The 113,813-nt window shown below is 59.9% G+C and carries 106 protein-coding genes and 1 riboswitch (1 of these 107 cut by a window edge); of the genes, 58 read left to right on the forward strand and 48 right to left on the reverse strand.

The annotated features are described in order from the left end of the window. Positions 1-45 precede the first annotated feature (45 nt). Complete coding sequence (locus tag ACO07N_RS18775) at positions 46-1,077, forward strand: polysaccharide deacetylase family protein (RefSeq protein WP_421982484.1); 1,032 nt, start codon at positions 46-48, stop codon at positions 1,075-1,077. Here ACO07N_RS18775 and ACO07N_RS18780 read toward each other — a convergent pair. After that, positions 1,037-1,252 (reverse strand): DUF2842 domain-containing protein, encoded by a 216-nt coding sequence (locus ACO07N_RS18780; protein WP_421982485.1) that lies wholly within the window; start codon positions 1,250-1,252, stop codon positions 1,037-1,039. The genes ACO07N_RS18775 and ACO07N_RS18780 overlap by 41 nt on opposite strands. A gap of 149 nt (positions 1,253-1,401) precedes the next feature. Between ACO07N_RS18780 and ACO07N_RS18785 the strand changes: the two genes are divergently transcribed. After that, entirely contained in the window at positions 1,402-2,502 is a 1,101-nt protein-coding gene (locus ACO07N_RS18785; protein WP_421982486.1) for a COX15/CtaA family protein, read from the forward strand. Positions 2,503-3,801: 1,299 nt separating this feature from the next. On the opposite strand, the gene ACO07N_RS18790 is transcribed toward ACO07N_RS18785, so the two are convergent. From ACO07N_RS18790 to ACO07N_RS18800, 3 genes are all read right to left on the reverse strand, one after another. Then, positions 3,802-5,082, reverse strand: a complete 1,281-nt coding sequence (locus tag ACO07N_RS18790) for an O-acetylhomoserine aminocarboxypropyltransferase (protein ID WP_421982487.1) — start codon at positions 5,080-5,082, stop codon at positions 3,802-3,804. Between the two features lie 147 nt (positions 5,083-5,229). Then, positions 5,230-5,760, reverse strand: a complete 531-nt coding sequence (locus ACO07N_RS18795) for a CoA-binding protein (protein ID WP_421982488.1) — start codon at positions 5,758-5,760, stop codon at positions 5,230-5,232. Between the two features lie 7 nt (positions 5,761-5,767). Further along, positions 5,768-6,589 (reverse strand): enoyl-CoA hydratase, encoded by an 822-nt coding sequence (locus ACO07N_RS18800; RefSeq protein ID WP_421982489.1) that lies wholly within the window; start codon positions 6,587-6,589, stop codon positions 5,768-5,770. A 159-nt stretch (positions 6,590-6,748) separates the two neighbouring features. On the opposite strand from ACO07N_RS18800, the gene ACO07N_RS18805 reads away from it, so the two are divergent. Together ACO07N_RS18805 and ACO07N_RS18810 are read left to right on the forward strand one after the other, a co-directional pair. Next, positions 6,749-7,585 (forward strand): DUF1194 domain-containing protein, encoded by an 837-nt coding sequence (locus tag ACO07N_RS18805; RefSeq protein WP_421982490.1) that lies wholly within the window; start codon positions 6,749-6,751, stop codon positions 7,583-7,585. Between the two features lie 32 nt (positions 7,586-7,617). Continuing rightward, the gene (locus ACO07N_RS18810; protein WP_421982491.1) at positions 7,618-8,901 is read left to right on the forward strand and encodes an APC family permease; all 1,284 of its coding nucleotides are present in this window, start codon (positions 7,618-7,620) and stop codon (positions 8,899-8,901) included. A 12-nt stretch (positions 8,902-8,913) separates the two neighbouring features. On the opposite strand, the gene ACO07N_RS18815 is transcribed toward ACO07N_RS18810, so the two are convergent. From ACO07N_RS18815 to ACO07N_RS18845, 7 genes are all read right to left on the reverse strand, one after another. After that, complete coding sequence (locus tag ACO07N_RS18815; RefSeq protein ID WP_421982492.1) at positions 8,914-10,947, reverse strand: ASKHA domain-containing protein; 2,034 nt, start codon at positions 10,945-10,947, stop codon at positions 8,914-8,916. 265 nt (positions 10,948-11,212) lie between these two features. Beyond that, on the reverse strand, positions 11,213-12,169 hold the full coding sequence (locus tag ACO07N_RS18820; protein ID WP_421982493.1) for a methyltetrahydrofolate cobalamin methyltransferase: 957 nt from the start codon (positions 12,167-12,169) through the stop codon (positions 11,213-11,215). After that, positions 12,170-13,060 carry a methylenetetrahydrofolate reductase gene (locus ACO07N_RS18825; RefSeq protein WP_421982494.1) on the reverse strand — a complete coding sequence of 297 codons (891 nt, stop codon included), beginning with the start codon at positions 13,058-13,060 and terminating at the stop codon, positions 12,170-12,172. It abuts the gene before it with no gap. Next, positions 13,053-13,355, reverse strand: coding sequence for a virulence factor (locus ACO07N_RS18830; protein ID WP_421982495.1), 303 nt, complete (start codon positions 13,353-13,355; stop codon positions 13,053-13,055). Before ACO07N_RS18830 ends, ACO07N_RS18825 begins: the two co-directional genes overlap by 8 nt. A 102-nt stretch (positions 13,356-13,457) precedes the next feature. Further along, a complete protein-coding gene (locus tag ACO07N_RS18835; protein WP_421982496.1) occupies positions 13,458-14,168 on the reverse strand; it encodes a DUF1638 domain-containing protein in 711 nt (236 codons plus the stop codon). Continuing rightward, entirely contained in the window at positions 14,131-14,835 is a 705-nt protein-coding gene (locus ACO07N_RS18840; RefSeq protein WP_421982497.1) for a corrinoid protein, read from the reverse strand. Before ACO07N_RS18840 ends, ACO07N_RS18835 begins: the two co-directional genes overlap by 38 nt. Before the next feature lie 186 nt (positions 14,836-15,021). Continuing rightward, positions 15,022-16,692 (reverse strand): formate--tetrahydrofolate ligase, encoded by a 1,671-nt coding sequence (locus ACO07N_RS18845; protein WP_421982498.1) that lies wholly within the window; start codon positions 16,690-16,692, stop codon positions 15,022-15,024. Positions 16,693-16,933: 241 nt separating this feature from the next. Between ACO07N_RS18845 and ACO07N_RS18850 the strand changes: the two genes are divergently transcribed. From ACO07N_RS18850 to tdh, 3 genes are all read left to right on the forward strand, one after another. After that, a complete protein-coding gene (locus tag ACO07N_RS18850; RefSeq protein ID WP_421982499.1) occupies positions 16,934-17,494 on the forward strand; it encodes a helix-turn-helix domain-containing protein in 561 nt (186 codons plus the stop codon). A 108-nt stretch (positions 17,495-17,602) separates the two neighbouring features. Beyond that, the gene (locus ACO07N_RS18855) at positions 17,603-18,790 is read left to right on the forward strand and encodes a glycine C-acetyltransferase (RefSeq protein WP_421982500.1); all 1,188 of its coding nucleotides are present in this window, start codon (positions 17,603-17,605) and stop codon (positions 18,788-18,790) included. Continuing rightward, positions 18,787-19,827, forward strand: a complete 1,041-nt coding sequence (gene tdh, locus ACO07N_RS18860) for an L-threonine 3-dehydrogenase (RefSeq protein WP_421982501.1) — start codon at positions 18,787-18,789, stop codon at positions 19,825-19,827. The genes ACO07N_RS18855 and tdh overlap by 4 nt, the downstream gene beginning before the upstream one ends. 640 nt (positions 19,828-20,467) lie before the next feature. Here the strand turns inward: tdh and ACO07N_RS18865 are convergent. Both ACO07N_RS18865 and ACO07N_RS18870 read right to left on the reverse strand, forming a co-directional pair. Beyond that, positions 20,468-20,671 carry a YgaP family membrane protein gene (locus ACO07N_RS18865; RefSeq protein WP_421982502.1) on the reverse strand — a complete coding sequence of 68 codons (204 nt, stop codon included), beginning with the start codon at positions 20,669-20,671 and terminating at the stop codon, positions 20,468-20,470. Positions 20,672-20,941: 270 nt separating this feature from the next. After that, the gene (locus tag ACO07N_RS18870; RefSeq protein WP_421982503.1) at positions 20,942-22,168 is read right to left on the reverse strand and encodes a winged helix-turn-helix domain-containing protein; all 1,227 of its coding nucleotides are present in this window, start codon (positions 22,166-22,168) and stop codon (positions 20,942-20,944) included. A gap of 142 nt (positions 22,169-22,310) precedes the next feature. Between ACO07N_RS18870 and ACO07N_RS18875 the strand changes: the two genes are divergently transcribed. Then, positions 22,311-23,081: a sulfite exporter TauE/SafE family protein gene (locus ACO07N_RS18875; RefSeq protein ID WP_421982504.1), complete on the forward strand. Its 771-nt coding sequence runs from the start codon at positions 22,311-22,313 to the stop codon at positions 23,079-23,081. 52 nt (positions 23,082-23,133) lie between these two features. Here ACO07N_RS18875 and ACO07N_RS18880 read toward each other — a convergent pair whose 3' ends face one another. Continuing rightward, positions 23,134-24,168, reverse strand: a complete 1,035-nt coding sequence (locus tag ACO07N_RS18880; RefSeq protein WP_421982505.1) for a GlxA family transcriptional regulator — start codon at positions 24,166-24,168, stop codon at positions 23,134-23,136. Between the two features lie 619 nt (positions 24,169-24,787). On the opposite strand from ACO07N_RS18880, the gene ACO07N_RS18885 reads away from it, so the two are divergent. Then, positions 24,788-25,600: a ferredoxin--NADP reductase gene (locus tag ACO07N_RS18885; protein ID WP_421984452.1), complete on the forward strand. Its 813-nt coding sequence runs from the start codon at positions 24,788-24,790 to the stop codon at positions 25,598-25,600. Between the two features lie 255 nt (positions 25,601-25,855). Here ACO07N_RS18885 and ACO07N_RS18890 read toward each other — a convergent pair whose 3' ends face one another. Then, complete coding sequence (locus tag ACO07N_RS18890) at positions 25,856-26,098, reverse strand: hypothetical protein (protein ID WP_421982506.1); 243 nt, start codon at positions 26,096-26,098, stop codon at positions 25,856-25,858. A 47-nt stretch (positions 26,099-26,145) separates the two neighbouring features. Between ACO07N_RS18890 and ACO07N_RS18895 the strand changes: the two genes are divergently transcribed. From ACO07N_RS18895 to ACO07N_RS18905, 3 genes are read left to right on the forward strand one after another with little or no spacing between them, the layout of a single operon-like run. Next, positions 26,146-27,096: an N-acetylneuraminate synthase family protein gene (locus tag ACO07N_RS18895; RefSeq protein ID WP_421982507.1), complete on the forward strand. Its 951-nt coding sequence runs from the start codon at positions 26,146-26,148 to the stop codon at positions 27,094-27,096. Positions 27,097-27,098: 2 nt separating this feature from the next. After that, the gene (locus tag ACO07N_RS18900; protein WP_421982508.1) at positions 27,099-27,602 is read left to right on the forward strand and encodes a KdsC family phosphatase; all 504 of its coding nucleotides are present in this window, start codon (positions 27,099-27,101) and stop codon (positions 27,600-27,602) included. 23 nt (positions 27,603-27,625) lie between these two features. Next, complete coding sequence (locus ACO07N_RS18905; protein WP_421984453.1) at positions 27,626-28,345, forward strand: class I SAM-dependent methyltransferase; 720 nt, start codon at positions 27,626-27,628, stop codon at positions 28,343-28,345. A 60-nt stretch (positions 28,346-28,405) separates the two neighbouring features. Here ACO07N_RS18905 and ACO07N_RS18910 read toward each other — a convergent pair whose 3' ends face one another. Next, positions 28,406-29,089 (reverse strand): TylF/MycF/NovP-related O-methyltransferase, encoded by a 684-nt coding sequence (locus ACO07N_RS18910; protein ID WP_421982509.1) that lies wholly within the window; start codon positions 29,087-29,089, stop codon positions 28,406-28,408. Positions 29,090-29,504: 415 nt separating this feature from the next. Here ACO07N_RS18910 and ACO07N_RS18915 point away from each other — a divergent pair, with 415 nt between their 5' ends. Both ACO07N_RS18915 and ACO07N_RS18920 read left to right on the forward strand, forming a co-directional pair. Next, complete coding sequence (locus tag ACO07N_RS18915; protein WP_421982510.1) at positions 29,505-31,241, forward strand: B12-binding domain-containing radical SAM protein; 1,737 nt, start codon at positions 29,505-29,507, stop codon at positions 31,239-31,241. Continuing rightward, the gene (locus ACO07N_RS18920; RefSeq protein ID WP_421982511.1) at positions 31,241-31,948 is read left to right on the forward strand and encodes a cytidylyltransferase domain-containing protein; all 708 of its coding nucleotides are present in this window, start codon (positions 31,241-31,243) and stop codon (positions 31,946-31,948) included. The genes ACO07N_RS18915 and ACO07N_RS18920 overlap by 1 nt, the downstream gene beginning before the upstream one ends. An 88-nt stretch (positions 31,949-32,036) precedes the next feature. On the opposite strand, the gene ACO07N_RS18925 is transcribed toward ACO07N_RS18920, so the two are convergent. Beyond that, on the reverse strand, positions 32,037-33,905 hold the full coding sequence (locus tag ACO07N_RS18925; RefSeq protein WP_421982512.1) for a tetratricopeptide repeat protein: 1,869 nt from the start codon (positions 33,903-33,905) through the stop codon (positions 32,037-32,039). 247 nt (positions 33,906-34,152) lie between these two features. Between ACO07N_RS18925 and ACO07N_RS18930 the strand changes: the two genes are divergently transcribed. After that, positions 34,153-34,932: an ATP-grasp domain-containing protein gene (locus ACO07N_RS18930; RefSeq protein WP_421982513.1), complete on the forward strand. Its 780-nt coding sequence runs from the start codon at positions 34,153-34,155 to the stop codon at positions 34,930-34,932. A 102-nt stretch (positions 34,933-35,034) separates the two neighbouring features. Here ACO07N_RS18930 and gph read toward each other — a convergent pair whose 3' ends face one another. Both gph and ACO07N_RS18940 read right to left on the reverse strand, forming a co-directional pair. Continuing rightward, positions 35,035-35,700, reverse strand: a complete 666-nt coding sequence (gene gph, locus ACO07N_RS18935) for a phosphoglycolate phosphatase (protein WP_421982514.1) — start codon at positions 35,698-35,700, stop codon at positions 35,035-35,037. A 533-nt stretch (positions 35,701-36,233) separates the two neighbouring features. Further along, positions 36,234-37,961 carry a methyl-accepting chemotaxis protein gene (locus tag ACO07N_RS18940; RefSeq protein ID WP_421982515.1) on the reverse strand — a complete coding sequence of 576 codons (1,728 nt, stop codon included), beginning with the start codon at positions 37,959-37,961 and terminating at the stop codon, positions 36,234-36,236. Between the two features lie 264 nt (positions 37,962-38,225). Between ACO07N_RS18940 and rpiA the strand changes: the two genes are divergently transcribed. The 3 genes from rpiA (at position 38,226) to gor (ending at position 41,089) form a co-directional block, all read left to right on the forward strand. Further along, complete coding sequence (gene rpiA / locus ACO07N_RS18945; protein WP_421982516.1) at positions 38,226-38,918, forward strand: ribose-5-phosphate isomerase RpiA; 693 nt, start codon at positions 38,226-38,228, stop codon at positions 38,916-38,918. 56 nt (positions 38,919-38,974) lie between these two features. Next, on the forward strand, positions 38,975-39,490 hold the full coding sequence (locus ACO07N_RS18950) for a DUF2059 domain-containing protein (protein WP_421982517.1): 516 nt from the start codon (positions 38,975-38,977) through the stop codon (positions 39,488-39,490). Between the two features lie 222 nt (positions 39,491-39,712). Continuing rightward, the gene (gene gor / locus ACO07N_RS18955) at positions 39,713-41,089 is read left to right on the forward strand and encodes a glutathione-disulfide reductase (RefSeq protein WP_421982518.1); all 1,377 of its coding nucleotides are present in this window, start codon (positions 39,713-39,715) and stop codon (positions 41,087-41,089) included. Between the two features lie 78 nt (positions 41,090-41,167). Here gor and ACO07N_RS18960 read toward each other — a convergent pair whose 3' ends face one another. The 3 genes from ACO07N_RS18960 to ACO07N_RS18970 all read right to left on the reverse strand — a co-directional run bounded on the left by ACO07N_RS18960 (position 41,168) and on the right by ACO07N_RS18970 (position 45,983). Continuing rightward, on the reverse strand, positions 41,168-42,712 hold the full coding sequence (locus ACO07N_RS18960; RefSeq protein WP_421982519.1) for a diguanylate cyclase domain-containing protein: 1,545 nt from the start codon (positions 42,710-42,712) through the stop codon (positions 41,168-41,170). Positions 42,713-43,169: 457 nt separating this feature from the next. Continuing rightward, positions 43,170-44,705: a diguanylate cyclase domain-containing protein gene (locus tag ACO07N_RS18965; RefSeq protein ID WP_421982520.1), complete on the reverse strand. Its 1,536-nt coding sequence runs from the start codon at positions 44,703-44,705 to the stop codon at positions 43,170-43,172. 84 nt (positions 44,706-44,789) lie between these two features. Continuing rightward, positions 44,790-45,983, reverse strand: coding sequence for an aminotransferase class V-fold PLP-dependent enzyme (locus ACO07N_RS18970; RefSeq protein ID WP_421982521.1), 1,194 nt, complete (start codon positions 45,981-45,983; stop codon positions 44,790-44,792). Between the two features lie 54 nt (positions 45,984-46,037). On the opposite strand from ACO07N_RS18970, the gene ACO07N_RS18975 reads away from it, so the two are divergent. Then, complete coding sequence (locus ACO07N_RS18975) at positions 46,038-46,643, forward strand: gamma-glutamylcyclotransferase family protein (RefSeq protein WP_421982522.1); 606 nt, start codon at positions 46,038-46,040, stop codon at positions 46,641-46,643. An 11-nt stretch (positions 46,644-46,654) separates the two neighbouring features. Here ACO07N_RS18975 and ACO07N_RS18980 read toward each other — a convergent pair whose 3' ends face one another. Continuing rightward, a complete protein-coding gene (locus tag ACO07N_RS18980) occupies positions 46,655-47,386 on the reverse strand; it encodes a VIT1/CCC1 transporter family protein (RefSeq protein WP_421982523.1) in 732 nt (243 codons plus the stop codon). A 275-nt stretch (positions 47,387-47,661) separates the two neighbouring features. Here ACO07N_RS18980 and ACO07N_RS18985 point away from each other — a divergent pair, with 275 nt between their 5' ends. The 5 genes from ACO07N_RS18985 to gltX all read left to right on the forward strand — a co-directional run bounded on the left by ACO07N_RS18985 (position 47,662) and on the right by gltX (position 54,257). Then, positions 47,662-49,044: a class II 3-deoxy-7-phosphoheptulonate synthase gene (locus tag ACO07N_RS18985; RefSeq protein ID WP_421982524.1), complete on the forward strand. Its 1,383-nt coding sequence runs from the start codon at positions 47,662-47,664 to the stop codon at positions 49,042-49,044. Between the two features lie 155 nt (positions 49,045-49,199). Next, the gene (locus ACO07N_RS18990; protein WP_421982525.1) at positions 49,200-49,751 is read left to right on the forward strand and encodes a response regulator; all 552 of its coding nucleotides are present in this window, start codon (positions 49,200-49,202) and stop codon (positions 49,749-49,751) included. Between the two features lie 146 nt (positions 49,752-49,897). Further along, a complete protein-coding gene (locus ACO07N_RS18995) occupies positions 49,898-51,565 on the forward strand; it encodes an NAD+ synthase (RefSeq protein WP_421982526.1) in 1,668 nt (555 codons plus the stop codon). 60 nt (positions 51,566-51,625) lie between these two features. Continuing rightward, positions 51,626-52,846, forward strand: coding sequence for an MFS transporter (locus ACO07N_RS19000; RefSeq protein ID WP_421982527.1), 1,221 nt, complete (start codon positions 51,626-51,628; stop codon positions 52,844-52,846). 49 nt (positions 52,847-52,895) lie between these two features. Then, complete coding sequence (gltX, locus tag ACO07N_RS19005) at positions 52,896-54,257, forward strand: glutamate--tRNA ligase (RefSeq protein ID WP_421982528.1); 1,362 nt, start codon at positions 52,896-52,898, stop codon at positions 54,255-54,257. Here gltX and ACO07N_RS19010 read toward each other — a convergent pair. Both ACO07N_RS19010 and ACO07N_RS19015 read right to left on the reverse strand, forming a co-directional pair. Further along, positions 54,220-55,536, reverse strand: coding sequence for a DUF2865 domain-containing protein (locus tag ACO07N_RS19010; protein WP_421984454.1), 1,317 nt, complete (start codon positions 55,534-55,536; stop codon positions 54,220-54,222). The genes gltX and ACO07N_RS19010 overlap by 38 nt on opposite strands. A 168-nt stretch (positions 55,537-55,704) precedes the next feature. Next, positions 55,705-56,205 carry a MarR family winged helix-turn-helix transcriptional regulator gene (locus tag ACO07N_RS19015; RefSeq protein ID WP_421982529.1) on the reverse strand — a complete coding sequence of 167 codons (501 nt, stop codon included), beginning with the start codon at positions 56,203-56,205 and terminating at the stop codon, positions 55,705-55,707. Positions 56,206-56,575: 370 nt separating this feature from the next. Between ACO07N_RS19015 and ACO07N_RS19020 the strand changes: the two genes are divergently transcribed. Both ACO07N_RS19020 and ACO07N_RS19025 read left to right on the forward strand, forming a co-directional pair. Further along, complete coding sequence (locus ACO07N_RS19020) at positions 56,576-57,808, forward strand: MBL fold metallo-hydrolase (protein ID WP_421982530.1); 1,233 nt, start codon at positions 56,576-56,578, stop codon at positions 57,806-57,808. A 149-nt stretch (positions 57,809-57,957) separates the two neighbouring features. Next, entirely contained in the window at positions 57,958-58,473 is a 516-nt protein-coding gene (locus ACO07N_RS19025) for a CreA family protein (RefSeq protein WP_421982531.1), read from the forward strand. On the opposite strand, the gene ACO07N_RS19030 is transcribed toward ACO07N_RS19025, so the two are convergent. The 4 genes from ACO07N_RS19030 to ACO07N_RS19045 form a co-directional block, all read right to left on the reverse strand. After that, positions 58,445-58,750 carry a hypothetical protein gene (locus tag ACO07N_RS19030; RefSeq protein WP_421982532.1) on the reverse strand — a complete coding sequence of 102 codons (306 nt, stop codon included), beginning with the start codon at positions 58,748-58,750 and terminating at the stop codon, positions 58,445-58,447. The two genes, ACO07N_RS19025 and ACO07N_RS19030, sit on opposite strands and share 29 nt — an antisense overlap. Before the next feature lie 15 nt (positions 58,751-58,765). Then, on the reverse strand, positions 58,766-59,107 hold the full coding sequence (locus tag ACO07N_RS19035; protein ID WP_421982533.1) for an ArsR/SmtB family transcription factor: 342 nt from the start codon (positions 59,105-59,107) through the stop codon (positions 58,766-58,768). Between the two features lie 73 nt (positions 59,108-59,180). Next, entirely contained in the window at positions 59,181-59,369 is a 189-nt protein-coding gene (locus tag ACO07N_RS19040) for a sugar transporter (RefSeq protein ID WP_421982534.1), read from the reverse strand. A 139-nt stretch (positions 59,370-59,508) separates the two neighbouring features. Beyond that, a complete protein-coding gene (locus ACO07N_RS19045) occupies positions 59,509-61,092 on the reverse strand; it encodes a L,D-transpeptidase family protein (RefSeq protein ID WP_421982535.1) in 1,584 nt (527 codons plus the stop codon). Positions 61,093-61,442: 350 nt separating this feature from the next. Here ACO07N_RS19045 and cysS point away from each other — a divergent pair, with 350 nt between their 5' ends. The 4 genes from cysS to rarD are packed head-to-tail and all read left to right on the forward strand — an operon-like array spanning position 61,443 to position 65,939. Next, complete coding sequence (gene cysS, locus ACO07N_RS19050; RefSeq protein ID WP_421982536.1) at positions 61,443-62,858, forward strand: cysteine--tRNA ligase; 1,416 nt, start codon at positions 61,443-61,445, stop codon at positions 62,856-62,858. Continuing rightward, positions 62,855-63,376 (forward strand): GFA family protein, encoded by a 522-nt coding sequence (locus ACO07N_RS19055; protein ID WP_421982537.1) that lies wholly within the window; start codon positions 62,855-62,857, stop codon positions 63,374-63,376. Before cysS ends, ACO07N_RS19055 begins: the two co-directional genes overlap by 4 nt. A 28-nt stretch (positions 63,377-63,404) precedes the next feature. Further along, entirely contained in the window at positions 63,405-65,000 is a 1,596-nt protein-coding gene (gene cimA, locus ACO07N_RS19060; protein WP_421982538.1) for a citramalate synthase, read from the forward strand. 27 nt (positions 65,001-65,027) lie between these two features. Next, positions 65,028-65,939: an EamA family transporter RarD gene (gene rarD, locus ACO07N_RS19065; RefSeq protein WP_421982539.1), complete on the forward strand. Its 912-nt coding sequence runs from the start codon at positions 65,028-65,030 to the stop codon at positions 65,937-65,939. A gap of 30 nt (positions 65,940-65,969) precedes the next feature. On the opposite strand, the gene ACO07N_RS19070 is transcribed toward rarD, so the two are convergent. Both ACO07N_RS19070 and ACO07N_RS19075 read right to left on the reverse strand, forming a co-directional pair. Continuing rightward, positions 65,970-67,211, reverse strand: a complete 1,242-nt coding sequence (locus ACO07N_RS19070) for a GGDEF domain-containing response regulator (RefSeq protein ID WP_421982540.1) — start codon at positions 67,209-67,211, stop codon at positions 65,970-65,972. Between the two features lie 149 nt (positions 67,212-67,360). After that, positions 67,361-67,996, reverse strand: coding sequence for a TIGR00730 family Rossman fold protein (locus ACO07N_RS19075; protein WP_421982541.1), 636 nt, complete (start codon positions 67,994-67,996; stop codon positions 67,361-67,363). A gap of 189 nt (positions 67,997-68,185) precedes the next feature. Here ACO07N_RS19075 and ACO07N_RS19080 point away from each other — a divergent pair, with 189 nt between their 5' ends. The 3 genes from ACO07N_RS19080 to ACO07N_RS19090 all read left to right on the forward strand — a co-directional run bounded on the left by ACO07N_RS19080 (position 68,186) and on the right by ACO07N_RS19090 (position 72,447). Next, positions 68,186-69,928 (forward strand): LysM peptidoglycan-binding domain-containing protein, encoded by a 1,743-nt coding sequence (locus ACO07N_RS19080; RefSeq protein WP_421982542.1) that lies wholly within the window; start codon positions 68,186-68,188, stop codon positions 69,926-69,928. Between the two features lie 136 nt (positions 69,929-70,064). After that, complete coding sequence (locus tag ACO07N_RS19085) at positions 70,065-70,457, forward strand: ArsR/SmtB family transcription factor (RefSeq protein ID WP_421982543.1); 393 nt, start codon at positions 70,065-70,067, stop codon at positions 70,455-70,457. 142 nt (positions 70,458-70,599) lie between these two features. Continuing rightward, on the forward strand, positions 70,600-72,447 hold the full coding sequence (locus ACO07N_RS19090) for an ABCB family ABC transporter ATP-binding protein/permease (RefSeq protein ID WP_421984455.1): 1,848 nt from the start codon (positions 70,600-70,602) through the stop codon (positions 72,445-72,447). A gap of 43 nt (positions 72,448-72,490) precedes the next feature. Here the strand turns inward: ACO07N_RS19090 and ACO07N_RS19095 are convergent, their stop codons facing one another. Both ACO07N_RS19095 and ACO07N_RS19100 read right to left on the reverse strand, forming a co-directional pair. Then, positions 72,491-72,925: a 6,7-dimethyl-8-ribityllumazine synthase gene (locus ACO07N_RS19095; protein WP_421982544.1), complete on the reverse strand. Its 435-nt coding sequence runs from the start codon at positions 72,923-72,925 to the stop codon at positions 72,491-72,493. A gap of 70 nt (positions 72,926-72,995) precedes the next feature. Continuing rightward, positions 72,996-73,139: riboswitch (FMN riboswitch) on the reverse strand. Between the two features lie 77 nt (positions 73,140-73,216). Continuing rightward, positions 73,217-73,408: a hypothetical protein gene (locus tag ACO07N_RS19100; protein WP_421982545.1), complete on the reverse strand. Its 192-nt coding sequence runs from the start codon at positions 73,406-73,408 to the stop codon at positions 73,217-73,219. 95 nt (positions 73,409-73,503) lie between these two features. On the opposite strand from ACO07N_RS19100, the gene ACO07N_RS19105 reads away from it, so the two are divergent. The 4 genes from ACO07N_RS19105 to ACO07N_RS19120 all read left to right on the forward strand — a co-directional run bounded on the left by ACO07N_RS19105 (position 73,504) and on the right by ACO07N_RS19120 (position 77,032). Further along, positions 73,504-74,421, forward strand: coding sequence for a LysR family transcriptional regulator (locus ACO07N_RS19105; protein WP_421982546.1), 918 nt, complete (start codon positions 73,504-73,506; stop codon positions 74,419-74,421). A 179-nt stretch (positions 74,422-74,600) separates the two neighbouring features. Next, positions 74,601-75,305, forward strand: a complete 705-nt coding sequence (locus tag ACO07N_RS19110) for a phosphatidylserine decarboxylase (RefSeq protein ID WP_421982547.1) — start codon at positions 74,601-74,603, stop codon at positions 75,303-75,305. A gap of 74 nt (positions 75,306-75,379) precedes the next feature. Further along, positions 75,380-76,186 carry a CDP-alcohol phosphatidyltransferase family protein gene (locus ACO07N_RS19115; protein ID WP_421984456.1) on the forward strand — a complete coding sequence of 269 codons (807 nt, stop codon included), beginning with the start codon at positions 75,380-75,382 and terminating at the stop codon, positions 76,184-76,186. 96 nt (positions 76,187-76,282) lie between these two features. After that, complete coding sequence (locus ACO07N_RS19120; RefSeq protein WP_421982548.1) at positions 76,283-77,032, forward strand: SDR family oxidoreductase; 750 nt, start codon at positions 76,283-76,285, stop codon at positions 77,030-77,032. A gap of 9 nt (positions 77,033-77,041) precedes the next feature. On the opposite strand, the gene ACO07N_RS19125 is transcribed toward ACO07N_RS19120, so the two are convergent. The 4 genes from ACO07N_RS19125 to ACO07N_RS19140 form a co-directional block, all read right to left on the reverse strand. Further along, the gene (locus ACO07N_RS19125) at positions 77,042-78,448 is read right to left on the reverse strand and encodes an amidase (protein WP_421982549.1); all 1,407 of its coding nucleotides are present in this window, start codon (positions 78,446-78,448) and stop codon (positions 77,042-77,044) included. After that, complete coding sequence (locus ACO07N_RS19130; protein WP_421982550.1) at positions 78,449-78,652, reverse strand: hypothetical protein; 204 nt, start codon at positions 78,650-78,652, stop codon at positions 78,449-78,451. Positions 78,653-78,713: 61 nt separating this feature from the next. Then, positions 78,714-79,865, reverse strand: coding sequence for a M24 family metallopeptidase (locus ACO07N_RS19135; RefSeq protein WP_421982551.1), 1,152 nt, complete (start codon positions 79,863-79,865; stop codon positions 78,714-78,716). A gap of 50 nt (positions 79,866-79,915) precedes the next feature. After that, complete coding sequence (locus ACO07N_RS19140; RefSeq protein ID WP_421982552.1) at positions 79,916-81,073, reverse strand: M24 family metallopeptidase; 1,158 nt, start codon at positions 81,071-81,073, stop codon at positions 79,916-79,918. 367 nt (positions 81,074-81,440) lie between these two features. Between ACO07N_RS19140 and ACO07N_RS19145 the strand changes: the two genes are divergently transcribed. The 8 genes from ACO07N_RS19145 to ACO07N_RS19180 all read left to right on the forward strand — a co-directional run bounded on the left by ACO07N_RS19145 (position 81,441) and on the right by ACO07N_RS19180 (position 88,004). After that, entirely contained in the window at positions 81,441-82,283 is an 843-nt protein-coding gene (locus tag ACO07N_RS19145; protein WP_421982553.1) for a transporter substrate-binding domain-containing protein, read from the forward strand. Between the two features lie 54 nt (positions 82,284-82,337). Continuing rightward, positions 82,338-83,003: an ectoine/hydroxyectoine ABC transporter permease subunit EhuC gene (gene ehuC, locus ACO07N_RS19150; RefSeq protein ID WP_421982554.1), complete on the forward strand. Its 666-nt coding sequence runs from the start codon at positions 82,338-82,340 to the stop codon at positions 83,001-83,003. Positions 83,004-83,007: 4 nt separating this feature from the next. Then, a complete protein-coding gene (gene ehuD / locus ACO07N_RS19155; protein ID WP_421982555.1) occupies positions 83,008-83,676 on the forward strand; it encodes an ectoine/hydroxyectoine ABC transporter permease subunit EhuD in 669 nt (222 codons plus the stop codon). Then, positions 83,676-84,488, forward strand: coding sequence for an ectoine/hydroxyectoine ABC transporter ATP-binding protein EhuA (gene ehuA / locus ACO07N_RS19160; RefSeq protein WP_421982556.1), 813 nt, complete (start codon positions 83,676-83,678; stop codon positions 84,486-84,488). Before ehuD ends, ehuA begins: the two co-directional genes overlap by 1 nt. 100 nt (positions 84,489-84,588) lie before the next feature. Next, positions 84,589-85,611 (forward strand): helix-turn-helix domain-containing protein, encoded by a 1,023-nt coding sequence (locus ACO07N_RS19165; RefSeq protein ID WP_421982557.1) that lies wholly within the window; start codon positions 84,589-84,591, stop codon positions 85,609-85,611. Between the two features lie 58 nt (positions 85,612-85,669). Beyond that, positions 85,670-86,590 carry an aspartate dehydrogenase gene (locus tag ACO07N_RS19170; RefSeq protein WP_421982558.1) on the forward strand — a complete coding sequence of 307 codons (921 nt, stop codon included), beginning with the start codon at positions 85,670-85,672 and terminating at the stop codon, positions 86,588-86,590. 116 nt (positions 86,591-86,706) lie between these two features. After that, positions 86,707-87,360, forward strand: a complete 654-nt coding sequence (locus tag ACO07N_RS19175; protein ID WP_421982559.1) for a GntR family transcriptional regulator — start codon at positions 86,707-86,709, stop codon at positions 87,358-87,360. A gap of 119 nt (positions 87,361-87,479) precedes the next feature. Continuing rightward, positions 87,480-88,004, forward strand: coding sequence for a GNAT family N-acetyltransferase (locus ACO07N_RS19180; RefSeq protein ID WP_421982560.1), 525 nt, complete (start codon positions 87,480-87,482; stop codon positions 88,002-88,004). A 17-nt stretch (positions 88,005-88,021) separates the two neighbouring features. Here the strand turns inward: ACO07N_RS19180 and ACO07N_RS19185 are convergent, their stop codons facing one another. From ACO07N_RS19185 to ACO07N_RS19205, 5 genes are all read right to left on the reverse strand, one after another. Next, the gene (locus ACO07N_RS19185) at positions 88,022-88,972 is read right to left on the reverse strand and encodes a helix-turn-helix domain-containing GNAT family N-acetyltransferase (RefSeq protein WP_421982561.1); all 951 of its coding nucleotides are present in this window, start codon (positions 88,970-88,972) and stop codon (positions 88,022-88,024) included. 124 nt (positions 88,973-89,096) lie between these two features. After that, on the reverse strand, positions 89,097-90,005 hold the full coding sequence (locus ACO07N_RS19190; RefSeq protein WP_421982562.1) for a fatty acid desaturase family protein: 909 nt from the start codon (positions 90,003-90,005) through the stop codon (positions 89,097-89,099). Positions 90,006-91,024: 1,019 nt separating this feature from the next. Further along, positions 91,025-94,999, reverse strand: coding sequence for an efflux RND transporter permease subunit (locus ACO07N_RS19195; protein ID WP_421982563.1), 3,975 nt, complete (start codon positions 94,997-94,999; stop codon positions 91,025-91,027). Beyond that, the gene (locus ACO07N_RS19200; protein WP_421982564.1) at positions 94,996-96,099 is read right to left on the reverse strand and encodes an efflux RND transporter periplasmic adaptor subunit; all 1,104 of its coding nucleotides are present in this window, start codon (positions 96,097-96,099) and stop codon (positions 94,996-94,998) included. The genes ACO07N_RS19195 and ACO07N_RS19200 overlap by 4 nt, the downstream gene beginning before the upstream one ends. Positions 96,100-96,123: 24 nt before the next feature. Then, positions 96,124-96,675: a PadR family transcriptional regulator gene (locus tag ACO07N_RS19205; protein ID WP_421982565.1), complete on the reverse strand. Its 552-nt coding sequence runs from the start codon at positions 96,673-96,675 to the stop codon at positions 96,124-96,126. A 320-nt stretch (positions 96,676-96,995) separates the two neighbouring features. Between ACO07N_RS19205 and ACO07N_RS19210 the strand changes: the two genes are divergently transcribed. Then, positions 96,996-97,382 carry a hypothetical protein gene (locus tag ACO07N_RS19210; RefSeq protein WP_421982566.1) on the forward strand — a complete coding sequence of 129 codons (387 nt, stop codon included), beginning with the start codon at positions 96,996-96,998 and terminating at the stop codon, positions 97,380-97,382. Positions 97,383-97,387: 5 nt separating this feature from the next. On the opposite strand, the gene ACO07N_RS19215 is transcribed toward ACO07N_RS19210, so the two are convergent. Further along, positions 97,388-97,516, reverse strand: coding sequence for a hypothetical protein (locus ACO07N_RS19215; protein ID WP_421982567.1), 129 nt, complete (start codon positions 97,514-97,516; stop codon positions 97,388-97,390). Between the two features lie 327 nt (positions 97,517-97,843). Here ACO07N_RS19215 and puuE point away from each other — a divergent pair, with 327 nt between their 5' ends. The 4 genes from puuE to ACO07N_RS19235 all read left to right on the forward strand — a co-directional run bounded on the left by puuE (position 97,844) and on the right by ACO07N_RS19235 (position 100,798). After that, positions 97,844-98,755 carry an allantoinase PuuE gene (puuE, locus tag ACO07N_RS19220; protein WP_421982568.1) on the forward strand — a complete coding sequence of 304 codons (912 nt, stop codon included), beginning with the start codon at positions 97,844-97,846 and terminating at the stop codon, positions 98,753-98,755. 549 nt (positions 98,756-99,304) lie between these two features. Next, the gene (locus ACO07N_RS19225; RefSeq protein WP_421982569.1) at positions 99,305-99,838 is read left to right on the forward strand and encodes a hypothetical protein; all 534 of its coding nucleotides are present in this window, start codon (positions 99,305-99,307) and stop codon (positions 99,836-99,838) included. A 1-nt stretch (position 99,839) separates the two neighbouring features. Then, positions 99,840-100,223, forward strand: coding sequence for a winged helix-turn-helix domain-containing protein (locus tag ACO07N_RS19230; protein WP_421982570.1), 384 nt, complete (start codon positions 99,840-99,842; stop codon positions 100,221-100,223). A 191-nt stretch (positions 100,224-100,414) separates the two neighbouring features. After that, on the forward strand, positions 100,415-100,798 hold the full coding sequence (locus ACO07N_RS19235) for a hypothetical protein (RefSeq protein WP_421982571.1): 384 nt from the start codon (positions 100,415-100,417) through the stop codon (positions 100,796-100,798). Here the strand turns inward: ACO07N_RS19235 and pcaF are convergent. Then, on the reverse strand, positions 100,765-101,970 hold the full coding sequence (pcaF, locus tag ACO07N_RS19240; protein ID WP_421982572.1) for a 3-oxoadipyl-CoA thiolase: 1,206 nt from the start codon (positions 101,968-101,970) through the stop codon (positions 100,765-100,767). The genes ACO07N_RS19235 and pcaF overlap by 34 nt on opposite strands. 96 nt (positions 101,971-102,066) lie before the next feature. Continuing rightward, on the reverse strand, positions 102,067-103,455 hold the full coding sequence (locus tag ACO07N_RS19245) for a mannose-1-phosphate guanylyltransferase/mannose-6-phosphate isomerase (RefSeq protein ID WP_421982573.1): 1,389 nt from the start codon (positions 103,453-103,455) through the stop codon (positions 102,067-102,069). A 178-nt stretch (positions 103,456-103,633) separates the two neighbouring features. On the opposite strand from ACO07N_RS19245, the gene ACO07N_RS19250 reads away from it, so the two are divergent. The 8 genes from ACO07N_RS19250 (at position 103,634) to ACO07N_RS19285 (ending at position 111,179) form a co-directional block, all read left to right on the forward strand. After that, positions 103,634-104,494, forward strand: a complete 861-nt coding sequence (locus ACO07N_RS19250; RefSeq protein WP_421982574.1) for an ATP-binding cassette domain-containing protein — start codon at positions 103,634-103,636, stop codon at positions 104,492-104,494. Next, positions 104,484-105,302 (forward strand): metal ABC transporter permease, encoded by an 819-nt coding sequence (locus tag ACO07N_RS19255; protein ID WP_421982575.1) that lies wholly within the window; start codon positions 104,484-104,486, stop codon positions 105,300-105,302. Before ACO07N_RS19250 ends, ACO07N_RS19255 begins: the two co-directional genes overlap by 11 nt. A 37-nt stretch (positions 105,303-105,339) precedes the next feature. Next, positions 105,340-105,750 carry a Fur family transcriptional regulator gene (locus tag ACO07N_RS19260; RefSeq protein ID WP_421982576.1) on the forward strand — a complete coding sequence of 137 codons (411 nt, stop codon included), beginning with the start codon at positions 105,340-105,342 and terminating at the stop codon, positions 105,748-105,750. Between the two features lie 158 nt (positions 105,751-105,908). Beyond that, on the forward strand, positions 105,909-106,490 hold the full coding sequence (locus tag ACO07N_RS19265; protein WP_421982577.1) for an NnrU family protein: 582 nt from the start codon (positions 105,909-105,911) through the stop codon (positions 106,488-106,490). A 194-nt stretch (positions 106,491-106,684) separates the two neighbouring features. After that, entirely contained in the window at positions 106,685-107,365 is a 681-nt protein-coding gene (locus ACO07N_RS19270; RefSeq protein ID WP_421982578.1) for a tetratricopeptide repeat protein, read from the forward strand. Further along, positions 107,362-108,714 (forward strand): PQQ-binding-like beta-propeller repeat protein, encoded by a 1,353-nt coding sequence (locus ACO07N_RS19275; protein WP_421982579.1) that lies wholly within the window; start codon positions 107,362-107,364, stop codon positions 108,712-108,714. The genes ACO07N_RS19270 and ACO07N_RS19275 overlap by 4 nt, the downstream gene beginning before the upstream one ends. A 156-nt stretch (positions 108,715-108,870) precedes the next feature. After that, complete coding sequence (der, locus tag ACO07N_RS19280; RefSeq protein ID WP_421982580.1) at positions 108,871-110,298, forward strand: ribosome biogenesis GTPase Der; 1,428 nt, start codon at positions 108,871-108,873, stop codon at positions 110,296-110,298. Positions 110,299-110,378: 80 nt separating this feature from the next. Further along, positions 110,379-111,179, forward strand: coding sequence for an inositol monophosphatase family protein (locus ACO07N_RS19285; RefSeq protein ID WP_421982581.1), 801 nt, complete (start codon positions 110,379-110,381; stop codon positions 111,177-111,179). Positions 111,180-111,465: 286 nt separating this feature from the next. On the opposite strand, the gene ACO07N_RS19290 is transcribed toward ACO07N_RS19285, so the two are convergent. From ACO07N_RS19290 to purF, 3 genes are all read right to left on the reverse strand, one after another. Further along, on the reverse strand, positions 111,466-111,837 hold the full coding sequence (locus ACO07N_RS19290) for a VOC family protein (RefSeq protein ID WP_421982582.1): 372 nt from the start codon (positions 111,835-111,837) through the stop codon (positions 111,466-111,468). A gap of 122 nt (positions 111,838-111,959) precedes the next feature. Beyond that, positions 111,960-112,685, reverse strand: coding sequence for an SDR family NAD(P)-dependent oxidoreductase (locus tag ACO07N_RS19295; protein WP_421982583.1), 726 nt, complete (start codon positions 112,683-112,685; stop codon positions 111,960-111,962). Between the two features lie 11 nt (positions 112,686-112,696). Next, on the reverse strand, positions 112,697-113,813 hold the 3' portion of the coding sequence (purF, locus tag ACO07N_RS19300) for an amidophosphoribosyltransferase (protein WP_421982584.1). The gene runs 350 nt beyond the window's last position; only the last 1,117 of its 1,467 coding nucleotides appear in the window; the start codon falls outside the window, past its right edge; its stop codon occupies positions 112,697-112,699.

The raw sequence follows: 113,813 nt of genomic DNA on the forward strand, positions 1-113,813 counted from the left end.
TCGCGCGCATTCCGGGTTCTGAAGGGATCCGGTCTTGGACGCGCGATGGCTCCGCTGACACAGGGATGTGGTGCCGTTTTCATGATGCATCATGTCCGACCAGCCCGTGACGATGCCTTTCAGCCCAATGCCCATCTTGAAATCACGCCGGAGTTTCTCCGCCTTGCGGTCGAACGCATTCGCGCGAACGGCTATGAAATCATATCGCTGGACGAGGCGGTCGATCTCCTGAAATCGGGCTACGGCCACCATCGCTATGCCGTGCTGACCTTCGACGACGGTTACCGCGACAATCTCGAAGTCGCCTATCCGGTGCTGAAGGACCTGCAGGCGCCGTTCACGGTTTTCGTCGCCACCGGCCTCGTCGAGCGCACCAGCGAACTCTGGTGGCTGGCACTGGAACGGATCATTGCGGCAAACGAGACGGTCGAATTTACGCGGGCAGGCGAGGAAAACGGCCTGCCATGCGGGACGGCGGCTGAAAAGAACAGCTGCTTCGAGCGCATCGTCGACTACCTGACGCTTGAAATCGGCGAGCTCGACCAGCGCAAGATCATTCGCGCGCTTGCCGGGAAGTATGACCTCGATCTTGCCGGTCTCGCGGACGAGCAGATGATGACCTGGGACGAAGTGCGCGAGCTGGCAAGTGACGAACTCGTCACCATCGGGGCGCACACGCATGATCACTTCGCGCTGGCGCGGCTGGACAGTTCATCGGCCCGCGCCGATGTCACCAAGGGCCTGAAGATCCTCGAGAGGGAGCTCGGCAGGCGGCCGAAGCACTTTGCCTACCCTTATGGAAAATCGCATGCGGTCAGCCTGCGCGATGCCGAAATTCTCCGCGACATCGGCTTTTCGTCTTCGGTGACGACACTGCCCGGTGTTCTGCAGTCGGTGAACGCGCGCGATCCGATGATGTTGCCGAGGGTCTCGTTGAACGGTCGCTTCCAGGAGCCGGCCATCGTCGATCAGTATCTGACGGGCGCACCTTTCGCGCTCTATCGCGCCGCCCGTTGGGCGGCCTCGGGTTTCGGGGTCAGGTCCGGTTTTTCCCGCTTCTTTCCATCCACCAGATGATGGCGCCTGCCGGTATCACCCACAACAGGCCGGCAATCGCGAAATAGATAAAGCGGACAAGGTTTGAGGCCTGCTGCAGGGTCATGTCCCCGATCACCATCGCCGTGAACGCGTAGATGATCACGAAGGTGACCAGAAGCACCATGCCTACAAATTTGCGAAACGAGGGAACCATCGTCGGGTGTGTCCGTTTTAGCGATTGACTGATGCGGATTTCGAGACTGATTGACGCAAAATGTCTCAGTCCGCTTGCCGTGTTGTCATTGCACCTATATCTCCGCACACCAAAGGTCAAATCGGCGATGGAATAACCGGGACGGGTTTATGAACGTGATTGCAAACGGCGAGGGCGCTGCCAGCGCCCAGATTGCGCCTGCAAAGCTGGAACGGATCAGACGCAGCCGGGCCATGATCCGCTGGTGGCTCTATGGTGTGTGCCTTCTGATCCTGGCAATGGTTGTGGTCGGCGGCGCGACCCGATTGACCGAATCCGGACTTTCCATCACCGAGTGGAAGCCGATACACGGCGTCATCCCGCCACTCAGCGAAGCGGAATGGGAAGAAGAGCTGGAGAAGTACCGCCAGATTCCCGAGTACCAGCTCATCAACAAGGGCATGAGCCTGGAAGAGTTCAAGTTCATCTTCTGGTGGGAGTGGGGCCACAGGATGCTTGGCCGCGTGATAGGCGTCGCCTTTTTTGTCCCCATGGTGGCGTTCTGGGTTGCCGGCCGTGTCGAACCCTGGCTCAAACCGCGCCTGCTGCTCGGGCTCGCCCTTGGCGGGCTGCAGGGCTTTGTCGGCTGGTGGATGGTCGCATCGGGTCTGGTCGATCGTGTCGATGTCAGCCAGTACCGGCTTGCAACCCACCTGACGCTTGCGCTGATCATTTTTGCCTATCTGTTCTGGATCGCGCGGCGGCTCACTCCGCTGGAAGACCCGTTGCCAGAGGAAAGGGACAGGCTGACCGGATTGAGCACGGTCGTGCTCGCGGTGGTGTTTGTGCAGATGTTCCTGGGCGGCCTCGTCGCGGGCCTGAACGCGGGCATGACCTTCAACACCTGGCCGTTGATGGACGGTCAGTTCATCCCCGATGGCCTGCTGCTGCTCCAGCCGGTGTGGCTGAACTTTTTCGAAAACGTGCTGACCGTGCAGTTCCAGCACAGGATGACGGCCTACCTGCTGATTGTGTTGGCGCTGATCCTGATGTGGTCGACGTTCCGGGTGAGTGGCCGCAGCTCCCTGAGGCGTTCCGGCGCGCATCTCGGCGGTTTCGTTCTGCTTCAGGCGGTCTTCGGTATCCTGACGCTGATCTGGCAGGTGCCGCTGTCGATGGCACTTGTCCACCAGGGCTTCGCGGTCTTCGTCCTCGCCGCGTCTGTGGATCACCTTGCCGCACTCAAGGGCGCTTATCCGGTCAGGGCGTAGCGGTCCAAACGCGCATCTTGCCGCACCAATCATCGTCATTGCAGGACTTGATCCTGCAATCCATGCCGTGACCTCTCCACCGCCTCAGGATTTTGAAAGGAAACGGCATGGATGCCATCGTCGAGCCATGGCATGACGGGGTGGGAATGGAGTGCTGAATTTGTGTCGTTGAGCAAGAAGACGAGTTCCTTCCGTCGCCAAGTCTGGATTCGAAACTGTTTCCCGGATTTGTCATCCCGGTTTGCTGCGCAAGCGGCAAGACCGGGACCCAGTACTCCCTGTGGCCGGAAGTTGAAGAAAAACAGAGAAACAGGTGGCTACTGGGTTCCGGCCTTCCGCTGCGCTTCAGCCGGAATGACAAGACTTTGGGCTTTTGATGGCCTCCACAACCATCGTCATTGCAGGGCTTGACCCTGCAATCCAAGCCGTGACCTCTCCGCCGCCTCAAGCTTCGGAAACGAAACGGCATGGATGCCATGGTCGAGCCATGGCATGACCGGGTTGGAAAGGACTGTCTAACTTATGGCTCTGAGAAAGAAGACGAGTTCTTCCGTCGCTAAGCCTGGATGTGAAATTTCTTTCCCCGCTGTGTCATCCCGGTTTGCCGCGTGCGCGGCAAGACCGGGACCCAGTACTCCCTGTGGCCGGAAGTAATTAGTAGAAGGAGAAACAGGTGGCTACTGGGTTCCGGCCTTCCGCTGCGCTTCAGCCGGAATGACAAGTTTCCTGACCTGGGATGGCTTTAACAACCATCGTCATTGCAGGGCTTGACCCTGCAATCCATGCCGTTACCTCTCCATCGCCTCAGGATTTTGAACGGAAACGGCATGGATGCCATGGTCGAGCCATGGCATGACCGGGTTGGAAAGGACTGTCTAACTTATGGCTCTGAGAAAGAAGACGAGTTCTTCCGTCGCTAAGCCTGGATGTGAAATTTCTTTCCCCGCTGTGTCATCCCGGTTTGCTGCGCAAGCGGCAAGACCGGGACCCAGTACTCCCTGTGGCCGGAAGTAATTAGTAGAAGGAGAAACAGGTGGCTACTGGGTTCCGGCCTTCCGCTGCGCTTCAGCCGGAATGACAAGTTTCCTGACCTGAGATGGCTTTAACAACCATCGTCATTGCAGGGCTTGACCCTGCAATCCATGCCGTGACCTCTCCTCCGCCTCAGGATTTAGAGAGGTAACGGCATGGATGCCATGATCGAGCCATGGCATGACCAGAGGGAATTTCGGGCAATGGTATTTCACCAAAAAAAATGCCCGCCGGAGAGGCGGGCATTTCGACTTTGCATCACTGATTTCAGTCGGACAGCGCCTGATCGAGATCGGCGATGATGTCGTCGACCTCCTCAAGGCCCACCGAAAGGCGCACGACGTCCGGTCCGGCGCCGGCCGCCGTCTTCTGGTCGTCGGTCAGCTGACGGTGCGTCGTGGAGGCCGGGTGAATGATCAGGCTGCGCGTATCGCCGATATTGGCGAGATGCGAGAACAGTTCACACTTGGAAACGAGTGCCACGCCCGCATCGTATCCGCCCTCGACGCCGAAGGTGAAGACCGCGCCCGCACCCTTGGGCATGTATTTCTGCTGAAGTGCATGGTGCCTGTCTTCCGGCAGGGCCGCGTAGGACACCCATTTGACTTTGCTGTGTCCGGACAGGTGCAGGGCGACCTTCTTGGCGTTGTCCGAATGGCGCTGCATGCGCAGCGGCAGCGTCTCGATGCCGGTCAGGATCATGAAGGAGTTGAACGGCGAAATCGCGGGTCCGAGATCGCGCAGGCCGAGGACACGGCAGGCGATCGCGAAGGCGAAATTGCCGAAAGTCTCGTGCAGAACGATGCCCTGATATTCGGGTCTCGGTTCCGACAGAAGCGGGTACCGGCCGCCGGCGGACCAATCGAAACTGCCGCCGTCGACGATGATGCCGCCCATGGAGTTGCCGTGCCCGCCCATGAACTTGGTCAGCGAGTGCAGCACGATGTCGGCCCCGTGCTCGATCGGGCGGCACAGGTAGGGCGTTGCCATGGTGTTGTCGACGACCAGCGGGATGCCCTTGGCCTTGGCGAGTGCGGAGATCGCCTCGATATCCATGACGATGCCGCCCGGGTTCGCCAGGCTTTCGATGAAGATCGCCTTGGTGTTCTCGTCAATCGCCGCTTCGAATGTGTTGAGATCGTCCGGATCCGCCCATTTGACGCTCCAGCCGAAGCTCTTGAAGGAATGGTTCAGCTGGTTGATGGAGCCGCCATAGAGCTTGTTGGCCGCAACAATGTTGTCGCCGGGCTGCATCAAAGTGTGGAAGCAGAGCAGTTGCGCGGAGTGGCCGGATGCGGTCGCAAGGGCGGCGGTGCCGCCTTCCAGGGCTGCGACGCGCTCTTCCAGAACGGCGGTCGTCGGATTGGTGATGCGGGTGTAGATGTTGCCGAAAGCCTGCAGGCCGAACAGGGAGGCCGCATGATCGACATCGTCGAAGACGAACGACGTCGTCTGGTAGATCGGCGTGGCGCGCGCGCCCGTGGACGGATCGGGCGCAGCGCCGGCATGAATGGCCAGCGTGGAAAACCCTGGAATATTTTCGCTCATGAATAACCTCCCTTTGGAATTTGGCGCAGTTTGACCGAACCTTGGGGGGAGGTCAAAGCAGGATTTTTCTATTTCACGTGCCTTGTTGGAATACCGATATCAAGGGCTTGAGTGTGCCGCAGCGTCGTTTCTGTGCATCCGGCGGCTTCAGCTTTCAGTCTTGCCCGTCAGGCCGCGGTGCTGGAATCCCGACTTGAGTGTCGGCCGCTTGGCGGAGATGGTTCGCGAATTGACGCCGGCCCAGCCGATCTCGCCGGAGAGCCGCCCGTATTCGATCTTCGGGCACCGGTCCATCACGACCTTGATCCCGGCTTCCTCGGCGCGCTTGGCCGCTTCGTCGTGCCGGACCGTGAGCTGCATCCAGATTACCTTGGGCAATCTGCCGCTTTGCAGAACATGATCGATGATCTGTCCTGCAGCGTCCGAATTGCGGAAGATGTCGACCATGTCCGGGACATCAGGAAGATCATCCAGCGAGGCGTAGACTGTCTGGTCGAGGATTTCCTTGCCGGCCTGGCCCGGGTTGATCGGCCAGACCTCATAGCCTTTTGAAAGCAGGTATTTCAGAACGAAATAGGACGGGCGGACGTTGTTGGCCGACGCGCCGATCATCGCAACGGTCTTGACCTCATCCAGGATGCCCTTGATGTAGGTGTCGGAATAACTGTCGTGGTTCATGTGCGGCTCAGCTGTCCGTCCAGTCGGGTTTGCGTTTTTGCAGGAACGCGGAAATGCCCTCTTCTGCATCATTCGCCAGCATGTTTTCCACCATGGTCTGCGCGGCGAAATCATAAGCTTCGGATAGCGGCATTTCCAGCTGACGGTAGAACGCTTCCTTGCCGATCTTGAGCGTTTTCAGGGACTTGGAAGCGATTGTTTCGGCGTATTTCTGGACGACCTGGTCCAGGTAGTCCCTTGGCACGATCCGGTTGATCAGTCCGAACTCCTTGGCCGTCGAGGCATCGATGCTCTCTCCGGTGAGCAGCATTTCCATCGCGTGTTTCGGCGCGACATTGCGCGACAGCGCCACCATCGGCGTGGAGCAGAAAAGGCCGATATTGACGCCCGGCGTGCAGAAGGTTGCCGTGTCGGTTGCGATCGCGAGATCGCAGGAGGCAACCAGCTGGCAGCCGGCAGCCGTTGCGACGCCAGTCACAACCGCGATGACGGGCTTGGGCAGACGGACGATCTGTTGCATGAGATCGGAACACTGGCCCATGATCCGCTGATAGGTGGCCTTGCCGCCATCCGCTTCGGCGCGGGCGGCGGTCAGTTCCTTAAGATCATGTCCTGCGCAGAAAACCTTGCCTTCTGCGCCCAGCAGTATGACCCGCACGGCCGGATTTCGAGCAGCTTCGTCAAGTTCCGCCGACAGTGCCGCCATCATCTGCGAGGAGAGCGAATTCATGCGATCCGGCCGCTGCATGACGATCCGGTAGACCCCTTCGTGCAGAAGCGTACCGAGCATCGGCTTTTCGGTTTGGTCGTTCGCGGCGGTTTCAGACATGGCCGTTTCCTGAATTGTTTGTTTTGCGGTTGTTATAGCGGAACGCGGCGCCTCCGCGATAGCCGAAAAGTGGCCCGGCGGTGATTGTTTCACGCAGCCGTTATCAAGGATCGGAAGCGCACCGCTGCGGAGTGCCGCGTTTTCAGGTAGGATGAAGACATGTGGAGAGCGGCACTCACACCCTTCCTGTTGTTCGCCGTCCTTTTGGGGGCGGATATCCAGTCGCAGGCGGTGGCTCAGGAACAAGGACAAGAACAGGTGGATGTGGCCCTCGTCCTTGCCATTGATGTGTCTCGGTCCATGTCCCAGGAAGAACTGGAACTCCAGCGCAGGGGCTATGCGGCGGCCATCGCCAGCCCCGAGGTGATCAGGGCCATCGACCTCGGCGCGCGCGGCCGGATCGCGCTCATGATGTTCGAGTGGGCAAACGACAACCATCTGCGCGTGATCGTTGACTGGTCGCTGATCGACAAAGCGGCTGACGCGCAGGCCTTTTCCGACCGTGTTCTGGCGGACAGATCCTTCAGCCAGCGCCGTACGTCCATATCCGGCGCGATCACGCATGCAGCCGAACTGCTGGAAGACGTGCCCTTCCGGGCCGACCGCCATGTCATCGATATTTCCGGCGACGGACCCAACAACCACGGCAGGGCGGTCACGATTGCGCGTGATGCAGCACTGGAGAAGGGGATCACGATCAACGGCCTGCCGCTGATGACGACGGGCGGGCCGGGATCGCAGTTCAACATTCCGGATCTCGATGTCTACTACCGCAAGTGCGTCACGGGTGGGCCGTCAAGCTTCGTCATTCCAGTGACGGACTGGGCCCAGTTTCCTGACGCGGTGCGCCGCAAGCTGATCCTGGAAATCGGAGGTTTCGAGCCGGAGCAGCCTCTCGTTCAGCCCGTGCAGTTCACCTTCGAAGAACCCTATGACTGCATGATCGGCGAAAAGATCTGGGATCAGCTGCGCGAGCAGTTCTTTCTGGATCCATAGAGTCCTGACCCTGGTTCAACAGAAGCATCTAAGTGGAACGCCGAATTGGCGTGGCACCGGATCGTCGCGACAATGCCTGCATGAGCACATCGGAAAAACCCGGGGCCGGAGGTCTCAGACGGACGCTGTCCTTGCCGTGGCTGGTCTTTTATGGCGTCGGCGTCACCATCGGGGCAGGGATCTTCGCCCTGATCGGAGAGGTGCTTGCGCTGGCGGGCGATCAGGCACCTCTGGCCTTTCTGCTCGCGGGGCTGATCGCGGGTGTAACAGGCGTTTCCTATGCCGCTCTGATCGGGCGCTTTCCGAAGGCGGGCGGCGAGGCCGTCTTCGTGAACCGGGGTGTTGGCGGCGCCTTCGCGCGCTTTGCCGGCTATGGCGTCGTCGCGACCGGGACAATCTCGAGCGCCGTCATCTCGATTTCCTTCGCCGGATACATCCGTGAATTCGTCAATCTGCCGGAGTTTTTTCTGGTGGGGCTGGTGATCTGCGGCCTGTCGGCGGTGGCCTGGTACGGCGTGCGCGAAAGCGTTGTCTTTGCAGCCGGGGTGACGCTGATCGAACTGGGAACGCTTCTTGTCGTGATCGCGTTCGGCGCGCCTCTGCTCACCGATCTGCCGGAGGTTGCGAGGACCCTGACGCCAGCGCTGAACATCGCTGTCCTGAGCGGTATTCTGTCAAGCAGCGTGCTCGCCTTCTTCGCCTTCATCGGTTTCGAGGACATGATCAACATGTGCGAAGAGACCGTCGCTCCCGAGCGAACCGTCCCGCGCGCGATCTTCTGGACGCTCGGCATCACGCTTTTTGTCTATGCGCTGCTTGCCGTCATTGCAGCGCTTGCGGAGGGGAGAGACGCAATCGTGGCCTCGCCCGCACCGATGGCACGCGTCTTCGAGGCCGTGTCGGGACTTTCCGGAAAGCCGGTGGCGGCGGCCGCATCGATTGCCATGGTCAATGGCATTCTGGTGCAGATCGTCATGGCGAGCCGCGTGCTCTACGGCATGGGAAACGAGGGCCTTGCACCCAGGTGGTTTTCAAGTGTTGATCCGGGCCGTCAGACCCCTGCAAGGGCAACTGTATTTGTTGCGGCAATGGTCCTGTTGCTCGCCCTGTTCTTTCCGCTCGTACAGCTTGCCTCGGCAACCAGTCTCGTCACGCTGGGCGTCTTCGCGCTGGTCAATCTTGCGCTTTTCAGACTGGGCACAAGAGAGGGGGCAGGGAACCTGCACCGACGGCGCTGGTGGGGCATGGCAGGTGTGCTCCTCTGCCTGAGCATTGCCGGTTTTCAGCTTCTGATCGGCGTGACCGGCGGCCATTGAGCGCGCTTGCGGCTATCCCCGCCGGCGTCTGCGCCGGCGCTCACTGCCACCGGCTTCGTCCGCGGCCGGCGTCTTGCGTTCGGGAAGGTCGATCGCGGCGCGCAGATGCGGGAAGGGATCGACCTTGTTGGGCAGGGCCATGGCGTTAACGAAGTGCTCCTGGAATTTCGGTTCCAGCGCCGTCTCGATCTTTTCGATGTCGCGCACGGTCTGTTCGATCTCGCGCCTGAATCCCCGGTTGAGCAAGGCCATGCGTGCCCCGGTTCCGGCGGCGTTTCCGACCCCCGTCACACCGTCGAGGGGGCAGTCGGGAATGAGGCCGAGCACCATGGCATATTGCGGGTCGATGTAGCTGCCGAAGGCACCCGCCAGCCGGATCCGGTCGAGCGCATAGGTGCCGAGCTTGTCCTGCAGAAGCTTGACGCCTGCGTAGAGCGCGCCCTTGGCGAGCTGGATGGCGCGGATATCTGTCTGCAGGATCGAGATCTCCACGTCCTCATCCGCTATGAGATAGGAAAAGGTGCGACCCTGGGCCTGGACGCGCTGCGTGCGGGCGGCGAGCGCTCCGTCGATGACACCGTCTTCGGTGATGAGACCGGCCAGATACATTTCGGCGACGGCTTCGATGATGCCGGACCCGCAGATGCCGGTCACGCCGACACTGTCGATCTTCTCCGCAAAACCCTCTTCGTCCGACCACTCGTCGACACCGATCACCTTGAACCGCGGTTCAAGGGTCTCCTTGTCGATGCGGATGCGCTCGATGGCACCAGGTGCCGCGCGCTGTCCGGACGAGATTTCCGCGCCTTCGAAGGCAGGCCCGGTCGGCGAAGAGGCCGCCAGCAGCCGGTTTTTGTTGCCCAGAACGATTTCCGCATTTGTGCCGACATCCACCAGCAGGGTGATCTCGTCATGGCTGTAGGGGCTTTCGGACAGGGTGGCTGCGGCCGCATCGGCACCGACGTGACCGGCGATGCAGGGCAGCATGTAGACACGGGCACCGGGATTGAGTTCCAGCGACAGATCGCGGGCCGTCAGCACCATGGCGTCGGAAGCGGCCAGCGCAAAAGGCGCGCCGCCGAGTTCGACCGGATCGATCCCGAGGAACAGGTGATGCATGACCGGATTGCCGACAAAGGTCGCGTCCAGAATGTCCGACCGTTCCGCGCCGACATCGCCGACAAGCTTGCCGACCAGCGCGTTGATCGCCTCACGCACGGCCTTTGTCAGCTCCGGCAGCTTCGACGGGTTCATCTGAACGTAGGACACACGCGACATCAGGTCTTCGCCGAAGCGGATCTGCGGGTTGGACGTGCCTGCGGACGAGACGGTTCTGCCGTTCTTCAGATTGCACAGATGCGCGGCGATCGTTGTCGAGCCGATGTCCACTGCCAGGCCGTAGACCGCTTTCTTCTCTCCCGGCCACAGGGACGTCACTGTCGGCTGGAGCGCCTCATCGGCGTAAATCGCTGCGGTGACGGTCCATTTGCCCTTGCGCAGGATCGTCTGCACGGACGGAAGCAGGATCGGATCGACCGCAAGATCAGTCAGCCCGGCTTCGCGTGCGAGAGCTTCGCGCAGGCGGTCAAGATCGCCGCGCGGTGTTTCCATGTCCGGTTCGTCGATGGTGACGGTGACGAGCGAGACCGCGCTGTCGGCGTCGATGTGCTTGGCTTCGGCGCGTTTTCGCACCACCTGGCGGTTGGTCTGGGCATCGGTCGGAACGTCCACGACAAGGTCGCCGAGGATCTTCGCCTGGCAGGAAAGCCGCCGGTCGCTGGCCAGGCTGCGCAGCGTCGCATAACGGGTTTCCGCTTCCGTTGCGCCCTCCAGATTGCCGACGGAACTGGTCAGGTTTTCCTTTGCGAAGGTCCCTTCGGAAACGGAGATCTGGCAGCGCCCGCAGATGCCGCGCCCGCCGCAGACGGATTCGACATAGACACCAAGGGAGCGCGCCGCGTCGAGCAACGGTGTGCCGACGGGAAATGTTCCACGCCGCCCACTCGGCTGGAAAACGACTTTGGCAAGTTTGGCGTGTTCGTTCATGCTTTCGCTTCGTTCCGGCAGCGTACAAATTCGAGGATTCGAAACCCTCACCTCTGTTTCCTCCCAACAAGGGGAGGGAAATTCTTCCGTGTTCACTCTCCCGGCCTGTGCCTCAGCTCAGTCTCAGACCTGGCGATCGGAACATTGTCACTCCACGCACAAAACCCCTCCCGCTTGTGGGGAGGGGATTGGGGTGAGGTCATCCGATCGTCGTTTTCCGGCGGCATCCGCTTGAGAGCAACAAGCGGATGCATCCTGTCTCTCCCTATCCCGCGGACCTCCGGGCCGCGCGGCCGCCGCGGCGGCGCCCGCCGGAGCCGGCCGCCGCTTCAACAGGCGCGGCCGATGTACCGGCTGCGGCTGGCTGGTGATCGCGGTAGGTCATGATCCATTCCTGGCAGTTCGGGTCCGTGCCGTTCAGCACGTTGGCAGCGCGTACGGCTTCCATTTCCTGCGGGCGGCACGGGTTCATGATGGCGGATGTCATGCCTGCGCCGATGACCATCGGAATGAAGCCGGCATTGATGCCGTGCCGGTGCGGAAGCCCGAACGAGACGTTGGAGAGGCCGCAAGTGGTGTTGACTTTCAGTTCGTCGCGCAGGCGGCGTACAAGCCTGAACACCTGCTGTCCGGCCGTGCCCATGGCCCCGATCGGCATGACCAGCGGGTCGACGACAATATCGTGTGACGGAATGCCGAAATCCGCGGCGCGTTCGACGATTTTCTTGGCAACGGCAAAGCGGACATCCGGATCTTCCGAAATGCCGGTCTCGTCATTCGAGATGGCAACAACCGGCACGTCGTATTTCTTGATCAGCGGCAGGATCGCTTCGAGTTTTTCTTCTTCGCCCGTGACCGAATTCACCAGCGGACGGCCCTTGGTCACTTCCAGACCGGCCCTGATTGCCTCGGTAACCGATGAATCGATTGATAAGGGAATGTCCGTAAGCTCTTGAACGATCTGGAGAGTTTTGACCAGAAGCGGCGGCTCGGTCTCGTTCGGGTTGACTGCCGTGACGCCGGCATTGACGTCAAGCATCGTTGCGCCCGCGGCCACCTGTGCCAGCGCATCCGACTTCACGGTTTCAAAATTGCCTTCGACCATTTCAGCCGCAAGCTTCTTGCGTCCGGTCGGGTTGATCCGTTCGCCGATGACACAGAACGGCTGATCGAAACCGATCACGATTTCCTTGGTGGCGGATGCGACGACTGTGCGTGTCATTTAGGCGCTCTCGTTGGCAGTCAGGGATGATGAGGGTTGAAAGGACCAGCTCCCGCGTCCATGCAGCCAGTCAGCGGTTTTCTGGATGCCGCCGAACGGATAGACGTGGATCTGTGCAAGCTGTGTGTCCGGCTGGCTTGTGACGCGCGCCTCGAGCGGCTCGACCATGGTATTCGGATCGTATCCGGCCAGCATCGAGACAACGGCGCCGCCCCGCTTCTTCAGGAACTTCAGCGAATTCTCGACACCTGCAAAGGCGGCGTATTTCAGGAGCGTTGTCATCTTGGCCGGGCCGGCGACACCGATATGCACCGGAAAGGTGTTGCCCCAGTCGCGCAGTTCGTCAAGCCAGAGGCTGACGCGATGGGGATCGAAGCCGAACTGGGTCACCAGGCGGAATTCGGCGTCGCTCTCGGCGGCCAGGGCGTGCTTGCGCATCAGGAAGGACTGGATCACGTCCGGCGCAATATCGGGCGCGCCTTCCGGGTGGCCGGCAACGGCGATCTTGCGGATGCCGAGCTTGTCGAACAGGCCGGTTTCAAGCAGCGCGACCGATGATGTCAGCGGCCCGGCGGTTTCGGCTTCGCCCGCGATCGCGAGAACTTCGGTTGCGCCGCCTTCCTGGGTCAGACGCGTGATCCGGCGCTCAAAGGCCTCGCGCGAGGGATACCGACGCGCGGCCATGTGCGGAACGGCGATCAGCCTGTTGTCGGTCAGGGTGCGCACCGCGTCGACGATCGTGTCTTCTGCGGCGTTGCCGAGATCGGTGACATAAACCTGCGTGCCGGCCGGAATGTTCGCCAGGAGTTCGGTCTTCTCGACCACCTGCTTCGGCGACATTTCGGTGGAGGCGGCAAAGCGCCCGGTGGCCAATAAGCGCTGTTCAGTCATGTTCCGTTCCTCCACTTGCGAGCAGGGTCTTCAGTCTGTCTTTGGGATAGGCGTCGAGCAGCTCGCTCAGGGCCGTTTCCGCTTCGGTTTCAAGATCGTCAGAGACTTCGACAGGGTCGGTACGCCGCCACTCGGCCATGTAGGCCTCGCTGTCTTTCGCACCGATCCGCATGGCACAGGCGTCGATCGCTTCCATGAAAACGGCAGGCAGCTCTCGGCGAGCGGACTTGCGGCCCTTTTTCACCAGGATCTGCGCCGGGATGTCCCGCCAAAAAACGATAATCTTCTGCGCCATTTGCTCATCTTCCTCCGAGAGCATGTTTGCCGGATGCAGTTCGATTCAGGTCGCCTGATAGCGGCATATGAGCGTGAAAATCCGACTTGTCCCGGCCGCGCGTCAACGCTCTGCCTCTGCACCCAGAAATCCGGCGAGAAGACCGTAGCCTGTTCTCCGGATCTCGAAGGTCAGGTCCAGTCTCTCGGCAGCATCGCGCGCCGCCTTCTCAAGGTCCGGATTGTCGGTCTGCGCCAGATAGACCAGCCGCTTGTAATGGGCGAAATACATGTCTCTCAGGTGAGGGTGCCAATCCAGGCCGAGCGGTTCGATGACCATCGACTGGAAGTGGCGCGCAAGGAAGTCCGTGAGATAGAAAGTGCCGAGTTCTTCTTCCGCGAGCTTGTCGAATTCCTCAAGGCCGGAAAAGAACGCGTAACAGTGTGCACCTTCGATCCGCCGCGCGCCGGTTTCCTCCAGCACCTTGTCGAGAAGGCCGCCGGTGCCGCAATCGCCATAGCCGATCAGGATTTCCGAATAGGCGTCCCGGTGCAGCAGGATCGTGCGCCGCACTTCGTCGGGGATCTTGTCGGGGGTGTTGTGAAGCTGCGCCGGCAGGCAGGTGAGATCGATGTGATCAAGCCCATTCAGATCGCGGACCGCGATGATTTCGCGCGCGAGTGCGCCGCAGGCAATGATAAGGACGCGTCCGATCTTGTCGTTCGCGTCCTCTTCGTTCTGGATCGGGAAAAGCGGCTCGCCCACATGCATGCCGGCAGCCCCTTCAAACACCGTCTCAGCCTTTTGCGGCGAGCTGGTTGTGGCGGCGGGCAATCAGGTCCTTCGCCATTTCGACCGCAACGGCCGCATCGCGGCAGTAACCGTCGGCTCCGACCGCTTCGCCGAATTCCTCGTTGAGCGGTGCGCCGCCGACAAGCACGATGTAATCGTCGCGGATGCCCTTGGCTTTCATTTCGTCGATCACGACCTTCATGTACGGCATGGTGGTCGTCAGGAGGGCCGACATGCCGAGGATTTCCGGCTGATGCTCTTCAAGCGCGGCTAGGTAGTTCTCGACCGGATTGTTGATGCCGATGTCGATCACTTCGAAGCCTGCGCCTTCCATCATCATGGAAACGAGGTTCTTGCCGATGTCGTGAATGTCGCCCTTGACGGTGCCGATGACCATCTTGCCGACCTTCGGCGCTCCGGTTTCCGCGAGCAGGGGACGCAGGATGCCCATCCCGGCCTTCATGGCGTTGGCGGACAGGAGAACTTCCGGCACGAACAAAATACCGTCACGGAAGTCGATGCCGACGATGCGCATGCCTTCGACGAGCGCTTTCGTCAGGATGTCGTAGGGCGCCCATCCGCGCTCCAGGAGGATGTTGACGGCTTCCACGATCTCTTCCTGAAGACCGTCGTAAAGGTCGTCATGCATCTGTTCGACGAGTTCGTCGTCGGAAAGAGACGCGAGATCGATATCTTCTTCATCGGACATGGGCAGCTCCAACAGGGCGCAAGTGATTATAACTTAGTACAAAACCTTATGCCTGAAGGCTGATTTGCCGATATCTTCAATGCGACACGGCAAGTCGCTTACGCGACAGTGCCGGTAAACCGGCGGTCACAAAGAAAAGGGCGGGTCGATTGACCCGCCCGAGTTAGCTGTTCTGGTCCGGACAGATCAGAACAGACCTTCGATCTGGCCGTTGTCGTCCAGACGGATGTGGTTTGCGGACGGAACGCGCGGCAGGCCGGGCATCGTCATGATCTCGCCGCAGATCGCGACGATGAAACCGGCACCGGCCGACAGGCGGACTTCGCGGACCGGCAGGCTGTGCCCGGTCGGTGCGCCGCGCAGCTGCGGGTCGGTGGAGAAGGAGTACTGGGTCTTGGCCATGCAGACGGGCAGATCGCCGAAGCCGTCCGCTTCCCAGCGCTTGAGCTGGTCGCGCACGGACTTGTCGGCAAGCACCTCGTCGGCCCGGTAGATCCGCTTGGCGATCGTCTCGATCTTCTCGAACAGCGACAGGCTGTCTTCGTAGAGCGGCGCGAACTGGGCTGCGCCGCTTTCGGCGAGTTCCGAAACGCGCTGCGCCAGTTCTTCCGTACCGGCAGAGCCATTGGCCCAGTGTGTTGCCAGGATCGCGTCGACGCCGAGGTCGGCGCAGTAGTCCTTGACCGCTTGGACTTCGGCTTCCGTGTCCGCGGTGAAATGGTTGATCGCCACAACGGCGGGCACGCCGAACTGCTTGACGTTCTCGATGTGCCGGCCGAGGTTGGCACAGCCCTTGACGACCGCGTCGACATTTTCGGCGCCGAGATCGTCCTTGGCGATGCCGCCGTTCATCTTCAGGGCCTTGATGGTCGCGACGATGACCACGGCATCGGGCGAAAGACCCGCCTTGCGGCACTTGATGTCGAAGAACTTCTCAGCACCGAGATCCGCGCCGAAGCCGGCTTCGGTGACGACATAGTCGGCAAGCTTCAGCGCCGTCTGGGTCGCGACGACGGAGTTGCAGCCGTGCGCGATGTTGGCGAACGGGCCGCCGTGAATGAAGGCCGGGTTGTTTTCCAGTGTCTGCACCAGGTTCGGCTGCAGGGCTTCCTTCAGCAGAACCGTCATTGCACCGTCCGCTTCCAGATCGCGGGCGTAGATAGGCGTGCGGTCGCGGCGATAGGCGACGATGATGTCGCCGAGGCGTTTCTGCAGATCCTCCAGGTCGGTGGCAAGGCAGAGGATCGCCATGATTTCGGAGGCAACCGTGATGTCGAAGCCGCCTTCGCGCGGGAAGCCGTTGGCGACACCGCCCAGCGAGCAGACGATGGAGCGCAAGGCCCGGTCGTTCATGTCGAGCACGCGGCGCCAGGTCACGCGGCGCTGGTCGATGCCGAGTTCGTTGCCCCAGTAGATGTGGTTCTCGATCAGGGCCGACAGCAGGTTGTGCGCAGACGTGATCGCGTGGAAGTCGCCGGTAAAGTGCAGGTTGATGTCTTCCATCGGCACGACCTGGGCGTAGCCGCCGCCTGCGGCGCCGCCCTTCATGCCGAAACACGGGCCGAGCGACGGTTCGCGCAGGCAGATCATCGCATTCTTGCCGATCTTGTTGAGACCGTCACCCAGGCCGACGGTCGTCGTCGTCTTGCCTTCGCCGGCAGGTGTCGGGTTGATCGCGGTGACAAGGATCAGTTTGCCGTTCTCGCGCTCTCCGAGATCTTCGATAAAGTCGGCCGAGACCTTGGCTTTCGTCCGGCCGTAGGGCAGGAGGGACTCATCTGGAATGTTCAGACGGTCACCGATTTCCTGGATCGGCTTCATCTTGGCTGCACGGGCAATTTCGATATCGCTTGCCATAGGTTATCTCCGCGGCATGTCCTTGAAAACTGGATCTGGTCAGGCGGGACGCGCCGCTGACAGTGCCCGGAACGCTATGTGAGAGCGCAGTGCAGCATCTGTTCCGTTTGCGACAGGATGCACTTTGGAAACGACGATGGATCATGGACATAGGGTAAGTCGCTCAGAAACGCTTCATTTCGCAGGCACGCGCCGCAAAAGAGCAATTGCATTGGCGTGCGAAACTGACTTTATTTCCGCCATGACAGATTCTGATATTCTCTCCCGGCTTCCCGAGCGTCTGAAGCAGGCACGCCGCGCACAGGGTCTCTCGCTGGAAGCGGTCGAAAAGATCTCCGGTGTTTCAAGGTCGATGGTCAGCCAGATCGAGCGCGGCGAGTCGAACCCGACGGTCGCAACGCTGCTCAATCTGACGCGGGCGCTGAATGTCGATTTCGCCGGATTGCTCGGAGAAGAAGTTGCCGAAGACCGGGTCGAGATCCTGCATGAACACCAGACGCCGGCACTCGACCGGGCCGGCGACGGCTGCAAGATCCGCATCCTCTCCGCTCCGCAGGATGCAGGCAAGCTCGAGGTCTACGAGCTCATCTTCAGGGAAGGCGGCAAGCTCGACAGCAAGCCGCATTCACGCGGTACCCGTGAGCAGCTGATTGCCCAGGAGGGACGGCTGGCGGTGACCTCAGGCGTCGCCAGGGGCATGATCGAGACAGGCGACACGGCCCGCTACGCCGCCGACGTCCCGCATTCGATCGAGGCCATTGACGGTCCTGCCCGCGCGATCCTGATGGTCGTGAAGTTTTAGGCTTCTTCTGTTTGCGGTCAAAAATCCGCTATATTAGATGTCCGCGCTTTCTATTCGCTCGAAATTCCGATATAGTGGATGAAATGCCTATTTTATCGGAGCTTCGCCGTGAGCAACGCCTTCCTCTCCCACATCACCGGTATCCTGGAAGAAATCGAGGCCGAGGGCCTTTACAAGGAGGAGCGGGAGATTTCGTCGCCTCAGGGCGGCGTGATCGAGGTGAACGGCCGCGAGGTCATCAATCTGTGCGCCAACAACTATCTCGGTCTGGCCAATCATCCGGCGCTTGAAGAGGCCGCGCGCAGGGCGCTCGAGCCGAGGGGATACGGCATGGCCTCCGTCCGCTTCATCTGCGGCACGCAGGACATTCACCGCGAACTGGAACGGCGGCTGGCGCAATTCCTTGGTAAGGACGATTCCATCCTGTTCGCCGCCTGTTTCGACGCCAATGGCGGCCTGTTCGAGCCGCTCCTTGGTCCGGAGGACGCGATCATATCGGACGCGCTCAATCACGCCTCCATCATCGACGGCATCCGGCTCTGCAAGGCGAAGCGATACCGGTATGCGAATTCCGATATGACGGATCTCGAGGACAAGTTGAAGGAGGCGCGTGCCGGGGGGGCCCGCCATGTCATGATCGCCACCGACGGTGTCTTTTCCATGGACGGGTATCTCGCGAACCTTCCCGAGATCACGGCGCTTGCGCAGCAGTATGATGCGGTGGTCATGGTGGATGACTGCCACGCCACCGGTTTCATGGGGCCGAAGGGAGAGGGAACGCCGGCTCATTTCGGCGTCGACGTGGATATTCTCACGGGAACGCTGGGCAAGGCGCTGGGCGGCGGCATCGGCGGCTACATCGCCGGACCGCAGCCCGTCATCGATCTGCTGCGCCAGCGCGCACGGCCCTACCTCTTCTCCAACTCCCTGCCGCCGGCCGTTGTCATGAGCGGACTGGAAGCCATCCGGCTGGTGGAGGAGGGAGACGATCTCCGGCGCCACCTGTTCGACAACGCGGATTATTGGCGCTCCGGCCTTGAAGCGCTCGGTTTCGAGCTTCTTCCCGGCGAACACCCGATCATACCCGTCATGCTGGGCGACGCGAAACTGGCGCAGGCGATGGCCGCAAAGCTGTTCGAGGAGGGCGTCTACGTTGCCGGCTTCTTCTTCCCCGTCGTGCCGCGCGGTCAGGCGCGCATCCGCACCCAGATGAATGCCGCGCTCACGCATGAACAGCTTGACCGGGCCCTGGCGGCCTTTGACAGGGCAGGCAGGGCGACCGGAGTCCTGTCATGAGCAGCAACCAGATGAAGGCTCTCTCGAAGCTGGAGCCGCGCGAAGGCCTCTGGATGACCCGCGCGCCGGTGCCGGAGATCGGTCCCGACGACGTTTTGATCAAGGTCCGCAAGACCGGCATTTGCGGCACGGACATCCACATCTGGAACTGGGACGACTGGGCGGCCCGGACCGTGCCCGTTCCCCTGATCACCGGTCATGAATTCGCCGGAGAGATCGTCGAACTCGGAAAGAACGTCACGGAGTTCGAAATCGGCCAGAGGTGTTCCGGCGAAGGGCATCTGATCGGAAAACAGTCCCGCCAGTCGCGGGCGGGCAAGTTTCATCTCGACCCGGAGACCCGCGGCATCGGCGTCAACGAGCAGGGTGCGTTCGCGGAATACCTGCGCTTGCCGGCGTTCAACGTGGTGCCGCTGCCGGATGAAATCGACGATGAAATCGGCGCGATCCTCGACCCGCTCGGCAACGCCGTCCACACGGCCCTGAGTTTCGACCTTGTCGGCGAGGATGTTCTGGTCACCGGCGCAGGACCCATCGGGATCATGGCCGCCGCCGTCGCACGCCATGTCGGCGCGCGCAATGTCGTTATCACCGATATCAACCAGGCGCGGCTCGATCTGGCGGCAAAGGTCACCGATGTCGTGCCCGTGAATGTCGCCGAACAGGACCTCAAGGGGATTGAGCAGAAGCTGGGAATGCGGGAAGGATTCGACGTCGGGCTGGAAATGTCCGGAAGCCAGGCGGCGCTGGACCAGATGGTGGAAAACCTCGTCATGGGCGGGCGCATCGCGCTGCTCGGCATTCCGCCCGGCAAATCGCCCGTCGACTGGTCCCGGATCGTTTTCAAGGCGATCACCATCAAGGGCGTCTACGGCCGCGAAATCTTCGAGACCTGGTACAAGATGATCGCCATGCTTCAGAACGGTCTCAACGTGCGCAACGTCATCACGCACCGTTTCGGCGTCGACGACTTTCAGGAAGGCTTTGCCGCCATGAAGTCCGGAGAAGCCGGAAAGGTGGTCCTCAGCTGGACGTAGTGGCGGAGTTCATCTCATCCTGAGGTGCGAAACGCAGCGAAACCTCGAAGGACGGGCCGCGACGGCGCGTTGGAAAAAACGCTGGTCCCTGATTGTCATCCCGGTTTGCCGCATGAGCGGCAAGACCGGGATCCAGTAGCCCGTGTCGATGGCAATTGATAAAGATGGCCAGACAAGAGCTTACTGGTTCCCTGCCTTCGCAGGGATGACAAACCCATTTGGATGGAAACCGTTCCCTGAGATTTCGAGATTTCCAAGGGCTGACGACAGAGGGTGCAACGTTCTCCAACCGTCATTCCAGACAAGTGAGGCAACGCCGAACGACGATCTGGAATCCAGACATCAGCGTGAGCGAAGCGAACACGAGCGTCGAGATGGCCGTAAGCAGTTGCGCCTTCGGCGCGAACTACATCTGGATTCCGGATCGGCGCGCAGCTGACGCTGCACTTGTCCGGAATGACGCCAGAGGATATTACACCCTCCAACGTCACCCCGGACAAGCGTCAGCGCAGATCCGGGGCCGGGGAGCCGAAGCGTGCGGGTTCGTGACCCGAGCCGATTTTGGCGCCCAGTTCCCGGAACTCCACTCCCTCCGGGAAGAAAAATCATGGCCGGGCACCGGTGACGCCCGGCAGGCGGTTCAGGCGAAACCCGACTTCTGCGGCAGGCCGAGTTTTTTCAGGATCATGACGACCGGGCACAAGCCGGTGAAGGACGCCTGGACGAGATGAGCCCCGAGGATGCCGGTCAGCCAGAGCCAGTTGAGGTTGACGTAAACCGCGAGCAGCACGGTAGCGACAATCAGGGTGCCGACCACAAGCAGAATTGCGCGTTCAACAGTCATTTTCAACTCCTTACATTCATAATTTCGTAAGTTTGAATGTATAGCGCCTTTTCACGCCACGAACCAGTTCGGAAATGCACGGCTGCGAATTGGTCGCAGCGGTTCTGGTGAAATCCGGATCGGTTTCAGCGTCCGTACCCAAGAATAGCACTTATGTGGGATCGAATGAATTCACGCGCGCGGCGCGCAATCGGCCCCGTTCGTGAACCGGTGCCTCAGTGCCGGTCACAACGCATGCGCGATGTATGCAGTTGCCCGGCTTGCCGCAACTCAGAGCGCCGGGTTGGAGTGTCTCAGCCAGTCCGGGTCGAATTCGATCTCCGAACATCCGCTGAACCGGGCCATTCTCTGAAGCTCTGCTTCCAGTTTGGCAAGGCGGCCCTTGCTTGCCCGCACACCCGGTTCGGGCCAGTAGGCGCGGATCTTGAGCCGCTCATTGTCCCGCTGTGCCTTCATGTCGATCCGGCCAATGAGCCTGTCGCCCTCCATGACGGGAAAAACGTAGTACCCGTATTGCCGTTTGGGTTCGGGCACAAAGATCTCGATCCGGTAGGAAAAGTCGAAAAGGCGCTCCGCACGCTTCCGGTCGCGCAGGGCCGGGTCGAAAGGCGACAGGATGCGCACCCGCGACGGCGGCCCGGGGACGTCATCCAGGCCGGCAAGCGTTTCCGGATACAGAAAGACACGCCGGAAATCGCCGCGTGCGCACTCGATTTCGGCTTCGACAATGGTTCCGTCCACGAGCGCGGTCCGGCACCAGGTTTTCGCTTCCTGCGGAGATATCAGATCCCAAAACGCCGCAATCTCCCCGGACGTTGCAAATCCGAGCCTTGAAAGCGCCGAGCTCGCAGCCCAGTCGACCGTTTCCCGGGTCTCGTGGCGCGTGGTTCTGTGTGCGTCCGGGATCACGCGCTCCGTCAGATCGTAGACTTTCTGAAACCCCGCGCGTCGGCAGACGGACAGTTCGCCGGTGCGCCACAGGAACTCCAGCGCGGTCTTGGACGGATGCCATTCCCACCAGCCGCCCGAACTGCGGCTTTCGTCCTCGCCGACGCTCGCGGACGTGACCGGGCCGTGGTCGCTGACGCGTTTCAGCACGTCGTCGAGTTTCTGCTCGAATTCGTTCTGGTGCCAGTTGCGCCACCTTTTGATCAGCCGTTCGCGGTCGCGGGCGAAGCGCAGTTTCCAGTGCGAAAAGAACTTTGTCGGAATGATCGATGCGTCGTGAGTCCAGTGTTCGAACACGAGGCGGTCCCGTTCCAGGTGCAGTTTTAGGTTCTTTTCCTTGTAGGCGGGCCGGCGTGCGGCAAGAATCATGTGGTGCGCGCGCGCGACCGTGTTGATGCTGTCCACCTGAACGAAACCGAGCTGGTCGAAGACCGCACACAGATCCTCACCCTTGCCGCTTCCCTTGGGAGGCGTGCAAAGTCCGTGCTTGTGCAGGAACAGGTGCCGGGCTTTTGCGTTGGGAATTCTGGGCAGGGACGGGGTATTCATGGCCGGCACGGTAACACCATTGCGTTGGTTGCGAAATCCGCTTTGCGATCGTTTGTGACGGTGTCACGGACACCGACATTGCAGCTCAATCCATCCCGAACTAAAAGTCGTCCCAGTGTGGGCCATGGGAACGGGACGCGGCGTGAGTGAACTTTTTGGATTGAGCCCGGACCTTGCCGTCATCGCGGTGCTGGTGTTCGTCATTGCCGGGTTTGTGAAGGGGCTCGTTGGCTTCGGGCTTCCCGCAATTGGCCTCGGGCTGATGACCGTCTTTGTCGGGATCGAGAAGGCGATGCTGCTGATCCTCTGGCCGGCCTTTCTGACCAACGTCTGGCAGGCCTTTTCCGGCGGCCACCTGAAGGTGCTGCTCGCGCGGCTGTGGCCGTTCCTGGTGACGGCGGTCCTGACCCTGGGCGCCGGGACATTCATTCTGACGCAGGTGCCTGAAGGCGCTGCCGACCTGGTTCTGGGCATGCTGATGGTGGCCTATGCGCTGCCGATGCTGGCCGGAGTTTCGTTTCTGCTAGAGGAGCGGCAGGTTGTACCGGTCGGGATCGCCGCCGGGCTCCTCAACGGCGTCTTCTCCGGATTGACAGGTGCCTTTGTCGTGCCCGGGATCATGTATTTGCAGGTGCTGGGACTGTCGCGCGATGCGCTGATTCAGGCTTTGGGGCTGCTGTTTCTCTCCTCCACCGTCGCGCTCGGCCTGTCACTCGGCGGGTTTGGTCTTGTCGGCGGCCGCGAAATGCTCGCCTCTGCCGCGCTTGTCCTTCCGGCCTTGTCGGGGGTCTGGGCCGGACAGCGCTTCCGGAGCCGTTTTTCCGATGCGGCGTTTCGCAAACTGATCCAGCTCGCGATCCTGGCACTCGGCCTGTATCTCGTCCCGCTCGGCATCTGGCGGCTTGTCCAATGAAAAACGCCGCCTTGGCGGCGGCGTTCAGAAAATCTCGTCAATCAGCAACGTGCTATTTCGCAACCAGCCGCATGGGCGCAGCCGTGCCGACGCCGGACGTGGTCTTGGTGTTGGCCCATTGGTACGACTGCCGTTCTTCGGTCGGCGTGCACAGGAAACGCTCCCGGTAGCACTTGGTGAAGTGCGATGTGGAGGCAAAGCCGCATGCGAGCGCGACGTCCAGAACCGGCCGGCTGGTGCGCCGGAGCAGATCGCGGGCCGTTTCCAGGCGCAGGCGCAGATAATACTGGCCGGGCGTGCAGTTGAAATGCCGGCGGAACAGGCGTTCCAGCTGGCGCGGGGACAGGCTGACCGTCATCGCAAGCTGCTGGCAGCTGAGCGGGTCCTCGATGTGCAGATCCATGATCCGGATCGCATCCAGGATCTTGGCGTTCGAGATGCCGGTCCGCGCCTCGATGTCATGCCGCTGAGCGGATTCGCCGGAGCGCATGTTCTGGTAGAGGGCGACCTCGGCGATCTCGTGCGCGAGATACGCGCCATGCTGGATCGCGATCAGCCGCAGCATCATGTCGAGCGATGCCATGCCGCCGGCGCAGGTGATGCAGTTCCTGTCGATGGCGAATATGTCCGACGTCACCTCGACGTCCGGGAACTCTTCTCTCAACGACCGCAGATTCTCCCAGTGGATCGTGCAGCGTCTGCCGTCGAGCAGGTTGTAGCGGGCGAGAAGATAGGCGCCGGTGCAGATCGCCCCGAAGGTGCGACCCATCGCATTCAGGCGCCTCAGCTTGTTTCCGAGGTCGGCATCCAGCGGAAGACGCTCGACGTCGATGCCTGTGCACAACAGTGTAATATCGGCGTCAACAAGTTCACGAATAGACTTATTCGCCATGACTTCGCAGCCATTGCTGGCCACGACTGAATTTCCATCCAGTGAATAAGTAGTCCACTCGTAATACTCGCGGCCAAGCAGCCGGTTTGCTAATCTGAGCGGCTCAATGACGCTGGCGAATGCATTCATTGAGAACCTGTCCATGAGCACAAATGCTATGGACTGGCCTGTTTCTTCGTGCGTGCGTCCGGACATTTACTTTCCCTCGTTGGAAGGTATTATTATGCTTTGTTTTGTTTGATCAGTAATTTTTGCTTTTTCTATTTGTCTGTCAAATAAAAAAAATCGATCCCAAGCAACTTTGCGGCAACGTCATGTGATTGTCGCGAGTGCTGCTTCTATCGTCCGTTGCAGATCAGCCAAGTAAGGACGTGAGATTTACATGGCCGGGACGTGATGTCGGCGCGCTGACGGGGCGCGTGTGCCAAAGTCGGTGTGTGCGCTGCAAGACGTCTGGACCGGAACTTTCCTGCAAGATCTTTTGGGACGGGGGATGCAACTGTGACTAAACGGAAAACGCAGATCAAATCCCCCTGGTCGCGCGGATGAATTCCGGGACTGATCTATCCTGGGGCCGCTGTCAGTGAAGACATTTTACTCAGATCCCCGGGTGGGCTATTTTCGCGTCGGACAGGCGCCTGACGTCGCCGTTGCGAAACACGATTTCAGCAAATCACTAGGTTCAGGGATCATTTTGGAATGATTTTTTTGCGAAGCGGACAATTCGTGGATTTAAGTTGCTTCAAGTCAATGCACCCGTGGTCTACATGGAGCAGAACCCCTGATGCGTGAAGACCTACGGATTTCGAAAGACATGAACGTACTTGCCAAACCATCGGATCTTGAATCCGCCGTTCCCGCGAACGTTTTCGTGGAAGAAGTGAAAACCGTTCAGCATTACACCGACCGCCTGTTCCGGTTCCGCATGACGCGACCGGCAAGCTTCCGGTTCCGCTCCGGTGAGTTTGTGATGATCGGGCTCATGATCGACGGCAAGCCGCTTTACAGGGCCTATTCGATCGCAAGCCCCGCATGGGATGAGGAACTCGAGTTCTTCTCCATCAAGGTGCCGGACGGCCCGCTGACCTCCCATCTTCAGAAGATTCAGCCGGGCGACGCCATCCTGATGAAGAAGAAACCCACGGGTACGCTCGTGAACGACGCGCTCATTCCCGGTAAACGCGTCTACATGTTCTCCACGGGGACCGGCATCGCTCCGTTCGCGAGCCTGATCCGCGATCCCGACACCTACGAAAAGTTCGATCAGGTCATCCTGACGCACACATGCCGCGAGGTCGCTGAACTCAAATATGGCGAAGACCTCGTTCAGGAGACGATCAACGACCCGCTGATCGGCGAGTTCGCCAAGGACAAGCTCGTCCACTACACCTCCGTCACGCGCGAGGACTTTCCGCGCCAGGGCCGGATTACCGATCTGATCGAGAGCGGAAAGCTCTTCTCCGATCTCGGCGTGCCGCCTTTGGACCCGGCCGTGGACCGCGGCATGATCTGCGGCTCGATGGACATGATCAAGGACACCAAGGCCCTGCTCGAAAAAGCCGGCCTGACCGAAGGTGCCAACAACAAGCCGGCGGAGTTTGTAGTCGAACGCGCATTTGTCGGCTGAGACGGCGCGGCGATCCGGGCAACCGGGCCGCTGGCCGCAATGAAGCCCCGCGCGCCATCAAACCGCGCAAACGGCTGGCCGGTACCAGTCAAGACCCATGATTGGGCCGGTGGGTGCACCACGGCTGTCTGTCCGGAGGGAGACGCAAGTCTGTTCGGACAGGCCCGAAATATCGTGGGAAAAGTACTTTTATGTATTTGTATCCGGGAGCGTTTTACTGGACTGTTGTCGCCAGAGTGTCAGTGACGTTTAGGGTCAGGACCCATTAATTTGGTTTAATTGGCGCAGCAAACGGCGATGAGCTGCAAGGAAAAGCGCGACAAGCGGGCTTCCTGCCCGGTTGAGCGGTTTGACGAAGCAGACCGAAGCCGTTTTTGCGTCCAGGAGGGATAGGATGAATTTGCCCGGCAACGTCGTTGCAAATCTTTGGAAACCGGACGGTTTCCAGCAGCTTTGCGCCTCGTATCCGAACAAATTCATCCCTACCAATTCATCCAAATTAATGGGTCCTGACCCTAGACCAGTGTTGGAAGCAAGCCCGGCTCATGAAACTTGATAGCGAAATCCAGGTTATCGCGGAAATCGGGTGCAATCATCTTGGCGACATGGACATTGCCTGCCGGATGATTGAGACGGCGGCCGGGTATTGCGGCGCCCAGGTTGCGAAGTTTCAGAAACGGCACAACAGAAGCCTGCTTCCGCCCGATGTCTACAATCGGCCGCATCCCGTTCCCGCGAATTCCTATGGGCGCACCTACGGTGAACACAGGGAGTTTCTCGAGTTCTCCATCGGACAGCATCGCGAATTGCAACAGGAGTGCCGCAGGCGGGGCATCGAGTATTCCACGTCCGTGTGGGATTTGACGTCCGCTCAGGAAATTGCGGCGCTCAAGCCGTCGATGATCAAGGTGCCGTCGGCGACGAACCTCAATTACGATGTGCAGGAATATCTGTGCCGGAATTTCGACGGCATGATCCACGTTTCGACCGGGATGACCACCGGGCGTGAACTGTCTTCGACCATCGAATTCTATGAAAAGATGGGCCGTGCGCGCGATCTTGTCATCTATGCGTGCACGTCGGGCTATCCTGTTCCTTTCGAGGAAGTCTGCCTGCTCGAGATCAATCGTCTGCAGGACCTCTACGGTGAGAGAATAGCAGCGGTCGGATTTTCCGGTCACCACATCGGCACGGCCGTCGACATGGCGGCGGTCGCCGTGGGCATGAGCGGTGAAGCGCGCTTCAGGCGGGGCCCGTTCAGGTATATCGAACGGCACTTCACGCTCGACTGCAGCTGGAAGGGGACCGACCACGCGGCCAGTCTGGAACCCGATGGCCTTCGCCAGCTCTGCGAAGGTGTCCGGGAGGTATCGGCGGCGCTGAATTACAAGGAAAAGGAAATTCTCGACGTCGAAGTGGCCCAGCGTCACAAGCTCAAGTGGCGTGAAACAAGCGCGATCGAGACCGACCGGCTGCTTTTGAACAAGGTTTCCTAGGGGTGTGGGGCGCAGCTGCGCGCGCGCAAATCAAGGCGCTCGTTACGGACTTCGATGGAGTTCACACCGACAATTCGGTATTCCTCGACATGGATGGACGTGAATTCGTCCGTTGCAGCCGCGCTGACGGCATGGGTATCGAAATGCTGCGCAGGCGCGGGCTCAAACTCCTCATTCTGTCGAGAGAAAGTGACGGTGTGGTCGCGGCACGTGCGCGCAAGCTGCAAATGGAGTGCGCGCATGACGTCAAGGACAAGCTGCCGTTTCTGGATGCCTGGCGGCAGCGCAACGGCCTGTCGTGGCAGGAGCTTGCCTATATCGGCGACGACATAAATGATCTCGAGTGCCTTGAAGCCTGCGGGCTTTCGGTCGCACCGGGCAACGCCCGGGCCGAGGTCAAGGAAGTCTGCCAGATCGTGTTGAAATGTTCCGGCGGAGACGGTGCCCTGCGCGAATTGTGCGATCACCTGATCGACAGCGCACTTGTGCCGGATGTTCCGGTGTGAGGGGAGTGAAGGTTTCCGTGTCCATGAGTTCAGACGAGCAAGCGCTTTTTCTGGGTGGAAGCGACAAGGAGCGCCTCTACCTCAAAGACGATGTTTTCGTAAGCGAGTGCGGGGTGAGGGTCGTTGTCAAGGCAACTGACATTCCCGGCGTCGACATGCGCGATACCGTGGCGCGCCATAAGGCGCGTTACTTCCAGCTAGGACTGTTCTGCCGCCCGGATCTGCGCTTACTCGATTTTCCATGCGGTAGCGGCTACGCAGCGGAAGTTCTTGCTCCGTTGCACATCTCCTACACGGGCCTGGATTTCGACAAAACCACGGTTGAATATGCCAGGCGCACCTATGGCCGCTATCGGGCCGGCTATGATGTCGGCGACCTGCGGAACCCTGAGTTGCCACGCGAAGGCTACGATGTCGTCGGCTGCATCGAGGGACTGGAACATATCGAGCTGGATCGGCAGGACGGCCTGATTGGCGCGCTGCGTGACGCCCTGGTTCCCGGTGGTGTCCTGGTGGTGAGCAGCCCGGAGGCACGCAGCGGCGTGTCGGGCCCGAGCGCCGACAATGCGTATCATCTCGGCGAACTGACGCGCGCCGATTTCCTGTCCCTGCTGTCCCGCCACTTCAACTCCTCGCAGATCGAGATTGTCACCCAGGAAGCAACGCTGACAACCGGCTTCAAGAACACATGTCTCTACGGCATTTGCCACAAACCGGAACAGGGCAGCCACGCGGCTGCCTAGGTGCTCCGGTTAGTCCTGAACGCCGGGAGGTAGACGACAAGACCACCTTGTTCTTTGTGGTCAGGTCTTTCGGGCAAACGCGGGTTGTTTGTAGAAGGACAGTTTTTCAAGCGCCAGGCCGTGCTTTTCGATGAAACTGTCTGCCGCAATGGTGGCGCCAACGGTGGCCTGGTAGTCGTCGAAAACGATAAGGCCGTTCTTCACGACGCGGCTGAAAAGCAGATCAAGCGCAAATTCTGTCGGCTCCAGAACATCCATGTCGAGATGCAGCAGGGAGATGCGGAGGGCCGGATTTGCCTTGAGATAGTCCGGCAGGGTCTCAAGGACATTGCCTTCGACCAGTTCGGTATTCCTAAAGCCCTTCGCTTGCAGCAGTCCATCGAGTTCGATTTTGGACAGGCCATCTCCGGCCTGCGATTCATAGGTTTCAATGAATTCGACATCTTCGGGTCGCGAAAGTCCGGCGCGCGGGAACTTGCCAAATGCATCGAAACCGATGACACGCCGGGACGACATGTCCTCGAGCGCTGCGCGAAAAGTGGCAAATCGAATGAGCGACAGACCCTTGAACACACCCAGTTCGACAACGTCGCCGGGGAGGTCCGTGATCATCTTGTAGAGCTCATAGTGGGCCAGCGTCTTGTTCAGGCGCGTCGGGTCGGAGAACCAGTGGTAACCGTTCTCGAAGTCCCAGACATTCTCAGCCGAGATGCCTTGAATGCTTTGCGCGCTCGTAGAAGTCATGCGCGTTCCCTCTCCAAAAGAGCTGTACGACCAGCGACGCAAATTTACAGTCACTGAAATTATTCAATCGAAGCACGCTCCTACAAGTGTAGGGCGTTTCTCTTTCAACAGATTTCGCATGTTCCGTTGTCTTGCGGGCCAGTTTGACCAGTTCGTTTTCTTTTTTGGAAATCATTTCAACAGTTAAACTTGATTGTTCGGGTGCGTTTCACTTGTAGTCTCATGACACGCGTGTGATCCTTTGCCTGTTGGGGAATCAATCGGCGGCAATCCTGTAGGAAACTGTGCAGCGTAAATCCGGAACTCAGCGAAGTCTTGGGAGTGTCACCGTTTGTGCCGTTGAAGCTGCCGGGGGAGAGGCGTACGCCCGGGCGATGCGGCCAGCTGATATCAATTGAACCAGACGGTTTGAAGTATGAACCTAGTTGCCACGAACAGTTTCCTGAACAGTCTGCAGCCCAACGCTCTCGCGGGAGTGAGGGCGACACTCATCAACATGCCGATCCGGGAACAGGCCAAACCCAACAACCCGCCGGTCGGTCCCGCACTGCTTGCCGCCAGATTGAGGGAATTCGGCGCGGAGCCGACAATCATTGATCTGAACATCTATCGCATCAGGGACGAGGACGCCGCGCGGCGCGGCCTGGAGACCGGCCGTTCCCTGACGTTTGCCGAAGCCCGCGGCCTGATCGGCCGGACACTGGAAAAAGCCGGCGGGCAGCACCTTGTCGGGCTTTCCGGATTGATCACGACACTTCGCTGGCAGACGGAAATCGCAAAGATTGTGCGCGAACTGGATCCGGACGCGATGCTTGTCAGTGGCGGCGGCTTGGCGACGCAGTTTCGCGCCGACCTCCTGAACTGGATCCCTGAACTGGATGCCGTGGCACACAGCGAAGGCGACGACATCGTCGTGAAAATCGCCCTGGATGCCAAAGCCATGAGGGACAAGGGCTTCGAACGGGCGCTCAACGCAGGGCTCCTGTCGCCGTTTTACCGCGAAACGAAAGACGGGCGGCCGCGATTTGTCTATCACGGCGGCAGACCCGCGAACCTTGATAGCCTGCCACTGCCGGCCTACGACCTGATGCAGGAAGATGTCGACGGCTTCAAGGTGCTCGAAGAATACCTCAATGTTCCCGTGTGGGGCGGCAGCGCCAAGAACAGCTCCGCAACCAGTTTTGAAATCAAACGCAGCATCTCCACGGTATCGAGCCGCGGCTGCCCGTTCGAGTGCAAATTCTGCTTCCGCGGCGCACAGGGGGAACGGAACTACGGTGTGCGCAGCGCCGAAAATCTCGCGACCGAGTTCATCGAATATCAAAGCCGCTATGGCGTCGATTTTATCGGCCTGATGGACGACAATTTCATGGTGAGCCCGAAGCGCATTACGGCCCTTGCCGATATTCTCGAGCCGTATGCAGCGAGCGGGCAGCTGCGCTGGGGCGCGCACGGCAGGCTTGATGAAGCGGCCGATCTGCGGCCTGACCGCAAGGGCGGCTATCGTAGCGCGGATGTTCTTCGTGTCAGGGAGATGCGCCGTGCCGGCTGCATTTACATCGGGTTCGGCGCCGAGTCGGCATCGCCTCAGGTTCTGGAAGACATGGGCAAGGGCGGTTTCATGCTGTCCAGCGGCACGGAAGTCTACAACGGCTTCGAGTTTCCAAGGGCCATGACACAGGGCATTCGCAATACGTTGGAAGCCGGCATCCACGGCAACTGCACCTGGATCATGGGCTATCCGGGTGAAACGCTTGAGCAGTTGCAGACCAGTCTGGGTTTCATCAAGTGGCAGCAGGACCTTGTCACCGAAGGTCTGGCGGCCGGTACGCCCGACCACGACGATGCAATGGCCTCGATCAACACGTCCATTTTTACCGCGACCGCCTATCCGGGAACCGAGATGTTCCGGCATCCGCGCGTCCGCGCAACGCTCGGTGACGTTTTCAACCTCAAGTTCGATCGCAAATCCGGGCAGCCCGTTGGCGACGAAAACTTTCGGCAATACGTCCTGGAACTGAACGACGCCACGAAGATGATCACGAACGAAAGCGGCAGACCCTTGAACTTCAGCAGCCTGTCCGACGATGAATTTGTCCATGTGCGTGAGAAACTCGACGCACAGGACCTTGACGCTGTTTTGGGAATGTAATGACCAGCAAGTTCATCGCGATGGTGCCCGCGCGTGCCGGCAGCCAGGGCCTGCCCGACAAGAACGTCCGCCCCCTTGCGGGCAAGCCTTTGATGGCACACAGCATTCGCCCGGCGCTTGAATGCAGCATGATTGGTGAAACATTCATCAACAGTGACAGCGACAGCTATCTTGAGATTGGCAAGGCCGCCGGCGCCGTTCCGCATCGACGCCCGGATCATCTGGGACAATCCGATACAACGATGCAGGCTGTCGTCGCAGAATTCATCGAGGCGCGCCGGAGCCAGGGCGATGAATTCGATGCCGTGGTTGTGCTTTATCCGACCTATCCGTTCCGGACTCCGGAGCTGCTGGAAGACCTGCTGCGCCATTATCTGAAGAACCCGGGATGCCACAGCGTCATCGGGCTGAAGCCGCCGGACACCCATCCGTTCCTGTGTGCGAAACGGGAAACGGACGGGTCTATCAGGACCTTCGTGGAATATGACGGCAACAAGTATTACCGGCGCCAGGACTATCCCGAATGCTTTGAACTCACGTCCTGGGCCATGGTGATTTCAGCCGATCACGTGGATGCGCTGAATGCGCACATGATGTCACCGGAAACCGTGGGATATGTCGTTCCCGATACGGTGCGTATCGTGGACATCGATACGGACATCGATTTCTATTTCGCCGAGTTCCTGATGGAAAAGAACTACCTTTGAACGGTTTGGCGCGCTGAAGCGTTGGCGATCAGGTGCTCCCGCCGCGAGCTTGCCAAGAGTTCGGAACTGGAAGTCCTGCTCTGCTCTGTCAGCCGGCAACAGTTTCGAGTTGCAGCCGTTTGTTCCGCCGTGACGGGTCGAAGGTGCTGAGATGCTCCTCGAGCGTTTGCCTGATTGTCGGAACCATATCGACGGCAAGCTTGTTTTCATCCATGCGCAGGTAGGTTGTCGACGGATGCCAGGGAACATTCTTCTGACCAAGCAGCAGCGCTGATTCCTGAGGTCCGAAGCGAATGGTCGGAACATCGAGAACGCCCGAGATTTCCGTGACGCTGACATTGGCCGAGACAACGAGGTCGCAGCAGGCGGTCAAGGCTGCTGCCGCTTCCAGGTCATCGAACAGATCGACATCCTCGAAATTGACGAACGCTCCCTTCGATTTGGCCTCGAAGAATTTGATCTCCTTCAAGGCACTGAGATATTGCAGGTTGACGAAAGTGACATCTTCCATGTCGATGATCGGAAAGAACTCGGGAGCGGAGAGATAGTAGCGTGCGCGGTATACTTCCAGGTTCCGTGACCGCCATCCGATGCCGACAATCGGTTTGTCCGCTTTGCCTTTCAGGCGTTCAAAAAACGTGTGCGCGAGTTCAATGTCGAAGGAAAATGCCGGGGTTCTTGCGTTACGGAATGACTGGAAATCCGGACGGAAGAATTTGGCAATGTCGACAAGATTTGCGGTGAGGTCGAAGTCGTCCAGGTCGGTTGTAAGGTCCGAGTTGACTTGAGCCGCCCGAACGGCGGCCTTCGGGAACGAGCTTTGAAACCACGGCACGGACTTCGGGGCGACTTCCAGAATGACTTTTCCGGCCCGCTCGATCAGTTCATGCAGCATCGTGCAGCCTCGCAGGGCGTCCCCGAGGCCCTGATCGCACCACGCGAGCACGGTCTTGCCGGAAATGTCTTCGCCGCCCCATTCCGGAACATCGAATTTTCGTTTGTTTGACGTGGAATTCTCATCGCCGAAGCGGGCGTCGTGAAGCGCCCAACCATTGGTCAGATCACCAATGGAGAGATAGGCAAGAGAGAGGTTCCAGTCTATTCCGGCTGCTCCTTCCGGAGCCAGTTTCTTTGCTTTCAGGAACGTGTCGACAGATTCTCGGCCGCGTCCCAGCATGAGATACTGGACGGCGAGCGTAACGAGCCGGTGATAGTTTTTGGGGTTCTCTGCAACGGCTTCTTCCGCGTATTTCACGCCCACATCGGTTCGGGAGATTGAAAAGAGCAGCCGTGCGGTCTCATGTTTGAGCTCGGCATGGTCGGGAAAGCGCTCCAGTGCATCGGCAAGTTCCGCCTCGGCAACCTTGAAATCTTTCTGTTTGAGGCGGCAACGTGATCTTTCGATGTAGTTTTCGGGATTGTCCGGGTTGAGTTGAACGGCTCTGTGAAAGAAGGCGAGTGCCTTTTTGAAATCCTCGTTCTCTCTCAGCAGCAGGCCGTAATTGCGGTAGGCATCCCCGAAATCGGGATACGTGACAAGCAGCTGCTGAAAAATCTCTTCCGCTTCTTCCGTCCGTTTGAGGCGGGTGAGAGCGATCCCCCTGATGTTGAGCGCTTCCTTTTCCTGCGGATTGAGGGACAGCGCTTTTTCAGAGACCGCCAGCATACTCTCCGCGTCGGTGCCGACATCCATCATCGCCCGGGCCAGGTTCGCATAGAACGGTGCCTGGTTGGGGTTCACGGCAATTGCCTTTTGTATGTATTCGATCGCCCGCTTCGGATAGCCAAGCTGCCGGTATGTGACGCCGAGAAGATGAAGTGCGTCGGGGTTGTTCGGGAGCTTCTTCAGAACCTGCTTGTAGCAGCGCTGCGCCTTTTCGATCTCGCCGGACTTCTGATAGCCCAGCCCCTTGAGCATCTTCTCGCGCGTAGGATTTGGCGCCGTCTGCGTTGCCATCTCAGTCAATCCCGTTGGAATCATGTTCAAGCGAGCATATCAGCCACTCTTGCGCCTGCGCAGGTCTGCGCATCCGGCAGCGCAAATACGCTGGGGATAGTCCGGCGACAAGAACTGAAAGTGGTGCTGTAAGGCGCGTCGCTGCGTCAGCGACAAGGCGACCGACTGCATTCAAGGCTGCAGACAGCTTTTGCCGGTGTTATCAGATGAACAATTAAGAACTAAGGTTTGACGAGCGAAATTCGAAATGCAATGGCTGCTGCAAGATTTTCAAGACACACAAAAGCTCGCTAACGCGCTTGACCGATTGAAGATATCCTACACGTGGCACAAGGTTGTCCCGTTTGTTGGTGAGCTTGTTCCCGAACCGGAGATCATCAACCCGTCTTCGGTCGTCATGTTCGGTTCATATTCACTGTGGCGCTACGCGGAGAAGATGGCTTTATCTCCGGGAGTGTTCAAGATCCCTCCGTTTGTTCACGAGACAGCATGGCATCCGTTTTTGTTGAACGGGGCCGATGCGGTGTTCCTGAGGTTGAGCGAAATCCCCGGACAATTGCCTGACGATGGCAAGCTCTGGTTCTTGCGGCCGGTCGACGACAGCAAGGAAGAGCCAGGCAATGTGAAATCAAGCGGTGAGATCATAAACCTTGCAAACAAGGTACTGACCGTGAACCAAGCAGATATCCCGGATGGTTCTCTGCGCCACGACACGTTACTGATGCTCACCAAGCCGGCCCGTATTCTCCGCGAATGGCGGATCTGGGTCGTCGACGGTCGTGTTGTCACCTGGTCGCTTTACAAGGAAGGCCAACGGGTTGTGTATCGCCAGGAGATTGATGAGGACGCACTGGATTTCGCCGGGCAGTTGGTCGCTTGCAATCCCGGATATTCCCGGGCCTATGTGCTTGACGTCTGCCGGACGGAACACGGACTAAAGATGCTGGAGACCAACTGCATCAACGCAGCGGGGTTCTACGCTGCCGATCTCGTGAAACTTGCTTCGGCGGTTGACAGCCTCGGCTAGACACCGCAGCGGATGCTTCATTTACAGAATTGCGATTCGAACAGGCAGGAAATGATCGGTACCGGGGTGCCTTTGTTGCGAAGTCAGGCACCTTCCGCGCTGTCAGGCACGGGTTACGCCGGCAATCGCCTCGGCCAGCTCGTCAAAATGCGAGATGACCCTGTCCGGCCCGAGTTCGCTGACTGGCACGGGCGTGTAGCCGAAATCGACCGCGACAACCGGAATGCCCGCGTTGCGCGCGGCGCTGATGTCCGTGCCGCTGTCGCCGATCATGACGGACCCTTCGATCGATCCGCCGGCGCGCGCGATGGCACCGTGTACGGGTTCGGCATCGGGTTTGGATACGCTGAACGTATCGCCACCAACGACCGCATCGAAATATTTCGCAAGATCAAGGGCCTCGAGAAGCGGCAGGGTAAGCCGTTCCGCCTTGTTGGTGCACACCGCGAGTTTCCATCCTTCGCCTCTGAAACGCTCCAGCGAGGGAACAACGCCATCGAAGGCGCGTGTGTGAACGGCGATGTTGGCGGCGTAGTGATCGAGGAACTGCTGATAGAGCGGCAGCACCATCTCCTCGGTCCAGCGGACGTCATTGTGTTCCAGTCCGCGCTGCAGCAGCACCTTGGCCCCCATGCCGACCATGTGGACGACCTTTTCCTGAGGGACCGCCGCGTGGCCGTTCGCGGTGAGAACGACATTGAGCGTGGCGACAAGATCTTCCATCGACGACACCAGCGTGCCGTCGAGATCAAATACGAGTACGGACATGAGACCCTCGGTCAAGGATGATGAAGCGCTTCCTAACCGCAAAGGTGAGGAGAGGGCAAGCGTTAGAGCATTTTCCGACCAATTTGGATCATTTGATGAGGATATCCGGTTCACTCGGCCAGGCGGGTCACGAAGCGCGATGCGGTGCATCGTGCAAGTGGCACAACGCAGCCGATGGGCTGGATATTCTCACCCTTTGTGGAACGCATTCTAGCGACAAACATCAAGATTGGCCGGGCCCTTTTCCGCTCTGGCATCGTTCGTCCACCCTAGTCACCTGAATCTGAAGTTCAACTCATTTTGCAGCGGGCTTCGAACGAACTTCAGATTCAAGAAGGTGACTAGCAAGTCTATGTTTCTAGTGCGGTCTACGAATTTGAAGTTCGCTTCGGAGACTGCTGCAGCAATGATGCGAACATCAAATTCACCGCACTAGTGGTGGGAAACACCATGGCGGGCGAACCGTCTCGCCAGCGCGAAATAGGGCCTCGGTCAAATGATCCAAATTGGTCGGAAAATGCTCTGACAGCCGGTCAGAGCTTGTACGCCGTGCGGAAACCGCCCCAGTGACGGCCGTCGATGAGGATCGGTGCGTCGACTTCCTTCATCCAGACGACGTTGCCGCCACCCATGTCGCGGGCGTAGGACTGGATGAGGAAAGGCCGCGTGTTTCTGGCCGCGCTCAGGCCCGCGCGGTCGTCGAAGATGCGCTTGTTGCGGCAGTTCGCCGTGTTCCAGACCGGGTCGTCAGGGCGTTGCGGGTTCGAGAAGACGAGATTGTGAACCGGCAGATAGCCGTTTCGATCGACCGAGGCGCAGAAGGCCATGCCATGCGGTTTGCCGTCCGCGAGGATTTCTTCCTGTATTTCCGGGATGACGGTTTCAAGGTGGCGCAGGGCGCGTGTTGAAACCTGCTGCGGGTTGGTTCCTTCGATCGGCGTGTAGTCGGTATCGAAGAGATCATCCATCGTCATGATGCGGTTCGAAATGAGGCCCTGCATCGCCGCTGCAATCCGTGAAGCTCCGCTCTGGGCGCAGTCGACTTCGCGCGCATGACTTTCGTGAATGGAGGCGATCTTTGCGTGCAAAGCGCTCTCGAAGGCCGGGTCGGGATCCTGGAAGCAGCAGTGAAAACCGTTTTCGGAAACGGCCGCCAGCCGCGCCGTGACCTTGCCAAGCCCGCTCAGTTCGATCTGCAGCAGGTCGTTCGGACGAAGCGTGACGTTTTCGGAAGCCTTGAAGAGGCACCCGCCTTCGGAAATATCGAGGGTTTCGCCACGCGCCGACGCGCTGCCGTTGGAAATGGAGCCCGAAAGTTTCACCGGCAACCGGTCGTGCCTGCGCCTGTTGCCCAGTTCGGTTTGCCGGATCATCATCGTGAAGCGGCTCTGGAGGCTTTTCGACGCGACGCTCATTTGCGAGCCGGTCTCTCTCGCGCGCGTTCCGCCTTCTTCTGCAGAAGCGGCGCTGTCGGTGATCGCCTGCGCCTTCTGCACCACGATTTGAGCGAATTCGGCGGTCTTGTTGGCCTGTTCACCGATGAGGTTGGTCGTGTCAACCTGGGAGCGCACGGCGTCCTCAACGGCCGAAAAGCTCGGTCTGATCTTGCCGATGACCTCGATGATCCGGTTCACGGAACCGAGGCTGTGCTCCGCGGACAGGTTCAGTTTCTCGATATTCGTGACAATCTGTTCCGTGGCCGACTGGGTTTCGACCGACAGCGACTTGACCTCGCTGGCAACCACCGAGAAGCCTCTGCCGGCCTCACCAGCCCGGGCTGCTTCAATGGTCGCGTTCAGGGCCAGCAGGTTGGTCTGTTTGGCAATGTCGGAAATAAGGCTGACGACATTTGCAATGTCATCGATTGCGTTCTTCAGTTCCAGGACACCTTCGTTTGCCTGATCCGCGATTTCGCGGGCCTCGTCGGCGAGCTGGTTCGAAACGCCGACCTGGGATCCGATCTCGCTGCTCGAGGCCGACAGTTCCTGGATGGAGGAGGCGAGGCTTGAGGCATTTTCGTCGGCAATGGAAGACTGGTCGGACAGGGACCGCGTGTCGTGGCGGATCCTCTCCAGCGTATCCATCTGGCTTACCAGCCGGTCCTGGACGTTTTCCGCGGCGACGTTGATGGTCTTTGCGGCGACCTGCAGATCATCCTCGAGGCTGTCGAGAACAAACTCAAGCTGCTCGGGCGCTTGCGGATCGGCGGTATCGCTGAAAGGTTCCTCTGCGTCCGATTCGGCAGCCGGGTGTTCCTGCATCAGATTTTCGGGCCGATTTTGCTTTAATTTGAAGAGGTTCATGTGTTGCCGCGCATGTCAAAACCCAGGTTGTAGGCTCAAACTTCGCAAATCAATCTAAAGTCATGGTTAATGAATTCAGTATTCCCTTGCCGTCCATGGCTTTCTCGCACGTCTCCCTGAATGTCACTGGACCGTGAGAGGTCGGCCATGCTAAGCACCCGGCGGTCAAGAATAAGAAGTGGTCACGCCCCATCCGCTCGGGCGGCGGCCGAAGGAATATGGATGAGCGATCAGTTTAAACGGCAGGCTGCCGAACGGGCAGCGCAGGACGTCACGCCTGGGATGCGCCTGGGGATCGGAACCGGGTCCACTGCGGAGTTTTTCGTGCATGCGCTGGCCGACCGTGTTGCCGGCGGACTGGATGTGATCGGGGTTCCGACATCGGAGCGCACGCGCGCGCTCGCCACGGAATTGGGTATCCGCCTGACGACCCTCGACGAACTGCCGGAACTTGATCTGACGATCGACGGTGCGGACGAGCTGGATGCGGGCCTGTCGCTGATTAAGGGGGGCGGGGGCGCGCTGCTCCGGGAAAAGATCGTTGCGGCGTCTTCTGCCGACATGATCGTGATTGCCGACGGCAGCAAGGAAGTTGCCACCCTTGGACGGTTTCCCTTGCCGATCGAAGTGGTGCCATTCGGCCTGAAGGCCACCACCAACGCGATCGAAAAGACGCTTCGGGCTGCGGGCCTGCCGGAGAAGCTCGTCTTGAGAGGTGGTGCCGGGGATCCGTTTGTGACCGACGGTGGTCATTACATCGTGGATGCGCACCTGGAGGCCATTCCAGACGCACGATCCCTTGCCGGGAAGCTCATTGACATTCCCGGTGTCGTTGAGCACGGCCTCTTCATAGGGCTCGCAACAAAGGCTTACGTTGCAGGTACGAATGGGGTAAAGACCGTGGTACCTGCCTGAATTATGATGTTTTGGTGTCCGGTGAAGCTGTCGGACAGCCACGTAGGAGTAGAAGTATGACACTCACGAGAGCTTTGCCGCGGGCAGCTGTTTTTGGCGCCGTATTGACAGCAACAGCCATGTTCGCAAGCGTTTCCGTGGCGCAGGATGCGATTTCGGAAAGCCACATGGCGGCTGCAAAGCGCGTTGCCGAAGTCACCAAGGTTCTGGAACCGTTCGACGAAATTCTGCCCATTCTCGCAGAGCAGACCCGGACCGCGTTCATCCAGGCTGAGCCGACCCGCGCCGAGGAAATCATCGAGGTGGTGCAGGAAGTCGCATTGCGCCTCGCACCCACGCGTGGAGAGTTGAACACGCTGGTCTATGAAGCCTGGGCAACCAGCTTCACCGAAGACGAACTGAACGAGCTGGCAGCCTTCTACCAGACGGATCTGGGACAGAAGCTGACCAAGACGCTGCCGCGCGTCACGCAGCTTTCGGTCGGTGCGGCCCGCGAATGGCAGGACAAGACGTCGACCGAAATGGTGACGATCGTTCAGCAGGAACTGCAGAAACGAACCCAGGCGCAGTGATTGCCGCGCGTCACGGCGACTGCACGAAGAATTGAAGCTGGTGCCTGAAACCGGCAAACAGGCCGCGCAAGCGGCCTAATTCGTTGGAACAACACCGTTCTGGAGCTGCGGGACGACGCGTCGCCGCAGTTCGTGCCTTGCATGGTGATCTGCAGCGCCTATCTGGGGCGGGCCTGGAACTCTCCGGGAGCAGAGAGCAGGCAAACGCGAAAAGAGGCGAAGATGACCGACTACGACTATGATCTTTTTGTAATTGGCGGCGGATCCGGTGGCGTGCGCGCCGCGCGTATTGCCGCAACGCATGGCGCACGGGTCGGGATCGCCGAAGAGTACCGGTATGGCGGAACCTGCGTGATCCGCGGATGTGTTCCGAAGAAGCTGTTCGTCTACGCCTCCAAGTTCTCCGAGGAATTCGAGGACGCCGAGGGTTTCGGCTGGTCCGTCGGCGAACGCACTTTTTCCTGGGACAAGCTGATCGCGGCAAAGGACCAGGAGATCACGCGCCTGGAAGGGATCTACCGCCGAAATCTTGAGCGCACCGACGTTGAAGCGCACGACAGCCGCGCTGTCATCGAGGACCCGCACACGGTTCGGCTGCTGTCCACCGGCCAGACCCTGACGGCCAGGTACATTCTTGTCGCGGTCGGAGCGTCACCGAACGTCGACAATTCCGTGCCCGGCATGGAGCACGTGATCACGTCCAATGAGGCGTTTCACATGGCGGAGCTGCCTGACAGTATCGTGGTCGCCGGCGGCGGCTACATTGCGGTTGAGTTTGCCGGCATTTTCAACGGCCTTGGCGTCGATACCACCCTGATCTACCGCGGCGAGGAAATCCTGCGCGGCTTCGACATGGACCTCCGGACCACCGTCCGCCAGGAAATGGAGAAGAAGGGCATCAAGGTCATTCTGGGGGATACGTTTTCCAGCATCGAGAAACGCCAGGATGGCGGCCTTGTCGGACACACGAATGGCGGCAGGGAACTCGCGGTGGACAAGATCATGTTCGCGATCGGGCGCAACCCGCACACGAAGGATCTCGGTCTGGAAAAGGCCGGTGTCGAAACCGACCGGATCGGTGCGATCAAGGTCAGCGCGGACTCGCAGACGAGCGTTCCGTCGATCTACGCGGTCGGTGACGTGACAAACCGCGCCAATCTGACCCCGGTCGCGATCCGGGAAGGTCATGCCTTTGCCGACACGGTTTTCGGGAACAAGCCCTGGACGGTCGATCACAGCCTGATCGCCACCGCCGTCTTCTCTCAGCCTGAAATGGGAACTGTCGGACTGACACAGGAACAGGCGCTGGAGCGCACGCCCAAACTGGACATCTACAAGTCCAGTTTCCGGCCGATGAAACACACCCTGTCCGGCCGCGACGAAAAGATGCTCATGAAAATGATCGTCGATGCCGATACGCAGAAGGTTCTGGGCGTGCACGTCGTTGGCCCCGACGCCGGAGAATTGGCACAGATCCTCGGCGTGACCTTGCAGATGGGCGCGACCAAGGCCGATTTCGACCGGACGATCGCCGTCCATCCGACGGCGGCGGAGGAACTCGTGACCATGCGCGAGCCGACCGAACAGCTGCGCGGCTGAAAACGACTTTCATGACAGAGGAATCCGGACCTGGAAACGGGTCCGGTTTTCGATTGTCGAGGCGTATCGCCCGATGCTCTAACCGTTCGCTTTCTTGAGGTCCGGCGGCGGTGCGTCCGCGGCTTCGCCGAGTTCGGCTGTCCATACACCTTCAGCTGCAGGCGTCTCGGCAAAAAAAGAGAAACAGTTCCGGCCGAGCGCCTTGGAATGATAGAGCGCCGCATCGGAGAAGCCGACGAGTTGCTCCGGATCGCTGCCGTCTTCAGGCGCTCTTGCGATGCCGATGCTGAGCCCCACGGCGGTCTGTTTGCCGTCGCTCAGCGACACGGGCTCCTGGGCCGAGGCAATCAGCGTATCGCAGAGGGCCTTCAGATGGCCGCGTGCTGTCTCGTTCCTGTAGATGACCATGAACTCGTCGCCGCCGATCCGGCAAACGAGACCCTGCCGCCCGACACCAGCCTTCAGCCGCTCCGCGATGGTCTTGATCACCGTGTCGCCCGCCGCATGTCCGAAGGTGTCGTTCACGGACTTGAACTTGTCGAGGTCACAGTGAAGAACCGCAAAACGCTTGTCCGGCAGCTCCTTCGCGGATGAATCGAGCACCCGGTTGAACAACAGCCGGTTGCCGAGACCAGATAGCGTGTCGTGAAGGGCAAGATAGCGGTTTTGCTGTTCGCTCGCCTGCAGCGACGTCGTCAGGCGTCCGATCCGCCAGGCAATACCGAAGGCAAGCGTGCCGAGGGCGACGCTCAAGATGGCGATCACGGGGATGATCGTCGGCCAGATCGACGCGCTGGCGGATTCGCTTTTCCAGCGGAAAACGCCGATCGGAGTGTCGGCACCGTCCGAAATCAGATGAAACGGTCCTTCCATCCGGGCAGGAACGCTTTCCTCAAAAACGAAGGATCGGAACGCGGGCTGCGCATTCAGTTTTTTCTGCAGCGCCTCGTCGAGAAAAAGTGCGGACAGCAGGATCATGGGCGCGCCGTCGGGCAGTGTCGTCTCGTATCGGTCGGGAATGACCGGCATGGCACCGTAGAGGGCAGGCTTCCCGTCGATGCGCACGAAACCCGTCATCGCAAAGCTGGCGGCGTCAAGGTCCTGCAGCGAACGGTGGCCGAACCCGCCCGGAACCCGCACACGGTTGAGCATGTATTTTGTCGTCAGCTCGTCGACGATCGTCACCAGTTCCGGTGTCTCGGCCAGGGGCCGTGTCACGATATGCGTGTAGTCCTGGAAGGATTCCGCCAGCACATGCCGGTCGCCGGAAATCAGGATCAGCTTGTCGTGCCGGTAGTTGGTCCAAAGCGTGTCGAACGCTTCCCGGGCATAGGCGGGGTCGAAGGTCCTGACCAGCCTGTTGACGGACAGGTCCGATGAGGCGACGCCGATCTGCTCTCTGACGATTGTGATTTGCTGGTCCGCGACAACACTGCGGAACAGGCGCTCTTCGTTGGCAATGGTCTGTTGCGTCGAGGCACGGGTTGCCACGAAGCCGACGAAGAGCAGGGAAACCGACGTCACCGCAATCAGCAGAGCCGCCAGCGCGAACGCCAGACGCGAGATATGCTGTCTGGCGAGCCTGGGGGCCTGATCGCTGTATCGTCTCCGGAATTCGCTCAAGTTGCGGTCGTGCCTTCTACTACATCTGGTTTAGTCTTCATTCGAGACTTGAGAGATGATTAAGGCGCAAATTGATTAATAACGGGTGCGAATAACAGTAAAAGAGGTAAATTGTTCTTGAGTTTGTGTGAGCGTATCCCTGAAGCGTCGCAATTCGAGTTGTCGCGAGCAGCAGTTAGCATTCTGGCAGACTAGGCTCAGGACCCATTAATTTGGACGAATTGGTAGGGATGAATTTGTTCGGATACGAGGCGCATAGCTGCAGGAAACCGTCCGGTTTCCAAAGATTTGCAACGACGTTGCCGGGCAAATTCACCCTATCCCTCAGGGACGCAAAAACGGCTTCTGTCTGCTTCGTCAAACCGCTCAACCGGGCAGGAAGCCCGCTTGTCGCGCTTTTCCTTGCAGCTCATCGCCGTTTGTTGCGCCAATTAGACCAAATTAATGAGTCCTGAGCCTAACTTGCCTTGGACTGCGCGGCTGTTGATAGGTCCGCGTTGCCCGCATGCAGGGTTCGGGGCGACGCAAACTCGACCGTGTTGCGGCCGTTTTCCTTGGCCCGGTAAAGGGCGAGGTCCGCCAGCCGGATCAGGTCCTTGTCGTTCAACCCGCACTCGGGTGCCGTGGCGATGCCGACGCTGACCCCAATCTGGACGCTGTTTCCGCCGCCGATCTCGATCGGAACGGACATGGATGTCCGCAAGCTTTCGGCAATTTCCATGAGCTCATTCGCGCTTTCGTATTTCGTCACAAGGACGATGAATTCGTCTCCCCCGATCCTGCAGACAACGGAATCTTCGCTGAATTGACGTTTGAACCGGTCGGCCACGACGCACAGGACCTTGTCACCTGCCTCGTGGCCATAGGTGTCGTTGATCGGTTTGAACCGGTCGAGATCGCAGGCGAACAGCGCAAATCCCTTGTCCGGAAGACTGTCGATCGAATAGGCCAGACGGTCGGAGAAATGGTGCCTGTTGGGCAGCCCGGTGAGCGTATCGTGGTTCGCAAAATGATGGTTCTTGCGCTCGCTCTCCTCAAGCTGCGATGACAGGCGGCTGATTTTGGCGGCGGCGGCAAAGGCAACGGTCGAGATGATCACCGTCATCAGCAGAATGAGCGGCAACGCCATCAGCCAGATCTGGTGGCCCGGTTTTTCCTGGTCCCAGCGGAAGTATCCGATCACCGTACCGTCGGCCGCCCGGATCAACTGATTGGTCGGGTGGTTCCACTCCGGCTGGCCGGCAATGTAGCGCAGATCACGAAAACCGAGGGTTTCATTCAGCTCGGCGACCATGGTCTCGTCGACATAAACGGCATTTATGAGTACAGCCGGGTAATCGTCTTTGGCATCGACATCGCCATAGTCCGGCAGAACCGGGACCGCGACAAGAAGCGCGGGCTGCCCGTCGACGATGGCAAACTCGGAAATCGATACGTCCAGCAGGACCGACTGAGGCAGGTACCAGTCGGCGAATGCGGAGTTCGATCGCCGTTTTCTATCCTCGAAAGCCGCGCGCGTGCGTTCGGCCAGTTGGCGAAGGACCGGCGCAGCCTCCGTTTTCTTTTCCGGAAACCGGGTGTGATCCTCAACGGCCTGGGCAATCAGCGTGCCGTCGGTGGCCACGACAAAGGTTCTTTCCAGATCAAACGTTTCCCAAAGATCGAGAACAAGCTGATCCTTGATGAACGCGCGATCCGCCGGGGTCTGGAGCGCGGTGAACGTATCGTCCCATTGCGCGAGGTCGAACTGGTCGATTGCTATCATCTGGGTGTAGGCGTCGAGGTTCCCGGAAAAGCGCAGTTTTTCGCTTTCAAGCGACCGCCGGTCGGCTTCGACCCAGGCAAGATGGGCAATGAATGTCAGGGACGCGGCAGACATCGCGATCAGGAGCGCCGCAAGGCCGTAGATCCACACCTTGATCTGACGTCCGGTCGCCGACCTCACGGTATCTGTGTCCCCGGCCGCGCCGGCATTCATGTCGCGCTCGAACAAGGCGATTTCCCTCCTTAATCCATCTCTCCGGATAGCAGAGGGAACTTAACGTCAGCTTCTAAACCTCGGATTTTCTGCTGAAACTCAGGCCGAATTGCCAAGAGTCTTAACGAAGCGTTCTATTTCGTTCTCTGTATTGAACGCATGCAGAGACGCCCGGACCACCGCATCAAGCCCTCTGTGCGGCAGGTCTATCTGCGCGGATGTTCCCTTGCTGACCGAGACGTTGATGTTTGCCGAAGACAGTCTGGCCTGGGTCTGAGCCGGCGTTTCGCCGTCGACCGCGAAGGTGACGATCCCGCCCTTGCGGGCTCCCTTGTCGTGCAGCGTCACACCGGTAACCGCCGACAGTTCGGTCCGAAGCTGTGCGCCGAGCGCGCAGATCCGGTTGCCGATGCGCTCCATGCCGTAGCCGATGGCGTAACTGACCGCGACGCCAAGGCCGATCTGGCCCGCGACATAGCGCTCCCAGGTTTCGAAACGCATGGCATGCGGGACGAGTTCATACGAGTTGTCGTCAAGCCAGTTGGCGGACTGAAGGTCGATGAAAGGCGGTTCGATCTGGTCCAGAACATCGTCGCTGACATAAAGGAACCCCGTGCCCCGCGGCCCGCGAAGGTACTTGCGTCCGGTCCCCGACAGCACGTGACAGCCGATGTCGCTGACATTCAGGGGGATCTGGCCCGCTGACTGGCAGGCATCCAGAAGGTAGAGAAGCTTGGCTGAGCGCGCGATTTCGCCGACATCTTCTGCCGGATTGATGAGCCCGGAGAAGGTCGGAATATGCGTCAGGGCGATCAGGCGTGTCTTCGGGGTGATCGCGGCCTTGAGCGCGGCAAGATCGATCTGGCCGCTTGCGTCGTCCTCGATAAGATCGATCTCGATTTTCTTGCGCCGTTTTATCTGCAAAAAGGCGACGTAGTTCGAAACATATTCCGCGCGGCCCGTGATGATCCGGTCTCCCTCGCGAAAGTCGATACCGTAGAAAGCCATGTCCCAGGCGCGCGTGGCATTCTCGACATAGGCGATTTCGTGAGGTTTGCTGCAGATCAGGGCGGCAAGGCTCGTGTAGAACGCGTCCATCCCGGCGCTGTTCGCGCTGGCCGCCTCATAGCCGCCGAGCGTCGCCTCGAGGTCGAGGTGTGCCTTGACGGCATCAAGGCACGGCCCGAGGGCAAGCCCCGTGCCGGCATTGTTAAAATGGATCAGCTGCCCTACACCGGGTGTATCGTCCCGCATCGCCGCGACATCGTGGTTGGAAAGGGATGGAACAATCATGATGACCTTCGGCTTCGCATTGTCGGCAAAAAACAGATCTGAGACCTGCACTCAATGACGATCACATATTTTGGATATGGCTCTCTCGTCAATGCCGACACGATCCCGGCCAGTGCAACGGTGACGCCAGGCAGGCTTCGTGGCTGGGTCCGCGAGTGGCGGGTCTGCGGAATGGGCGAGGATGGGCAGGGGCGCTGTGCCCTGAGCGTGCGCGAAGCACCGGGCAGTGAGATAAGGGGCGTAATGGTGCGTGAGCCCCGCTCACGGCTGAAGGATCTGGAAAAACGGGAAAAGAGATACCGCAAGGTGGAAGCTGTGGGCGGCGCCTTCCGGTGCGACGCGGAGCAGGCAAACGGACCGGGCGACCTTTTCGTCTTCGTGGGCACGGCAGAACACAATCGCTGGGGGACGGAAACGCATCCGATCCTGCAAAGCTACCTGGATTGTGTCCTGGCGGGCTTTTTCAGCCTTTGGGGCGAGGAGGGGATCGAACACTTTCTCGATACCACCGACGGATGGCATGTACCGGTGCTTCGCGACCGGCACAAACCTGCCTATCCGCGCGCGGTCGTCCTGCCGGATCACCTTCGTGAGGTGATCGACGCGGCCATCGCATCAAGAAACCTGACGTATATCGATCTACCGCTGCGCAGCCGCTGAGGCGGTGACCGTCAGGCGATAAGCCCGTGGAGCAGGGCGCCGGTGAGATAGGCGATACCGGCGGCGCACAGTCCGATGCCGGTTGTTTCCAGTCCGGACACGACCCATGACTTTGCCGACCAGCGCGACTTGATGGAGCCGATGAGGAAGAATGCGAGAGCGGTCAGGGCGGTGGTCTGAATTTCCGACGAACCGGAGCCGACGAGAAAGGGCAGCAGCGGGAGGCTGCCGCAAACGAGAAACGCGGTGAAGGTCGCCAGGGCCGCCTTGACCGGAGACCGTGCCGTGGAACTGAGCCCGTACTCCGCCTGCATCATCGTTTCGATCCACGTCGCCCTGTTCGACGTGACCAGCCGGACGAGGTCGTCCAGGTCCTTGCCGCCGAAGCCCTTCGATCCGAAGATCTGGCGGATCTCCTCCCGTTCGCCGTCCGGGACAAGGTCGATATGCTTTTCCTCGATGGACAGAAGACGGGCGTAGTCTTCTTCCTCCGACTTTGTTCCGCTGTAATTGGCCGCCGCCATCGAAAAACCGTCGGCCAGCAGGTTGGCCACGCCGAGGATCAGGATTGTCTTGGCTGAAAGCGCCGCGCCGACCGAACCGGCAACGATGGCAAAGGTGGTGACGGCACCGTCGATGCCGCCGTAGATCCAGTCCCTGAGGTAGCTGGCTTGCGGTTTTGCGGAAAGCCTGGACGCGATGTCATCGGGTCGGTGGCTGTGCTCCAGTCTTGGAGATGGCATGAGACTGTCCTATCTTGTCACAAGGCCATGGTGAGGCGCGAGACCCGGCGCCGCCATGATCCCGGTCAAGGCCGGAATTAACCGCTCGTTTCGCAATGACGGCCGGCTTGCCGCGGCACTGATGAAAATTGCCTGATTGAACTGTGGCGTTACCGTCCTTCGGCGTGTATAACGCCGCACGCTTGCTGCCATGCGGCAATCGGACACCAATGAAAATGTCTCGGACGGCGCACCACCATGAGAGAATTCGCGTGCGTCCTGTAGGAGTAGGAAAAATGGCGGAGAAGTGGAGCCCGGAGACTTGGAGATCGAAGCCGATCTTGCAGGTTCCGGAATACCCGGATCAAGAGGCTTTGGCGGATGTTGAGCAGCGCCTGTCGACGTATCCGCCGCTTGTTTTTGCAGGTGAAGCGCGCGCGCTGAAGCAGCAGCTCGCCGACGTTGCCGCCGGCAACGGTTTCCTTCTCCAGGGCGGCGATTGCGCCGAGAGCTTCGCCGAACATCATCCGGATCACATCCGCGACTTCTTCCGTGTGTTCCTGCAGATGGCCGTCGTGCTGACCTATGCCGCCAGCCAACCGGTTGTTAAGGTCGGGCGCATCGCCGGGCAATTCGCCAAGCCGCGGTCTTCCAACTTTGAAACGAAGAACGATGTCGAGCTGCCGAGCTACCGCGGTGACATCATCAACGACATCAACTTCAGTTCCGGCAGCCGGATCCCGGATCCGAGCCGCATGGCGATGGCTTATCGCCAGTCCGCCGCAACGCTGAACCTGCTGCGTGCCTTCGCGCAGGGCGGTTTTGCGAACCTGGACCAGGTGCATCAGTGGATGCTCGGTTTCATCACCGACAGTCCGCAGGGCCACCGGTACAAGGAACTGGCCGACCGTATTACCGAAGCGCTTGCGTTCATGCGTGCCTGCGGCATCAGCTCCGAAAACGTGCCGCAAATGCGCGGCACCGATTTCTTCACCAGCCACGAGGCACTGCTTCTCGGCTACGAAGAGGCCCTGACGCGTGTCGATTCCACGTCCGGCGAGTGGTACGCCACATCCGGTCACATGCTCTGGATCGGCGACAGGACGCGCCAGCCGGACCATGCGCATGTCGAATTCTTCCGCGGCATCAAGAACCCGATCGGCCTGAAATGCGGTCCGTCGCTCACGCCGGACGGCCTGCTTGAGCTGATCGACATTCTCAACCCGGAAAACGAACCCGGACGGCTGACGCTGATTGCCCGCTTCGGATCGGAAAAGGTGTTTGAACACCTGCCGCAGCTTGTTCGTGCCGTTGAGCGCGAAGGCAAGTCGGTGATCTGGTCGTGCGATCCGATGCATGGCAACACGATCACGGCGGGCGGATACAAGACACGTCCGTTCGACCGCATCCTGAAGGAAGTGGAATCCTTCTTCGAAGTTCATCGTGCCGAGGGCACGCATGCAGGGGGTGTCCATGTCGAGATGACCGGCCGCAACGTGACCGAATGCACCGGCGGGGCGCACGCGCTGACCGCTGAACAGCTCGGCGATCGGTATCACACCCATTGCGACCCGCGTCTCAACGCCGACCAGGCTCTGGAACTGGCTTTCCTGATTGCGGAGAACCTCAAGAAGGAACGCGATGGCCGTCAGGCTGCACCGATTGCCGCAAGTGCCTAGAATTCCATGGCCAGCGGTGACCAACTGTTAACCAAGAAGGCGGCTTTTGCCGCCTTTTTTAGGTAATTTGAACAGTCATTTCGCACGAGGTAAGCCACATTTAACGCTCGCGCCCCATATCTGGAGAACCGCAAATTTCCGGAGGAGACGCAAGGGTGCGCGAGAAGTGGGATCTGTCCAGAATTTCCTGCCTGATTGCAGATGACAATCCGCATATGCGTACGATCCTGCGCTCTGTTCTGACAGGGTTTGGCATTCGCTCGATCTTTGAAGCAAGCGATGGCGCGGAGGCGCTCGAGCTTGTCGTCGACAGGAAGCCTGATGTCGTCCTCCTGGATTGGGTCATGAACCCGTTCGGCGGAAGCGAATTCCTGCGGATCCTGCGCGGCGACCGGGACCCGGTGATTTCCACAATCCCCGTCCTCGTTATTTCCGCGCATGCCAACCGCGCGACGATCATGGAAGCCATCACGATCGGTGTCCATGGCTTCGTTGCCAAACCGATCGCGCCGGCGATCCTTTACCGGCACATCGGCGAGATTCTCGAACGGCAGGATATGCACGGCCGCTCGAAGGGTATCAAGGGCCTCGGTTCGCAGAAACCGACGCGCAAGCTCAATATTGCCGATGCCCAGCAGCCACCGGGCGAACCGGTCGCGGATGCTGAGCCCCCCGCAGAAGACGACAGCGGTCTCGCGCTGCTCTGAGAGTGCACAATCCTTCTGACACGGCGTGTCTTGTCGCGCTCGCCTGACGGCGAAGGCGGCGCGTAAGCGCCTTCCGATTTGAAATATTGCAACGCGACCTGCTTGCCGCTACATCAGCAGGAATGTCTTTTCCTGGAACGGGTTCCATGATTTCCGATCACTTCAGACTGGCTGTCGCACAGCTCAATCCCACGCTCGGCGACGTTTCCGGGAACGCAGAACTCGTTCGTGAAGCCAGAAAGCAGGCCGCGGATGGCGGCGCGCATATCATGCTGTGCTCCGAACTCATCCTGTCGGGATACCCGCCGGAAGATCTGGTTCTGAAGCCCGCTTTTGTTCGCAAATGCATGGAAGCGGCTGAAGAACTGGCTGAAGAGACGTCCGACGGCGGTCCGGCTCTCGTGATCGGCACACCCTGGCAGGCCGAAGACGGCAAGGTGTACAACGCGGTGCTGCTGCTGGATGGCGGCGAGGTCCGCGCTGTCCGTTACAAGTACGACCTGCCCAATTACAGCGTGTTCGACGAGAAGCGCGTGTTCACCGCCGGTCCCTTGCCCGGACCGGTCGATTTCCGGGGTGTCCGCATCGGCCTGCCGGTCTGCGAGGACATCTGGAACGACGAGGTGTGCGAGTGCCTGGAGGAAACGGGCGCGGAACTGCTTCTGGTTCCCAACGGGTCGCCCTACTGGGTCAATCGCGCGGAAGAGCGGCTGCAAGTCGTGGTGTCGCGGGTCGTCGAAACCGGGCTGCCTCTTGTTTACTGCAACCAGGTCGGCGGGCAGGACGAACTGGTTTTCGATGGCGGGTCTTTCGCGCTGCAGGCGGACCGCTCCCTCGCATTCCAGATGCCGCAGTTCGAGACGTCGCTTGCTTTCAGCGACTGGCGCCGTGACGGCGAAAGCTGGACGTGCGAAACGGGCGATGTCGTGAAACTGCCCGACCTCGACGAAGCCAATTGGCGCGCGTGCGTCATGGGTCTTGGCGACTATGTCGACAAGAACGGATTTCCGGGCGTCGTGCTCGGCCTCTCCGGCGGGATCGATAGCGCAATCTGCGCCGCCATGGCCGTTGATGCGCTCGGTGCCGACCGGGTTCACGCGATCATGCTGCCTTACAGATACACCTCGGAGGAAAGCATCGCGGACGCGGCCGCCTGCGCATCCGCGCTCGGTATCCGCTACGACACCGTGCCGATTGCCGAACCCGTGGAAGGCTTCAGGTCGGCGCTGAGCGTACTGTTCGAGGGAACTGAAGAGGACACCACCGAGGAAAACCTGCAATCGCGCGCACGCGGTGTGATCCTGATGGCGGTCTCGAACAAGTTTGGCCGCATGGTCATGACCACCGGCAACAAGTCGGAAATGTCGGTTGGCTATGCCACCTTGTACGGCGACATGAACGGCGGCTACAATCCGATCAAGGATCTCTACAAGACACAGGTCTATCATCTGGCCGGATGGCGGAATGCCAACGCGCTTCCGGGTCTGCTCGGACCGGACGGGGAGGTGATCCCCTCCAACATCATCACCAAGGTTCCCACGGCCGAGCTGAGGGAAAACCAGACGGACCAGGATTCCCTGCCGCCATACGACGTGCTCGATGACATTCTGGAATGCCTTGTCGAAGAGGAAATGTCCGTCAGCGAGATCGAGAAGCGCGGCCACGACAGGGCGTTGATTCACAGGATCGAGCATTTGCTCTATATTGCCGAGTACAAGCGGCGCCAGGCACCTCCCGGCGTCAAGATAACGGAACGGAATTTCGGAAAAGACCGCCGTTATCCCATCACGAACCGGTTCCGGGACCGCACTTAAGGCCAAACCGGAGCCGTTCCCTTTCCTTCGGGCCCGTTCCGGGCAATCGGCTTGGCGTGTATGTCTTACTTTGCTTTCCTGCGCGACAATGCGCGCTGGCTGTCCGCGAGTTATTTGCTCGCCACGTTTTCCGGTTTCGGCCAGACGTTTTTCATCTCGCTGTCCGCCGGTGACCTGCGCGCCGAGTTCGGCCTGAGCCACGGCGACCTGGGGATGCTCTACATGCTGGCAACCCTCGGAAGCGCGCTCACGCTTCCCTATGTCGGCAAGAGCCTCGACCATTTTCCGGCGCAGAAGATCGCGCTGGTCGTCGTTGTCAGCTTTGCCCTGTTTTGCGTCGCCCTCGCGAATGCCTTCGCGGTCTGGATGGTTGCGCTGGCCTTTTACGGTCTGCGCCTGTGCGGCCAGGGAATGATGACCCATACATCGGTCACCACGGCGGGACGGTGGTTTTCCGCGCAACGGGGCAGGGCGGTGTCCATAGCCATGCTCGGTTTTCCCACAGCAGAGGCGATCTTCCCGTTCTGTTTCGTGCTGTTGAGTGGCGTGATCGGCTGGCGCGGGGCCTGGTATGTCGCCGCTCTGGTGCTGGTTTGTGTCGCGCTTCCCGTCCTGTTCTGGCTACTGGCGAAGGATCGCATCCCGTCAAGGGCGGAGGTCGCTTCGCTCAAGGTGGAGGGCAGGCAGTGGACGCGCGGCGAGGTGTTCCGCGATGCCCGGTTCTGGCTCGTGTCCTGCGGTATCAATGCCCCCGCGTTCATCGGCACGGCGATCCTGTTTCACCAGGTCTATCTGGTCGAGCTTCGGGGCTGGTCGCTGGAAGTTTTCGTGAGCGCATTCCTGTTCATGGCCGGTGGCGTGGTGGCTGCCTCGCTGGTGATCGGTCCGCTGATCGACAGGTTCTCGGCAAGAAAGCTGCTGCCCTATACGCTTTTGCCGCTGTGCGTCGCCTGCTTTGTCCTGGCAAATGTCCATGCGCAGGCCGCGGCCTTTGTCTTTCTCGGGCTTGTGGGCATCGGCAACGGTTTCAACGGAACGCTCGTCGGCTCCTTCTGGCCGGAGGTTTACGGCACGCGCCACATGGGGGCGATCCGCGCGATGGCCTTTTCCATCATGGTCTTCGCATCCGCCGCGGGACCGTTTCTGGTTGGCTGGCTGATCGACATCGGCGTATCGCTGGACCTCCAGATCATGGGCATGGGTCTTTATTGCCTCGTCTTCGTCGTGATCCTGTCCCTGACGGCGCGCGCCTATCGCGCGCCGCAGGTGGCTGCGGACTGACCGCACTTTTCGGTTGCCGTCCCCCGTTTCAGGGGCTAACTGAGGCGCCATGACTGTCACTGTTCGTTTTGCGCCGTCACCGACCGGCCACATCCACATCGGCAACAGCCGTCCCGCGCTCTTCAACTGGCTTTTCGCCAGGAAACAGAATGGACGCTTCATCCTGCGGTTCGACGACACCGATCTTGAGCGGTCGAAGGCCGAATATGCGGACTCCATCGAGAAGGATCTGCGCTGGCTCGGCATCGAACCGGACGTGATCGAGCGCCAGTCGGAACGGGTGGCAAGCTATGACGCGGCCGCGCAGAAACTGAAGGACGCCGGTCTTCTATATCCATGCTACGAAACGACGGACGAACTGGAGCGCCGCCGCTCGCGCCAGCGCGCGCTGGGCAGGCCTCCGGTCTATGACCGCGCCGGACTGAAGCAGTCCGAAGAAGAGCGGGCCGCGTTCGAGGCTGAAGGCCGGAGACCCCATTGGCGCTTCGTTCTGCCGAACCACGACGGCGATCCTTTTGAGACGAGACGGACGGATGTCACGTGGGATGATCTGTGCCGGGGCAGCCAGTCCGTCGATCTGGCATCGTTGTCCGACCCGGTGCTGATCCGCGCGGATGGCACATATCTCTATACGTTGCCGTCCATTGTCGATGATATCGACATGGGCGTGACACATGTGATCCGCGGTGAGGACCACGTTGCCAACACCGGCGTGCAGATCGCCATCTTCGAAGCGCTCGGAGCAGATGCGCCGGTCTTCGGCCATCACAACCTCCTGACGACGCGCGACGGCGAGGGGCTTTCAAAGCGCAAGGGAGCCCTTTCCATCGGGTCGTTGAGAGAGGCAGGCCTTGAAGCGATGTCGGTCGCCTCGCTGGCCGTTCTGACCGGGACCAGCCAGGCGGTAGAGCCGCTTCCCGACATGGGTGCGCTGATCGAAAAGTTCGACCTGTCCAGCGTGTCCAGGTCGTCGGCCAAGTTCGATCCCGAGGAACTCAAGAGCCTCAATGCCCGGCTGGTGCACGACCTGCCCTTCGAAACCGTCAGCGATCGCCTGGCCGAATTGGGGGTCGGCGGTGGCGCCGGCTTCTGGGAAACGGTGCGCGGCAATTGCGAAATTGTCCGCGACGCAGTGCTTTACTGGAATGTCGTGACGGGTCCCGTTGCCTCGCGCATTGATGAGGAGGATCGGGACTTTGTCGCGCGGGCGCGGGAGTTGTTTCCCGAGGGCGACGTGACTGAAGAGACCTGGGGCACCTGGACGGCTGCCTTGAAATCGGAAACGGGCCGAAAGGGCCGGGGGCTGTTCATGCCTCTGCGGCGCGCTCTGACCGGCATGGATCACGGTCCGGACATGAAAATGCTGCTGCCCCTTATTGGGCGACAAAATAGTCTGGACCGACTACCCTGACCGGAGGCGTGCCTTCCGGCATCGGCCGAAATCCCTGATCGTCGGATTTGAAGACCGGTGAAACCGAGACGGCTTCTATCTCGTCTTCTTCATTCTGCTTGCGGAGCGAAAGCATCGGGAAGTCGCCATCTGCGGACGGACCGCGCTGCTGCGCGCCGTCATCCGGGGACAGGGACCCCTTGGAAAGGAAGGCGGCAACCTTGGTGACGTCAAATCCCTTTTCGAGATTGAAAAGCGTACCCGGGTCTTCGTATCTCGGCAGCTGCGAGGCGTTCAGTGGAAGTCTGGACAGGAGCGCCGGCGCCTTATCCGCGGTTTCGAAGGTTTCGCCCTGACTGGGTTGGAAAGAACGCTTCGGAAGCCCGGCGCTTATGTCGGAAAAGAACAGGCGTCCGCCGGACGATACACTCACCTCGGACCACGCAGATCGCGACTTGGAGGTCTTGGAAAGCCTGCAACTGCAGCCTTCCACGAATTCGGATTTGTAGCGGAATGCAAACGGCTGCTCGGCATACGGAATGCCGGCCAGCGACATCATTTGCGACTGGTCTCCACCCGGGTTGCGGTAAACGTAGAGTTCGGTCGGGGCAGCCGGACAGATCTCAGTGCAACGGGCCGCATCATTCACGAACTGGCTCTTGTCGGTCGAGAAACTGACCGGAAAGAAATAGCCGTCGCAGGTCCGCACGCAAAGTGTTCTGAAAACACCGCCGGAAGGAAGCGTTGGGCGCGTTGCATCGGAGCGCCGTGCGCGCCTGACCGTCTCGATCTCGCGGTCACCCGTCCGCGCCGCGGTCTGTTCCACGCGCGGCCCTGCGTTGAAGAGACGGGAGAAGAACGATTGTGCCTTGGGCTGATCCGCATCGCCCTGCGCCTTTGCCTGCCGGTTTCTCGCCGGCGCGTTGCAGTCCTGACGGTCAAGCGCCGCGCGCACCTGCCTTATACGTTTCGTGTTCTTCGCCGAAGCGCCCCCGCCGGATCGCTTGAGCTGACGCTCGATCGCGGCGAGGTTGGAGTTCATCCGTTTCAGCTTGCTGTTGAGATCCGTGCATTTCGCCGTTCGGTTCTGCGCGCATCCGAAATGCCTTGCATCGCGCGAGGCCGCCGCGATCGCTTTTTCCTGCTGCCGCTTTGCCTTCGACCATTTGCGCGAGGCTGCCGATTGAGACCCGTTTGACGATTCCAGTTTCCGCAATTCGGATTTCAGGGCGGAGCAACTCGCTGCGTAGACGGCATGGGACGGCAGCAGCAGTGCTGTGGCAACACAGACTGCACGCACTAAACGCAAGGATTTGGCTCTCTTCTGACGCCCCATCGCTCGTCCCCGGCAATTCAGCTCTTTCACTGAACCGTCTTTCACCCAAAGAAGTATCGTCCTTGTCCCCATCAATAACAACGAAAGCGCTCACGTTAGGTTAATGCGCCCGGGACACGTTCCGGTGAAGTCTCAGTCCCCGTCGCGTTCGCGGACGGCGCGGTGCAACTCGTCAAAGACGGAGGCAAGCAGCTGTTTCTGCTCGCTCGTCAGCGCATTCTGCAGATCTTCGGAATAGGCGAGAGCTTTTGGGATGATGTCTTCGTAGAGAGCGATTCCCGCGGGCGCGAGCCTGAGCGCCTGTTCGCGCATGTCGTCCGGGTTCCTGTCCCGGGCGATAAAGTCACGTTTTTCCAAGGCTGCGACGGCGCGGCTGACCTTGGTCTTGTGCATCGACGTCGCCGTGCTGATATCGCGCGCCGTCATGACCTCGTGCTCTCCAAGCGTGGCGATGACGCGCCATTCCGGAATGCCGATTCCATACTTCTCCGCATAGATCTTGGAAAAGGAACGGCTGACAGTCTCGGCCAGATGATTGAGCTGATACGGCAGAAAGCGGCTCAGTCTCAGGATCGGCCTGTCACCTGAGCTGTCCGGCATCGTCCGGGTGTCGGAACCTGTTTTGCGCGACATGATGTATTCCAGCCCTGCAATATTTCATCCGCCAAATCCCGCTGGCAGAAATCCATGCCGTGTTCCGGCCACTTTGTGTCACTAGCAAGTATAAACGATCAAGGCGCCGGTGAAAGACAACCCGCGCTGCTTCGAAAATTGTTCAACTTTGAAGCCAAAATTTGCGCAGAGCTTCGGCTGGCCAAGTCTTGGAGCGGACGAATTGGCGGACCTATCTGTTGATAAACAGGGAATAGTTAAGGAATGCAGACGTGAAAAATTGCGAATCAGAGACGGAAACTGAGACGCTACGGTCAACAGAAAAAGAGTGTGTGGCAATTCGGAAATTCCTGGAAGTCAACCAGACAGCTGGCATGAAAGCGAGGCCGCAATGACGAACGAATCGAACAACTCCGTGAATCCCGCAGGAGCGAATGAACGATTCGAGGAACTGGGTCGTGGTTGCTATGCCTACAGCGCTGACGGATGCTCCAATACCGGGGTCATCGTTGGTGAGCGCGGTGTCCTGATCATCGACGCCCAGGCGACTCCTGAACACGCCGAACGTGTTCTGGAAAAAGTCCGCGGCGTCACAGACAAACCGGTCAAGCAGGTGGTTCTGACGCACTTCCATGCTGACAGTTCGCTCGGCGCCAATGCATTCGAGGCCGGCGAGATCGTCGCGTCAGACCTGACCAGGCGGATGATGGACACGCGCGGAGCCGAAGAAATTCTGGTGGCCCGTGAGCGCATGCCCGATCTGTTCGAAACGCTTCCTGCCTCCACGACCATCAGCCTTCCGAGCCTCACCATCGCCTCCTCGATGTCGATCGACCTGGGTGGCATCGACGTTCGTCTGATGCATCTCGGCCGGGGCCACACGACGGGAGATCTCGTTGTCTGGGTTCCGGGCAGTGCGGTCATGTTCACCGGAGATCTTGTGCAGACATCCGCGATTCCCTATTGCGGCGATGCGCATCTGGGGGATTGGACAAGGGCGCTTGACCGTATCGCCGCATTCCGTCCGACGACGCTGATGCCCGGCAGGGGCAGGGCGGCAATCGGTGCGACTGCAGTGGCTCAGGCCATTGAAACCACACGCGACTTCGTCACGACGTTGCGGGACGCGGCAGCGGCATGCGTTGAGCAGAATCTCGGGCTCAAGGATACCTTCGCGGCGGTGAACGATGCGTTGGCATCGCAGTTCGGTTCGAAAACGGACTTTGAGCTCAACCTGCCGATCAATGTCGCGCGCGCTTATGACGAGGCACTCGGACTGGACCAGCCGCAAATCTGGACGCGCGAGAGATGTGCCGACCTGAAGGATGCGCTTGCCGGTATCGAACCGGTTCCGCCCGCTGTCGAGGAAGAAAGCGAAGACGCGGCTGACGTGCCCGAGAACCCGATCGACAGGGCCGCAACCGAACTTGTTTCGGACAACGATTTTGCCGCGTCGCTTCTGGAAGGTGACGGCGGGGGCTCTCAGGAGGAAGAAGAGCCGCTGGACCTGTCCTCGGAGGATATTGTCAGATTGGGCGATGACGAGGGGCCGGACAGCCCGGCGGACGTGGACGAGAGCGACAGCGCGTCCGAACCGAAGGTTCTCATGGAAGCGGCCCGGTAACACGGGCGCATTTCATCGCTTATACTGAACACCTCTTGCAACGCACGCCCTTGTGGCGTGCGTCTTGTTTTGTTGACTGCAACCGGTTTGCTTGATTGAACGGGCATCGTCACCACATGTCAGTCCGATCTGCATTCGGAGGGTAATCGATGCGTTTTTCTATCGCCGGAGTTCTTGCGCTCGTTATCGGCTTGCTCGGCGCGGCACCGGCCTTTTCGGCCGATGAGCCGGATCTGATTTTCAAGAAATCGACCGTCTGGAAGTTTCTGACACCGGACCACAAACTCGCGACCTATGCGATCGACGATCCGTTGGTGGACGGCGTCGCCTGCCATTTCACCGTCCCGGAAAAAGGCGGGGTGTCCGGCTGGCTGGGTGTCGCGGAGGAGGTTTCCGACGTATCCCTGGCCTGCCGCCAGGTCGGTCCGGTGACCATCAAGGAGAATTTCGAGCAGGGTGAAGAGATGTTCCGCCAGCGGCGGTCTCTTGTCTTCAAGAAAATGCAGATCGTGCGCGGCTGCGACGTGAAGCGGAACGTGCTGGTTTATCTTGTCTATTCCGACAAGCTGATTGAAGGCAGCCCGAAGAATTCCACGTCGACAGTGCCGCTGATGCCCTGGGGAGACCAGGCCCCGCCTAAATGCGGTGACTATCTGACAGATTGACGGAAAAAGCTGAGTGGAAAGCACACCTAGGGTGCGGACCCATAAATGAAGTCAATTTGGTTTGGATCGTTTTGACCAGCTGAGAGAAGCGAAAGCGCAGGAAATGTGGTTCATTTTCAAGCCTTTCGCAACGCAGCAGATGGCCAAAACGGCCAAATCCGAAGGACGGCAAAATGGCTTCACCTCGCAGCGTCACCGCGCTTGACCGGGCATAAAGCCCGCTCTTCGCACGCTTCCTCGCGAGATTTTGCCATTTATGCCGCCAAATCGGCTTCATTTATGGGTCCGTACCCTAGTCCGCGTCGAGCGTTTCCAGGTGCTTTGCGACCGGCAGGTCGGCATCGGCACAAAAATGCTTGTAAAGCATTGCCATGACGTCTTTGACCGGTTCGCTTGAGAGACGGTAATAGATCGTGGTGCCTTCCCGGCGGGTCGAGACCAGTCCCTGGGCGCGCAGGAGCGAAAGTTGTTGTGAAACGGTCGGCATCCTCATGCCGGTGGCCTCGGCGAGTTCGCTGACGCAGCGCTCCTCTTCAAGGACGAGGCACATCAGAAGCAGTCTGGGTGCCGACGCCATCATCTTCAAAAAGTCGGCTGCGGATTCTGCCTTATCTTCAAGTGCTTTGTAGTCCATCAGGTGACTGTGCCAAACACGCGCGGAAACTTCAAGTCTGAGGTCGATTGCACCACACGTTGCTGAGGCTGGATTAGATTCGTCCCGCCACCGTCACCAGAATGTTGCCGTCGCCGCACCCGGTGCCGGTTGCCAGGCACATACTCTTTTGCTGCAATTCACTGCCGAACGCCTTGGTTCCGTCCGTAATTGCAATGAGCGCGGCGAAAGGACCACCCAGTACGAGGGCCAGGAAAAGCAAGACAAATACGCGGTTCAACATCGGGGTCTCCTGAAGGCAATCTGTATCGATTGCCCGGAGACTACGGTGCACCGCTTGAACTGATACTGAGCAGTGCGTTCAGCGTCCGTTCATTTGTCTAAACAGGAAGAAAAGACAAATAGAAACGGAGACTTAACCTCTATAAGTTCTCCGTCATCGCCTTTCTGAGCGCGTCAAGAAGCACCTCGTCGCGGCCATAAATGTCCTTCCGGAAGTGGGTTGACCCGTCCTTGTTCATCCAGGCGGTCAGATAGGTGAGGTGCACCTCGATCGGCACGACCGGCTTGATCACTGTCCGTTTCTGGGTGTCGCGAATTCCCTCCCAATGCCCGGGTGTCGAATTGTTGTCGGCAAGCAGCACATCAGCCAGCGCGAACGGATTCGAGGCCCGGATACAGCCGTGGCTGTAGGCGCGCTCGGCCTGCGAGAACAGGGACTTGGACGGTGTGTCGTGGATGTAGATGTTGAATTCGTTCGGGAACATGAACTTGATGCGGCCGAGCGCATTGCCGTCACCGGGATCCTGGCGCAGGCGGAACGGGAAGTTGCCTCCCGAATAGCTGTTCCAGGCCACCCGTGTCGCGGCGACCTCGTTTCCGTCCTGAAACACCCTGATGTTCTGGCGGCTGAGCGCTGACGGGTTCTGTTTCAGCTTGGGCAGGTACTCCTTCGTTGCGATCGAATAGGGGACATTCCAGAACGGATTGATCTCCACATATTCAAGCTGATCGGAAAAGACTGGCGTCGCATGATAGGGTTTGCCGACAACGACCCGCGTCGTGTGGATCGTCTTTCCGTCGCGCACCACCTTCAGGTTCTGGTCCGCAAGGTTCACAAAGACATAGAATTCCCCGAGATAGTCGCGCATCCAGCGTCTGCGCTCCATGTTGAGCTCCATCTGCACGAGCTTGTCCTGGAGCGGGATGTTGAGGCGGGCGAGAGTGTTCTTGCCGATCACGCCGTCGGTGGCCAGGCCGTGGTGTTCCTGGAAGATTTTCACCGCTTCGACGATCGCACCATCATAGACCTCGCCCGTATGGTCTTCGGCTCCCGGGATGTCTTCTTCCATCAGACGTGCACGCAGGAGAGTAACGCGCGGATCGGTCATGCCGGGTTTGAGCACCTCGCCATCCGGCACGGATGTGAACCCGCCGGTTTCCGCTTTCTGCCTGTATTGGGCGAGCCGGCGCTTCAGCCGAGCGTAGTTATCCGACTGGGGCGCAAGACTGTCGAGGAAAGCGCTGAAATCGACCGACTTTTCGGCGTTTTCGAACAGGGCCTTCGGATCCGGCCGGTCGGGGAAGAGGTTCAGGGCCTTGTTGATCTTGTTGGGTTGCACGCGGCCAGAAGAGAGATGGGTCGCGTAGCGCAGGAACTGGCGGGAAAGTTCCAGGTCGAACGCCGCCCATTCCTCCGGCGTCTGCGCCGTTTCGGTCTGCTGCGCCAGGCCGAGGGGATTGTAGTTGTTCGGATTGAGAGCGTGATCGTTGGCCTCGGCCATTGCGGCAATTGCCAGATGCGCGTTTTCCCTCAGGCCGTTCTGATCGAACCAGACCGGAGCGTAGACCCGTTCGGCATAGTAGGCTTGCAGTCCTTCCGGAACGTCTTGTGAAATCGACGCCTTGATGGCGACGGCGATCGGGGTCTGCGGTTCAGGAGCCGATTGTTCGGCGACAGGGGGGGAGGCGTCTGTCGACTGTGCGAGAGCGCTCGTCCCCAGCATCGAGACAGACACCAAGAAAGCGCTCGCCAGGGCGGCGGCGCATGAAAACGGAATTTTTGAACGCGGCACAACCATGGTGAAATCCCCCTCTGATTCCCTTGATGTAAAGTCTAGTCGAAGTGGGAGGATGCGCCAACGCCGCGCTTTTCCCGGCCCGGTTCGGGTCAAAATGCAGCCTTGACCGCGTCCTGCTTTCCGGTCCATAAAGCCCGCATGATGACGGCCACACGGAACATCATTTCGATCACCATTATTTGCAGCTAGCGACACCGCTGGCTGTGGCCGTTCCCTCTTGGCAAAAATTCTCCTGAGACGGATCGCCCGGTCAGCCGGCCAGGAGACCGTTTGACATGAGCGCCGCTGAGACTGAAAAATCCGGCACGAACAAGGGCTTGAAGTTCACCAACACGCTGACCCGCGAAAAGGAAGATTTCCGGGCCATCGATGACGAGAACGTGCGCCTTTATGTCTGCGGCCCGACAGTCTACGACTATGCGCATATCGGAAACGCACGTCCGGTGATCGTGTTCGACGTGCTTTACCGCCTCCTGCGGCACGTCTACGGACCGGGCCACGTCACCTATGCGCGCAACATCACCGATGTGGATGACAAGATAAATGCCCGCGCGCTGCGGGATTATCCAAACCTGCCGCTCAACGATGCGATCGCCAGGGTCACGCAGCGGACGGCGGACCAGTTTCACAAGGACATCGCGGCGCTGAACGTGCTTCCGCCCGATCATGAACCGCGGGCGACCCAGCACATTGACGGCATGATCGCGATGATCGGGCAGTTGATCGACAAGGGACATGCCTATCAGGCCGAGGGAGAAGTCCTCTTCGATACGGCGTCCATGCCGGAGTACGGCGGCCTGTCCAAGCGCAAGCTGGACGAGCAGATTGCCGGTGCGCGTGTCGCGGTCGATGCGCACAAGAAGAATCCGGGCGACTTCGTGCTCTGGAAGCTTTCCTCCGACGACGAACCGGGCTGGGACAGCCCGTGGGGGCGCGGCCGTCCGGGATGGCATATCGAATGCTCGGTCATGAGTGCACACCACCTCGGCAAGGTGTTCGACATCCATGGTGGCGGGCTTGACCTGATCTTCCCGCATCATGAAAACGAGATTGCCCAATCCTGCTGCGCACATGACACGAAAACCATGGCCAACTACTGGATGCACAACGGTTTCCTTCAGGTGGAAGGAAAGAAGATGTCCAAGTCGGAAGGCAATTTCTTCACCATCCAGGAACTCCTGGAGACCGAGAATTTCGGTGGCCGGAAATGGCCCGGCGAAGTGCTGCGTCTTGCCATGCTGATGACGAACTACCGGGAGCCCATCGACTTTTCCGTCAGAAAACTGGAAGAGGCGGAGAACCTGTTGTCGAAATGGCCGGATCCTGTCGAAACGGACGCAGAACCTTCGCCTGACGTGCTGGAGGCACTGAAGGACGATCTGAACACGTCGGCTGCCATCCAGGCGCTTCACGCGCTGGCGGGCGAGGCGGCGCGGGACAGCGGTAAACTGAAAGCCTATTCCGCATCGGCCGCGCTCATGGGGTTGCGTCCGGTCGCGGCGGACTTGAGCGGTATAGACGATGCCGCGATCGAAGCCGAGGTCACAAGACGTCTGCAGGCGCTCAAGGCGAAGGACTGGCCCGAGGCCGACCGGATCCGCGATGAACTGATGTCTCAGGGAATTCTTCTAAAGGATTCAAAAGACTCAGCGACAGGCGAACGGGTCACGTCCTGGGAGGTCAAGCGATGAGCGGACAGGAAGCGCGCGTTCACACGGGCGGTTGTCAGTGTGGCGCGGTTCGTTTTCGCGTTGAAGGCGAACTGGCGACCGCATCAATCTGCCATTGCCGCATGTGCCAGAAGGCCTTCGGCGCCTTCTATGCGCCGCTCGTCGGCATTCGCGCACCCGCGACGCTGATTTGGACGAGGGGAGAGCCCAAGCGCTTCCAGAGTTCCAATCATGTCGCCCGCGGCTTCTGCAGCGAATGCGGGACGCCGTTGACCTATGAAGCTCCCGGAGACGTCGGCATCGCCATTGGCGCTTTCGACAATCCGGAAGGGATCGCGCCGGTGATCCAATACGGTGTTGAGGCCAAGCTGCCTTACACCGACACCATGGCAGCGATCCCTGAACGCCGGACCGAGGAAGACGCCGAAACGGCCGTCTTCCTGGACACGATCGTTTCGAACCAGCATCCCGATCACGACACCGAAACTTGGCCAGCGGCTCAACCCGTTGCGCCGGTCTCGCCGGAAAAAACAAAATAGCCAGTCGAATGACGGCGAGGAAACACCGATGACCAAGGAACGCCTTTATCTTTTTGACACGACGCTGCGCGACGGGGCGCAGACCAGCGGTATCGACTTTTCGGTGAACGAGAAAATCGTCATCGCCGAGTTGTTGGAGCGGCTTGGCGTCGACTATGTCGAAGGCGGCTATCCGGGCGCAAATCTCGGCGATACCGAGTTTTTCAGCGAGAAACGAACGCAAAAGGCGCTTTTCACGGCCTTCGGCATGACCAAGCGGGTCGGCCGGTCGGCCGCGAATGACCCTGGTCTGCAGCAGGTGCTGGCGAGCAAATCGGATGCCTGCTGCTTTGTCGCAAAAGCCTGGGACTATCATGTCGAGGTCGCGCTGGGCTGCTCCAACGAGGAAAACCTCGACTCCATCCATGACACGGTCGAGGCAGCCGTCGCCGCCGGCAAGGAAGCCATGATCGACTGCGAGCATTTCTTCGACGGTTACAAGGCCAATCCGGACTATGCCCTCGATTGCGCGCGCACGGCCTATCAGGCAGGAGCGCGATGGGTTGTCCTGTGCGACACCAACGGCGGCACCCTGCCGGACGAGGTCTACCACATTGTCTCCAGGGTACAGGAAGTGGTTCCCGGCACGCATCTCGGCATTCACACCCATGACGACACCGGACAGGCGGTCGCAAATTCCCTTGCGGCCGTCGACGCGGGTGTGCGTCAGATACAGGGGACGCTGAATGGTCTCGGGGAACGCTGCGGCAATGCCAATCTGGTCACCCTGATCCCGACGCTGAAGCTCAAGAGCGCGTTTTCGGACCGGTTCGAAATCGGCGTCAGTGACCAACAGCTCGAGGACATCACCTCGGTCTCCCACGCGTTCGACGAAATCCTGAACCGTTCGCCCGACAGGCAGGCACCCTATGTCGGGGAAACGGCCTTTGCCACCAAGGCGGGCATTCACGCATCGGCAATCCTGAAGGATCCCCAGACCTATGAGCACGTCGCGCCGGAGGTCGTCGGAAACCAGCGCCGCGTGCTCGTCTCCGATCAGGCGGGCAAGAGCAACCTGCTCGGCGAACTGGCACGTGTCGGCATCGAGGTCGACAAGGCGGATCCCAAACTTGACCGGCTTCTTGCCCTGGTGAAGGAAAGAGAGTCCGAGGGGTATGCCTACGAGGCCGCGGACGCCTCGTTCGAGTTGCTGGCGCGCCGCGAACTGGGCGAAGTCCCGCGCTATTTCGAAGTCAGTTCGTTCAAGGTCATGGTCGAGCGCCGCTTTAACGCGATCGGGGATCTCATCACGGTGTCCGAGGCTGTGGTCAAGGTCGAAATTGACGGTGAAACCCGCATGTCGGTGGCGGAAGGCAACGGCCCGGTCAACGCGCTCGACATGGCGCTTCGCAAGGATCTCGGCAAGTACCAGGAAGCGATCGCCGGTCTGGAACTGGTGGACTACAAGGTGCGTATCCTGAACGGCGGCACGGGCGCGGTCACCCGTGTACTGATAGAAAGCCATGACGCCCGCACACAGCGCCGCTGGTTTACCATCGGCGTCTCGCCGAACATCGTCGACGCGTCCTTCCAGGCCCTGGTGGACTCCATCACATTCGCGCTTCTGAAAGCGGACAGCGTCTGATCTTCGGGCGTCAGAAAGGCGGAAAACATGTCGCAGCCGGTCTCTGAAGCCGAGGCTCAGGCGGAGTTTCGGCAGGGCCTTTTCTTCGGGCTCTCGGCCTATGTCATGTGGGGCTTCTTTCCTGCCTACTACAAGCTCACCGATTCGGTTCCCGCCGATATCGTCGTATCGCATCGGATCGTCTGGTCGATCCTGTTCGTGGGCCTGTTCCTCTATCTGCGCAGGCGCTGGCAGGAGGTTCGTGAAGCGCTGGGACAGCCTGCAATCCTCGTGCGCCTGATGGCTTCGGCCGCGTTCATAGGTGTGAACTGGCTTGTCTTCGTGTGGGCCATCGAGCAGGAACGCGTTCTCGACGTCTCCCTCGGCTACTTCATCAACCCGCTGGTGAGCATTCTGGTCGGCCTCGTCGTGCTTCACGAACGCCTTACGATGGGGCAGGGATTTGCGGTCGCGATCGCTGCCCTGGCCGTTCTGATCCAGGCGATCCTTGCAGGCGGCGTTCCCTGGGTCTCGCTGATCCTTGCGTTCAGCTTCGCCGGCTATGGCTATGTCCGCAAGGTGACACCGGTCAAGGCGACACCGGGCATGTTCGTCGAAACCCTCCTGCTGTTTCCCCTGGCGGCGGCCTATCTGCTTTACAGCCTCGGCGCGGGGGCGGATGCACTGGTCCTGGGCGACATTCCGGTGCTGCTCGCCCTCATCGGCACCGGCATCGTCACGGCTCTGCCGCTAACACTGTTTTCCGCTGCCGCGCGCCGCCTTCCGCTGTTCATGCTGGGCCTGATGCAATACCTGGCGCCGTCGCTGCACTTTCTGATGGCAATCTATGTCTGGAATGAACCGCTCGACCAGACGAAGCTGCTTGCCTTCGCAATGATCTGGACGGCCCTGGCTGTCTTCACGCTGGACAGCTGGAAACGCTACAGGCGTGCGCGCTGACCTGTCGGGCCATGGCGCTCCGGGAAAGGGTCACTGCATGGCGCGTGAGGCGCGCTTTGCGGAATAGAGATTGAGGTCTGCGACCTTCAGGCTTTCCGACAGGTCTCCGCCGAGCAAGGGGGCAAGACCGACACTCGTCTTGATGTTCAGCTTTTGGCCCCTGTGCTCGACGGGCGTGTTTTGAACGTCGTCGAGAAGTTCGGTGAGCCGGTCCTGCGCGGCCTGTTCCGACTGGTTGCGCAGCAGCACGCAGAATTCGTCGCCGCCGAGGCGAATGGCGAAATCGTCGTTGCTGGCAAATCTGGACAGGTGCCGCGCGAAGCTCTTCAGGACGGCGTCTCCGAAATCATGTCCGTGATTGTCGTTGACGCTCTTGAACGCATCGAGATCCATGAGGACAAGCCAGTTTTTCGTCCCGGCATCCGGAACCCAGGACTGGATTGCCTTTGCCTGGTCCTCCAGCAGAAAACGCCGGTTGTAGAGCCCGGTCAGGGCGTCCCTCATGGCCAGGTTGTTCAGTTCCTCGATCCGGTAGATGTAGGCGAGGTTCTGAGAAACCCTGAGGAGCAGTTCCTCGGGTGAACAGTTCTTGTCGACAAAATCCGCAGCGCCGTATTTCAGAAACCGGACCCGGTTGTCGGAATTCGTCACGGCCGACATACCGATAATGCCGACCTGTTCCGCACTGTGGTTCCGCCTGACCGCCTTCAGAAACGCGAAGCCGTCCTTGCCAGGGAGGAAATAGTCGGCCAGGACCAGCTTTATGTCGTTGTTTTCTTTCAGGCAGTTGAGCGCCTCGTCGGTGCTTGCCGCCTGGTAGACCTTGTACATGTGTTTGGAAACGATTTGCGCGATCGCCTGTCTTTCAACGCTTGCGTCATCCAGCACAAGGATGCCGATGCCGGGATTTTTCGACAGGCGCCGGATCAGGTCCGCAACGTAATCAAGGCTTCCCGGTGAATCCTTCAGGACGTAGTCAATGACGCCCTTCTGAAGCATTTTCTTGCGTATTTTCGGATCGAACCGGCTTGTGAACACGATTGTCGGAATGTTCCATTCGTCGCACAGGTCAACGATCTCTCCGTCGGGAGCATCCGGCAGTGTCAGGTCGACAAGAGCGAGGTCCGGTTCACCGATCGGCAGGTTCAGGCAGCTTTCCGCCTCGGCATAGTTGCGCGCGACCATGATCTGATGGCGGCCGACATCATGCAATTTCTTGACGATCGCCTTTTCAAAAAACGATGCGTCTTCAACAAGGAGGGTGGTTTGCATGGGAACGTCCGGGGCGGGCGGGTTTCAAGGAGTTTACTATTGTGCGCGGGTGACTTCAACTTCCGGTACGGAATTGGTGTTTGGGTATGGCAATGCGTGTGCAGGATAGCCGTGACCGGCCGCCTGGCAGCGACCGCGGTGAGGGGTGCTCAGAAATCCGTCATCTTTGCCAGGCCATCCGCCTCTTCAGGCACGCGGCCTGCGACGGAGGCCCGCAGCATCGGCAGGATGTCCTCGACCTTTTTCGCCACCAGATAGGGAACTTCCGTGTCCGGTCGGATGTATCCTTGCGCACGCATGTGATCGAGCAGTTCCAGCAAGGGGGACCAGAAGCCGTTTATATTGGCCAGCGCGACCGGCTTCTTGTGTTGGCCGAGTTGCGCCCAGGTCATCATTTCGACGGCTTCTTCAAGCGTGCCGATGCCGCCCGGCAGCGCGATGAAGGCGTCGGACTTCTCGAACATCAGGTGCTTGCGCTCGTGCATGTCCTCGGTGATGACGAGGTCTTCCAGCGTCTCCAGCATGACCTCCCGCTTTTCCAGGAAACGCGGAATGATTCCGGTCACGGCGCCGCCCGATTCGAGGGCGGCGTTCGCGACCGTGCCCATGAGACCGACGGACCCGCCGCCATATACGAGGCGCAGTCCCGCCTCGGCGATGATCTGGCCTAGCCGTGTTGCCGCTGCTTCGTGCGCCGGGTCGGAGCCGAAGCTGGAACCGCAATAGACACAGACGCTTGTAAGTTGAATTTGAGAAACCGTATTCATGACGCAAAGATGTGGCATTCAGATCCCCCAAAGGTCAAGCATTCTGTTTTGAGACCTTTGGGAAACAAGCGGGATTTCTTGCCGTGCCCTCAAAAGGGGGCTATGGATGGGTAGCTAATTAAATGTGACAGGGGCAGATGCTGCGCCAGACCACGACCTGCATTTGACGCAGTGCGGCATGCGCGCAAGCCTTCTGACGGGAAAACAATGAACAAGAACACTCTGGTCCGCACTGCAGTTGTTGCGGTACCGCTCGCGATAGCGGCGATCGCCGGCGCTTACGTCTACAAGGATGTCCTTTTCGCTCCGGAAGCAGACGCCGTCGACACCGCGCAGAATTCGACAAACACGGAAGCCAAATCCGAAAAGAAGGAAGTGCAGGCCGCAGCACCGGCGGCGAACGATGCCGGGCAGGGCCAGAGTGACGCCGAACCGGCCGCTCTGCCTGAACAGGCAGAGGCCGAACCCGAAGCGGTTCCGATCCCGCCGGTGAAAGGACCGAGCTTCGATGTCGTCGGTGTCGAACCCACCGGCGAAACCGTTGTTGCCGGCCGCTCCGATGCCGGCGCCATGGTTGCGCTGACCGCCAATGGTGAAGTCGTCGGCAAGAGCATTGCCAACCAGGCGGGTGAGTGGACGATCATTCTGGAAGAACCGCTCAAGCCCGGCGATTACGATGTCGGTCTCGAGGTTCACGACGAGAAGGGCACGTCCATCGAGGAATCCGAGCAACGTCTCATTGTTTCCGTTCCCGAAGGCGGCAAGGAGCAGCCGCTCGTGGTTCTGAACTCCCCGGATGCGCCTTCCAACATCCTGCAGAAGCCCGAAACGGATGACCTGATCGCGCAACTTCCGGCGCAAGAGGGCACGGAACAGGCCGTGTCGGGCGCTGGTGACACACAAAATACCGGCGCCGTCGTTGCCGCATTGCCGGCCGGCGAGAACAGCAACGCGTCCACAGCGGATGGGGCTGCCGAGGCGGAACAGACCGCCCGGGCAGACGCTGGAACCACGCCGGCGACGGCGCAGGAAACGGCGGCACAGCCGCAATCCACCTCCGGAACCAGCGACAAGGGCCAGGCACCCGGCGAGGCAGCCGATGCACCGGCACAAGACGACGCCACCGAAACCGCGTCCCTGAGCCCTGCGCAAACCGCCGCGGAGGCCAGCGACAAAACGGCATCTGACACGACCGCTGCGGAAACGGCGCAAGGCGCGCAGACCGGGGCATCTCAAAACGAAACTGCGGTAACCGTTGAAGCACAAACGGCCCAGCCGGTCGAAACACGGACGGCTGCGGGCGAAGTCAGCGGAAATGGTGTGCAGCAGGAGCAGGCGGCTCAGGCAGCAGGCGCACCGGCAGTGCAGCCGCAGCAGCAGGCCACCGCAGGCAAGGAACCTTCTGTCACGGTGGAAGCCGTCGAATCCGAACCGGACAAGGTCTATGTTGCCGGAACCGGAAAGCCGGGGTCTTCGGTGCGCGTCTATGTCGGTGAAGAATACCAGGGAGAAGCCAAGGTCAATTCCAGCGGCCGGTGGCTGGTGCAGGGCACCAAGAATGTGCCGGAAGGAAATGTCGAGGTCCGGGCCGACCTGATCGCGCAGGATGGCGATGGCGTGGATGCACGTGCCGCCGTGACCTTTGAGAAGGAACAGGACAAGCAGATCGTTCTGACCAAGGTGGTCGCGACCGGGTCGGGGAGCGGTCAGGGCAGCCAGGGCGCCGATGTCCAGAAGTCGCTTCCGGTGGTCATCATCCGCAAGGGCGACAATCTGTGGCGCATCTCGCGGCGTCTTTACGGCGATGGTGTGCGCTACACGACGATCTACCAGGCAAACCAGGACCAGATCCGCGACCCCGACCTGATTTATCCGGGCCAGGTCTTTCTCACACCCGAGGGAGACGTGAACTGGCCGGACCGGGAGCAGGACGCGTCCAACAGGGGCTGACGGCAATCCGGGCCTGAGGAATATTGGCAGGGGGCCTCTTCGGCCTGCCTGCCAATTTCGTTTGAACCACTTGCTTTTTGACAAATTCATCGCATATCTACGATGAAACACGGTTTCGTGAAAAAGGAGCGGTTTGATGAGCGAGACGGGGCAGCCGTCAGAAAAGTCCTGCGGACCCGCTTCGGTATGCTTGTCAAACTGCGAGGAACTCGCGGCGATTTTCCGCGCGCTTGGGCATCCGGCCCGGCTTGCAATCATAAAGCAACTGGCGATGCGCGAGGAAGCCTGCTGCGGTGAGATCGTCGACCACCTGCCTTTGGCCCAGTCGACCGTTTCGCAGCATCTGCAGGTACTCAAGGATGCCGGGCTTCTGGTCTGCGATGCCAGGGGCCGCAATTGCCACTATTTCCTCAATCACGACATGCTGCGCCGCGCGGAAGCTTTCTCAGAAGATTTCTGGAAAGAACTGAACGCCTTGCAGTCGCCCGCGGATCTCGCCCTGCATTCGGCGAAAACGAAGATCGACTAAAGAAAACGGGTCGCTGTCCGCGGCCCCGGAGACAGAATTGACAGATCAATCAGCCACCTCGCCGCAGCGGTCGACCGATGCGGCCAGAGGCAGCCAGAGTTCCCGGACACAAAAGGTTGTCAGCGCCGATGAGGGCAACACGCTGTCGACGCTGAGCAACTTGTGGCCCTACATCTGGCCGTCGGACCGGCCCGATCTGAAAAGACGCGTTCTGCTGGCGCTTTTCGCGCTGATCATTGCAAAGATCGTGACGGTCTTTTCACCTTATTTCTTCGCCTGGTCGACGGATGCACTGACGGGAACGGACACGGGACTGCCTGCCTTTCTTGTCGCGCCGGTGATGCTGGTTCTGGCCTACAACGCGGCGCGCTTTCTTGCCGTGGCTTTCAACCAGCTCCGCGACGCGCTTTTTGCACGTGTCGGACAGCATGCGGTGCGCCAGCTTGCGATCCTGACCTTCCGGCATCTGCACCAGCTTTCCCTGCGGTTTCATCTGGCACGGCGGACGGGTGGTCTCAGTCGTGTGATCGAACGCGGCGTCAAGGGGATCGAATCCATCGTCCGGTTCACGATCCTCAACGGCATCCCGACCGTTTTTGAGTTCGCCATCATGGCGGCGGTCATCTGGTACCAGTTCGGCTTCATGTATGTTGTCATCGTCGCGGTGATGATCGTTGCCTATGTCTGGTTCACGATCAAATGCTCGAATTGGCGGATCGGCATCCGCCGGGAAATGAACGAGAGCGATACCGATGCGAACTCCAAGGCAATCGACAGTCTCCTGAATTTCGAGACGGTCAAGTATTTCGGCAATGAAAAGATGGAGGCCGCCCGCTTTGACGTCTCCATGGCGAAATACGAAAAGGCGGCGACCAAGACCTGGACTTCCCTGGCGTGGCTCAACCTTGGGCAGGCCGTGATCCTGGGCATCGGCATGGCGGTCTGCATGGCGCTTTCGGCAAGAGCCGTGATGGCCGGCGAACAGAATATCGGCGACTTTGTCCTGATAAACGCGCTGTTGATGCAGATCTCCATTCCGCTCAATTTCATCGGTTTTCTCTACAGGGAAATCCGGCAGGGGCTCGCGGACATCGAATCCATGTTCGACCTGCTGCTCGTTCCGGCCGAGATTGAGGACAAGGAAGGCGCCGAGCCGCTTAAGACCGCTGGCGGCAAGATCGCCTTCAAGGATGTGAAGTTCCACTACGATCCGGATCGTCCGATCCTGAAAGGCGTCGATTTCGAGGTGCCGGCCGGCAAGACGATTGCCATTGTCGGACCGTCCGGCGCGGGCAAGTCGACCATCTCGCGCCTGCTGTTCCGGTTCTACGATGTGACCGGCGGCGCGGTTGAAATCGACGGTCAGGACGTGCGGGATGTGACGCAGGCAAGCGTGCGCCACGTCATCGGAATGGTGCCGCAGGACACGGTTCTATTCAACGACACCATTGCCTACAACATCCGCTACGGACGGCCCGATGCAACCGATGAAGAGGTGCGTGAAGCTGCCCGGATGGCGCAGATCCACGATTTCATCGAGAGGTTGCCGAACGGCTATGCATCGGAGGTTGGAGAGCGCGGGCTGAAACTGTCCGGGGGCGAGAAACAGCGGGTCGCGATTGCGCGCACGATCCTGAAATCGCCGCCGATCCTCATTCTCGACGAGGCCACGTCGGCGCTGGATACGCACACGGAACGGGAGATCCAGTCCGCTCTCGATCAGGTTGCGCAGAACCGCACCACGCTGGTGATTGCACACCGTCTGTCGACGGTGGTGAACGCCGATCAGATCATCGTGCTTGAAGCGGGCGAAATCGCGGAGCGCGGCACGCACACCGAGCTCCTCGACATGAACGGTCTTTACGCCTCGATGTGGGCACGTCAGCGCGAAGCCGACGAGGCCGAGGAACGGCTGCGTGCGGCGCGGGAAAACGATGAACTGGGTATCGTCACACGCGGCAGGACCGCCGACTACATCCCGGCGAAATAGCGGGATCCGGAGGAGGGCGTTCTGCCCCTCTCCTGAACCGGGTTCAGGCGCTCAACTGCTGCCGGAACGTGCTGATCTGAAGAGCGGCCTTGGCCGCCTCGCGCCCCTTCAGCACGAAATGCTCACGGTAGATTGCCGTGTGATGATCGGTTTCCTGGAAATGATGCGGTGTCAGGGAGACGGACAGGACCGGAACATCCGTTTCGAGGCCTGCCTGCATCAGCCCTGTCACGACAGCCTGCGCAACGAAGTCGTGCCTGTAGATGCCGCCGTCGACGACGAGCGCCGCCGCGGCGATCGCCGCATACTTGCCGGTTTTCGCAAGGCTTTTCGCCGCGAGCGGCATTTCGAATGCACCGGGAACATCGAACACATCGATGTTTTCGGCGGGAATGATCTGTTGAAAGCCCTCAAGTGCCTGGTCGACGATGTCGGAATGCCAACCGGCCTTGATGAAGGCATAGCGGGTGTGTGTCATTGGTGATCTCCCTGTTTGCGACACGTCACCCAAGGCGATCACGAGCGGCCCGGATCATGGCGATCCGAGCGCTGTTTCTCTTGCATCCGGACTGTAACCGTCGGCCCAGGCATCTCACCTGATCTGCTTGACCCTTCCACATGGAAAGCGCTCGCGGGCTTGCAGCGCACTGCATACCGCCGGTGGGGACTTCCACCCCGCCCTGAGAATGCCGCCTTTGTTGCAGGCGGCCCGCCTCAAGACAAGCTTTGAATTTCAAAAAGTGCGGTGACCTAAGGGCTGTTTTGCCTGTCAGGCCGCGCGGTCGGTTATCCGTGCAGTTTCGTCGGCAATGCCGATGTCGTTCGCAGGCGCTTTTCTGCCGGCTTGCCGGTCTGCAGCGCTGCCGAAGAGGAAGTTCGTGACAGCCCTTGCCAGACCCCTCAGCTCCTTGTTGCGGGCAGCACGGGCGCGGGTTTCGTAGATGTTGCCGGTGTGGATCATGACTGGCTCCTTTTGTCTGTGGAGGCTTTATCTCATATTGCGAACTTTCGAAGAATTGGGGTAATCTGGAAGATATCTTTCGAAAGTTTCGAATAATGCGACTCGATGATCTGAAGTTCTTCAAACGCGTGGCCGAACTCGGCAGCCTGTCCGCCGCAGGCAGGGAGTTCGGCCTGTCACCGTCGGCGGCCAGCAGCCGGTTGAGCAATCTGGAAAAGGAACTCGGTTCCCAGCTGGTTGCCAGAACCACGCGGCGCACGGGCCTGACCGAGGCCGGGCAGGTCTTTCTGCGTCACACAAGCAATGCCCTCGGCGAGATGGACCGCGCGCGGGCGTTGATCGATGCGGCCGAAGACGCGCCGCGCGGCATGCTGCGCATGTCGCTGAACGTCTTCTTCGGACGAAAACACATCCTGCCTTATCTTCCCGAATTCAGGGAGCTTTATCCCGAATTGAGGCTGGAGGTCGACATGACGGACCGCATCGTCGATCTGGTCGCCGAAGGTTACGACATGGCAATCCGGGGTGCGCCGCTGCCCGATTCCAGCCTGATTGCCCGCAAGCTCGGCGGCAATCCGCGCGTGCTTTGTGCCAGCCCTGAATACTTGGAACGCAAGGGCATTCCCCGTTCGCCGGAAGATCTGCGCAACCACGACTGCGTTGGTTTCGATCCGATGCCCGTCTGGTATTTCGAAGGGCCGGAAGGGGAGATCGCCTATCATCTGGAAGAGCCGGTCATTTCCGGCGACAGCGGTGATTTTGCCTATGACGCGGCGATTTACGGGCTCGGCCTCACGGTCAAGTCGCTTGCGCATGTGTGGGAAGATCTCCGGGACGGCAGGCTCGTCGCCGTGATGGAGAACTATCCGGTGGCCCGGACAGGGAACATCTATGCCGTTTATCCGCCTGCAAAGTTCATCCCGCCAAAGGTCACGAAACTGGTGGATTTCCTGATCTCCAAATACGGCCGGCCGGCCTACTGGGAAATGGACTACCGCAAGGCGGCGGAATAACCCGCATATTCCGCGCGTTGGCTGCACAAAACCGCAGGAAAATCAGTCCCGGCAGGTTCTCATCGCGCCAAAAAGCCTCTAGAAGCGGGGGAGTATTGAAGCGCAACGGGTGCCTATCCTGCGACGGCTTTCAGCGCGCTGCTGCAGGTATGTCCTCACCCTGAATTCGGAAGAACTTGATGTCGATTGTCGATACCGTCACCAAAGCCATGGTCCCGATCCATCGGGAGGGCTGGCCGTTTATTGCCATATCGCTTGTCGCGACCCTGGTTGTCGGTTGGTTTGTCGACCCGCTCTTCTGGATCGGGCTCTTCATCACCGGGTGGATTTGCTATTTTTTCCGCGACCCGAAACGGGTCACGCCGGTCGGAGACGGTCTTGTCATTTCACCGGCGGATGGTGTCGTCAGCCATGTCGGCCTCGTCAGGCCGCCGCAGGAGCTTGAAATCGGCAGCGAACCGCTGATGCGCGTCTCGATCTTCATGAACGTTTTCAATTGCCATGTGAACCGCGCCCCGGTTGGCGGCAAGATCGAACGCGTCGCCTACAGGGCCGGCAAGTTTCTGAATGCGGAACTCGACAAGGCCAGCGAGGACAATGAGCGCAACGGGCTTGTCATCGACACCGGCGAAGCCAGGATCGGCGTGGTGCAGATCGCCGGGCTGGTAGCGCGCAGGATCGTGTGCTTCGTGCGTGAAGGCGAAACGATCACCGGGGGAGACCGGTTCGGCCTGATCCGCTTCGGTTCGCGCCTGGATGTCTACTTCCCCGCCGGTACACAGCCGAAAGTGGCGCTCGGGCAAACCATGATTGCCGGTGAAACGATCCTCGCGGATCTTGCGCAGCCCCAGGCCCCGGCGCAGCCCCTGACGCGTATGAGTTGAGGTATAAGGTGGCCGAGAGCAAGGACAGCAGCGCCGACAAGAGCCGTCAGACGCCCCGGTTCCGCCGCGTTCCGATGCGCCTCATCGTGCCGAACATGGTCACGCTGCTGGCGCTCTGTTCAGGTTTGACCGCCGTGCGCATGGCCTTCGACGGCCGCTGGGAATTTGCGGTCGGGGCCGTCATTCTCGCCGCTGTCCTGGACGGGCTGGACGGCCGCGTCGCCCGCCTCATGAAGGGCACCTCACGCTTCGGCGCGGAGCTGGATTCCCTGTCCGACTTCGTGAATTTCGGCGTTGTTCCGGCGCTCATGCTGTATCTATGGCTGCTCAAGGATGCCGGGAATCTTGGCTGGATCGCCGCCCTGATCTTCGCAATCTCGATGGCCCTGCGCCTGGCCCGTTTCAACGTTGCACTCGACGACCCGAACAAGCCCGCCTGGACGTCACGTTTCTTCACGGGTGTTCCCGCACCGGCCGGTGCGCTGACGGTCCTGCTGCCGCTTTACCTCGACTTTCTCGGACTGTTTCCGCACTGGTTCGCCGATGCCGCTTTCGTTGCGGCCTATACGGTCGGCATTGCATTTCTGGTGATCAGCAGGCTGCCGACCTTTTCCGGCAAGACGCTCGGCACGCGCGTACGGCGCGACTACGTTCTACCCCTGATCGTGGCGGCCGTCCTGATCGTGGCGCTCACCGTCAGCTATCCTTTCCGGATGGTGGCGGGCGCCGCCGTCCTTTATCTCCTGACGATCCCGGTTTCATGGCGTGCACACCGCAAGCTCGTCATGGCGGACGAAAACATGGCCCTCGATGACGACGGCGATGAATGCGACACCGATCTCGACAACATAGCCGACCGGGACAAGGACCACGGCGGCTGAACTAGGGTCCGGACCCTGGATCGGTCTCGCAAATCGGGTTTCATCCGCAAACTTTCAAGTTCACTTAGAGCGCCTCACAACCAAGAGGAGCTTGAAGTGTTACGCGGAAAGACAATTCTGATCACGGGTGCCAGCAGCGGCATCGGGGCGGCGGCGGCGCGGATATTTGCAGAGGAGGGCGCCAATCTCGTTCTGGCGGCAAGGCGCAAGGACAGGCTTGACGAGGTCAGGGCCGCATTGCCGGAGGCTGCACCCCGCATCAAGGTGTTCGCCGGCGACGTTGCCGACCCCGGCTTTGCCGAAGCCTCCGTCAACGCGGCCCTGGAGAGCTTCGGCAGGCTGGACGGCGCGTTCAACAATGCCGGAATGCTCGGCGACATGGGGCCGGTTTCCGAGCTCAGCCTTGAAAACTGGAACCAGGTCCTCGCGACCAACCTCACCAGCGCCTTCCTCGCCGCAAGGCACCAGATCCCGGCCATGGCCGGATCGGGGGGTGGGTCGATCGTATTCACATCGACATTCGTCGGTCACACCATCGGTCTGCCGGGCATGTCGGCCTATGCCGCCTCAAAGGCGGGACTCACCGGACTGACACAGGTGCTGGCCGTTGAGTGCGGTCCTCAGAACATCCGTGTCAACTCCCTGCTGCCGGGCGGGACCAAAACTGAAATGGCAGGAGATGATCCGGCTTTTCACGACTATGTCGCCGGACTCCATGCCCTGAAGCGCATGGCCGGGCCGGAGGAGATCGCGCGCGCCGCACTCTTTCTGCTGAGCGACGCAGGGTCCTTTGTCACAGGCTCTGCGCTGCTCTGCGACGGCGGCAATTCCATCACGAAGGCATAGAGCTCCGGGTCAGGTGTCGACCGCCGGCAGCGGTATGGAAAAGGCTTCGTTGCGTTCGATGTCGAACGCAACGCGGAACACGGTTTTTTCCTCGAAGTAACGTCCAATGAGTTGCAAACCGATGGGTAGCCCCTCCGTGTGCATGCCGCAGGGCATCGTCAGGGCAGGGTGCCCGGTCATGTTGAAAAAACTCGTATAGCGCGTGATCGCATTGCCGATCGCCTCGTCGACGCCATCTCGCCGGGTGCTGACGGTTCCAACCTTTTGCGCGATTTCGGGCGTTGCGGGGGTCAGGATGACGTCGGCCTGATCGAAAAGTGCATTGGTCTGCTGCCGGTACGTTTCAATGAACCTTTTGGCCTTCACGTAGTGCTCCGCGAGAATGCACTGGCCGACGGCAAGGCCTGCCCGAAAGTCCGCGCTGTATAGATCACCGCGCGTTTCCAAGTAAGCGGAATGCGCGCTGAGCGCTTCAGGCATCTGCACGGTAAGAGACACGGTTCGCGTCTGCGCCATGTCTGGAAACGACACGGGCACAAGCACCGCGCCCCGGCGGACAAGGTGCGCTTTCACGCGTTCCAGCGCCGCCAGTATCTGTGGATCACAGCGGTCGAAGAAAAAATCGGAAGGTATGCCGACCCTGATGCCGGAAACATCCGCTCCAATCGCATCGGAATAAGATTCGCGCGGCAAGTTGACGGATCCGGGATCCCTGGGATCGTAGCCGGAGACCACCTCAAGCAAATCGGCACTGTCGGCGACGGTTCGCGTGATGAGACCGACATGGTCGAGGGTCCAGCAGTAAGGCACGACCCCATGGGTCGGAACCCGGCCGATTGTCGGTTTGAGCCCGACAAGACCGTTCAGCGCGGCAGGTGCGCGCACGGATCCGCCGGTATCCGTGCCAAGGGCAGCCGGAACAAGACCGAAGGCAACCGCCGCCGCCGAACCGCTCGAGGAACCGCCGGCCAAACGCGTTGTGTCATAGGCGTTGACGCACGTGCCGTAGACCTCGTTTTCGCCGGTCGCACCATAGGCGAATTCATGAAGGTTGGTTTTCCCCATGCTTAGCGCACCGGCGTTGCGCAAACGCGCAATCACAAAGGCGTCCTCCTGGGCGACCCTGTCATGAAAAACGCGCGATCCCGCGGTCGTTCTGACACCGGCAATGTCGATGAGATCCTTGCTGGCGTAAGGAATGCCGGCAAGCGGTGACTGCGGCAGGTCTCCCTCTGACAGTGATGCCGCGCATTCCGCCGCATTTGCCGCTGTCACGGTGATGAATGCCCGGGAAACGGCATTGTGCCGCTCGATACGCTCGGCGAAAACGGAGACGAGTTCCGGTGGTGAAATCTTGCCGGCGGTCAGCAAAGCTCTCAGGGACCGAATGTCTTCAAAGGCGGGATGCGTTGTCATCTATCGTTTCTGCACGCCGAGCGCCGGAGGCGTTGTGCCGAGATCCGTCTTCCGAAGAACCTCCAGTTCCTCAAGCAGGTTCTGAAAGCCGGTGATGACGCCCATCTGCGGGTCGATCAGCTCATTCAGTTCCGCATCGGACCAGTCATGGCTGGCCATCTGGTCGAAGACACCTTGCAAAGTCTGTTTCTGCAGCGGTTTCATCTCGGGTCTCCTCTCAGGCCGGCCGGACACCGCACCTCGGCAAATCGCGGAAGCAAGCCTGTCACCGGATTATCAGGGTTTCGGGCGTTTTGTTGGTGAGTATTTCAGCACCGTTCTCGGTCAGAAGAACAGTGTTGGAGATGAAGTAGTCGACAACATCCGTGTTGGTGAACCAGCTGTGTGCGTGGAAAACCATGCCTGTCTCCAGCCTGCGTTCGGAGTTGGGGAAGAGCGATGTAACCATGGAACCTCCTGTCCAGCTCGGCGGAAATCCGATACCGACCATGTAGCCGCAATGATGACGCTCATAGTCATGAAGACCGGCCGAAGCAGCAACCTCACGCCACGCAGCATAGGCATCGCCGGCCTTGGCACCCGGCTTCAAAGCGGCGCAAATCGCCTTCATTCCGTCGATCGCGATTTCTGCCGACCTTTCTGCACCTTCAGGAGCACTGCCGACATAGGCGAGCCGTCCCATTGGGGCCTGATACTTGCGGAACGCGGCACAGGTCTCCAGGAAGACGGCATCGCCGTTCCGGAAGACATCTCCGCGCCAGGTGGTGTGCTCTTCGCCAAGCCGCGTCGTGGGTCTGATAAAGGGCCCGAAGCCAGGATATTCGCTGCCTTCGCGGATCATCCGGTCGTGATAGGCCGCAGCGATCTCGTAGTCGCTGGCCCCGTTGCGCACGGCCTCTATGGCTGACAGGGTCCCGAGATCGGCGGCGTGGGCAGCTTTTCGCGTGTATTCCATTTCCAGCGCCGATTTGACCTGCCGCAGATCGTCGATGACGCCCGACGCGTCCACCCAGTGGGCATCTCCTTGCTGAATGAGTTCCGCATGGCGGGGCGTCAGAAACAGGCTTCGTTTTTCAATTCCGACGCGTCCGCCCGTCAACCCGAGATCCGCGACTGCCCTGAGAACGGCATCCGAAAGCTCTTCGTTGTCCGGGTGCCCGTAAAAGGCGGCGTTTTCGACCTGATTGTGAACGGTGATCTTTTCCATGGCCCGGCAGCACAACGCCATGTCACCGTTGCGGTTGAGGACAAGGACATGCGCCGCGAAGAACCCCCAGTGATCCAGTCCGGTCAGCCAGTAGATGCTCTCCGGAACGGATATGAGGATGCCGTCGAGATCATTTTCGGCAAGCGCTGAGCAGGCGCGTTGGAGACGGTGTCCAAGTTCACTTTCCGGAAACGGTTTGGTGTCAGCCATCGCATTTAAATCCTGATCCGTCGGTTGTGAGGAAAGGCCGTGCATGGGTATCAATGTCTGCTGAGCAGGATCCGGCGCGGATAGTCCGTGATGTAGTCGGCTCCCGTTTCCGTCACGACAACGGAATCGCCGATGCGGCCGGCAGTGATGCCGTCGATTGAAATGCCGCCGTCCACGGCGAAGGTCATTCCGGGCTTGAGGACCGTCTTGTCCCCTTCCTTCAATTCTGGGGCCTCGAGGTAGGCGACGCCGATTGACCTGCCGGTTCGGTAACCCGTCTGATACCCGCGTTGGCGGTAAACATCGTTGGCGGCCATGGCGACCTCTTCGGCAAGAACACCGGGACGTATAGCTGCGATGGCTGCCTGCTGCGCCGCGATGGCGGCCTCCTGTACGTCGCGCGCTTCGTCGGTGACATCACCGACATGAAACATCCGGTCGAAGCCGAGCTTGTATTGTTTGAATTGGGCCATGTTGCAAAAGCAGAAATAGACCGGATCGTATTTCTGGTAGGCCTTGACGCCCGCTCGCCTGTGCACCATGGACGTGTCCGAACCGCTTTGCAGGATCTGCAGATTGTGGATCATGGGCGACACGAACCGATCCCAACCCTTGTCTGTCAGGAAACCGGCTGCTTTTCGCGACCCGGCTTCAATAACGGCAAGCGCCGATTCATATTCCTGCGCGCCTTCGCGCAGCGACTCGTATGCCGCCAGCATCATCGCGCCGGCGATCTGCCCCGCTTCCTTCATGACGCCGATCTCGAGCCCGGTCTTGATCATACGCATGTCTCCCAGAAGCGCCGATATGTCCCTGAGGAGACAATCCGGATAGGTGTCATCAAGAAAGTTGCGGACGATCGCCGGTATGGAGTTCCGCTCGATCCAGATTTCCTTTGGGGCACTGCCCATCGTTTCCGAAAGGGCACGCGCCCAGCTTCGCTGACCGGCATCTTCCCAGGTCTTGATATCCTCGACCCAGGTCATCGCCGCCACCATTTCGCTTTCCATCAGGGGGGTGATGACGGTCGGTGCGCCGTTCCGGCGGACAACCAGCAGGGTCGGGCGGCCGAATTCGATGCCAAGATAGCCCCAGAAACCGGCCAGATATGCGATTGAGCTTTCGTCGGTGAAGATAGCGAGGTCGATCCCTGCATCGCCCATGCGCTGCTGCAGTTCCGTGGTCTTCTGCTTTGCGTGGTCCAGCATTCAGGCTCTCCTTGTCCGGCAGGTTCCGAAGGCTTTCGGGCAGGCAGTCCGTTCGCGGCCTTGAAAGGCAGACAACCGAACGGTCCGGCTGGCGTCAAGCACAGTGCGCAGAGCATGTGACATGCGCTTATCCCTCTTTTCAAGTCGATGGCGGAAGCGTGAGAGCAAAGATGGCAATTCCTTATTTGGTGTACCTTTAAATTTTATGGGATGAGCTTACAAGAGAAATTCTCACAAGAAACGCAAATAAATTTCAGAAAAAGACGAAAATTCAGATTTATAAGACCATCTGTTGCAAAGGGATGAATAATTGGTATACCTTTATGTCATTAGGGGATCAAACACCTTCACACAAGGGAACAGACCTATGACAAAGATTGGAAAGTCGATTTCCGCCGCCATCATGCTGATTGGAGCGGTGTCCGTGGCCTCGGCCGGCCCGATTCAGGACCGTATCGATGCGGGCGAAACGATCCGCATCGGGTTTGCAAACGAAATCCCCTGGGCTTATCCGGGCGATGGCAACGAGCCGCTGGGATTTGCCAATGTTCATGCGCTCGGCGTCTTGAAGGCGATGGGATATGAGAATATCGAGCCTGTCGTCACCGAGTGGGGCGGACTGATCCCTGGCCTCAAGGCAGGCCGCTTCGACATCATCACCGGCGGCATGTACATCATCGGCAGCCGGTGTGAAAACATCTCCTTCTCCGAACCGATGGGCATCTTCGGCGACGCGTTCCTGGTCGAGGCAGGCAACCCCAAGAACATCAAGAGCTATGCCGATATCAAGGACAGCGGATCGCTCATGGTCACGGGAGCCGGCTACAACACGGTTGAGGCTGCGAAGAAGGAAGGCGTGGATGAGACCCGTATCATGCAGGTGCCCGGGCCAACCGAAATCCTCGCCGCCATGCGTGCGGGCCGGGCGGATGCCGGCGCTGCCACCTATTTCACCCTGCTTGGTCTTGCCGAGCAGTCCGGCGGCAAGCTTGAAGTGACCGACCCCAATGAACTGCCGGACTGGACAAAGAACTGGGTGGGGATCGGTTTCCGGTCGGACGACGGTGATTTCCTGAAAGCCTTCAACGCGGCACAGGCCGACTATCTTGGAAGCGATGCGATGCTACAGGCCGTGGCACCCTTCAAATATGGAAAGACCCAGTTGCCGGATCCGAGCGTGAAGACCGAGTGGATTTGCGCGAACCGATGACCTGAAAGGGCGGGGCGGTTGCCCCGCCTGTTCGCACCGACAATCGGAGTTCGCATGTCCTACTCGGATTTTCTTGCTGAATTCGGCGGCCGTTTTCTGGACGGGTCGGTCGTGACGCTCGCGCAGTTCGTGCTGTCCGCTGCGCTGGCGATCGCCATTGCCTTGGCCTTCGGGCTCCTCAAGCTGGCGCGCCACTGGGCAGCCCGCGGTGTCGCGACCCTCTACATCGAACTCTTCCGGGGCACCTCGCTGCTGGTCCAGCTCTACTGGATTTTCTTCGTTCTGCCCCTGTTTGGTCTGACGCTGGAGAAATTCACGGCGGGGTTCCTGGCCGTTGGCATGAACCTCGGAGCCTATGGCGCAGAACTTGTCCGTGGCGCTGTCCGGTCCGTTCCGAAGGGGCAATGGGAAGCGGCCTATGCGCTGTCCATGTCACCGGCGCGGCGCATGTGGCGCATCATTCTCCCGCAAGCGCTGGTGATCATGCTGCCGGGATGGGGAAACCTGCTGATTGAACTGCTCAAGGCCACAGCCCTGGTTTCGTTGATATCCGTGACCGATCTCATGTTCGAGGCGAAACAGGTAAACAGCACGACCTTTCTGTCCATACAGGCGTTCGGGACCGCTTTGGTCATCTACTACATCTTCGCACGGTTCCTCTTGACGCCCGCGATGCGGCAACTCGAGGTGTCGATGGCGCGCCGGATCGAAAAGGCCTGAGGCGATGTTCGACTGGCGATGGGACTTTGCCTTGGAAATCCTGCCCCGGCTCATTGTGGCGACGGGCAACACGCTGATGGCGGCCGGCGCCGGCTACACCATCGCAGTTATCCTCGGGTTGATCCTGGCACTCGCGCAGCGAACGCCTGTCTGGCCGGTGACCTGGATTGTTCGCGAGGCGGTCGAGTTCATCAGATCCACGCCACTCGTGCTGCAGATTTTCTTTGTGTTCTATGTCGGACCGCAATTCGGCATTCGGCTGGATCCCTGGACCGCGGGAATGATTGCAATTGGTCTGCATTATTCCGCGTATCTCTCGGAGGTCTACCGGGGCGGGCTTGAAGCCGTACCGAAAGGCCAATGGGAGGCGTGCATGTCCTTGAGCATGTCCATGCGCCAGACCTATGTCCGCGTCATCATTCCGCAAGCCCTTCCGCCTTCGGTCGCCGGGATGGGCAACTATCTCGTCGGAATATTCAAGGACACGCCGATGCTCTCCGTCATCGGGGTCGCTGAACTCATGCACACCGCCAATGCGATCGGCTCCGAGCACTACCGTTTCCTGGAACCGTTCACGCTCGTCGGCATCATTTTCCTGGCGATTTCCGTGCCTTCAGCAGGCCTGATCAGGCTGTTCGAAAACTGGGTGCGCCGCAGGATTGGAATTGACTGATGGACAATCTGAATGCCTATCCGCTCGAACTGGATGGAACGGATGTTCCCATGGTCCGGTTCATGAACGTCACCAAGAAATATGGTGCGCTGACCGTTCTGGAAGACCTGAATCTCGACATTGCCGAAGGCGAAATGGTTTCGATCATCGGTCCCTCCGGGTCCGGCAAAACGACGGTCTTGCGCATGTTGATGCTGGAACAGATCAACAAGGGCGTGATCTACGTGGATGGCCGGCCGCTCACGCACATGGCAAAAAACGGGACGCTCGTGCCCGCTGACCGGCGATACCTTCGCAAGGCTCGTGAACCCATCGGCATGTGCTTCCAGCATTTCAATCTGTTTCCGCACATGACAGCGCTTCAGAACTGCATGGAGGGTCCGGTCCAGGTCCTTGGATTGACGAAACAGGACGCGCGCGAGCGTTCCGAGGAACTGCTTCAGATGGTCGGCATGATCGAAAAACGCGATCAGCACCCGTCGCGGCTTTCCGGGGGGCAGCAACAGCGGGTCGCGATCGCGCGCGCGCTCGCAATGCGTCCCAAGGTCATGCTCTTCGACGAAGTCACGTCGGCCCTCGACCCGGAAGTGATCGGAGAAGTGACCAACGTCATCCGAAAGCTCGTCTCGGAACAAAGCCTGACCATGCTCATGGTGACCCACCAGATGGGGTTTGCGCGCGATATCTCCGACCGCGTCTGCTTCTTTTTCGGCGGGAGGATCGAAGAGCAGGGAACGCCGGACGAACTCTTCGACAATCCCCAAAGGGAGCGCACAAAGCAGTTTCTGAGTGCCGTGAAATCCGCGGACTGAACAGACGGAACTTGAAACGGGAAAACGGGCTCACGGAAGGAGCAGAATGCCATGGCCTTGATCGTCGGACAGCTCAGGGCCCGGGAGAAGGGAGGTTCTAATGGCTGTCAAAATCACTGATACCTGCAAACCTGAGGCCCTTGACGCCGTATTGCAGGGACTTGAGACGCGTGATTTGGAACAATTCACGTCCTGCTGCCCCGACACGGCAAGAATTGTGCAGCTCGGTGAAGGCCATTTTGCTGGCCGGCTGTTGGACCTCAACTTTCCGGGTATCTCGTTTTGTCTTGCGTGGTGTAACCAGACGATCGAAAAGGAGATCGATCTGCACAACGACACGCTGACCTTCAGCATGTGTGTCGACTCGCGGCGTCCTGATCTTTCCTACAACGGTGTGACCAAGGCAAAAGACTGGGTTCTCCTTCAGTCCGGCGGAGACAGGCGCGTTCTGATTTCTCCGGCCGAGAGCACGCAATTGACCGTGAAAGTCAGCAAAAGGATTTTTCGCGAACTAACGGATGCTCTGCCGGAGATTGCGGACTGGCTGAATGGCGAGGTCGCGCGTGGTGAGTTTCTGAAAACGACGTTTTTTGCGAACCGGCTCAAGGACGTCTGCTGTGTCGCGCTGGAAGCTTCGCAGCTACCCGGAAGTGTCGAGCGCCGGCAAGCATTTGGAAACAGTTTCTTGGCGAGTCTGGCAACCGGCCTGACCTTTGAATGGTTGTCGAAGCAGGCATTTTTCACCTATCAGAAGCCGCGCGCACTTGAGTTTTACCAGGCAGTGAGACACGCGCTTTTGGCACATGACGGGGAAACGGAAATCTTGAGTTCGCGCGAATTCTCGCGGCTTGGTTCGCGGCGCTCGATCGAAAAGGCCTTTGCCGAGCTCATTAATATGGGACCGGCGAAATATGCGCGGATTGTTCGTCTGAACAATTCACGCCGCAAACTGCATGACAAAGCCTATGCCGATACCAGCATCGGAGACATTGCGGCTGAAGAGGGGTTCTGGGACTGGAGCAGGTTCACGACCTACTACCGCAAACAGTTTGGTGAACTGCCTTCCGAGACACGCAGCAAGTGCGCGTTTCCGGTGGCAGCATCGGACACGCTGGCTGCATGAAACCGTCCATCTGGAACCAGGGCGCACAAATACGGCAATGGGTCCGTACCCTGGGGCGATGCCTGTTGCACAACCACGCCACTCGACGCACGCTGGCAGCCAGGTAACCTGCTCGGAATCAGGCTGTTGCGACCGGGATCAGGGCCAATGTTTTTGCCGAACAGGAGAAAGCCGCATGAAAATCGGTATCGCCGGGACGGGAGCGATCGGACTTGCTGTCGCAAGAACGCTGTCCGAAGGTGGCATCCCCGGATGTGACCTCGCCGGCATTTCGGTCCGGAACGCCGAGCGGGCTGCGGCGGTGGCTCGTGAATTATCTCTCCCGCTACACAACATGACATTCGATGAACTCGCGGATGCGTGCGATCTCGTCGTAGAAGCCTTGCCGCCGGCGCGTTTCGACAGTCTGGCCCGGCCCGTTCTTGAAAACGGCAAGGTGCTGGTTGTCCTGTCGGCAAGCCAGTTGCTCGGGCGGGAGGACCTGATTGATCTGGCTTCCAGCGCAGGCGGGCGTATTTTCGTCCCTTCCGGCGCGATGCTCGGTTTGGATGCCATCAAGGCGGTCAACCAGGGCACCATTACGTCAATCACGATTGAGACCCGCAAGCCCGTCGCAGGTCTGGTGAACGCACCGTACATTCAAAAGACGGGACTGGATTTGAGCACGCTCTCCGAAGCCACCTGCATTCTCGCCGGATCGGTTACGGAAGTCGCGCGCGCGTTTCCGGCAAACGTGAATGTGGCAGCCGCGCTCAGCCTTGCCGGGATCGGCCCGGACCGGACGCGCATGGAGGTTTGGGCGGACCCGGCCTTGAGCCGAAACCTGCACACGGTCCGGGTCGCCTCCGACAGTTCCGATTTCACGATGCAGATCCAGAACCGTCCGAGTGCCGAAAATGCGGCAACCGGCAGGATCACGCCGCAAAGCGTCATCGCGCTTCTGAAGGATCTGAATGCAGTCCTGAGAATTGGCACTTGACGCTATCGAAAAGGAACATGCAATGCTTGCAGCAGGCAGGGGTCCGTTACCGGTTCAGGCACATTGTCCGGCGGCAACCTCATGACGCGGATTGACGAAAGCAGCTCTGGTATCCGATGACGAAAGAAGACATTTTCGAAACTCTGCGCATGCGGGTCTGTATGCTGGACTATCCGCCGGAATCGCGTTTGAACGAGCGGGAACTGGCAGCTGAATTCGGTGTCAGCAGGACACCCATGCGTGCCGTCTTGCAGCGCCTCGAACGCGACGGCCTCATAGAAAGCAGGCACGGGCAGGGCACTGCCGTCACAAGCATTGACCTGAAGCGGATGCAGGATGTCTACGTGGTGCGCATGCGGCTGATGGATGCGCTTTCCGACAGCGCGAGACTGCCCATACCCGATGGGCTTGAGGCGAGGCTTGCGGAGCTGGTGGCTGTATGCGCCGGGTTGCTTGAGAGCCGTGACAAGCGCGAATTCGCTCAGATCAACATCCAGCTGAATACGATCCTGCACGGACTGGTCAAGAATGACGTGTTGCGCGAGATAAACGAGAAACTTTTCTTCGAGTCGGCCAGGTTCTGGTTTCTGCTCCTGGACGAACTGGATTTTGCCGAACAGGTGCAGGCGCTGATTGACGAGATCTCTATGATCCGCCGTGCGATTGCGCTTCGGGACGTAAAACTCGCGGCTGAAATTCACAAGGCCCATCTGGCATTGGTGCTCTCATCCATCAGGCAGCAAAGCGCCGGTTCCGGCGATCCCTCTTGAGCTGGTGAGCCTTGGCATCTGCGTCGCTTGACAGGTGTCAATGAGGTCCGGCGGGGAAGCCTGCAGTATTTCAGGCGTCCGGCGGCAAGTGACCGCCGAGGGAAACGCGGGAGCAGCGATTGACGCCCGAAATTGAGTTCAGATGTACGGAAACGCGGGACCTGGAACGACTGCGCCAGCTCTATGTCGACGCCTTTCCGGACGAAGACTTGTTTCCCCTGGTCTCGAACCTGCTTGGTGGCGCTGCACCGGTGACGTCTCTCTTGGCCGTTTCCGGCGGGACACCTGCCGGGCATGTCATTTTCACGCGCTGCACGGTGGAGCCCGGTGACAATGGCGTTGCCTTGCTCGGCCCGCTCTGCGTGACACCCGGACTTCAGCGAAGCGGGATCGGTTCCGCATTGGTGCGGTCAGGTTTTGATCAGCTGAAAGCGGCTGTCGGCTGCGTGTTTGTTCTCGGTGATCCGAATTATTACGCCCGTTTCGGTTTCAAGCCGGATCACCTGGTCGAAACACCCTGTCCGATCCCTGCCGAGTGGAAGGACGCCTGGCAGTCCGTTCGGCTTGATGACGGCAGCACCACCTTGACCGGACGCCTGATTGTTCCCGATGCCTGGAATGATCCATCTCTTTGGTCGGATTGAGAAGCCGAGCCGGTGTTTCAGCGTCGTTTGCGGACGAACATCTGTTCGGTGACCGACTTGCCCCATTGATCACCGACATATTCGTCGGCGAGGGTGAAGCCGTTCCGCTCGTAGAGGCTTCGGGCCGCATCGAGACCCTTCAGGGTCCAGAGGTGGATCTCGTCGAAGCCGTGTGCGTCGCAGTGCTCGAGGGCCTTGAGAAGCAGCGTCCTGCCAAGGCCGAGGCCGCGAAGCTTCTCCGACAGGATGAACCAGCGCAGGTGGGCAACGTTGCCTTCCAGGTCCTCGCCGTCGATGCTGATCGAGCCGATGATCTCGCCGTTTTCCAGAATGCTCCAGCTGTTGTTCAGCGGGTTGCCGACACGCTGCATGAACTCGGCCATCGCCTGTGAGACGACGCTCTCGAAGGTCGGTCCCATGCCGATGATCGCGCCATGTGTCCTGGCATGCAGCGCGGCAATGTCACCGATCATTCCTGTCTGATAGCCTTCGAGGATCTCAAAGCGGTGCCCCGCCTTGCCGGCGCTCTGTTCCGAGCCGGCCAGGGCATCGGCGTAGGTGGTCAGGGCATCGGCGATCGAGCGCGCCGAGCCGTTTCTAACCCTCGACAGGGCCGTGCGGGCCTGCTGATCGCCGAACGTGTCGATCTCGGCGAAGGTTTTCCAGCCGGCATTCGTAAGGCTCAGGCCGAAGACGCGGCCATCCTGTTCGGAGCGCGTCTGCAGGATGTCTCCCCGGATTTCCAGCGCCTTGAGAAGCCGGCTGATCGTCGATTTTTCGAGCTTCAGCCGGGTTGCCAGATCCTTCGCCGTCACGCCGGGGTGCAGCCCGATTTCCATGATCGCGTGAACGCCCGAGCCCGAAAGATCCGTGCCCGCGATCGTCTTGTCGAGAAACCCGAACTCCCGGACAAGCTGACGGGAGGCGGAGCGGATGTCCTGAACGAGCGAGGTTGAGATGTCGGTCATGGGTTACCTGAATATAGTTGTATTATGCAACTATATGACTGGTGCGCGGAAATGGCAAGCGATCCGGGACACGTTTAACGGCTGGGAAAAATCGAAATCCACAACATGAAAACAGCTGGGCAGGTCAGCCGGTGCCGGGCAAGTTCTCCAGACTGCCTAGATAGTCCTTGTGGAAGGATCGGTAGCTTTCGGAGGTCGCACCGAGATGCTCCTTCGTGAGCTGGTGCAGATCGGGGAGCTTGTGAAACGGAACCGTGGGATAGCTGTGATGCTCCGCATGGTAGGGCATGTTCCAGGCCAGGGTGCGGACAAGCCTGTTGGAATAGGTCGTCCGGCTGTTCTCCAGCATGTTCGCGACAAAGGCACAGCGGCCATGTTCGGCAAGAAGATAAAGGCGCAGGAAAGGCTGCCCCAGGAGGCAGGGGACGATCCAGACGAACAGCAGGACGTCCGACGCCGCCATGAATGACAGTGCGGCCAGCGCTGCATAGAGAACAATTGAAAGTGCCGCCTCACGCCGGACTTTTTTCTTGCCGTTTGCCGGGACAAACGGATCAGTGCAGCGGCCCGCGGCGTTCCGGATAAGCGTTTTCAGTTCGCTCCACCAGGTCGGCAGACCGCTGACATGAACGATGTACTGCCAAAACGTCTCAGGCTTTGTTCCGGCAAGTTCCGGATCGTTTTCCGGATCCTGGGTATGCCGGTGGTGGGCGAAATGGAAATACCGGAACCAGTCCGCCGGCACCAGGATGACGAACCCGCAAAACCTTGCAACAACATCGTTGAGCCACGCCGACCGGAAAGCGGTTCTGTGGATGGTCTCGTGAAGCGTGGTGAACAGGAACATGATCAGGATGCCCTGCGGAATCATCAGCATGGCCCAGCCGGGGACTTCTAGCACGATCAATGTTCCCAAAATTGCAATCGACCCGAAATGAACCGCAAGCGCGGCAAGGCCCTTGCGGTCCGACGTTTCCGTCAGTTCGGTTCTCTGCGCCGCCGTCAGACCGGCAAGAAATGATCGATGATCCATCAGGCTTTCATATCACATGTGATGGCATGGAAGGAGCTTGAGCGTGGCGCGATCTCGTCACCCGGTCGCGTAAAATGCGTTTGTGCCACTCGGGAGGTATTGCCTTCGCCTTCTCCCGAGTGTCATCCCCGACTTGATCGGGGACCCAATCTACTTTGCGGCATACTGCGTGTCATGGGCAGGGAGCGGCGGCCCTGCTTTCGGTCGAACGACCGGCGCTCTGGAAACGAGTGGATCCCGGATCTCCGCTGCGCTGCGTCCGGGATGACAGTGGAGGTATAGCCTTGACCTCTTCCCCGGGTGTCATCCCCGACCTGATCGGGGACCCAATCTACTTTGCGGCATACTGCGTGTCATGGGCAGGGAGCGGCGGCCCTGCTTTCGGTCGAACGACCGGCGCTCTGGAAACGAGTGGATCCCGGATCTCCGCTGCGCTGCGTCCGGGATGACAGTGGGGGCTTGAGACGGGCCTACTATCGGGTGTCATCCCCGATTTGATCGGGGACCCAATCTACTTTGCGGCATACTGCGTGTCATGGGCAGGGAGCGGCGGCCCTGCTCGCGGTCAAACGACCAACGCTCTGGAAACGAGTGGATCCCGGATCTCCGCTGCGCTGCGTCCGGGATGACAGTGGAGGTATAGCCTTGACCTCTTCCCCGGGTGTCATCCCCGACCTGATCGGGGACCCAATCTACTTTGCGGCATACTGCGTGTCATGGGCAGGGAGCGGCGGCCCTGCTTTCGGTCGAACGACCGGCGCTCTGGAAATGAGTGGATCCCGGATCTCCGCTGCGCTGCGTCCGGGATGACGAAAGTGGCGGACGCATCGAAAAACCTCATCCTGAGGAAGCGCGGGAGCGCTGTCTCGAAGGATGGGCAAAGCGTTCGGGGTAAGCGGCTTCACTGCGAGCCTAGATCAAGGCCGATGTCCTAAACAGGGTCCAGGCCCGCGTTGATCCAGCAACGAAAAAGGCCGCGCGGAGCGCGGCCTTTTGATCTTTTCCGGTACGGCCTCGGATCACTCCGCCGCGAGCGGCTGTTCGTCCTGCGGCGGCACCTTGGGCGGTGCCGGTTTGGGCATCGAGACAACCTTGGCGGCCGGACGTTCCTTCTCCAGATCCGGATCGGTCCACTCCACGTCCTGATCCGCATCCGTTTCCGGTTCGACTTCGGCTTCCGCTGTTCTGGCCGCTGCTCTTTCACGGCGTGCCGTCGCGCGGCCCGAAACCCAGTTCCAGGTCGCGGTGTAGCTCCGTGCCCAGGTGTTGGGCAGGGCGATCATGACCGGGATCAGGATAAGCGTCAGGATCGTCGAGAAGGCGAGACCCGAAATGACTGCTGTCGACAGCTGGATCCACCAGATCGCGGTAATCCCGCCGACAGCGATCGTCTTGGAGAAGAAGTCCAGATTGACGGCGGTTGCCATCGGCACCAGGCCGACGATCGTCGTCACCGTTGTCAGCAGGATCGGACGGATACGCTGACCGGACGTCTTCAGGATCGCATCGAGCGGATCGAAGCCGTCGTGCCGGAAGCGGTTGTAGGTATCGATCAGAACGATCGCGTTGTTCACCACGATCCCGGCAAGCGCCACGACCCCGGTTCCGGTCATGATGATCGAGAACTTCTGGCCCGTCAGCATCATGCCGAGCAACACGCCCATCACCGACATGACCACCGTGGAGAGGGTCAGGAAGGTCTGGTAGAACGAGTTGAACTGGGTCAGCAGGATCAGGAACATCAGGAACAGCGATGCCATCATGGCCCGCATCAGGAATTCACCCGATTCCTTCTGGTCCTCGTCCGCACCCCGGAACTGCAGATAGACATTGTCCGGGAAGGTCTGGGTATCCAGCCACTCGCTGAGTTCCTGGACCTTTGCGTCGACCGTCAGCGGCTTGCCGTCCGCATCGACCGCCGTCTTGTCGACGGTCGCCTTCAGCATCATCGAATAGAGGCCATCGCGGCGGGTGATCGAGGACACTTTCGGCTCCGGCGACCGGTCGATGAAGTTCGCGATCGGAACGAGACCGAGCGGTGTCTGCAAACGCAGTTGGTCGAAGCGGTCGAGCGTCCGCTCGTCGGAGGGAAGCCGGACGCGGATGTCGACCTCGTCCTCGGAATCCGTCGGCCGGTAGTTGCCGATCAGAACGCCGTTGGTGACCAGCTGGACCATGTTGCCGACCGAGCCGATACCGGCCTGGTAACGCCCGGCCTGTTCACGGTCGATGTCGATCTGCCATTCGATCCCGGGCAGGGGACGGTCGTCCTCCTGATCGATCAGGTGATCCATCGTGTCCAGATGTGTCCGGATACGCGCAACCTGGTCCACCATGGTGTCATAATCGGTGGACGTGACCTCAAGCTGGATGTCCTTGCCTGTCGGAGGACCGCCCTCGATCTTGCGCGTCTCCACGCGGATGCCGGGGATATCCGCGGACCTGTCGCGGATCTCGGCAAAAATCTCGGAGGCCTTCCGGCGGCAGCAGTATTTTGCCAGTTCCAGCGTCATTTCGCCGATGAGATCGCCCGGCTTGTCCTGTACACCGCCGATGAAATCGGGGCCGCTTCCGCCTCCCGGGGGATAGGCGGAGGTGATGACATTCTGGATGCCGGCCGTCTTGAGCACTTCCGCTTCGACCTGCTTCACGATCTCCAGCGATTCCGCGGCGGACATGTTGCCGCGCGCGGACACCATGACGACGGCCTGGTCGGGCTCCTCGTCGACGAAGAACTCGACACCGGTCGGGTTCGACGCGAAAGACGTGAAGATCAGGAAGGAGGTTCCCAGAACCGCGACCAGCGTCAGGATATTGCCGAGCGGGTTGCCCGCCAGCAGTTTCAGGTGCCGGACGTAGAGACCGGTAAAGCCCTTGACCGTGCCAGTGTCGAACCGGAGTTCCTCGGGTTTGTCGCTTTCGCTGCCTCCGTTTCGCGAGCCGAACCCGAGCCGCTTGCGCAGGCCGTCGAATACCCACTCAATTGAATGGACCAGCGGAGAGATGGCCTTGTAGGCCGCCCATATGGCAACGAGCGCGAACCCGAAGACAACCAGGAAGAACCCGGTGTTGACTGCGATCGGATGCAGGAACACGGTGAACGGATGCCCGAGACTCGCGATCGATGCGAACACGGAGCTGATCGTGTCGATGACGATCGGCGGACGCGTTGTCGCCAGGAAATAGGCGAAGTAGGCCGCGAAACCGACAGCAATTGCTTCGAAGACCAGCGAGACAAAGGTCACGGAGCGATATTGCTTGGCAGGTTTCCGGTTTTCCTCTTCGACCTGAGTTGCCGCGCGTTCGCGCCTCCAGCGCACGAACGGGCGCAGAATGAGATAGGCAACGATGAGCGTGACCAGACCAGCAGCACCTGCCGCCGGTGCAGCCATGGGAGAAGCGGCAAGCGCTTCAAGGAAGCCTGGCGAACCGGGAGCGGCACCGAAAGATGCCAGCGTCGCAACAGCGGCGATCGCGCCAAACAGGACCGCAAGAACAAAGGCCGCTCTGCGTTCGATCCAGTGCGTCACTATCGCGAAGATGCCGCCGGTCACCGGCAGGAACACCATCGCGGTCAGGAGCGCCGCAGTCAGAACGATGATGACCATGATCGGCAGGTAGCTCATGAACTCGCCCGCGACGCCGGGCCACAGCAGCATGGGCAGGAACGCAACGAGCGTGGTCGCTGTCGAGGAGACGATCGGCCAGAACATCAACCGCGCGGCGCGAATATAGGCTTCACGGTCTTCCATGCCCTCGCTGACCTTGCGGTCGGCATATTCGACCATGACGATCGCGCCGTCGACGAGCATCCCGACCGTCAGCACGAGCCCGAACATGACCATGATGTTCACGGTGTAGCCGAGACCCGACAGGATCAGGAAGCCGACCATGAAGGAGGTCGGGATCGCGAGACCGACAAGCAGGGCCGAACGCAGGCCAAGGGCCGCAAGAACCAGGATCATAACGAGGAAGATCGCCGTCAGGATCGACGACTGAAGCGAACCGAGAACCTCGAAGATGTTCGAGGACATGTCGATCATGTAATCGACCTGGATCGTCTCGGGCCAGTCCTTCGTCGCCTCGTCGACAACCGCGCGGATGGCGAGGTTGTTCTCGATGATGTTGGTACCGATGCGCTTGGTGACGTTCAGCGCGATGGCCGGGCTGCCGTTCACGCGCGTGTAGGAATCGGCATCCTTGAACGTGCGCCGGATCTCGGCGACATCGCTCAGGGTGACGACACCTTCACCGGCCTGCTTGATCGGCAGGGAATAGACGTCGAGCGCATTCTCGACGAGGCCCGGAACCTTGACGTTGAAACGTCCCTGGCCACCATCGATGTAACCGGCCGGGACAAGCTGGTTGTTGTTCGACAGCGAGGTCAGGAGTTCCTGCTGCGTGATGGCGTAGGATTCCAGTTTTTCCGAATCGATCAGGACTTCGAGCTGTTCTTCCCGGTGACCTGTCAGGTCGGCCGAGCGCACGGTGTCGATCGCCTCGACCTGATCCTTCAGGCGGCGCGCATGCTGGTAGAGCGTGCGTTCCGGCACGCTGCCGGAGAGCGCAATCGTGATCGTCGGAACCAGCGCGAAGTTGGTTTCCGAAATGGTCGGTTCCTCGGCGTCCGCGGGCAGTTCGCCCTTGGCCGCATCCACCTTGTCGCGGACATCGGCGAGCGCTTCGTCCTTGTCGAAGGAGATGTCGAATTCCAGAATGATCCCGGCATGGCTTTCCGAAGCGATTGCCGTGATTTCCTTCAAGCCGTCGAGGCCGCGAAGCTCCGTTTCCATCGGGCGCACGAGAAGCCTTTCGGCGTCCTCTGGGGAGATCCCCTGTTGAACGATGGACACATAGAAGACCGGAACGTCGATGTCGGGACTGTCTTCCTTGGGAATGCTGATATAGCTGAACACCCCAGCAACCAGGAGCGCCAGCATCAGCACGAAGACCGTCTTGGGACGTCTCAGGACGCCTTCAAGCATGTTTATCATTGGGTGAGCCCCGCAGTTTCAAAGACCGGCTGGACGGTCTCGCCGTCACCGACATATTCCTGTCCGACCACGATCACGGTAACTTCTTCCGGAAGGCCGCCGACCCACAGGCCGTCGCTTTCGCCGCCGAGCACCTTGACCGGGTAGAACGCTGTCTTGTCGTCCTCGACAACGGCGCGCACACCGACGATGCCCGCATCGCTCAAGGTCAAAATGGCAGGCGAGATCTTGTGTGCCTTTTCGACCGGCAACGCCAGGCGTGTCACGGCGGTCACACCGTCGCGCGCAATCCCGTCCGGGTTCGGCAACTCGACCTCGACGCGGAACGTGCGTGTGTCGGGCTCCGACGAGGGAGAGACATAGCGGACCTTGCCCGTCATTGTTTCGCCTGTGACGAGCCTGACTTCAGCCGGCATGCCGATGGAGATCTGGCCGATATTGAGTTCGGAGACCTGGCCGATTGCGATCATCGGATCGGAATTCACGACGGTCGCGCAAATGCCGCCATTGTCCAGCTGTGCGCCGATTTCCGCCATCGGGCTTTCGATGACGCCATCGATCGGTGACCGGATGACCGTGCGCTCAAGCTCCAGTTCCGCCTCTTTGACGCGCGCACGCGCCGCATCGAGACCGGCCTGGGTCGCAGCCGCCCGGGTCTGGGCGGTGAAGCCCTTGTCGGCAAGTTTCGTCGCAGCAGAGTGGTCGAGTTCGGCCTGGGCGAGGAGAGCCTTTGCTTCCAGAACACCGGCTTCGCGCGAGCCGCGATCCAGCTCGCACAGCACATCGCCGGCGGCAACACGTGCCCCTTCGCGTGCAGGGCGCCGGACCACGTCGTCCTTTGTCTCCGACATGACGGCAACCTTGGCCTCCGCCTCGGTGCGTCCGCGGACTTCCAGAATGGCCTGGCGGTCCTGTGCCGTCAGCTTCAGAACCTGCACCCGGAACGTGGTGTCTGCGTTTTCGGCAACGCGTTCCGCCGGCGGCGGCACTGCATTCTCGCCGTCGCCGACACCGCCGACGACAACGGTGCCGCCCGACATCCAGTAGCCTATGCCTGCGGCAAGGCCCACCGCCATGATATAGGACAACTTAACTTTCATGGGTCTTCACTCCGAAACTCAAACTTACTCGGCGGCGTCCGACACAGGCTTTGCCGCGTCTTCTGCAATCTTCACGAGCGCATTTCCGTGTTCTTCAAGGTAGGCCAGCGTGCAATTCATGCAGGCGATGCCGTAGCTCCTGGTCCAGTTGGAGCCAGGGTGGTTGCATTCTTCATCGGATTCCGTCAGCAGGCGCAATTCCTCAAGCACCTGCGCCTTGCGCCTTTCAAGCGCGCGCCGGATGACGTCAGGCGGCAACTGGGCAGCATTGAGGGCGATCAGCAAAAACGGGGATTTGAACGTGTCGGGAGCCTGCGGTTCGCAAAGATAGTCGATGAGTTCCGCATGGCCCGCCTCCGTGATGGAGTAAACCTTCCGGGCAGGTTTTCCAGCTTGCGGTTCTTCGCGGACGGTAACGAGCCCCTCCGATTCCAGGCGTGCAAGTGCGGGATAGATTGAACCGAAACTGGCGTCATCGAAATAGCTGAACCGTCCGTCGGTGGACTCCTTGCGGATCTCGTATCCGGTCGCGTCGCCGAAAGACAGGATCGCCAGGCACAGGCTGCGTACACTCATCGGTCTCTCCGTTCCCGAAGGCGTCCCTCCGGATTGACGGCTTGTCTACGCGGCTAACTCGTCGCCGGATGTTATCTCCGGCTGTGGCGCAGAAAAGGGGTATATGTTGGTTCGATATATCGGACTAATATATATCATCCTTGAATGAATCAAGGGTGCAGTGCACAATTATTTGGAGCTGAGACGAATTGCGTCAATCCCGGCAGGCGGCCGGACAGGCGGGTGCAGGGTCGCGGCGCCTGTTCATTTTGTCACCTTGCCGCTTGCGCCCGGTGCTTTATCCTCTGTCTGGGTAACGGCGAGCCGCATGGGAGTTGAAGATGCCGGACGAGCAACGGGCAGGCGCGAGGCGCAATCTGAAGCAGGATCCGCTGATACGGCTCATCGCGATCAATGGTGTGGCAGGCGTCGGTGTCGCCATGCTGGTCATGGGGGGGATCTTCTGGACCAATATCGGCAACCTGCGTGTTCTCGTCGCTGGAGCGGAAGACCCGGTTCTGCCCGTTCTGATGCTGGCGTTCGCGCTTGTCATCACGCTCGGTTCCGTGGTCATCGGTTCGGCGATCATGCTTCTCGGCAGGAACAATCGGAGCGGTGGCCCACGGGGAGGCAGGTCTCTCCTTGCCTGGACAACCGCCCCACAGAGCGCACCCGCCTACGTGAGCGCCGCACCGAACGGCAGCCGGCCCCGTGGCGCAACGCATTGAAACATCTACATTCCGGGAATGTGAACAAAGGCAATCGCGCTTGCATCTGCCGAGCGGGTGGGGCGGGTATCTGAAAAAAGGGTCATGGCGGCGGCCGTGAGCAACAGGAGCAGGCCCGCTGACGACAGTTTCATCACATTAATCCTTGCGATCGTGGCCGTCCCCCAGCGCTGTCCGCGAGACACTGGATAAGTTGCAAGGCTCTAAAACGCCGATAACCACGTGTATAAAATTTTACCGATCGCGCTTTTTTACCGCCTGCGCTTGCGAAAGGTTGCGCTTGATCACATGTTGCGGTCTTTTGAAAGCACCTGATTTGAGAGGCAATTTTCGATCGCGTCAGGACTGCCAGCGGGAACGGCCAGCGATCTTGGCCTTGATCTCGGGCATCGGGCGTTTCGCGTCTCGGGCGATCCGGACACAGGCCGTTTCAATCCATGGCGGCAATGATGGAGCAAGACATGAATGACACCTATCCACGCGACATGGTCGGGTATGGGCGGACCCCTCCAGACCCGAAGTGGCCAGGTGGTGCGAAACTCGCGGTGCAGTTCGTCCTGAACTACGAGGAAGGCGGCGAGAACAACATTCTCCACGGCGATTCCGCATCCGAAGCCTTCCTGTCGGAAATTGTCGGTGCCCAGCCCTGGCCGGGCAGGCGGCACTGGAACATGGAATCCATCTACGAATACGGATCGCGAGCGGGATTCTGGCGGCTTTGGCGCCTGTTCACGGACCGTAACCTCCCGGTCACTGTCTTTGGCGTGGCAACCGCGCTGATGCGCAACAGCGAGGCGGTCGCGGCCATGAAGGAGGCCGATTGGGAAATCGCATCGCACGGTCTGAAATGGATCGAGCACGGTGACATGGAGGAAGCCGAGGAACGGCGTCAGATCCGCGAAGCGATCCGGGTCCATGAGGAGGTGACCGGTGCGCGCCCGCTCGGCTGGTATACCGGCCGCTGTTCCATGCAAACACAGAAGCTGGTGCTGGAGGAGGGCGGTTTTCTCTACGATTCCGACAGTTACGCAGACGATTTGCCCTATTGGGTGGACGGGCCCGGCGGAGATCATCTCGTCATACCCTATGCGCTCGATACAAATGATATGCGGTTTGCGTCGGCACAGGGCTTCAACTCGGGCGACCAGTTCTTTGCCTATCTGAAAGACGCTTTCGACACGCTCTATGACGAAGGCCGGCGCGGAACGCCGAAGATGCTGAATGTCGGCCTTCATTGCCGGCTTGTCGGCCGGCCGGGCCGTATCGCTGCACTGGCGGGTTTTCTGGATTACATCGCCAGTCATGCCGATGTCTGGATCACGCGCCGCATCGACATCGCCTGGCACTGGCACGCGCATCACGGACGCGTCTGAAGGCATCGGGCAGGCGGGTTCTACCCCTGAAATAAATTAGCCCCGACAGCCGTTTCCCGGGCGGCTGACGGGGCAATGAAAATTTCTGCTCGCAACACCGTCTAGAAATCGCATTTCGTAACGTAAGTAAACAGTTCGTTAAATTTAACCTTAAGATTTAAATCTGCTTGTAATCTTGCAGAATGCTTAACGTTTTGCGTCCGGCAATGCGGAATTTTTGCCGTCTGGCACTCCGCACATGGCCGAATTGACCTCAGCTGGCGCGCAGCCCGTCGCCGAGCCGGCATCCTGGTCCGGCGGCAACGAAATACATGGCCTTGAAAACGTTGAATGTTCTGAGGTTTGTATCAAAATGATACGAAAAGCTGTGAATTTTGGCGTTTTCCCGGGAAGGGAATAGCGCCTTGCGGGTTTTGCAGACGGTGGGGGAGTAGAACGGATGGGTTTGGGGCCCGTCGGTTCGCTCAAATGCAAGGCCGGTTCGCCGGCTTGTGTTGAACCAGGTGGAAGTCGGGCAAACAGACTGTGAATCTCTCAACGATACGTACTGTGGCAGACAGCGTATTTGACTATCGGCTTTCCGTGCTGAAGCACGCGGGAGACCCGCTTTTCCGGAATGTGTGTGTCTACCGGGATTGCTTCGATGGTCTTGCGCCGGCCGGGATTGCAGAAAGCGGATCTCCGCTTCAGGCAGCAACGGCGGCTTTAAAAGATAACAAGCTCAAGCCCTCTGAAACCGGTTCCGCAAGGCACATCTCCGAAGAAGATGATGTGTCCTGTAAGGCGCGCGCGTTGTCGCTGTTAGACGCATGTGCCTGGCGTCACTCCAGAATGGATCAAACAGCGTTTCTCAAAGAAAACAGAACCGAAGATCGCGACATCTGTGCCGGTGAACTCCGCCACGCGGATGAGCCGAATGTCGCGGCAAAGAGAGAACGAAACTCCATGAAACCACTAATGCGGCAGAAATCTAGAGAATGTGGGCAAAACAGGATCTGTCCGGAAAGCATGATCCTGGCCGGAACGTCAACGCTGACAGCGCGAGCTGACTGCGTCGTCATCACGAACAGCGGGGGGCTTTGATATGAGCCTTGCGCTTGACTACGAAATTGTACACCTGCGCGAACAACTCGAGCAAAAAGAGGCCAGGATTGCCGAGTTGGAGCGCTTGATCGCGGACCAGCAGGTCGTCTTCCCACCAAGTTGGGACCTGACCCGCATCCAGACCCGCATCCTGAGATTTCTGTTGAAGCGGAACTTCGCCAACAGGGAGCAGATCCATGCGTTCCTCTACGCGGATCGGGATGATGGCGGGCCGGAACTTGAAAACGTACGAGTGCACATTTGCCTGCTTCGCAAGAAGCTGAAGCCGCATGGTGTGAACATCAGCTGGCTGGTCGGCATGGGCTACAGGCTCGACGATGAGACTAAGGAAAAGATCAGGTCTGCGTCCACGCGTCCCGAGTGAATGAACTGACGGATAGCGCGACTGGCGGGCGTGCCCTGGTACGACCGCCCGATGTCGTGCGCGCAGTTAACCTTACCAGCTAAAATACAACTTAAAACTGAGTAGTTCGTATTGCCTGTTTCGCGTGTATCGCATACCACCGCAAGAGCTTAACATTTTATTAATTAAAGCTTGAGGTTGAGATGCGGTTCGTGCTGAAGAATTTTCATATCATTGTTTTTGCTTGTGTTTCACTGCTTTCCGCGGCCTGGGTTGCAACCGAGCCCGGGCGCGCGGAGAAGATCGCTCGCCCTCTGGTGGAAGACGCGCGCGAGGTCAAAATGCTGGCAACGGGTGCGTATCGGGAGTTGCGAGGCTTCAACTGGCGCGCGGCCTGTAATGAATTCGTAACCATGTATGTCACGGCAATGCGCATGCCCTCGCTGGTGTTCGAGAGACTTGCCGATCGGCTGGACAAGTTCAATGCCGACATCTCCAAGCGCGCACAGGGCGCGCCTGGGCTGACACCGGGAGCGGACACGCAAAGACAGCTGGCTTTCGGTCAAGCGGACGCCATGGCGAGTGCGATGCCTTGACCGACACCGATGCACATGGTTGCGAGGGCCAGTTTGCCGCCGCGGTTTTTCAGTTCAAACGCGGCTGAGCCTGTAATGCGCGCCCCGGACATGCCGAGCGGATGCCCAAGCGCGATGGCGCCGCCATTCGGGTTGAGGGTGTCGCTGTCTTCCGGCAAGCCGAGATCCCGGCACGCGGCGATGGCCTGAGCGGCGAATGCCTCGTTCAGTTCCACAATGTCGAATTCACCCGGCGACAGGCCAAGACGCTGGCAGAGCTTGCGTGTTGCCGGGGCAGGGCCGATGCCCATGATCCTGGGCGGCACACCGGCAGTCGCGCCACCCAGGAAACGGGCGACGGGAGACAGGTTGTATTTGCCGACCGCAGTCTCGGATGCCAGCAAGAGTGCGGCGGCGCCATCGTTGACACCGGACGCATTCCCAGCGGTCACGGTCCCGTTTTCCCGGAACGGCGTCTTGAGTGCCGCGAGCGCTTCGCGCGTCGTGCCGTGTCTGGGGTGCTCGTCCTGCGAAATCAGAACCGGATCGCCTTTTCTTTGGGGGATCATGACAGGAACGATCTCTTCGGCCAGACGGCCGTTTTTCTGCGCAGTTTCGGCCTTCTGCTGACTTCTGAAGGCAAAATCATCCTGATCCGAGCGCGACAGGGAGAAGTCTTCGGCGACATTCTCGGCCGTTTCGGGCATGGAATCGATGCCGTATTGACGTTTCAGGAGCGGATTGACGAAGCGCCAGCCGATCGTCGTGTCGTAGATCTCTGCTTTTCGCGAAAACGCGGTATCGGCCTTCGGCATGACCAGCGGTGCTCGTGACATGCTCTCCACACCACCTGCAATCGCGACGTCCATTTCACCGGCCTTGATGGCCCGCGCGGCCGTCATCACGGCGTCCATGCCAGATCCGCACAGCCGGTTGAAGGTCAACCCGGGCACCGTGTCGGGCAGTCCGGCCAGGAGAGCCGACATTCTTGCAACGTTGCGGTTGTCTTCGCCGGCCTGGTTGGCGCATCCGAAAAAGACGTCATCCAGATGCGCCCAGTCCATGTCCCGGTTCCGCTCCATGAGCGCTTCGATCGGAATAGCGCCGAGGTCATCGGCGCGGACTGAGGACAATCCGCCGCCGTAGCGTCCGATTGGCGTTCGGACGTAGTCGCAAAGAAAGACGTGATGCATGTCGATAGTCCCGGAAAACGCGGTTTCTGGAACAAGGTCTTGAACAACCTTTCCACCGATTGCAAGCGCAGTTCCCGCGAATGTCCGGAGCCGGGCTCAGTCCGTGTGGCGGACGATGTCGTCTTCGGCAAGATATGTGCCGGATTGAACCTCGATCATCCGCACAGGGATCCTGCCCGGATTGTGCAAAGTGTGCCGCGCGCCGAGCGGGACATAGGCGGACTGGTTTTCCGTCAGCAGGCTGGTCTGGCCGTCAATCGTGATTTCCACGGTTCCCGACACCACGATCCAGTGCTCGGTGCGATGCAGATGGCTTTGCAGACTGACCCGTTGTCCCGGCTTGATCATCATCGATTGAACGGCAAAGCGGTCGCCGGCGTTGATGCGCTCCGTGTATCCCCACGGCTTGTAGGCGCGCGTGTGACGATCGACCTCGTCGCGGCCTTCGGCTTTCAGCTGGTCGACCACCTTCTTGACGTCCTGTGCGCTGTCCTTATGGGCGACGAGCACGCTGTCGCTGGTTGCGATTACCATCACGTCTTCGAGCCCGATCACCGACACAAGTCCCTGCTGCGAATAGGCCAGGCAGTTGTTGCTTTCCAGAAAGCGCGTGTCGCCGAGCCCGGAATTGCCGCGTTCGTCCTTGTCGAGCACGGTCCAGATGGCCGACCAGGACCCGAGGTCGTCCCATTCGGGAGCCACGGGTGCGCAGGAAACGTTCTGCGCCTTTTCCATGATGGCGTAGTCGATGGAGATATCGTCGAGCTTTTCGAAACTGGCTTCGTCGAGCCGTGTGAAGTCCAGGTCGCTGCGCCGGGTCTCCATGACGTCGCTGACAGCCTGGCTAAGCGCTGGCTGGTGGGTCTTGAACGCGGTGATCATGGTGTTTGCGGAGTAAAGAAAGATGCCTGCATTCCAGACATAGCTGCCGTCCTCAAGGAAAGCCCTTGCACGATCAATGTCCGGTTTCTCGACGAATTTTTCGACAGACCGCACAGGAGCCTCGCCGGGCGCGACCTTGATGTATCCGTAGCCTGTGTTCGGCTCTGTGGGCGTGATGCCGAACGTGACAATCGATCCGTCCCGGGCAGCGCCTTCAGCCGCACGCACGGTGTCGAGAAAGACATCTTCCTTGCGGATCAGATGATCAGAGGGCAGCAGGAGAATGAGTGCATCGGGGTCGGCCTCCGCTGCGATGATCGCGGCCATGAGCGCAGGTGGTGCCGTGTTCCGGCCGACCGGTTCAAGCAGTATGCTGGTGGCCGCCATTCCGAGTTCCGCGAGCTGTTCGCCCATCTGGAACCGGTGGGTATTGCTGCCGATCACGATCGGATCGGCAAACCCGGGCTGGCTCACTCGCTTGCAGGTTTTCTGGAAAAGGCTCTCCCCCTCGAACAGGGGCAGGAATTGTTTGGGCCGGTCCTTGCGCGAAAGCGGCCAAAGGCGTGAGCCGACACCGCCGGACAAAATGCATGGAAAGATCATCGAGCGAACCCTGTACAGAAACGAAAGCGTGTCCGCTTATACACGTCAATGCATCCGATTTGATTAACGTTGGTGATCGGCGGACGGGTTTCCGGCTTGACTGAAACTCATGTAATAATATAACGCGTCTTCCGGTTTTCTGCTGGAAAATCCGGCATATTCGGTACAGGCTTGAGAAATGGTATTTGAAAACGACAAGTTGGTGGAACTCGACAGGGCAGGGGTGCGCAAGGATGGAAGCTGGCTCGTAAGGGGCGTCGACCTGTCGGTTTCTCCGGGTGAAATCGTGACCCTGATCGGCCCGAACGGATCTGGCAAGTCGACGACCGCGAAAATGACGCTCGGCATATTGAAGCCCTCGGAGGGATCAAGCCGGCGCAAGAAGGGCCTGAAGGTCGGCTATGTGCCGCAGAAACTTGCGATCGACTGGACACTGCCTCTGACCGTTCGGCGCTTCATGCGCCTGACCAATGCCCTGACCGATGACGCGTGTTTCCAGGCTCTCGAGCAGACCGGTGCGAACCATTTGCTGAGCGCCGAGATGCGCACCCTGTCAGGCGGCGAGCTGCAGCGTGTCATGCTGGCCAGGGCGATTGCCCGAAAACCGGATCTTCTTGTGCTGGACGAACCTGTCCAGGGTGTCGATTATGCCGGTGAGATCGCCATTTACGCCCTCATTTCACAGATCAGGGATGCGCTCGGATGCGGCATGTTGATGATTTCGCACGATCTTCACGTGGTCATGGCGGCGGCCGACCAGGTGATCTGCCTGAACGGGCATGTGTGCTGCCGGGGCACGCCGTCGGACGTAAGCAAGGACAACAATTATCAGGCCCTGTTCGGAATGAGGGCCAGCGCCGAACTCGCGGTCTATGAGCACAAGCATGATCACGTCCATCTGCCCGACGGATCGGTCAGGCATGCGGACGGAAGCGTATGCGAAGACTGTTCCGGCGAACATCATGACCATGATCACGGGCAGGCCGACGTCTCCGGGAAGACGCGTGAAACGCCGGGCGGAACCACGCATGCTGGATGACTTTTTCACGCGAGCGCTCGTCGCCGGTGTGGGCGTTGCACTTGTGGCCGGCCCTCTTGGCTGTTTCGTCATCTGGCGGCGCATGGCCTATTTCGGGGATACCCTGTCTCACGCGGCATTGCTTGGCGTCGCGCTCTCGCTGCTGTTTGACCTGAACACGACACTGGCCGTCGGCGGCACATCGGTCGCACTCGCCTTGATCCTTCTTTCCCTGCGCCGAAGCGAGATACTCTCGTCGGACGCATTGCTCGGGCTGTTGTCGCATTCCGCGCTCGCGCTCGGCCTTGTCTGTCTGGCGTTCATGACATGGGTGCGCGTCGATCTCCTCGGCCTCCTTTTCGGAGACATCCTCGCAGTGACCCGCGTCGACATTGCCATGATATTTGGTGGTGGTGCTTTTGTTCTGGTCGCTCTGGTTGTAGTGTGGCGACGGCTGTTCGCGGCGACGGTCAACCCGGATCTTGCCGGAGGAGAAGGCCTGGAGCCCGAAAAGATGGAGCTGGTATTCATGCTGCTGACGGCGGTTGTGATCGCGATATCGCTCAAGATTGTCGGTGCATTGCTGATCACCGCGCTCTTGATCATCCCGGCCGCCGCTGCACGCAGAATGTCCGCCTCTCCGGAGCAGATGGCCTGTCTTGCCGCGGTGCTCGGAGCGGTCTCCGTTGTCGGCGGGCTCTATGGCTCCCTGACCTATGACACGCCGTCCGGACCGTCCATCGTCGTCGCGGCGTTGTTGCTGTTCGTCGTCAGCCTTGTCCCGGCGGGGGGACTTGTGAGAAAAATAAAAACAGGTCCAGACCGATGATATCGCGTTCCGGCCCAAAGCAATCAGGAGACCGTCCGTGTCCGCTCATGCGCATCCCGAATTGACGAAAAACCAGTCGCTGGTGTTCGGTTCCCTGTCCGAAGCGGGCGGACCGCTGACAGCCTATGCGATCCTGGATCTGCTTCGTGAAAGCGGGTTCCGCGCCCCGCTTCAGGTCTACAGGGCGCTCGACAAGCTGGTCGAATACGGCATGGTTCATCGGCTTGAAAGCCTGAATGCGTTTGTTGCCTGTGCACACACCGGGTGTTCAGCCCACGGGACCGCGGCCTTTGCCATTTGCGAACAGTGCGGCGACGTCCGCGAGTTCACCCCCGACGAAGCGATCAGGGCGCTGCAGGATTGGACAGGGACACAGAATTTCAAGCTTGCCCGCATGACGATCGAACTGCGCGGAACTTGTGGCAAGTGCCTTGAGGCGGCCGTCTGAACCGGGACAAGTCCCTTTCTGCATGCTCGAAATATGAAATTTGCGATCGAACGCCCGGCCATGTTGCAGGCCGGGCGTTCGCCTCTTATGGTCCGCGAACGCGGGAAACTGACCAGCCCTTTTTTTGAAGGTTGGCGGGCAAACTGAGGGAGAACGGTATGGCTCTTCTGCTGGCCGGTTTGGTTTTGTTCTTGGGAATTCATGCCGTGCCCATGTTGCCGGCCTTGCGCGGCAACCTGACCGGGAAACTGGGTGAAAACGGCTACAAGGGCCTTTTCAGTCTCGTGTCTTTCGCCGGGTTGGCGCTGACGATCTACGGCTACGGAGACGCCCGCTTCGACGGGGCACCCGTGCTCTACGACCCGCCGCTGTGGCTCCGCCACGTCACCATGCTGCTCATGGTCCCGGTGTTCATTTTCCTCGTCGCGGCCTACGTGCCCTGCAAGATCAAGAAAGTCCTCAAGCACCCCATGCTGGTCGCGGTGAAGCTCTGGGCGCTGTCCCACCTCCTGGCGAACGGGGACCTGGCGTCGGTCTTGCTGTTCGGAGGATTTTTCCTGTGGGCGGTGCTCGATCGCATTTCGGTAAAGCGGCGCGGACCGCTTGCGAGCCAGGGGCCTGTTACCGTGGGAGAGCCGGGCCGCTATTCCGACGTCTGGGTGATTCTCATCGGACTGGTGTTGTACGGCCTTTTTGTCTGGAAGCTGCATGTACTCCTGATCGGTGTCCCTGTCGGATAGGCTTGCGGGACAAAAATCCCTCGGGATTTTGTCAATTCGGGATGAATTGCCCCACTTGCGCCATGAAGGGGGGCTTAAAGCCCCAGCAGGGAATTGCCCAAGACGGATCAAATGGATAATGTGCGCCACTCGAAACAGGGTGGTAGCTCAGCACGTGAACGGGCCGCTGAGATCAATGCAGGAAATAGACACGCATGTCTGATATTTTTCGTGAAGTCGATGAGGACATCCGCCAGGAGAAATACCGCCGGCTTTGGAACAAGTTCGGTATGTGGATTATCGGCGTCGCGGTGCTGATTGTGGTCGGTACGGCCGGATACCGTTTTTGGCTGGGATATGAAGAAACGCAGTCGCAAAACGCCGGGGACAAGTTCTTCGATGCTGTCGCGCTGTCCGAACAGCAGCAGTACCAGGAAGCCGCTGAAATCTATAGTGAACTGGAAAACACCGTCGGCGGTTATCCTGCGCTTGCGAAATTTCGCAGAGCTACGGATCTGGCCAATTCCGGACAGTCTCAGGAAGCGCTCGATGCATTTGACGCCCTTTCACGTGACAACACGCTCATGGAGGCGATGCGGAACGTGGCCGCGCTGCGGGCAGGTTACGTGGCCGTGGACACGGAAGACTACACCGCCGTGGCTGATCGGGTCGAAGGCCTGACCGGAGACACCGGTCCGTTTCGGGCAGCCGCGCGCGAACTGCTTGCCTTGAGCGCCTGGAAAAACGGCGACTTTGAAACCGCCAGCCGCTGGATTTCCGCGCTCGAAGACGATCCGGAAACGCCGGTTGACGTGAGCCGCAGGGCGTCGCTTCTGGGCGAGGTGATCCGCGCAAATGACGGCGGTGCAACGGCCGGCGAAGGAAGCAACCAGTGATCTTTGCAGCAGTCGCAGCCCGTAGAAACACCCTGCTGGGTCTCTTCGCACTTTCCCTGGCGCTGACCGGATGCGGTTCGGTGAGCGAATTTGGCGATTCCATCAATCCGTTTTCCCGCGAGAAAATCCTGCCGGGTGAGCGTCAGCCCGTTTTTGACGGTGCCGACCCCGCCGCCCGGGCACTTGGCCAGACCGCGAAGGTCGGTCCGGCCACAGGTGGCCAGACCTGGACGACCAGCGGCGGCGGGCTGACCAACGATCCGGGGAACGTCGCCGTCTCGGTGTCCGGCAGCCAGTCCTGGCGCTCCAACGTCGGAACCTCCGGGCGCGGGCTGACCTCCGCTGCCCTCAGATTGTCCGCGCGTCCCGTGAGCGACGGCAGCAAGATCTACATCTACAAACCCAACGGCGAAGTTGTTGCGCTATCGACCGGTGGCGGGCGCGTGTGGACCCAGAACCTGCGGCCCGAAGGTGAGCGCGATGTGGGCCCCGGCGGCGGTGTGACCGTCGCGGACGGGGTGGTCTATGCCGCGACAAGTTATCGTCAGCTGATCGCGCTTGACGCCGGCTCCGGACAGGTTCTGTGGACGGCGGATCTGGACACGCCTGCGCGCGGAGCCCCGGTCGCCGGTGCCGGTCATGTCTTCGTCGTGTCGCAGTCGAATGAAGTTTATGCCCTGTCGCAGTCCGACGGAGCGGTTGCGTGGACCTATGCCGGCATTGAGGAAACCGCCGGCCTGCTGTCGGTTGCCAATCCGGCCATATCCGGAAATCGCGTGATTGTTCCGTTCTCCTCGGGCGAGATCATGGCCATCGACATCAAGTCGGGCGAAGCGGAATGGATCGACAGTGTCTCCCGTGGTTTCAGGACCCTGGCCCTGTCCGGTCTCGCCGACGTCTCTGCGAGTCCGGTCGTTGCCGACAACATGGTCTATGCGACCGGCGTTGCGGGCAGAACGGTCGCGGTTGAGGCACGGACCGGTCTGCGGCGCTGGGAACAGGATCTCGGCAGCGTACACACGCCTGTCGTGTCGGGCAGCGCCATGTTCATGGTCGACCTTGACGACCGGATGGTGGCGCTTGACCTGAAAAACGGCGAAACGCTTTGGGCGACCTCGCTGCCACGCCCGGAAAAGAAGAAGCGGAGACGCAACTGGGCAGGCCCGATCCTGGCGAACGGTGCCCTGGTCGCGTTTTCCAGTGACGGCCAGATCGCGATCGTGGACGCGACCACGGGGAACATAATGACGTCGCAGCGCACGAATGCCGATGTCTATGTAACACCGATCGTCGCCGGCGGCCGGATCATTGTCCTGAGCGGCAACGACGGGGTCACCGCGTTTAACTAGGCCGGCGTCGGACCCGTCGGCCTGGGGCGATGGGGTGTGACGTTCAGAAATTCAAAGAGAAAGAGCGAGTTGTCCGCGATCAGGCGGGCAAATCGCGTTTTTGCGCGGCTTCTGGGTTGGGACCTGCATGAAGCCCGCATGTCAGGAGAAACTGCCGTGGGCGCAACTGTCGCCATTGTCGGACGGCCGAATGTCGGCAAGTCCACCTTGTTCAATCGTCTGGTCGGCAAACGGCTGGCGCTGGTCGACGACACGCCGGGCGTGACCCGGGACCGTCGTCCCGGCGACGCGCGTCTTGGCGATCTCCGCTTCACGATCATTGATACGGCCGGTCTCGAGGAAGCCGACAGGAGCAGCCTTGAAGGGCGCATGCGCCGCCAGACGGAAGAGGCGATAAACACGGCCGACGCCGTTCTGTTCCTCATTGATGCACGCGCAGGGGTGACGCCGCTGGATGCGCATTTCGCGGATGTCGCACGGAAAACCACGCGCCCGGTGATCCTTTTGGCCAACAAGGCAGAGGGCCGTGCAGGCGAGAGCGGGCTTTACGAATCCTATTCCCTGGGCCTTGGCGAACCGATTGCGATTTCGGCGGAACACGGCGAGGGTCTCGCCGATCTCTATGATGCCCTCAAGCCGCATGTCGACCGCGTGAGCGAAGAGGAAGAGGCGCGCCGCGAGGAAGCCGTCACCAATGTCGACGTGAACGAAGACGGTGAACTGATAGACGACGAAGACCCGGTCGGCACCTTGGAGCGTCCCCTCAGGGTGGCCATCGTCGGACGGCCGAATGCGGGCAAGTCGACCCTGATCAACAAGATGGTCGGCGAAGACCGGATGCTGACGGGACCGGAAGCGGGCATCACGCGGGACAGCATTTCCGTCGACTGGACCTGGCGCGACCGGCACATCAAGCTGTTCGATACCGCCGGTATCCGCAGGAAGGCGCGCGTTCAAGAGAAGCTGGAAAAGCTCTCGGTCGCCGACGCGCTTCGAGCGATCAAGTTCGCAGAAGTGGTCGTGGTCACGCTCGATGCCACGATGTCGTTCGAAAAGCAGGACCTGCAGATCATCGACCTGGTCGCGCGCGAGGGGCGCGCGCTGGTGATTGCGATCAACAAATGGGACCTGATCGAGGACCGGGAAGCTGCCTGGAAAAAGATCCGCGATGCCAACGAGCGCTATTTCAACCAGATTAGAGGCGTTCAGATCGTCACCCTGTCCGGGATCCAGGGACAGGGCATCGAACGTCTGGTGGAAACCGTCTTCACAGCCTACGAGGCCTGGAACGCGCACGTGTCCACCGCCAAGCTGAACCGCTGGCTCGACCGGGTCACGGCCACGCATCCGCCGCCGGCAGTGTCAGGCCGGCGTATACGCCTGCGCTACATGACCCAGCCGAAGACACGGCCGCCGCACTTCGTTGTTTTCTGTTCGCGCCCCGAACAGCTTCCCGAAAGCTATACCCGCTATCTGGTCAATTCCTTGCGGGAGGCGTTCGACATCAAGGGGACACCTGTCCGACTTGCCTACCGCAAGGGTGACAACCCCTACGCGCCCAAGAAGAAACGAAAGATACAGTAGCCGCAGCCCTGCCGGGTGGGTGGCTGCAATGCTTGTGTTTTCCCTGTTTTGCCTGAAAGACATAGTGAAGGAGCTTTTTGATGATTTCCGAACGACTTGCTTTTGCCGAAAGCCTTGCGATCAAGGCAGGTAAACTCGGTCTGGAATATTTTCGAAAGCTGGACACGCTGACGATTACCCAGAAGGGACACCAGGACCTGGTTTCCGAAGCCGACCGAAACGTCGAGACTCTCATCCGGAAGGAACTTGCGGCCGCCTATCCCGATGACGGAATTCTCGGCGAAGAACACGGCATGGAAGAGGGCGCATCCGGTTACACCTGGGTCACCGATCCGATTGACGGAACCGCGAATTTCGTCACCGGCATTCCGCAATGGTGTGTCATCATCGCGTGCGTTCACCAAGGGCAGGTGATCGTCGGCGTCATCCACGATCCGGTCGCCGGCGAAACCTTCACCGCGGGAGCCGGGCAGGGCGCGTTTCTGAACGGCAAGGCCATCAGCGTGTCGAGCAGCGACAGCCTGGCGGTCGGTTCGGTCGGTGTCGGCTTCAACGGCCGCACAGCCATCACCGATGCCGTCAATGTCGTCGGCGCGCTTGTTTCCAAGGGAGGCGTGTTCTTCCGCAATGCTTCGGGCGGTCTGATGCTGGCCTATACCGCGTCCGGACGCCTGATCGGTTATGTCGAGTCCCACATGAATGCCTGGGATTGCCTTGCCGGCATGCTGCTGATCAGGGAAGCCGGCGGCATGGTCATGGATCAGGACGTCAATCACGCGCTGTATCACGGTGCGCGCATCGTCGTCGGCTCACCGGGCGTCTATGGCGATCTGAAGGAAATTGCCGACAGTTCCTTCGCACCGCTTGAGGCAGCGGAGTAGCTGGCCCTCGGGTTCGTACCCTAGGGTACGGACCCATAAATGAAGCCGATTTGGCGGCAGAAACGGCAAAACCGCGCAAGGAAGCGTGCGCAGAGCGGGCTTTATGCCCGGTCAAGCGCGGTGACGCTGCGAGGTGAAGCCATTTTGCCGTCCTTTGGATTTGGCCGTTTTGACCATCTACATCGTCGTGAAAGGCTAGAAAATGAACCAAATTTCCTGCGCTTTCGCTCCTCGCAGCTGGTCAAAACGATCCAAACCAAATTGACTTCATTTATGAGTCCGTACCCTAGACGTGCTGGTCGACCAGGACCGGATTGCCATCCGGGTCGACCAGCACGAAACTGGCCGGACCGGTTGTCGTTTCGTCCGCTTCCGCCTGAAACACATAGCCCTTGGCCTTGAGGTCTTTCTGCAGCTCCCGGATGTCCTGAAAGTCGTCGAGTTTCCCGGCGCTCTGGTCCCAGCCGGGATTGAATGTCAGCATGTTCTTTTCGAACATGCCCTGAAACAGGCCGATGACGGTGTCACCGTTTTTCAGGATGACCCAGCCGTCCGATCCCGAGCCTCCCATGTCCGAAAACCCGAGTCCCTCGTAAAAGGCCTTCGATTTCTGAAAATCCTTGACCGTGAGACTGATTGAAAACGCACCTAGCTGCATGTGACGGCCTCCATTACCGTTGATTGAACCAACGGCATGGTTTCAAAGGCCGGGAAAGGTTGCAAGCGCTGCGGTGCTATCCTACCCGGGCGAAGGCAGCGCAGGTGAGGAACGCGTGCAGCTCAGCTGGACCACTCGCCGCTGACGCGGTCGAACACGGCGCCGGTGCGGTAGACGCCTGGGGTGACGAGTTCCACAAGTTCTTTAGCTACTTCGGCCGGTGTCGGCAGGTTTTCCGGAGTTTCGCCCGGCATCGCCTTGGCGCGAAGGCCCGTGCGCGTCGGTCCGGGATCGGCCAGGTTGATCTTCATGTTGGTCTGCAGGCTTTCATTCGCCCAGGTCTTTGCCATCGCTTCGACAGCGGACTTGCTGATCGACTGAAGCCCCCAGAACGCGGTCCGGGTCTGCGATTGAACCGCGGTCAGAAAGAGCGCGCGTCCGGCGTCTGACTGGCGCAGGAGCGGATCGAGTGATCTGATCAGGCGCCAGTTGGCCGTCACGTTCACCGCCATCACCTTTTCGAAATCCTTCGGGCTGATGTGCCCGAGCGGGGACAGGACACCGAGCATGCCCGCATTGCCGACCAGAATGTCCAGCTTCTTCCAGCGCTCGAAGATGGCCAGACCCAACCGGTCGAGTGCATCGAAATCCGTGAGGTCCACCGGCACGAGCGTCGTCTGCCCACCGGCCGCCTTGATCTCGTCGTCGAGGTCTTCCAGGCCGCCGACGGTGCGGGCGAGGGCGATGACATGCGCACCGCGTGCTGCGAGCAGCTTTGCGAGCTGATAACCAATGCCGCGGGACGCACCAGTCACCAGCGCGACCCGGCTTTCAAGATCATTCGTCATGTTCTGGTCTCTTAGCCGACTTCCACGAGACGCGGCGCGCTGACAAAGTCGTTGTCTTCCGACAGATCTGTCAGGGGCGTCGGGTAGTCGCCGGTAAAACAGTGGTCTGTGAACTGCGGGTTCGCGTCATCGCGCCCGTCATAGCCCATCGACTTGTAAATGCCATCGACGGAAAGAAACGCCAGGCTGTCGGCTCCGATATAGGCCTGCATTTCCTCCAGGCTGTATTTCGCGGCCAGCAGCTTCTCGCGAACCGGCGTGTCGATGCCGTAATAGTCCGAATAGCGGATCGGCGGGCTGGCAAGCCGGAAATGAACTTCCCTTGCACCGGCTTCGCGGATCATCTGGACGATCTTCACGGACGTCGTGCCGCGCACGAGGCTGTCGTCGACGAGGACAACGCGCTTGCCTTCGATCTGTGCCCGGTTTGCGGAGTGTTTCATCTTGACGCCAAGCGCCCGGATCTGCTGTGTCGGTTCGATGAAGGTCCGGCCGACATAGTGATTGCGGATGATCCCGAGTTCGAACGGAACACCGCTTTCCTGGCTGAAACCGATCGCCGCCGGGACGCCGCTGTCGGGAACGGGAACGATCACGTCGGCCTCGACGCTGGTCTCGCGCGCAAGCTGTTTGCCCATCTCGCGGCGCACGTCATAGACACTGCGTCCGCCGACGATCGAATCCGGCCGCGAGAAATAGATGTATTCGAAAATGCAGGGCCGCGCCGTCTGCTTGCCGAACGGAAAGTAGGACTGGATGCCGGTCGAGGTGCAGACGATTACCTCTCCGTTTTCCACTTCACGGATGAACTTCGCACCGATGATGTCGAGAGCGCAGGTCTCCGAGGCCAGGATGGGAGCGCCATTCAGGTCCCCGAGTACAAGGGGGCGGATGCCAAGAGGGTCACGTGCGCCGATCAGCTTCTTGGAGGTCAGCGCCACAAGCGAATAGGCGCCTTCCATCTGCATGATCGCTTCCATGAACCGCTCGACGATTTTCGCCTTGCGGGAGCGGGCAACCAGCTGAAGGACCACTTCGGAATCCGACGTCGACTGGCAGATGGCGCCGTCCCGGATGAGCTGTTGTCTGAGGGTGAGCGCGTTGGTGAAGTTGCCGTTGTGGCAGACC

This window comes from Roseibium sp. (assembly GCF_965229775.1).
Classification (GTDB): domain Bacteria; phylum Pseudomonadota; class Alphaproteobacteria; order Rhizobiales; family Stappiaceae; genus Roseibium.

Coding starts and splice junctions, on each gene's coding strand:
- ACO07N_RS18775 (WP_421982484.1), top strand. CDS start 46: ATGGCTCCGCTGACACAGGGATGTGGTGCCGTTTTCATGATGCATCAT.
- ACO07N_RS18780 (WP_421982485.1), bottom strand. CDS start 1,252: ATGGTTCCCTCGTTTCGCAAATTTGTAGGCATGGTGCTTCTGGTCACC.
- ACO07N_RS18785 (WP_421982486.1), top strand. CDS start 1,402: ATGAACGTGATTGCAAACGGCGAGGGCGCTGCCAGCGCCCAGATTGCG.
- ACO07N_RS18790 (WP_421982487.1), bottom strand. CDS start 5,082: ATGAGCGAAAATATTCCAGGGTTTTCCACGCTGGCCATTCATGCCGGC.
- ACO07N_RS18795 (WP_421982488.1), bottom strand. CDS start 5,760: ATGAACCACGACAGTTATTCCGACACCTACATCAAGGGCATCCTGGAT.
- ACO07N_RS18800 (WP_421982489.1), bottom strand. CDS start 6,589: ATGTCTGAAACCGCCGCGAACGACCAAACCGAAAAGCCGATGCTCGGT.
- ACO07N_RS18805 (WP_421982490.1), top strand. CDS start 6,749: ATGTGGAGAGCGGCACTCACACCCTTCCTGTTGTTCGCCGTCCTTTTG.
- ACO07N_RS18815 (WP_421982492.1), bottom strand. CDS start 10,947: ATGAACGAACACGCCAAACTTGCCAAAGTCGTTTTCCAGCCGAGTGGG.
- ACO07N_RS18820 (WP_421982493.1), bottom strand. CDS start 12,169: ATGACACGCACAGTCGTCGCATCCGCCACCAAGGAAATCGTGATCGGT.
- ACO07N_RS18825 (WP_421982494.1), bottom strand. CDS start 13,060: ATGACTGAACAGCGCTTATTGGCCACCGGGCGCTTTGCCGCCTCCACC.
- ACO07N_RS18830 (WP_421982495.1), bottom strand. CDS start 13,355: ATGGCGCAGAAGATTATCGTTTTTTGGCGGGACATCCCGGCGCAGATC.
- ACO07N_RS18840 (WP_421982497.1), bottom strand. CDS start 14,835: ATGTCCGATGAAGAAGATATCGATCTCGCGTCTCTTTCCGACGACGAA.
- ACO07N_RS18845 (WP_421982498.1), bottom strand. CDS start 16,692: ATGGCAAGCGATATCGAAATTGCCCGTGCAGCCAAGATGAAGCCGATC.
- ACO07N_RS18850 (WP_421982499.1), top strand. CDS start 16,934: ATGACAGATTCTGATATTCTCTCCCGGCTTCCCGAGCGTCTGAAGCAG.
- tdh (WP_421982501.1), top strand. CDS start 18,787: ATGAGCAGCAACCAGATGAAGGCTCTCTCGAAGCTGGAGCCGCGCGAA.
- ACO07N_RS18865 (WP_421982502.1), bottom strand. CDS start 20,671: ATGACTGTTGAACGCGCAATTCTGCTTGTGGTCGGCACCCTGATTGTC.
- ACO07N_RS18870 (WP_421982503.1), bottom strand. CDS start 22,168: ATGAATACCCCGTCCCTGCCCAGAATTCCCAACGCAAAAGCCCGGCAC.
- ACO07N_RS18880 (WP_421982505.1), bottom strand. CDS start 24,168: ATGTCCGGACGCACGCACGAAGAAACAGGCCAGTCCATAGCATTTGTG.
- ACO07N_RS18885 (WP_421984452.1), top strand. CDS start 24,788: ATGAACGTACTTGCCAAACCATCGGATCTTGAATCCGCCGTTCCCGCG.
- ACO07N_RS18895 (WP_421982507.1), top strand. CDS start 26,146: ATGAAACTTGATAGCGAAATCCAGGTTATCGCGGAAATCGGGTGCAAT.
- ACO07N_RS18905 (WP_421984453.1), top strand. CDS start 27,626: ATGAGTTCAGACGAGCAAGCGCTTTTTCTGGGTGGAAGCGACAAGGAG.
- ACO07N_RS18910 (WP_421982509.1), bottom strand. CDS start 29,089: ATGACTTCTACGAGCGCGCAAAGCATTCAAGGCATCTCGGCTGAGAAT.
- ACO07N_RS18915 (WP_421982510.1), top strand. CDS start 29,505: ATGAACCTAGTTGCCACGAACAGTTTCCTGAACAGTCTGCAGCCCAAC.
- ACO07N_RS18920 (WP_421982511.1), top strand. CDS start 31,241: ATGACCAGCAAGTTCATCGCGATGGTGCCCGCGCGTGCCGGCAGCCAG.
- ACO07N_RS18925 (WP_421982512.1), bottom strand. CDS start 33,905: ATGGCAACGCAGACGGCGCCAAATCCTACGCGCGAGAAGATGCTCAAG.
- ACO07N_RS18930 (WP_421982513.1), top strand. CDS start 34,153: ATGCAATGGCTGCTGCAAGATTTTCAAGACACACAAAAGCTCGCTAAC.
- gph (WP_421982514.1), bottom strand. CDS start 35,700: ATGTCCGTACTCGTATTTGATCTCGACGGCACGCTGGTGTCGTCGATG.
- ACO07N_RS18940 (WP_421982515.1), bottom strand. CDS start 37,961: ATGCAGGAACACCCGGCTGCCGAATCGGACGCAGAGGAACCTTTCAGC.
- rpiA (WP_421982516.1), top strand. CDS start 38,226: ATGAGCGATCAGTTTAAACGGCAGGCTGCCGAACGGGCAGCGCAGGAC.
- ACO07N_RS18950 (WP_421982517.1), top strand. CDS start 38,975: ATGACACTCACGAGAGCTTTGCCGCGGGCAGCTGTTTTTGGCGCCGTA.
- gor (WP_421982518.1), top strand. CDS start 39,713: ATGACCGACTACGACTATGATCTTTTTGTAATTGGCGGCGGATCCGGT.
- ACO07N_RS18970 (WP_421982521.1), bottom strand. CDS start 45,983: ATGATTGTTCCATCCCTTTCCAACCACGATGTCGCGGCGATGCGGGAC.
- ACO07N_RS18975 (WP_421982522.1), top strand. CDS start 46,038: ATGACGATCACATATTTTGGATATGGCTCTCTCGTCAATGCCGACACG.
- ACO07N_RS18980 (WP_421982523.1), bottom strand. CDS start 47,386: ATGCCATCTCCAAGACTGGAGCACAGCCACCGACCCGATGACATCGCG.
- ACO07N_RS18985 (WP_421982524.1), top strand. CDS start 47,662: ATGGCGGAGAAGTGGAGCCCGGAGACTTGGAGATCGAAGCCGATCTTG.
- ACO07N_RS18995 (WP_421982526.1), top strand. CDS start 49,898: ATGATTTCCGATCACTTCAGACTGGCTGTCGCACAGCTCAATCCCACG.
- ACO07N_RS19000 (WP_421982527.1), top strand. CDS start 51,626: ATGTCTTACTTTGCTTTCCTGCGCGACAATGCGCGCTGGCTGTCCGCG.
- gltX (WP_421982528.1), top strand. CDS start 52,896: ATGACTGTCACTGTTCGTTTTGCGCCGTCACCGACCGGCCACATCCAC.
- ACO07N_RS19015 (WP_421982529.1), bottom strand. CDS start 56,205: ATGTCGCGCAAAACAGGTTCCGACACCCGGACGATGCCGGACAGCTCA.
- ACO07N_RS19020 (WP_421982530.1), top strand. CDS start 56,576: ATGACGAACGAATCGAACAACTCCGTGAATCCCGCAGGAGCGAATGAA.
- ACO07N_RS19025 (WP_421982531.1), top strand. CDS start 57,958: ATGCGTTTTTCTATCGCCGGAGTTCTTGCGCTCGTTATCGGCTTGCTC.
- ACO07N_RS19030 (WP_421982532.1), bottom strand. CDS start 58,750: ATGAAGCCGATTTGGCGGCATAAATGGCAAAATCTCGCGAGGAAGCGT.
- ACO07N_RS19035 (WP_421982533.1), bottom strand. CDS start 59,107: ATGGACTACAAAGCACTTGAAGATAAGGCAGAATCCGCAGCCGACTTT.
- ACO07N_RS19040 (WP_421982534.1), bottom strand. CDS start 59,369: ATGTTGAACCGCGTATTTGTCTTGCTTTTCCTGGCCCTCGTACTGGGT.
- ACO07N_RS19045 (WP_421982535.1), bottom strand. CDS start 61,092: ATGCTGGGGACGAGCGCTCTCGCACAGTCGACAGACGCCTCCCCCCCT.
- cysS (WP_421982536.1), top strand. CDS start 61,443: ATGAGCGCCGCTGAGACTGAAAAATCCGGCACGAACAAGGGCTTGAAG.
- ACO07N_RS19055 (WP_421982537.1), top strand. CDS start 62,855: ATGAGCGGACAGGAAGCGCGCGTTCACACGGGCGGTTGTCAGTGTGGC.
- cimA (WP_421982538.1), top strand. CDS start 63,405: ATGACCAAGGAACGCCTTTATCTTTTTGACACGACGCTGCGCGACGGG.
- rarD (WP_421982539.1), top strand. CDS start 65,028: ATGTCGCAGCCGGTCTCTGAAGCCGAGGCTCAGGCGGAGTTTCGGCAG.
- ACO07N_RS19070 (WP_421982540.1), bottom strand. CDS start 67,211: ATGCAAACCACCCTCCTTGTTGAAGACGCATCGTTTTTTGAAAAGGCG.
- ACO07N_RS19075 (WP_421982541.1), bottom strand. CDS start 67,996: ATGCCACATCTTTGCGTCATGAATACGGTTTCTCAAATTCAACTTACA.
- ACO07N_RS19080 (WP_421982542.1), top strand. CDS start 68,186: ATGAACAAGAACACTCTGGTCCGCACTGCAGTTGTTGCGGTACCGCTC.
- ACO07N_RS19085 (WP_421982543.1), top strand. CDS start 70,065: ATGAGCGAGACGGGGCAGCCGTCAGAAAAGTCCTGCGGACCCGCTTCG.
- ACO07N_RS19095 (WP_421982544.1), bottom strand. CDS start 72,925: ATGACACACACCCGCTATGCCTTCATCAAGGCCGGTTGGCATTCCGAC.
- ACO07N_RS19100 (WP_421982545.1), bottom strand. CDS start 73,408: ATGATCCACACCGGCAACATCTACGAAACCCGCGCCCGTGCTGCCCGC.
- ACO07N_RS19105 (WP_421982546.1), top strand. CDS start 73,504: ATGCGACTCGATGATCTGAAGTTCTTCAAACGCGTGGCCGAACTCGGC.
- ACO07N_RS19110 (WP_421982547.1), top strand. CDS start 74,601: ATGTCGATTGTCGATACCGTCACCAAAGCCATGGTCCCGATCCATCGG.
- ACO07N_RS19115 (WP_421984456.1), top strand. CDS start 75,380: ATGCGCCTCATCGTGCCGAACATGGTCACGCTGCTGGCGCTCTGTTCA.
- ACO07N_RS19125 (WP_421982549.1), bottom strand. CDS start 78,448: ATGACAACGCATCCCGCCTTTGAAGACATTCGGTCCCTGAGAGCTTTG.
- ACO07N_RS19130 (WP_421982550.1), bottom strand. CDS start 78,652: ATGAAACCGCTGCAGAAACAGACTTTGCAAGGTGTCTTCGACCAGATG.
- ACO07N_RS19135 (WP_421982551.1), bottom strand. CDS start 79,865: ATGGCTGACACCAAACCGTTTCCGGAAAGTGAACTTGGACACCGTCTC.
- ACO07N_RS19140 (WP_421982552.1), bottom strand. CDS start 81,073: ATGCTGGACCACGCAAAGCAGAAGACCACGGAACTGCAGCAGCGCATG.
- ACO07N_RS19145 (WP_421982553.1), top strand. CDS start 81,441: ATGACAAAGATTGGAAAGTCGATTTCCGCCGCCATCATGCTGATTGGA.
- ehuC (WP_421982554.1), top strand. CDS start 82,338: ATGTCCTACTCGGATTTTCTTGCTGAATTCGGCGGCCGTTTTCTGGAC.
- ehuD (WP_421982555.1), top strand. CDS start 83,008: ATGTTCGACTGGCGATGGGACTTTGCCTTGGAAATCCTGCCCCGGCTC.
- ehuA (WP_421982556.1), top strand. CDS start 83,676: ATGGACAATCTGAATGCCTATCCGCTCGAACTGGATGGAACGGATGTT.
- ACO07N_RS19165 (WP_421982557.1), top strand. CDS start 84,589: ATGGCTGTCAAAATCACTGATACCTGCAAACCTGAGGCCCTTGACGCC.
- ACO07N_RS19170 (WP_421982558.1), top strand. CDS start 85,670: ATGCCTGTTGCACAACCACGCCACTCGACGCACGCTGGCAGCCAGGTA.
- ACO07N_RS19175 (WP_421982559.1), top strand. CDS start 86,707: ATGACGAAAGAAGACATTTTCGAAACTCTGCGCATGCGGGTCTGTATG.
- ACO07N_RS19185 (WP_421982561.1), bottom strand. CDS start 88,972: ATGACCGACATCTCAACCTCGCTCGTTCAGGACATCCGCTCCGCCTCC.
- ACO07N_RS19190 (WP_421982562.1), bottom strand. CDS start 90,005: ATGGATCATCGATCATTTCTTGCCGGTCTGACGGCGGCGCAGAGAACC.
- ACO07N_RS19195 (WP_421982563.1), bottom strand. CDS start 94,999: ATGATAAACATGCTTGAAGGCGTCCTGAGACGTCCCAAGACGGTCTTC.
- ACO07N_RS19200 (WP_421982564.1), bottom strand. CDS start 96,099: ATGAAAGTTAAGTTGTCCTATATCATGGCGGTGGGCCTTGCCGCAGGC.
- ACO07N_RS19205 (WP_421982565.1), bottom strand. CDS start 96,675: ATGAGTGTACGCAGCCTGTGCCTGGCGATCCTGTCTTTCGGCGACGCG.
- ACO07N_RS19210 (WP_421982566.1), top strand. CDS start 96,996: ATGCCGGACGAGCAACGGGCAGGCGCGAGGCGCAATCTGAAGCAGGAT.
- ACO07N_RS19215 (WP_421982567.1), bottom strand. CDS start 97,516: ATGAAACTGTCGTCAGCGGGCCTGCTCCTGTTGCTCACGGCCGCCGCC.
- puuE (WP_421982568.1), top strand. CDS start 97,844: ATGAATGACACCTATCCACGCGACATGGTCGGGTATGGGCGGACCCCT.
- ACO07N_RS19230 (WP_421982570.1), top strand. CDS start 99,840: ATGAGCCTTGCGCTTGACTACGAAATTGTACACCTGCGCGAACAACTC.
- pcaF (WP_421982572.1), bottom strand. CDS start 101,970: ATGCATCACGTCTTTCTTTGCGACTACGTCCGAACGCCAATCGGACGC.
- ACO07N_RS19245 (WP_421982573.1), bottom strand. CDS start 103,455: ATGATCTTTCCATGCATTTTGTCCGGCGGTGTCGGCTCACGCCTTTGG.
- ACO07N_RS19250 (WP_421982574.1), top strand. CDS start 103,634: ATGGTATTTGAAAACGACAAGTTGGTGGAACTCGACAGGGCAGGGGTG.
- ACO07N_RS19255 (WP_421982575.1), top strand. CDS start 104,484: ATGCTGGATGACTTTTTCACGCGAGCGCTCGTCGCCGGTGTGGGCGTT.
- ACO07N_RS19265 (WP_421982577.1), top strand. CDS start 105,909: ATGGCTCTTCTGCTGGCCGGTTTGGTTTTGTTCTTGGGAATTCATGCC.
- ACO07N_RS19270 (WP_421982578.1), top strand. CDS start 106,685: ATGTCTGATATTTTTCGTGAAGTCGATGAGGACATCCGCCAGGAGAAA.
- ACO07N_RS19285 (WP_421982581.1), top strand. CDS start 110,379: ATGATTTCCGAACGACTTGCTTTTGCCGAAAGCCTTGCGATCAAGGCA.
- ACO07N_RS19290 (WP_421982582.1), bottom strand. CDS start 111,837: ATGCAGCTAGGTGCGTTTTCAATCAGTCTCACGGTCAAGGATTTTCAG.
- ACO07N_RS19295 (WP_421982583.1), bottom strand. CDS start 112,685: ATGACGAATGATCTTGAAAGCCGGGTCGCGCTGGTGACTGGTGCGTCC.